Source organism: Rhizobacter sp. SG703, assembly GCF_012275445.1.
Classification (GTDB): domain Bacteria; phylum Pseudomonadota; class Gammaproteobacteria; order Burkholderiales; family Burkholderiaceae_C; genus Rhizobacter.
The window spans coordinates 227,565-338,742 of record NZ_JAAZQK010000005.1 but is presented as its reverse complement, the minus strand read 5'-3'; the positions used below and the strand labels follow the sequence as shown (position 1 = coordinate 338,742).

102 protein-coding genes (2 of these 102 only partly in view) are annotated in these 111,178 nt (G+C 70.0%); 42 read left to right on the top strand and 60 right to left on the bottom strand.

All coding sequences use genetic code 11. From position 1 onward, the window contains the following. Both aceB and FHT26_RS12230 read right to left on the bottom strand, forming a co-directional pair. Positions 1-1,187, bottom strand: the 5' portion of a protein-coding gene (gene aceB / locus FHT26_RS12235; protein WP_168560399.1) for a malate synthase A. It extends 397 nt beyond the left edge of the window; the window shows 1,187 of its 1,584 coding nt (coding positions 1-1,187); it begins with the start codon at positions 1,185-1,187; the stop codon falls past the left edge of the window. Between the two features lie 100 nt (positions 1,188-1,287). Then, positions 1,288-2,028, bottom strand: a complete 741-nt coding sequence (locus FHT26_RS12230; protein ID WP_168560398.1) for an IclR family transcriptional regulator — start codon at positions 2,026-2,028, stop codon at positions 1,288-1,290. A 95-nt stretch (positions 2,029-2,123) separates the two neighbouring features. On the opposite strand from FHT26_RS12230, the gene FHT26_RS12225 reads away from it, so the two are divergent. From FHT26_RS12225 to FHT26_RS12210, 4 genes are read left to right on the top strand one after another with little or no spacing between them, the layout of a single operon-like run. Continuing rightward, positions 2,124-3,059 (top strand): hydroxymethylglutaryl-CoA lyase, encoded by a 936-nt coding sequence (locus tag FHT26_RS12225; protein ID WP_210427353.1) that lies wholly within the window; start codon positions 2,124-2,126, stop codon positions 3,057-3,059. Next, on the top strand, positions 3,056-4,288 hold the full coding sequence (locus tag FHT26_RS12220) for a CoA transferase (protein WP_168560397.1): 1,233 nt from the start codon (positions 3,056-3,058) through the stop codon (positions 4,286-4,288). Before FHT26_RS12225 ends, FHT26_RS12220 begins: the two co-directional genes overlap by 4 nt. Next, positions 4,285-5,256: a Bug family tripartite tricarboxylate transporter substrate binding protein gene (locus FHT26_RS12215; RefSeq protein WP_168560396.1), complete on the top strand. Its 972-nt coding sequence runs from the start codon at positions 4,285-4,287 to the stop codon at positions 5,254-5,256. The genes FHT26_RS12220 and FHT26_RS12215 overlap by 4 nt, the downstream gene beginning before the upstream one ends. Positions 5,257-5,283: 27 nt before the next feature. Further along, positions 5,284-6,204, top strand: coding sequence for a LysR family transcriptional regulator (locus FHT26_RS12210; RefSeq protein ID WP_168560395.1), 921 nt, complete (start codon positions 5,284-5,286; stop codon positions 6,202-6,204). Position 6,205: 1 nt separating this feature from the next. Here FHT26_RS12210 and FHT26_RS12205 read toward each other — a convergent pair whose 3' ends face one another. Both FHT26_RS12205 and FHT26_RS12200 read right to left on the bottom strand, forming a co-directional pair. Then, positions 6,206-6,499: a hypothetical protein gene (locus tag FHT26_RS12205; RefSeq protein WP_073465112.1), complete on the bottom strand. Its 294-nt coding sequence runs from the start codon at positions 6,497-6,499 to the stop codon at positions 6,206-6,208. A gap of 119 nt (positions 6,500-6,618) precedes the next feature. Continuing rightward, complete coding sequence (locus FHT26_RS12200; RefSeq protein WP_168560394.1) at positions 6,619-7,980, bottom strand: serine/threonine-protein kinase; 1,362 nt, start codon at positions 7,978-7,980, stop codon at positions 6,619-6,621. Positions 7,981-8,227: 247 nt separating this feature from the next. Between FHT26_RS12200 and argS the strand changes: the two genes are divergently transcribed. The 7 genes from argS (at position 8,228) to FHT26_RS12165 (ending at position 15,773) form a co-directional block, all read left to right on the top strand. Then, complete coding sequence (gene argS / locus FHT26_RS12195; protein ID WP_168560393.1) at positions 8,228-9,916, top strand: arginine--tRNA ligase; 1,689 nt, start codon at positions 8,228-8,230, stop codon at positions 9,914-9,916. Between the two features lie 92 nt (positions 9,917-10,008). Then, positions 10,009-10,683 carry an SPOR domain-containing protein gene (locus tag FHT26_RS12190; protein ID WP_168560392.1) on the top strand — a complete coding sequence of 225 codons (675 nt, stop codon included), beginning with the start codon at positions 10,009-10,011 and terminating at the stop codon, positions 10,681-10,683. A 103-nt stretch (positions 10,684-10,786) separates the two neighbouring features. Continuing rightward, positions 10,787-11,443, top strand: coding sequence for a thiol:disulfide interchange protein DsbA/DsbL (locus FHT26_RS12185; protein WP_168560391.1), 657 nt, complete (start codon positions 10,787-10,789; stop codon positions 11,441-11,443). Positions 11,444-11,532: 89 nt separating this feature from the next. Then, the gene (gene lptA, locus FHT26_RS12180) at positions 11,533-12,180 is read left to right on the top strand and encodes a lipopolysaccharide transport periplasmic protein LptA (RefSeq protein ID WP_168560390.1); all 648 of its coding nucleotides are present in this window, start codon (positions 11,533-11,535) and stop codon (positions 12,178-12,180) included. A gap of 26 nt (positions 12,181-12,206) precedes the next feature. Continuing rightward, positions 12,207-12,959, top strand: coding sequence for an LPS export ABC transporter ATP-binding protein (gene lptB, locus FHT26_RS12175; protein WP_056813351.1), 753 nt, complete (start codon positions 12,207-12,209; stop codon positions 12,957-12,959). A 12-nt stretch (positions 12,960-12,971) separates the two neighbouring features. Beyond that, on the top strand, positions 12,972-14,498 hold the full coding sequence (locus tag FHT26_RS12170; protein WP_168560389.1) for an RNA polymerase factor sigma-54: 1,527 nt from the start codon (positions 12,972-12,974) through the stop codon (positions 14,496-14,498). 30 nt (positions 14,499-14,528) lie between these two features. Then, positions 14,529-15,773 carry a THUMP domain-containing class I SAM-dependent RNA methyltransferase gene (locus FHT26_RS12165; protein WP_168560388.1) on the top strand — a complete coding sequence of 415 codons (1,245 nt, stop codon included), beginning with the start codon at positions 14,529-14,531 and terminating at the stop codon, positions 15,771-15,773. A 31-nt stretch (positions 15,774-15,804) separates the two neighbouring features. On the opposite strand, the gene FHT26_RS12160 is transcribed toward FHT26_RS12165, so the two are convergent. The 5 genes from FHT26_RS12160 to FHT26_RS12140 all read right to left on the bottom strand — a co-directional run bounded on the left by FHT26_RS12160 (position 15,805) and on the right by FHT26_RS12140 (position 19,886). Next, positions 15,805-16,230 (bottom strand): YidB family protein, encoded by a 426-nt coding sequence (locus tag FHT26_RS12160; RefSeq protein ID WP_168560387.1) that lies wholly within the window; start codon positions 16,228-16,230, stop codon positions 15,805-15,807. 87 nt (positions 16,231-16,317) lie between these two features. After that, positions 16,318-17,037 (bottom strand): 16S rRNA (uracil(1498)-N(3))-methyltransferase, encoded by a 720-nt coding sequence (locus FHT26_RS12155; protein ID WP_168560386.1) that lies wholly within the window; start codon positions 17,035-17,037, stop codon positions 16,318-16,320. 23 nt (positions 17,038-17,060) lie between these two features. Continuing rightward, positions 17,061-17,585, bottom strand: a complete 525-nt coding sequence (locus FHT26_RS12150) for a hypothetical protein (protein ID WP_349238133.1) — start codon at positions 17,583-17,585, stop codon at positions 17,061-17,063. Positions 17,586-17,622: 37 nt separating this feature from the next. Continuing rightward, entirely contained in the window at positions 17,623-18,120 is a 498-nt protein-coding gene (locus FHT26_RS12145; protein ID WP_157597922.1) for a hypothetical protein, read from the bottom strand. A gap of 92 nt (positions 18,121-18,212) precedes the next feature. Beyond that, entirely contained in the window at positions 18,213-19,886 is a 1,674-nt protein-coding gene (locus FHT26_RS12140; protein WP_168560385.1) for a long-chain-fatty-acid--CoA ligase, read from the bottom strand. A 185-nt stretch (positions 19,887-20,071) separates the two neighbouring features. Between FHT26_RS12140 and FHT26_RS12135 the strand changes: the two genes are divergently transcribed. Genes FHT26_RS12135 through FHT26_RS12125 form a run of 3 tightly spaced genes read left to right on the top strand, consistent with a single transcriptional unit; the run spans position 20,072 to position 23,250 of the window. Then, a complete protein-coding gene (locus tag FHT26_RS12135; RefSeq protein ID WP_168560384.1) occupies positions 20,072-20,842 on the top strand; it encodes an SDR family oxidoreductase in 771 nt (256 codons plus the stop codon). 22 nt (positions 20,843-20,864) lie between these two features. Then, positions 20,865-21,728 (top strand): fumarylacetoacetate hydrolase family protein, encoded by an 864-nt coding sequence (locus FHT26_RS12130; protein ID WP_168560383.1) that lies wholly within the window; start codon positions 20,865-20,867, stop codon positions 21,726-21,728. 4 nt (positions 21,729-21,732) lie between these two features. Further along, positions 21,733-23,250: a UxaA family hydrolase gene (locus tag FHT26_RS12125; RefSeq protein ID WP_168560382.1), complete on the top strand. Its 1,518-nt coding sequence runs from the start codon at positions 21,733-21,735 to the stop codon at positions 23,248-23,250. Positions 23,251-23,263: 13 nt separating this feature from the next. Here the strand turns inward: FHT26_RS12125 and FHT26_RS12120 are convergent, their stop codons facing one another. The 3 genes from FHT26_RS12120 to FHT26_RS12110 are packed head-to-tail and all read right to left on the bottom strand — an operon-like array spanning position 23,264 to position 26,232. Then, positions 23,264-24,586 carry a TRAP transporter large permease gene (locus FHT26_RS12120; RefSeq protein WP_168560381.1) on the bottom strand — a complete coding sequence of 441 codons (1,323 nt, stop codon included), beginning with the start codon at positions 24,584-24,586 and terminating at the stop codon, positions 23,264-23,266. Beyond that, positions 24,583-25,224, bottom strand: coding sequence for a TRAP transporter small permease (locus FHT26_RS12115; RefSeq protein WP_210427352.1), 642 nt, complete (start codon positions 25,222-25,224; stop codon positions 24,583-24,585). Before FHT26_RS12115 ends, FHT26_RS12120 begins: the two co-directional genes overlap by 4 nt. 6 nt (positions 25,225-25,230) lie before the next feature. After that, positions 25,231-26,232: a TRAP transporter substrate-binding protein gene (locus tag FHT26_RS12110; RefSeq protein WP_168560574.1), complete on the bottom strand. Its 1,002-nt coding sequence runs from the start codon at positions 26,230-26,232 to the stop codon at positions 25,231-25,233. Positions 26,233-26,385: 153 nt separating this feature from the next. Between FHT26_RS12110 and FHT26_RS12105 the strand changes: the two genes are divergently transcribed. From FHT26_RS12105 to FHT26_RS12090, 4 genes are read left to right on the top strand one after another with little or no spacing between them, the layout of a single operon-like run. Beyond that, positions 26,386-28,320 (top strand): PAS domain-containing sensor histidine kinase, encoded by a 1,935-nt coding sequence (locus FHT26_RS12105; protein ID WP_168560380.1) that lies wholly within the window; start codon positions 26,386-26,388, stop codon positions 28,318-28,320. Then, positions 28,317-28,931 carry a response regulator transcription factor gene (locus FHT26_RS12100; protein ID WP_168560379.1) on the top strand — a complete coding sequence of 205 codons (615 nt, stop codon included), beginning with the start codon at positions 28,317-28,319 and terminating at the stop codon, positions 28,929-28,931. Before FHT26_RS12105 ends, FHT26_RS12100 begins: the two co-directional genes overlap by 4 nt. Positions 28,932-28,962: 31 nt before the next feature. Beyond that, complete coding sequence (locus FHT26_RS12095; protein ID WP_168560378.1) at positions 28,963-29,160, top strand: hypothetical protein; 198 nt, start codon at positions 28,963-28,965, stop codon at positions 29,158-29,160. After that, positions 29,157-29,909, top strand: a complete 753-nt coding sequence (locus FHT26_RS12090; RefSeq protein WP_168560377.1) for a DUF6338 family protein — start codon at positions 29,157-29,159, stop codon at positions 29,907-29,909. The genes FHT26_RS12095 and FHT26_RS12090 overlap by 4 nt, the downstream gene beginning before the upstream one ends. Positions 29,910-30,095: 186 nt before the next feature. Here FHT26_RS12090 and FHT26_RS12085 read toward each other — a convergent pair whose 3' ends face one another. From FHT26_RS12085 to FHT26_RS12075, 3 genes are read right to left on the bottom strand one after another with little or no spacing between them, the layout of a single operon-like run. Next, a complete protein-coding gene (locus tag FHT26_RS12085; protein WP_056813298.1) occupies positions 30,096-31,520 on the bottom strand; it encodes an NAD(P)(+) transhydrogenase (Re/Si-specific) subunit beta in 1,425 nt (474 codons plus the stop codon). Continuing rightward, positions 31,517-31,843, bottom strand: coding sequence for an NAD(P) transhydrogenase subunit alpha part 2 (locus FHT26_RS12080; RefSeq protein WP_047501305.1), 327 nt, complete (start codon positions 31,841-31,843; stop codon positions 31,517-31,519). The genes FHT26_RS12085 and FHT26_RS12080 overlap by 4 nt, the downstream gene beginning before the upstream one ends. A gap of 10 nt (positions 31,844-31,853) precedes the next feature. After that, a complete protein-coding gene (locus FHT26_RS12075) occupies positions 31,854-32,969 on the bottom strand; it encodes a Re/Si-specific NAD(P)(+) transhydrogenase subunit alpha (protein WP_168560376.1) in 1,116 nt (371 codons plus the stop codon). A gap of 139 nt (positions 32,970-33,108) precedes the next feature. Between FHT26_RS12075 and FHT26_RS12070 the strand changes: the two genes are divergently transcribed. Together FHT26_RS12070 and mnmA are read left to right on the top strand one after the other, a co-directional pair. Then, positions 33,109-33,615, top strand: a complete 507-nt coding sequence (locus FHT26_RS12070) for an NUDIX hydrolase (protein ID WP_168560375.1) — start codon at positions 33,109-33,111, stop codon at positions 33,613-33,615. A gap of 1 nt (position 33,616) precedes the next feature. Continuing rightward, the gene (gene mnmA, locus FHT26_RS12065) at positions 33,617-34,723 is read left to right on the top strand and encodes a tRNA 2-thiouridine(34) synthase MnmA (protein ID WP_168560374.1); all 1,107 of its coding nucleotides are present in this window, start codon (positions 33,617-33,619) and stop codon (positions 34,721-34,723) included. Positions 34,724-34,756: 33 nt separating this feature from the next. Here the strand turns inward: mnmA and FHT26_RS12060 are convergent, their stop codons facing one another. Further along, complete coding sequence (locus FHT26_RS12060; protein ID WP_349238132.1) at positions 34,757-35,296, bottom strand: CAP domain-containing protein; 540 nt, start codon at positions 35,294-35,296, stop codon at positions 34,757-34,759. Positions 35,297-35,554: 258 nt separating this feature from the next. Here FHT26_RS12060 and FHT26_RS12055 point away from each other — a divergent pair, with 258 nt between their 5' ends. Then, positions 35,555-36,184: a methylamine utilization protein gene (locus tag FHT26_RS12055; protein WP_246867841.1), complete on the top strand. Its 630-nt coding sequence runs from the start codon at positions 35,555-35,557 to the stop codon at positions 36,182-36,184. Continuing rightward, on the top strand, positions 36,181-38,670 hold the full coding sequence (locus tag FHT26_RS12050; protein ID WP_168560373.1) for a putative bifunctional diguanylate cyclase/phosphodiesterase: 2,490 nt from the start codon (positions 36,181-36,183) through the stop codon (positions 38,668-38,670). The genes FHT26_RS12055 and FHT26_RS12050 overlap by 4 nt, the downstream gene beginning before the upstream one ends. Positions 38,671-38,683: 13 nt before the next feature. Here FHT26_RS12050 and pdxR read toward each other — a convergent pair whose 3' ends face one another. Beyond that, a complete protein-coding gene (gene pdxR / locus FHT26_RS12045; RefSeq protein ID WP_168560372.1) occupies positions 38,684-40,156 on the bottom strand; it encodes a MocR-like pyridoxine biosynthesis transcription factor PdxR in 1,473 nt (490 codons plus the stop codon). A gap of 75 nt (positions 40,157-40,231) precedes the next feature. Here pdxR and FHT26_RS12040 point away from each other — a divergent pair, with 75 nt between their 5' ends. The 5 genes from FHT26_RS12040 to FHT26_RS12020 are packed head-to-tail and all read left to right on the top strand — an operon-like array spanning position 40,232 to position 44,175. Continuing rightward, entirely contained in the window at positions 40,232-41,008 is a 777-nt protein-coding gene (locus FHT26_RS12040; RefSeq protein WP_168560371.1) for an isocitrate lyase/PEP mutase family protein, read from the top strand. Then, positions 41,005-41,484 carry an OsmC family protein gene (locus FHT26_RS12035; RefSeq protein ID WP_168560370.1) on the top strand — a complete coding sequence of 160 codons (480 nt, stop codon included), beginning with the start codon at positions 41,005-41,007 and terminating at the stop codon, positions 41,482-41,484. The genes FHT26_RS12040 and FHT26_RS12035 overlap by 4 nt, the downstream gene beginning before the upstream one ends. An 18-nt stretch (positions 41,485-41,502) precedes the next feature. Then, entirely contained in the window at positions 41,503-42,138 is a 636-nt protein-coding gene (locus FHT26_RS12030) for an FMN-binding negative transcriptional regulator (protein WP_168560369.1), read from the top strand. A 49-nt stretch (positions 42,139-42,187) separates the two neighbouring features. Then, complete coding sequence (locus tag FHT26_RS12025; RefSeq protein ID WP_168560368.1) at positions 42,188-42,910, top strand: c-type cytochrome; 723 nt, start codon at positions 42,188-42,190, stop codon at positions 42,908-42,910. Then, positions 42,907-44,175 (top strand): c-type cytochrome, encoded by a 1,269-nt coding sequence (locus FHT26_RS12020; protein WP_168560367.1) that lies wholly within the window; start codon positions 42,907-42,909, stop codon positions 44,173-44,175. Before FHT26_RS12025 ends, FHT26_RS12020 begins: the two co-directional genes overlap by 4 nt. 19 nt (positions 44,176-44,194) lie before the next feature. Here the strand turns inward: FHT26_RS12020 and FHT26_RS12015 are convergent, their stop codons facing one another. Then, the gene (locus FHT26_RS12015) at positions 44,195-44,500 is read right to left on the bottom strand and encodes a hypothetical protein (RefSeq protein WP_168560366.1); all 306 of its coding nucleotides are present in this window, start codon (positions 44,498-44,500) and stop codon (positions 44,195-44,197) included. A gap of 200 nt (positions 44,501-44,700) precedes the next feature. Here FHT26_RS12015 and FHT26_RS12010 point away from each other — a divergent pair, with 200 nt between their 5' ends. Both FHT26_RS12010 and FHT26_RS12005 read left to right on the top strand, forming a co-directional pair. Further along, positions 44,701-45,552 carry an outer membrane beta-barrel protein gene (locus tag FHT26_RS12010; RefSeq protein ID WP_168560365.1) on the top strand — a complete coding sequence of 284 codons (852 nt, stop codon included), beginning with the start codon at positions 44,701-44,703 and terminating at the stop codon, positions 45,550-45,552. 8 nt (positions 45,553-45,560) lie between these two features. Further along, the gene (locus FHT26_RS12005) at positions 45,561-46,163 is read left to right on the top strand and encodes a hypothetical protein (RefSeq protein WP_210427351.1); all 603 of its coding nucleotides are present in this window, start codon (positions 45,561-45,563) and stop codon (positions 46,161-46,163) included. An 18-nt stretch (positions 46,164-46,181) separates the two neighbouring features. On the opposite strand, the gene FHT26_RS12000 is transcribed toward FHT26_RS12005, so the two are convergent. The 4 genes from FHT26_RS12000 to ssb all read right to left on the bottom strand — a co-directional run bounded on the left by FHT26_RS12000 (position 46,182) and on the right by ssb (position 49,067). After that, positions 46,182-46,610: a hypothetical protein gene (locus FHT26_RS12000; RefSeq protein ID WP_210427350.1), complete on the bottom strand. Its 429-nt coding sequence runs from the start codon at positions 46,608-46,610 to the stop codon at positions 46,182-46,184. Positions 46,611-46,684: 74 nt separating this feature from the next. Further along, positions 46,685-47,287: an NAD(P)H:quinone oxidoreductase gene (wrbA, locus tag FHT26_RS11995; RefSeq protein ID WP_168560364.1), complete on the bottom strand. Its 603-nt coding sequence runs from the start codon at positions 47,285-47,287 to the stop codon at positions 46,685-46,687. A 129-nt stretch (positions 47,288-47,416) separates the two neighbouring features. Next, on the bottom strand, positions 47,417-48,310 hold the full coding sequence (locus FHT26_RS11990; protein WP_168560363.1) for an NAD(P)H-binding protein: 894 nt from the start codon (positions 48,308-48,310) through the stop codon (positions 47,417-47,419). Positions 48,311-48,536: 226 nt separating this feature from the next. Continuing rightward, positions 48,537-49,067: a single-stranded DNA-binding protein gene (gene ssb / locus FHT26_RS11985; protein WP_168560362.1), complete on the bottom strand. Its 531-nt coding sequence runs from the start codon at positions 49,065-49,067 to the stop codon at positions 48,537-48,539. Between the two features lie 196 nt (positions 49,068-49,263). Between ssb and FHT26_RS11980 the strand changes: the two genes are divergently transcribed. After that, the gene (locus tag FHT26_RS11980) at positions 49,264-49,854 is read left to right on the top strand and encodes a hypothetical protein (RefSeq protein ID WP_168560361.1); all 591 of its coding nucleotides are present in this window, start codon (positions 49,264-49,266) and stop codon (positions 49,852-49,854) included. Here FHT26_RS11980 and FHT26_RS11975 read toward each other — a convergent pair whose 3' ends face one another. Next, entirely contained in the window at positions 49,855-50,373 is a 519-nt protein-coding gene (locus tag FHT26_RS11975; protein WP_168560360.1) for a cupin domain-containing protein, read from the bottom strand. A gap of 117 nt (positions 50,374-50,490) precedes the next feature. Here FHT26_RS11975 and recQ point away from each other — a divergent pair, with 117 nt between their 5' ends. Further along, the gene (gene recQ, locus FHT26_RS11970) at positions 50,491-52,365 is read left to right on the top strand and encodes a DNA helicase RecQ (RefSeq protein WP_168560359.1); all 1,875 of its coding nucleotides are present in this window, start codon (positions 50,491-50,493) and stop codon (positions 52,363-52,365) included. Beyond that, entirely contained in the window at positions 52,362-53,153 is a 792-nt protein-coding gene (locus FHT26_RS11965) for a CPBP family intramembrane glutamic endopeptidase (RefSeq protein ID WP_168560358.1), read from the top strand. The genes recQ and FHT26_RS11965 overlap by 4 nt, the downstream gene beginning before the upstream one ends. Before the next feature lie 6 nt (positions 53,154-53,159). On the opposite strand, the gene FHT26_RS11960 is transcribed toward FHT26_RS11965, so the two are convergent. Then, the gene (locus FHT26_RS11960) at positions 53,160-56,795 is read right to left on the bottom strand and encodes an NACHT domain-containing protein (protein ID WP_168560357.1); all 3,636 of its coding nucleotides are present in this window, start codon (positions 56,793-56,795) and stop codon (positions 53,160-53,162) included. A gap of 274 nt (positions 56,796-57,069) precedes the next feature. Between FHT26_RS11960 and FHT26_RS11955 the strand changes: the two genes are divergently transcribed. Then, positions 57,070-57,495 carry a calponin homology domain-containing protein gene (locus FHT26_RS11955; protein ID WP_168560356.1) on the top strand — a complete coding sequence of 142 codons (426 nt, stop codon included), beginning with the start codon at positions 57,070-57,072 and terminating at the stop codon, positions 57,493-57,495. Here the strand turns inward: FHT26_RS11955 and FHT26_RS11950 are convergent, their stop codons facing one another. Genes FHT26_RS11950 through FHT26_RS11930 form a run of 5 tightly spaced genes read right to left on the bottom strand, consistent with a single transcriptional unit; the run spans position 57,496 to position 62,081 of the window. After that, a complete protein-coding gene (locus FHT26_RS11950) occupies positions 57,496-58,350 on the bottom strand; it encodes a MipA/OmpV family protein (RefSeq protein ID WP_168560355.1) in 855 nt (284 codons plus the stop codon). Next, positions 58,350-58,736: an Ig-like domain-containing protein gene (locus tag FHT26_RS11945; protein WP_168560354.1), complete on the bottom strand. Its 387-nt coding sequence runs from the start codon at positions 58,734-58,736 to the stop codon at positions 58,350-58,352. Before FHT26_RS11945 ends, FHT26_RS11950 begins: the two co-directional genes overlap by 1 nt. A gap of 53 nt (positions 58,737-58,789) precedes the next feature. Further along, positions 58,790-59,821 carry an MBL fold metallo-hydrolase gene (locus FHT26_RS11940; protein WP_168560353.1) on the bottom strand — a complete coding sequence of 344 codons (1,032 nt, stop codon included), beginning with the start codon at positions 59,819-59,821 and terminating at the stop codon, positions 58,790-58,792. 37 nt (positions 59,822-59,858) lie between these two features. Then, positions 59,859-60,467, bottom strand: a complete 609-nt coding sequence (locus FHT26_RS11935) for a TetR/AcrR family transcriptional regulator (protein WP_168560352.1) — start codon at positions 60,465-60,467, stop codon at positions 59,859-59,861. A gap of 57 nt (positions 60,468-60,524) precedes the next feature. Next, a complete protein-coding gene (locus tag FHT26_RS11930; RefSeq protein ID WP_168560351.1) occupies positions 60,525-62,081 on the bottom strand; it encodes a vWA domain-containing protein in 1,557 nt (518 codons plus the stop codon). 167 nt (positions 62,082-62,248) lie between these two features. Here FHT26_RS11930 and FHT26_RS11925 point away from each other — a divergent pair, with 167 nt between their 5' ends. From FHT26_RS11925 to FHT26_RS11910, 4 genes are all read left to right on the top strand, one after another. Further along, positions 62,249-62,881, top strand: coding sequence for a sigma-70 family RNA polymerase sigma factor (locus FHT26_RS11925; protein WP_168560350.1), 633 nt, complete (start codon positions 62,249-62,251; stop codon positions 62,879-62,881). Continuing rightward, positions 62,878-63,999, top strand: coding sequence for a hypothetical protein (locus FHT26_RS11920; protein ID WP_168560349.1), 1,122 nt, complete (start codon positions 62,878-62,880; stop codon positions 63,997-63,999). The genes FHT26_RS11925 and FHT26_RS11920 overlap by 4 nt, the downstream gene beginning before the upstream one ends. A 100-nt stretch (positions 64,000-64,099) precedes the next feature. Beyond that, positions 64,100-67,099: an excinuclease ABC subunit UvrA gene (gene uvrA, locus FHT26_RS11915; protein WP_168560348.1), complete on the top strand. Its 3,000-nt coding sequence runs from the start codon at positions 64,100-64,102 to the stop codon at positions 67,097-67,099. 67 nt (positions 67,100-67,166) lie between these two features. Beyond that, entirely contained in the window at positions 67,167-67,772 is a 606-nt protein-coding gene (locus FHT26_RS11910) for a DsbA family protein (protein WP_168560347.1), read from the top strand. A 99-nt stretch (positions 67,773-67,871) separates the two neighbouring features. On the opposite strand, the gene FHT26_RS11905 is transcribed toward FHT26_RS11910, so the two are convergent. Both FHT26_RS11905 and FHT26_RS11900 read right to left on the bottom strand, forming a co-directional pair. Continuing rightward, positions 67,872-68,030, bottom strand: coding sequence for a hypothetical protein (locus tag FHT26_RS11905; protein ID WP_168560346.1), 159 nt, complete (start codon positions 68,028-68,030; stop codon positions 67,872-67,874). Between the two features lie 24 nt (positions 68,031-68,054). Then, on the bottom strand, positions 68,055-68,600 hold the full coding sequence (locus FHT26_RS11900; RefSeq protein WP_168560345.1) for a hypothetical protein: 546 nt from the start codon (positions 68,598-68,600) through the stop codon (positions 68,055-68,057). 208 nt (positions 68,601-68,808) lie between these two features. On the opposite strand from FHT26_RS11900, the gene FHT26_RS11895 reads away from it, so the two are divergent. Next, positions 68,809-71,142, top strand: coding sequence for an ATP-binding protein (locus tag FHT26_RS11895; RefSeq protein WP_168560344.1), 2,334 nt, complete (start codon positions 68,809-68,811; stop codon positions 71,140-71,142). A gap of 85 nt (positions 71,143-71,227) precedes the next feature. Here FHT26_RS11895 and FHT26_RS11890 read toward each other — a convergent pair whose 3' ends face one another. Continuing rightward, positions 71,228-71,662 carry an SWIB/MDM2 domain-containing protein gene (locus FHT26_RS11890; RefSeq protein WP_073465225.1) on the bottom strand — a complete coding sequence of 145 codons (435 nt, stop codon included), beginning with the start codon at positions 71,660-71,662 and terminating at the stop codon, positions 71,228-71,230. A 316-nt stretch (positions 71,663-71,978) separates the two neighbouring features. Here FHT26_RS11890 and FHT26_RS11885 point away from each other — a divergent pair, with 316 nt between their 5' ends. Continuing rightward, positions 71,979-72,557 carry a DJ-1/PfpI family protein gene (locus tag FHT26_RS11885; RefSeq protein WP_168560343.1) on the top strand — a complete coding sequence of 193 codons (579 nt, stop codon included), beginning with the start codon at positions 71,979-71,981 and terminating at the stop codon, positions 72,555-72,557. A 123-nt stretch (positions 72,558-72,680) separates the two neighbouring features. On the opposite strand, the gene FHT26_RS11880 is transcribed toward FHT26_RS11885, so the two are convergent. The 11 genes from FHT26_RS11880 to FHT26_RS11830 all read right to left on the bottom strand — a co-directional run bounded on the left by FHT26_RS11880 (position 72,681) and on the right by FHT26_RS11830 (position 82,331). Beyond that, positions 72,681-74,054, bottom strand: a complete 1,374-nt coding sequence (locus tag FHT26_RS11880) for an NADPH cytochrome P450 oxidoreductase family protein (RefSeq protein WP_168560342.1) — start codon at positions 74,052-74,054, stop codon at positions 72,681-72,683. Between the two features lie 10 nt (positions 74,055-74,064). Further along, positions 74,065-75,117, bottom strand: coding sequence for an FAD:protein FMN transferase (locus FHT26_RS11875; RefSeq protein ID WP_168560341.1), 1,053 nt, complete (start codon positions 75,115-75,117; stop codon positions 74,065-74,067). Positions 75,118-75,125: 8 nt separating this feature from the next. After that, positions 75,126-75,971 (bottom strand): DUF4198 domain-containing protein, encoded by an 846-nt coding sequence (locus FHT26_RS11870; protein ID WP_168560340.1) that lies wholly within the window; start codon positions 75,969-75,971, stop codon positions 75,126-75,128. Positions 75,972-75,981: 10 nt separating this feature from the next. Beyond that, on the bottom strand, positions 75,982-76,500 hold the full coding sequence (locus tag FHT26_RS11865) for a DUF2271 domain-containing protein (RefSeq protein WP_168560339.1): 519 nt from the start codon (positions 76,498-76,500) through the stop codon (positions 75,982-75,984). Positions 76,501-76,517: 17 nt separating this feature from the next. Next, positions 76,518-77,165, bottom strand: coding sequence for a PepSY-associated TM helix domain-containing protein (locus FHT26_RS11860; protein ID WP_168560338.1), 648 nt, complete (start codon positions 77,163-77,165; stop codon positions 76,518-76,520). Beyond that, complete coding sequence (locus tag FHT26_RS11855) at positions 77,165-77,845, bottom strand: Fe2+-dependent dioxygenase (protein WP_168560337.1); 681 nt, start codon at positions 77,843-77,845, stop codon at positions 77,165-77,167. The genes FHT26_RS11860 and FHT26_RS11855 overlap by 1 nt, the downstream gene beginning before the upstream one ends. Positions 77,846-77,850: 5 nt before the next feature. Continuing rightward, a complete protein-coding gene (locus tag FHT26_RS11850; protein WP_168560336.1) occupies positions 77,851-80,127 on the bottom strand; it encodes a catecholate siderophore receptor Fiu in 2,277 nt (758 codons plus the stop codon). A gap of 135 nt (positions 80,128-80,262) precedes the next feature. After that, the gene (locus FHT26_RS11845) at positions 80,263-80,433 is read right to left on the bottom strand and encodes a hypothetical protein (RefSeq protein ID WP_168560335.1); all 171 of its coding nucleotides are present in this window, start codon (positions 80,431-80,433) and stop codon (positions 80,263-80,265) included. Beyond that, entirely contained in the window at positions 80,430-80,855 is a 426-nt protein-coding gene (locus FHT26_RS11840; RefSeq protein ID WP_168560334.1) for an ExbD/TolR family protein, read from the bottom strand. Before FHT26_RS11840 ends, FHT26_RS11845 begins: the two co-directional genes overlap by 4 nt. 16 nt (positions 80,856-80,871) lie before the next feature. Then, complete coding sequence (locus FHT26_RS11835) at positions 80,872-81,624, bottom strand: MotA/TolQ/ExbB proton channel family protein (protein ID WP_168560333.1); 753 nt, start codon at positions 81,622-81,624, stop codon at positions 80,872-80,874. Next, positions 81,621-82,331, bottom strand: a complete 711-nt coding sequence (locus FHT26_RS11830; protein ID WP_168560332.1) for an energy transducer TonB — start codon at positions 82,329-82,331, stop codon at positions 81,621-81,623. Before FHT26_RS11830 ends, FHT26_RS11835 begins: the two co-directional genes overlap by 4 nt. Before the next feature lie 219 nt (positions 82,332-82,550). On the opposite strand from FHT26_RS11830, the gene FHT26_RS11825 reads away from it, so the two are divergent. Beyond that, positions 82,551-82,874: a hypothetical protein gene (locus FHT26_RS11825; protein WP_168560331.1), complete on the top strand. Its 324-nt coding sequence runs from the start codon at positions 82,551-82,553 to the stop codon at positions 82,872-82,874. Between the two features lie 127 nt (positions 82,875-83,001). Here FHT26_RS11825 and FHT26_RS11820 read toward each other — a convergent pair whose 3' ends face one another. Beyond that, positions 83,002-86,169: a DUF8811 domain-containing protein gene (locus tag FHT26_RS11820; RefSeq protein ID WP_168560330.1), complete on the bottom strand. Its 3,168-nt coding sequence runs from the start codon at positions 86,167-86,169 to the stop codon at positions 83,002-83,004. A 279-nt stretch (positions 86,170-86,448) separates the two neighbouring features. Between FHT26_RS11820 and FHT26_RS11815 the strand changes: the two genes are divergently transcribed. Continuing rightward, complete coding sequence (locus FHT26_RS11815) at positions 86,449-86,808, top strand: phage holin family protein (protein WP_168560329.1); 360 nt, start codon at positions 86,449-86,451, stop codon at positions 86,806-86,808. A gap of 12 nt (positions 86,809-86,820) precedes the next feature. Here the strand turns inward: FHT26_RS11815 and FHT26_RS11810 are convergent, their stop codons facing one another. The 5 genes from FHT26_RS11810 to FHT26_RS11790 all read right to left on the bottom strand — a co-directional run bounded on the left by FHT26_RS11810 (position 86,821) and on the right by FHT26_RS11790 (position 99,121). Further along, entirely contained in the window at positions 86,821-88,002 is a 1,182-nt protein-coding gene (locus FHT26_RS11810) for a hypothetical protein (protein ID WP_168560328.1), read from the bottom strand. Between the two features lie 71 nt (positions 88,003-88,073). After that, complete coding sequence (gene alaC / locus FHT26_RS11805; RefSeq protein ID WP_168560327.1) at positions 88,074-89,291, bottom strand: alanine transaminase; 1,218 nt, start codon at positions 89,289-89,291, stop codon at positions 88,074-88,076. Between the two features lie 115 nt (positions 89,292-89,406). Then, entirely contained in the window at positions 89,407-91,530 is a 2,124-nt protein-coding gene (gene pbpC, locus FHT26_RS11800) for a penicillin-binding protein 1C (protein ID WP_168560326.1), read from the bottom strand. After that, a complete protein-coding gene (locus FHT26_RS11795; protein ID WP_168560325.1) occupies positions 91,527-97,397 on the bottom strand; it encodes an alpha-2-macroglobulin family protein in 5,871 nt (1,956 codons plus the stop codon). Before FHT26_RS11795 ends, pbpC begins: the two co-directional genes overlap by 4 nt. A 92-nt stretch (positions 97,398-97,489) precedes the next feature. Further along, positions 97,490-99,121, bottom strand: coding sequence for a M48 family metalloprotease (locus FHT26_RS11790; RefSeq protein ID WP_168560324.1), 1,632 nt, complete (start codon positions 99,119-99,121; stop codon positions 97,490-97,492). A 73-nt stretch (positions 99,122-99,194) separates the two neighbouring features. Here FHT26_RS11790 and moaC point away from each other — a divergent pair, with 73 nt between their 5' ends. Continuing rightward, entirely contained in the window at positions 99,195-99,710 is a 516-nt protein-coding gene (gene moaC / locus FHT26_RS11785) for a cyclic pyranopterin monophosphate synthase MoaC (protein ID WP_168560323.1), read from the top strand. On the opposite strand, the gene FHT26_RS11780 is transcribed toward moaC, so the two are convergent. The 11 genes from FHT26_RS11780 to sucC all read right to left on the bottom strand — a co-directional run. Continuing rightward, entirely contained in the window at positions 99,703-101,457 is a 1,755-nt protein-coding gene (locus FHT26_RS11780) for a PglL family O-oligosaccharyltransferase (RefSeq protein WP_168560322.1), read from the bottom strand. The two genes, moaC and FHT26_RS11780, sit on opposite strands and share 8 nt — an antisense overlap. Then, entirely contained in the window at positions 101,457-102,227 is a 771-nt protein-coding gene (gene tfpZ, locus FHT26_RS11775) for a TfpX/TfpZ family type IV pilin accessory protein (RefSeq protein ID WP_168560321.1), read from the bottom strand. The genes FHT26_RS11780 and tfpZ overlap by 1 nt, the downstream gene beginning before the upstream one ends. Positions 102,228-102,239: 12 nt before the next feature. Next, positions 102,240-103,901, bottom strand: a complete 1,662-nt coding sequence (locus FHT26_RS11770; protein ID WP_168560320.1) for a PglL family O-oligosaccharyltransferase — start codon at positions 103,899-103,901, stop codon at positions 102,240-102,242. Between the two features lie 86 nt (positions 103,902-103,987). Then, entirely contained in the window at positions 103,988-104,464 is a 477-nt protein-coding gene (locus FHT26_RS11765) for a pilin (RefSeq protein ID WP_168560319.1), read from the bottom strand. A 211-nt stretch (positions 104,465-104,675) separates the two neighbouring features. Continuing rightward, complete coding sequence (locus tag FHT26_RS11760) at positions 104,676-105,452, bottom strand: MBL fold metallo-hydrolase (RefSeq protein ID WP_168560318.1); 777 nt, start codon at positions 105,450-105,452, stop codon at positions 104,676-104,678. 257 nt (positions 105,453-105,709) lie between these two features. Further along, positions 105,710-106,378 carry an FHA domain-containing protein gene (locus FHT26_RS11755; RefSeq protein ID WP_056812758.1) on the bottom strand — a complete coding sequence of 223 codons (669 nt, stop codon included), beginning with the start codon at positions 106,376-106,378 and terminating at the stop codon, positions 105,710-105,712. A 100-nt stretch (positions 106,379-106,478) separates the two neighbouring features. After that, positions 106,479-107,261, bottom strand: coding sequence for a Stp1/IreP family PP2C-type Ser/Thr phosphatase (locus FHT26_RS11750; RefSeq protein ID WP_047501166.1), 783 nt, complete (start codon positions 107,259-107,261; stop codon positions 106,479-106,481). 48 nt (positions 107,262-107,309) lie between these two features. Further along, a complete protein-coding gene (locus FHT26_RS30490; RefSeq protein WP_168560317.1) occupies positions 107,310-108,599 on the bottom strand; it encodes a protein kinase domain-containing protein in 1,290 nt (429 codons plus the stop codon). Positions 108,600-108,680: 81 nt separating this feature from the next. Further along, positions 108,681-109,388, bottom strand: coding sequence for a TerC family protein (locus FHT26_RS11740; protein ID WP_168560316.1), 708 nt, complete (start codon positions 109,386-109,388; stop codon positions 108,681-108,683). A 168-nt stretch (positions 109,389-109,556) separates the two neighbouring features. Then, entirely contained in the window at positions 109,557-110,450 is an 894-nt protein-coding gene (sucD, locus tag FHT26_RS11735; protein ID WP_168560315.1) for a succinate--CoA ligase subunit alpha, read from the bottom strand. 32 nt (positions 110,451-110,482) lie between these two features. Further along, positions 110,483-111,178 carry the 3' portion of an ADP-forming succinate--CoA ligase subunit beta gene (gene sucC / locus FHT26_RS11730; RefSeq protein WP_168560314.1) on the bottom strand. It continues 468 nt past the right edge of the window, so 696 of the gene's 1,164 nt are visible here — the last part of the coding sequence; its start codon lies off the right edge, out of view — the gene reads right to left on this strand; its stop codon occupies positions 110,483-110,485.

The following is a 111,178-nucleotide window of genomic DNA, read 5'->3' as shown; positions in this document are numbered from 1 at the left end:
ACGTCGGGCCGCTGCTTGTCGAACTGGTTCGGCCGGTCGCCCAGCACCGCCATGAATTCCTTCATCGCCGGCTCGACCAGGCCCGGGTGCGCGACCCAGCCGCCGTCGTAGCCGTCGACCGCATCGCGCTTCTTGTCGGCGATGATCCCGGCCATCGCGACCGCGTTCTTCTCCGGATCGTTCTTGATCGGGATCAGCGCGCTCATGCCGCCCATCGCCGGCGCACCGCGCTTGTGGCAGGTCTGCAGCAGCAGCAGTGCATAGGCGCGCATGAACGGCGCCGTCATCGTGACCTTCGCGCGGTCGGCCAGGCAGAAGCTGCGGTCGACCTTGAATTTCTTGATGCAGCTGAAGATGTAGTCCCAGCGGCCGGCATTCAGCCCGGCGCTGTGCTCGCGCAGCTCGTACAGGATCTCGTCCATCTCGAAGGCCGCGAGGATGGTCTCGATCAGCACCGTCGCCTTGATCGTGCCCTGCGGCAGGCCGAGCTCGGCCTGCGTCATCACGAACACGTCGTTCCACAGCCGCGCCTCGAGGTGGCTCTCCATCTTCGGCAGGTAGAAGTACGGGCCGGCGCCGCGCGCCAGTTGCTCGCGCGCGTTGTGGAACATGAACAGCGCGAAGTCGAAGATGCCGCCATGCACCCGCTGGCCGTCGACCGTCACGTGCTTCTCGTCGAGGTGCCAGCCGCGTGGGCGCACCTGCAGCGTCGCGATCTGGTCGTTCAGCTGGTAGGTCTTGCCCTTGGACTCGAGCGTCAGCGTGCGGCGGATCGCCTGCGACAGGTTGATCTGCCCCTGGATCTGGTTGGCCCACGACGGCGAGTTGCTGTCCTCGAAGTCGGTCATGTAGCTGTCGGCACCGGAGTTGAACGCGTTGATCACCATCTTCGCGTCGACCGGGCCGGTGATCTCGACGCGCCGGCAGTGCAGCGCCTTCGGGATCGGCGCGACCTGCCAGTCGCCGGCGCGGATGTGCGCCGTCTCGGGCAGGAAGTCCGGGCGCTCGCCGGCGTCCAGCCGCTGCGTGCGTTCGACGCGCGCGGCCAGCAGTTGCTGCCGGCGCGGCTCGAAGGCCCGGTGCAGCTTGGCGACCAGCTCCAGCGCCGGCAGCGTCAGCACCGTCTCGAAGCCCGGCAGGATGGGCGCGTGGATCTGCATGCCGTGCGGCAGGGGAAGGCTGCTCATGGGGATCTCCTCGACAGAACGAATCCCCGCACTCTATTGGAGACTTGCATGAAGATTAAGAGTCGGCGAATCCGTTGATTCGTGACTTTTTCGTATTTAATCAAGCTGGAAATCGCCCACCGAGCTGCGTCGTCAAGGCAACGGCGGCAGCGCGGACCGGCGCGACATGCGTCTCGGTGTAGCGCTGGGTCGGCATCGTCAGCGTCAGCGCGCCGGCCAGCTCGCCCGCGGCATCGAACACCGGCGACGAGATGCCGGCCACGCCTTCGCTGCGATCGTCGGTCAGGCCGATCACGCCATCGCGGCGAATGCGCAGGCTGGTCGCGTCGGTCGGCAGCGCGCCGGACGCCCGCCGCGCATAGGCGCTGATGACGCGCCCACCGACCCCGTGCTTCAACGGCAGCAGGTCGCCAGCCCGGATGTGGTCGCGGATCGGCTGCGGCGAATCGACGCGGTACAGGCACAGCCGCGCATCGTTCTGCCGCACATGGAAGGCCGCGCTTTCGCGGGTGTGCGCGGCAAGCTGCCGCAGCACCGGCATCACGACGGCCTCGAGCGAGAACGCCGCCGCATGCGCCGCGTGCAGCCGGATCGCCGCGGCGCCCGCGGCATAGCGCCCGTCGGCCAGCCGCTGCACCAGGCCGGCGTGCTCCAGCGACGCCAGCAGCCGCAGCGCGGTGCTCTTGTGCAGGCGCGTGCGCGCCGCGAGCTCGGCCAGCGACAGCACCGGCTGTGCGCTGTCGAACGCCATCAGCAGGCTGAGCGCGCGGTCGACCGCGGCTGCGCCGCCGGGAGCGGCATGTTCATCGGCGAGCGAGGCGTGGGCGGCTTTGCGGGGCATGGGTTGCTTCGGCGTCGCCATTGACTTGCGTCCGGACGGCGTTGATACTCTAATTCATCAGAAAGAATATCGTTCTATCTTATGAAATCAACGCCATGAGCGCAAGTCCCGTGTCCGCACCCGACGTGCTGATCAGCGAGGTCGGCCCCCGCGACGGCCTGCAGAGCATCGCGCGCGTGATGCCGACGGCCGACAAGCTGCGCTGGATCGACGCGCTGCATGCCGCCGGCCTGCGCGAGATCGAGGTCGGCTCGTTCGTGCCGGCCCGGCTGCTGCCGCAGATGGCCGACGTCGCCGAGGTCGTCGCGCATGCGCTGACGCTGCCCGGGCTCACCGTGATGGCGCTGGTGCCGAACCTGCGCGGCGCCGAAGCCGCGCTGGCCGCCGGCGTGCACAAGCTGACGCTGCCGGTGTCGGCCAGCAGCGCGCACTCGCTGGCCAACGTGCGCAAGACGCCGCTGGAGATGATCGACGTGGTGCGTGCCATCGCCGAACTGCGCGACGAGATCGCGCCCGGCGTGCGCATCGAGGCCGGCATCTCGACGGCGTTCGGCTGCACGCTCGAAGGCCCGGTGCCGGAAGACGCGGTGATCCGCCTGGCCGGGCTGGCGATCGACGCCGGCGCCGACGAATCGGGCCTGTCGGACACCACCGGCATGGCCAACCCGGCCCAGGTGCGGCGGCTGTTCGCCCGGCTGCGGGCCGAGATCGGTCGGCATGCCGGCGCCGCCCACCTGCACAACACGCGCGGGCTCGGGCTCGCGAACTGCCTGGCCGCGTACGACGCCGGCGTGCGCGCCTTCGACAGCTCGCTGGCCGGCCTGGGCGGCTGCCCGTATGCGCCGGGCGCGTCGGGCAACGTCGTCACCGAAGACCTGGTGTTCATGTTCGAGGCGATGGGCGTGCGCACGGGCGTCGACCTGCCGGCCCTGTTCGCCGCGCGCGAGGTGCTGCAGCAGTCGCTTGCTGGCGAGCCGCTGTACGGTCACACGCCGCCCGCCGGGCTGCCGCTCGGGTTCGTGCCGGCATGAACGCACCGATGGAAAGCAGGGACCTGCCGTTGGCCGGCATCCGCGTCATCGAGTTCACCCACATGGTGATGGGGCCGAGCTGCGGCATGGTGCTGGCCGACCTCGGCGCCGAGGTCATCAAGGTCGAGCCGCTGGCCGGCGACGCCACCCGGCGGCTGCAGGGGTCGGGCGCCGGCTTCTTCCCGATGTTCAACCGCAACAAGAAAAGCCTCGCGATCGACGTGCGGCAGCCGCGCGGCCTCGAGCTGGTGCTGAAGCTGGTCGCGACGGCCGACGTGTTCTGCGAGAACTTCAAGCCCGGCGGCCTGGCCGCGCTCGGCCTCGGCTACGACCGCCTGGCCGCGCTGAACCCAGGCCTGGTCTACGTCTCTCACAAGGGCTTCCTGCCGGGCCCGTACGAGCACCGCACCGCACTCGACGAGGTGGTGCAGATGATGGGCGGCCTGGCCTACATGACCGGGCCGGTCGGGCAGCCGCTGCGCGCCGGCAGCAGCGTCAACGACATCATGGGCGGCATGTTCGGCGCGATCGGTGCGCTGGCCGCGCTCGCGCAGCGCGCGACCACCGGCCGCGGCCAGGAGGTGCGCAGCGCGCTGTTCGAGAACAACGTGTTCCTGGTCGCGCAGCACATGATGCAGTTCGCGGTGACCGGCCGGCCGGCCGCGCCGATGCCCAGCCGCATCCCGGCCTGGGGCGTCTACGACATCTTCGAAGTGGCCGGTGGCGAGCAGATCTTCCTCGCGGTGGTGTCCGACGGCCAATGGGCCGGCCTGTGCGACGCGTTCGGCTTCGCCGACCTGAAGACCGACCCGCGACTCGCGACCAACAACCTGCGCGTCGCGGCCCGCGACTGGATGTTGCCGCTGCTGCGCGAGCGCATGGCGGCGCACCGCGCGGCCGACATCGGCGCACGCTTCGAGGCCCACGGACTGCCGTGGGCGCCGATCACGCGGCCCCACGACCTGTTCGACGACCCGCACCTGCAGGCCACCGGCGGCCTCGCGCCGGTCACGCTGCCAGACGGCCGCCACACCCGCACGCCACTGCTGCCGATCACGCTCGATGGGCGGCGCCCGCCACTGCGCAGCGACCCACCGGCGATCGGCGAGCACACCGAGGCGTTGCTGCAATCGCTCGGGCTGGACGCCGCGCAGATCCTTGCGCTGCGTGCCGACGGCGTGATCGCTCCCTCTGATTCCGAACAACAACCTGGAGACACCCCCCGATGAACCCGCTGCGCCGCACCCTCCTCGCCGGTCTGCCGGCCATGGCCGCCTGGCCCGCGCTGGCCGAGCCGGCCTTCCCCACGCAGCCGATCCGGCTCGTCGTGCCGTTCCCGCCGGCCGGCGCGACCGACGTGGTCTCGCGGCTGATCGCCGGCAAGATCGGCGCCGACACCGGCTGGAACTTCGTCGTCGACAACCGGGCCGGGGCCGGCGGCAACATCGGGCTCGATGCGGTCGCCAAGGCCGCCGCCGACGGCTACACGCTCGGCATGGGCCAGACCGCCAACCTCGCAGTGAACCCGGCGCTGCTGGCGAAGATGCCCTTCGATCCGCTGAAGGATTTCACGCCGGTCGCGCTGGTGGCCTCGCTGCCGGTGGTGCTGGTGGTGCGCACCGAATCGCCGTTCAAGTCGCTCGCGTCCATCGTCTCGGCCGCCAAGGCGAAGCCAGGCACGCTGCTGCAGGCACTGGCCTCGAACGGCACCGTCGGCCACCTCGCCGGCGAGATGTTCGGCCGACTCGCCGGCGTGAGCTTCACGAACGTGCCGTACAAGGGTGCCGGGCCGGCACTCACCGACCTGATCGGCGGCCAGACCGATTTCATGTTCGGCACGCCGCAAGCCGTGACCGCGCTGGTGCGCGGCGGCAAGCTGCGGGCGCTGGCCGTCACGTCGGCGCGCCGGCTGCCGGTGATGCCCGAGGTGCCGACGGTCGCCGAATCGGGCTACGCCGGCTTCGAGGCGACCGACTGGAAGGGCCTGGTGGCACCGGCGGCGACGCCGCGCGATGCAGTGCGCAAGCTCAACGCCGCCGTCAACCGCGCGCTCGGCCGGGCCGACACGCTGGCCGCGCTGCTCGCCGACGGCAGCGCACCGATGGGCGGCACGCCGGAGCAGTTCGCGCAGTTCCTGAAGGCCGAGCACGCGCGCTGGGGCAAGGTGGTTCGCGATTCCGGCATCAAGGCAGATTGATGACTCCGGCGCGCATAATCCCGCGCCATGGACCGGCTAAAGCAGATCGAATCGTTCGTATCGGTCGCTGCCAAGGGCAGCCTGACGGCCGCGGCCCATGCCGAGGGCGTCGCGCCGGCGGTCATCGGCCGGCGCATCGACGCACTGGAAGAGCGGCTCGGCGTCAAGCTGCTGGTGCGCACCACCCGCCGCATCACACTGACGCATGAAGGCAGCGCCTTCCTCGAAGACTGCCAGCGGCTGCTGGCCGACCTGGCGAATGCCGAATCGAGCGTCAGCGCCGGCGGCGTCAAGGCCGCGGGTTACCTGCGGCTGACGGCACCGGCCGGTTTCGGCCGCCGGCACGTCGCGCCGCTGGTGCCGCGCTTCCTCGCGCTGCACCCCGAGGTCAGCGTCTCGCTGAACCTCAGCGACCGGCTGGTCGACATCGTCAACGAAGGCGTCGATTGCGCGGTGCGCGTCGGCGAGCTGCCTGACAGCAGCCTCGTCAGCGTGCGGCTGGCCGACAACCGGCGGCTGTGCGTCGCGACGCCGGCCTACCTGAAACGCGCCGGCACGCCGCGCACGCCGCACGACCTGGCGCAGCACGAATGCCTGACGCTGAGCAGCGACGCCAGCCAGACGCGCGGCTGGGCCTTCACGATCGACGGCCAGGTGCAGCACCTGCGGCTGAACGGCCGGCTCGATTGCAGCGATGGCCAGGTGCTGCACGACTGGTGCCTGGCCGGGCTCGGCATCGCCTGGCGCTCGACCTGGGAGGTCGAGGGCGAGGTCGCAAGCGGCGCGCTGGTCAGCACGCTGGACGACTACGCCGCGCCGCCGAATGGCATCTACGCGGTGTTCCCGCAGCGCAAGCACCTGCCGCTGCGCGTGCGCCTGTGGATCGATTTCCTGAAGCAGACCTACGGCGACGCCGCCTATTGGAAGGACACCGCAGGCCCCACCTGACTTACTTGGCGGCGGATGCAGCAGCGGCCGGGGCCGACGCATCCTTGGTGCACTTCTTGACGAAGCTGTTCTTCGCCGCGCCCTTCAGCTTCTTGTCGGCGGCTTGCATCTCGCATGCCGAACCCGCGCCGCTCGCCTTGGCCTCGCGCTCGCATTTCTTCATGAAGCTGTTCTTCGCCGCGCCGGCCAGCTTCTTGTCGGTCGCCTTCGACTCGCAGGTCGCCGCATCGGCCGCAAACGCCACGTTCGACAGCGCGATCAGGCCCAAGGCCACCAGGGTGCTCAGTTTCTTCATGGGATTCCTCCGGGGTGCGGCGAACGGTGCGTCGCCGGCCGGATTGAAGCACCTCGGTCGAATGTGATCAAGCGTGAGCTTGGGTCAACATGCGTCCGTCCATGTCACAACATGTCGCGTCACATGATCCGGCGCGGGTGGGCCAGGGCCTCGTGCGCGGCATGCAGCCGGCGCACCAGCACGCGGATGAAGGCCTCGTCGAACAGGTGGCGGCAGCCGGGGCTGACCTGGGCCAGCGTGTCCGGCGTGAAGGTGATCGTGGTGGCCGATTCGGTGACGATCACGTCGGTGCTGTGGCGGCGCAACTCGGCGCTGGGCGCCAGGTAGACCATCTCGCCGACCGAGGTGCCGGCACCGAGCTGCGCGACCTTCGTGCCTTCGCGGAAGACCTCGACCTCGCCCTGCGCGATGATGTGGAAGTTGCGCGTTTCCTCGCCGCGCCGGTACAGCGCATGGCCGAATGTGTAGCGCTGCCACCTGGCGCGGTGCACCACCTCCCACAGCTCGACGTCGCCGAAGTTCGAGAAGAAGTCGAGCGTGCGCAGCAGGTTGAAGCGCTCCGAATCGAGCACGCCCTGCAGCTGGCCGCGCGGCACCTGGTGGTTGACGATCAGCCCGGACAGCGCCTGCGCGAACTCGTCCCAGCTCGCGAAGCGGTCGTCGGGGCGCTTGGCCAGCGCCCGCAGGATCACCGCGTCGACGCCTTCGCCGACGCCCGAGCGCAGCTGGCTCGGTGGCAGCGGCATCGCGTTGTAGACTTGGTTCATCATCGCCGACTGCGACGGCGCGTCGAACGGCGGCCGGCCGGCGATCAGGTGGTACAGCACCGCGCCGAGCGAGTACATGTCGGCCCGGCTGTCGAGCGAGGCGCCGTCGAGCTGCTCGGGCGCCATGTAGGCGAGCGAGCCGACGCGGTAGACCTGGGTCGTCTCGGCCGACATGTTGAGCACGCTGCCGAAGTCGGTGACCTTCACGTCGGTGATGCTGCCGTTGGTGATCACCGCGAGGATGTTGGCCGGCTTCACGTCGCGGTGCACCAGCCCCTGGCGGAACACGTAGCCGAGCGCCATCGCGCACTTGAAGCCGATTTCGACGATCAGCTCCAGCGGCAGCAACTGGTCGGCGCGGCAGTACTGGCGCAGCGTGTGGCCCGACACGTACTCCATCACCAGATAGGGCTCGTTGGAGTCGGCCACCGCGTCGAAGATCTGCACCACGTTCGGGTGCTGCAGCCGGCCGACCAGCGCGGCCTCGGCGGCGAAGAAGCGCTCGAAGAAGCGGCCGTCGTTCGGGTCGTTCACCGCCCCCAGGCGCACCCGCTTGATCGCGACGTCGCGCTGGTGGAACTCGTCGCGCGCGAGGAACACCTCGCTGGTCGCCCCTTCGCCGAGCCGGCGCAGCACCGGGTACTTGCCGACCTGGGCCGGCAACGGCAGGCCCGAGACGGCATGGGGTTCGGAGGTGGCGAGCGGAAGACTCATGGGTGATGCGTTGTCGGCACCGGGATGCCGAAGGGCCTGGAGGCCGAGAGTGCCATCTTGGCACCGTCGCTCGACACCAGTGTGCCAAATTGAACACCAAAGTGAGTGCTAATCCGTGCACGGTGTCCCTCGCCCGGTGGAATACACCGGTCGGTCCCCAGGGGGACGGCGGGCCGGCTCGGGAGCGGCCCGGCGCTCGGCCCGCCCTCTGCGCGCCACCCCGGAGGCGCCACTTAGAATCGCCGCCATGATCCAAGCCAAACAGGAACTGCTGCAGGCGCTGGCCGCGGCGGTTGCCGATGTCCACCCCGGCAGCAGCGTGCCGATTGCGTTCGAATCGCCCAAGCAGGCATCGCACGGCGACTTCGCGGTCACCCTCGCGATGCAGCTGGCCAAGCCGCTGAAGAAGAACCCCCGCGAACTGGCCCAGGCGCTGATCGACGCGCTGAACCGGCAGCCCGCGGTGCAGCGCCATGTCGAGGCGCTCGAGATCGCCGGTCCCGGCTTCATCAACCTGCGCCTGAAGGCGGCCGCGAAGCAGTCGGTGATCGGCGAGATCCTGGCGGCCGGTGCCGGCTTCGGCAAGCAGCCGCCGATCGATCGCCGCGTGATGGTGGAGTTCGTCTCGGCCAACCCCACCGGCCCGCTGCATGTCGGCCACGGCCGTCAGGCCGCGCTGGGCGATGCGATCTGCAGCCTGCTCGACACGCAGGGCTGGCAGGTCACGCGCGAGTTCTACTACAACGACGCCGGCGTGCAGATCGCGACGCTGGCCGCCACCACGCAGGCTCGCATCAAGGGCCTGAAGCCGGGCGACGCGGCTTGGCCGGAGTCGGCCTACAACGGCGAGTACATCGCCGACATCGCGGCCGACTTCCTCGCGAAGAAGACCGTGAAATCGGACGACCGCGAGTTCACCGCATCGGGCGACCCCGACGACCTCGACAGCATCCGCCAGTTCGCGGTGGCCTACCTTCGGCACGAGCAGGATCTTGACCTGCAGGCTTTCGGCGTGCGCTTCGACAACTACTTCCTCGAGTCCAGCCTGTACGGCAGCGGCCGGGTCGAGCAGACGGTGGCCAAGCTGAAGGCCGCCGGCAAGACCTTCGAGGACGGCGGCGCGCTGTGGCTGCGCAGCACCGACTACGGTGACGACAAGGACCGCGTGATGCGCAAGTCCGACGGCACCTACACCTACTTCGTGCCCGACGTCGCGTACCACCTCAACAAGTGGGAGCGCGGCTTCACGAAGGTGGTCAACATCCAGGGCACCGACCACCACGGCACCATCGCGCGCGTGCGCGCCGGGCTGCAGGGCGTTGGCGAGAACATCCCCGCCGACTACCCCGACTACGTGCTGAACAAGATGGTCACGGTGATGCGCGGCGGCGAGGAGGTGAAGATCTCCAAGCGCGCCGGCGGCTACGTGACGCTGCGCGACCTGATCGACTGGACCAGCCGCGACGCGGTGCGCTTCTTCATGATCAGCCGCAAGGCCGACACCGAGTTCACCTTCGACGTCGACCTGGCGCTGAAGCAGAACGACGAGAACCCGGTGTTCTACGTGCAGTACGCCCATGCGCGCATCAGCAAGGTGCTGCGCGACTGGGTGGCCGAGCATGGCGGCGACCTCGACGCGCTGAAGGGCGCCGACCTGTCGCTGCTCGCCGCACCGACCGAGGCCGCGCTGCTGCTGAAGCTGGCCGAATACCCCGACATGCTGACGCATGCCGCGGCCGACCTGGCGCCGCACGACGTCACGTTCTACCTGCGCGACGTCGCCAGCGCCTTCCACAGCTATTACGCAGCCGAGCGTTTCCTGGTGACAGACAACCCCAGCCTGACGCGCGCCCGCCTCGCGCTGCTGGCCGCCACCGCCCAGGTGCTGCGCAATGCGCTGCAGGTGCTGGGCGTGGCCGCCCCCGACCGGATGTAATGGAGCGAACACATGTCAATGCGATTGAACGCGAAGCCGGCCGGCATCCCCTCGGGGGATCGGCGGATGTACTCATCCGGCGAGGGGCTGTCATGAAAAGCCAACGTGGCGGTTTCGTCCTGGGCCTGATCGTCGGGCTGCTGATCGGCCTGGCGCTTGCGCTGGGCGTCGCGCTGTACATCGCGAAGGTGCCGGTGCCCTTCATCAACAAGGTGCCGCAGCGAACGGCCGAACAGGACGCGGCCGAGGCCGAGAAGAACAAGAACTGGGACCCGAACGGCTCGCTGTCGGGCAAGGTGCCGGTGCGCATGGGCAGCCAGGCCGCCAGCGGCGTCGTGGCGGCGCCCGCCCCGGCCTTCCCGCCGTCCGTCCCGACCGGTGCACCGCCCGTCGTGTCGACGCCGGCCGCCAGCACCTCGCGCCGCGACCCGGCGGCGATCCTCGAAGGCCGGGCCGCGAGCACCACGGCCGCCCCGGCAGCGGCCACGCCGCCGGCGCCGGTGGTCACGTCCACCAAACCCGGCTCGGATGCGTTGAGCTACTTCGTCCAGGCAGGCGCTTTCGGCCGCGTCGAGGATGCCGAGCAGCAACGCGCCAAATTGGCGATGATGGGCCTGCAGGCCAAGATCACCGAACGTGAGCAGGCCGGCCGCACGATGTTCCGGGTGCGCCTCGGCCCCTACGACAAGAAGGAAGATGCCGACCTGGCGAAGGAAAAACTGGATGGCGTGGGCGTGGAATCGGCGCTGGTCCGCGTGCAGAAGTAAAGAAGTGAAGAACTGGCCGGGGTTCGGCAACGGCCCTGAACTTTCGCATCCGACACCGACTCCACCGCTCGTCGTTGACCCTTACCACTTTGGAACACTGAACATGAACCGTCGCGATTTCTCGGCACAGTTGGTTGGAGCAAGCCTGGGCACCCTCGCCCTTTCGACCAGCACCGGCGCCCTGGCGCAAGGCGCCGCTCCGGTCGAAGGCACCAACTACGTCAAGTTCGCCCAGCCGGTGTCGCCGGCCACGCCGGGCAAGATCGAGGTGGTGGAATTCTTCTGGTACGGCTGCCCGCACTGCAACGCCTTCGAGCCGGCACTCGACGCCTGGCAGAAGAAGCTGCCGGCCGACGTGGTGTTCCGCCGCGTGCCGGTCGCTTTCCGCGACGAGCCTTTCGTCGCGCACCAGAAGATCTTCTACGCGCTCGAATCGATGGGCAAGGTCGAGGCGATGCACCGCAAGGTCTTCTACGCGATCCACAACGAGCACGCCCGCCTCGACAAGCCCGACGAGATCGCCGCGTTCATGGCCAAGAACGGCATCGACAGCGCCAAGTTCCTCGAAGCCTACAACTCGTTCTCGACGCAGACCAAGACCAAGCAGGCGGCCAAACTGGCCGAGGGCTACAAGCTCGACGGCGTACCGGCCCTGGGCATCAACGGCCGCTACTTCACGTCGGGGTCGCTGGCCGGCACCAACGAGCGGATGCTGCAGGTCACCGACTTCCTGATCCAGAAGTCGCGCACCGGCGGTTGAGCGCCCGAAGTCGGTGCAACGCCGACTTCATCTCGTAACCCCGGCGGCGTGAAACTGTGGCTAGAATGGCCTGCAAGTTTCATGCCGCAATGACTCCACTTACCTACACCTCCTCGTTGTTCCGCTGCCGCCTGGCGCTTGTCGCCGCCGGCTGCCTGCTTGCCGCAGCGCTGCCGGCCCAGGCCGAACGGGCCGACCGGCTGAAGAAGATGGAGGTCGAATCCGACCAGCCCGGCAAGGTCGACCTGATCAACCAGCTGGTGGTCTTCAACGGCAACGTCGTCGTCACCAAGGGCACGATGCTGATCAAGGCGGCGCGCATCGAAGTGCGTGAAAGCGCCGACGGCTACCAGTCGGCCATCGCGGTCGGCACGCCGACCCAGCCGGCCAGCTTCCGCCAGAAGCGCGAAGGCGTGAACGAATTCGTCGAGGGCGAGGCCGAGCGCCTCGAGTTCGACAGCAAGCTCGACACCATCCGCTTCGTCAACAAGGCCTCGGTGCGGCGCCTGCGCGGCACCGCGGTGGCCGACGAGGTGACCGGCGCGCTGATCACCTACGACGGCACGGCCGAGCTGTTCACCGTGGCCGGCGGCAGCGCCGCGGTGACCCCGGCCAACCCGACCGGCCGCGTGCGCTACGTGTTCACGCCGAAGGAAGGCACGCCGGCCGCCGCCGAGGCGGCGTCGCAAGCCGCCTCGCAGCCCGCAGTTCAACCCGCGCCGGGAGCACGCCGTTGAGCGCCGTGCCGGTCTCTCCCTCCGCGATGCCGTCCGACGCCAGCCGGCTCGAAGCCATCGGCCTGCAGAAAACCTACGGCGCCCGCAAGGTGGTCAAGGACGTGCGGCTGTCGGTGCGCAGCGGCGAGGTCGTCGGACTGCTCGGCCCGAACGGCGCCGGCAAGACCACCAGCTTCTACATGATCGTCGGCCTGGTCCGCGCCGACGACGGCCAGATCCTGATCGACGGCCAGCGGGTCGAGCGCCTGCCGATCCACCAGCGCTCGCGCCTGGGCCTGAGCTACCTGCCGCAGGAAGCCTCGATCTTCCGCAAGCTGACCGTCGAGGAGAACATCCGCGCGGTGCTCGAGCTGCAGCGCGGCCCCGACGGCAAGGAGCTGCCGAAGGCCACCGTCGACAAGCTGCTCGGCGACCTGCTGAACGACCTGAGCATCGAGAAGCTGCGCGACAGCCCGGCACCGGCGCTGTCGGGCGGCGAGCGCCGGCGCGTCGAGATCGCCCGGGCGCTGGCCACGCAGCCGCGCTTCATCCTGCTGGACGAGCCGTTCGCCGGCGTCGACCCGATCGCGGTGATCGAGATCCAGCGCATCATCGGGTTCCTGAAAAGCCGTGGCATCGGTGTGCTGATCACCGACCACAACGTGCGCGAAACGCTGGGCATCTGCGATCGCGCGTACATCATCAGCGAGGGGCGCGTGCTCACCGAGGGCACGCCGGCCGAGATCGTCGACAACGCCGATGTGCGAAAGGTCTACCTCGGCGAACACTTCCGCATGTAAGGGGCTGACGACATGAAGCCCTCTCTTCAGGTCCGCCTGTCGCAGCACCTGGCCTTGACGCCGCAGCTGCAGCAGTCGATCCGGCTGCTGCAGCTGTCCACGCTCGAACTCCACCAGGAAGTCGAGCAGATGCTGGAGCAGAACCCCTTCCTCGAAGCCGAGCAGGAAGAAGCCGGCGCGACCGAGCCGATGGTCGAGCGCCTGACGGTGTCGGAGCGCAATGCCGAACGCGAGGCCGACAGCAGCTCGGCCAGCGAAAGCTCGGCCGACAGCGCGCCCGACGAGGCCGCCGGCGTCGACAGTGCCGAGTTCGGCGCGACCGAGCGCGAGGACTGGGAGAACGGCACCGAGCGCGACGATTTCGACGGCATCCGCGAGACGCCCAGCGCGGCCGGCAGCGGCAGCAATGCCGACGACGACTTCGACGGCCAGGACCGCAACCCGCAGGCCCCCAGCCTGCAGGAACACCTGCGCGAACAGCTGCTCGGCATGCGCGTCAGCGCCGAGGACGCCGCCGCGATCACCGTGCTGATCGAGTCGCTGGACGACGACGGCTACCTTGCCGACCCGCTGGAGGAGATCGCCGCCGAACTGGCCGCCGACCCCGAGCAGCAGGAAGAGATCCTCGAGCGCCTGCAGTGCGCGCTGAAGTGGCTGCAGAACATGGAGCCGCTGGGCGTCGGCGCCCGCAACCTCGGCGAATGCCTGACGCTGCAGCTGCGTGCGCAGGAGCGCTGCGAGGCGCAGATGATCGCGATCATCATCTGCAAGCAGCACCTCGACCTGCTGGCGCGCCGCGACATGAAGAAGCTGATGGCGGCGACCGGTGCCGACGAGGAGCTCATCAAGGAAGCGCAGACGCTGATCGTCGCGCTGGAGCCGAAGCCGGGTCGCCCGTTCGCGCGCGCCGAAGCCAACATCATCGTGCCCGACGTGATCGTGCAGAAATCGGGCCGCAACTGGAAGGTCGTGCTGAACCCGGACGTGATGCCCAAGCTGCGCATCAACGACCTCTATGCGCAGGCGATCCGCCAGGGCCGCGGGGCCGGCGGCGGCAGCGCGCTGAGCTCGCGGCTGCAGGAAGCGCGCTGGTTCATGAAGAACATCCAGCAGCGCTTCGACACCATCCAGCGCGTGTCGCAGGCCATCGTCGAGCGGCAGAAGAGCTTCTTCACGCACGGCGAGATCGCGATGAAGCCGCTGGTGCTGCGCGAGATCGCCGACGAGCTGGGCCTGCACGAGTCGACCATCTCGCGCGTGACGACGGCCAAGTACATGGCCACGATGTTCGGCACCTTCGAGCTGAAGTACTTCTTCGGGTCGTCGCTGAACACCGAGGCCGGCGGCAACGCGTCGAGCACCGCGGTGCGGGCGCTGATCAAGCAGCTGGTGAGTGCCGAGGACCCGGTCAAGCCGCTGTCGGACAGCCAGCTGAGCCACATGCTCGAAGAGCAGGGCATCCAGGTCGCGCGGCGCACGGTGGCCAAGTACCGCGAGGCGCTGAAGATCGCGCCGGCGAACCTCCGCAAATCGCTCTGAGCCGAAGCCTCACTCTGAACTCAATCCCCGATGTGCGCCCTGCCCCTGTTCCTGCCCTGTGCCGCGGGCGTCGAAGCGCTCCTTGAAGAAGAGGTGCTGCGCATCCTGCCGACCGCGAAGGTGCATGCCGGTCGCGGCGGCGTCGCGCTCGACGGCGACCCGCTCGAAGTGATGACGCTGAACCTCGAGTGCCGGCTCGCGCAGCGCGTGCTGGCCGAGGTGGCCGAAGGGCCGTACCGCGACGAGCACGACCTGTACGAACTCGCCCGCGGCGTCGACTGGCAGCAATGGATCACGCCGGAGCACACGCTGCGCGTCGACACCACCGCGCACCGCAGCCCGCTGCGCAGCCTGAACTTCGCCGCGCTGCGCATCAAGGACGCGGTCTGCGACCAGCTGCGCGAGGCCACCGGCACGCGCCCGAGCGTCGACACCCGCCACCCCGACCTGCCGCTGCTGCTGCACGTCGGCGAGGCGCGGGCGTCGCTGTACGTCGACACCTCGGGCGAGCCGCTGTTCAAGCGCGGCTGGCGAGAGGACAAGGGCGATGCGCCGCTGAAGGAGACGCTGGCCGCCGCGATGCTGGCCGCCGCCGGCTGGCGCGGCACGCCCGAGGCCGGCGGTGCGCTGCACGACCCGTGTTGCGGCTCGGGCACCATCGCGATCGAGGCCGCGCAGATCGCCTGCGGCATCGCGCCCGGGCTGAAGCGGCGCTTCGCGTTCGAGCGGCTGTTGCCGTTTGCCGATGCCGAGATGCGCGCGCAGTGGCAGCGCGTGAAGAGCCATGCGCAGTCGCGCATCCATGCGAGCGCGGTGCCGATCCATGCGAGCGACGTGTCGTTCCGGATGGTCGATTTCGCACGCCGCAATGCGCAGCGCGCCGGGGTCGAGGACGCGATCCAGTTCAACGGCGGCGATGCGCTGGAACGGCCGGCGCCCGCGCTGCCGGCCGGCCTGCCCGGCACGCTGATGATCAACCCGCCGTATGGCGAGCGCATCGAGGTGGCCGGCAAGGCACGCGCGTCGGCGACGTCGCGCGACGAGCCTGACGGCGACAACAAGGCGCTGGCCGCCGACTTCTTCCCGCGCCTGTCGGCGCACTGGAAGCGCGCGTACACGCAGCACGACGGCGGCTGGACCGCCTATGTGCTGAGCCCGGACATGAAGCTGCCCGGCGCGATGCGCCTGAAGGAGTCGAAGCGCGTGCCGATGTGGAACGGCCCGATCGAGTGCCGGCTGTTCCGCTTCGACCTGGTGGCCGGCTCGGCGCGCTGACGTCGCCCGGGATGCCCATCCGGGCGACGGATCAGCGTCTCAGCAGGCTGCCGATCAGGCTCCCGATGTCACCGCCTTCGGCGTCAGCGGGCAGCTGCCCGTTCGGCGTCAGGTGATCGACCACCTGCGGCAGCACCCGCGACAACTGCGCGGCCGCCTCGCCGTGCGACAGCCCGAGCTGCTCGGCGACCTGCGCGAGCTGGCCCGAACCGAGCACGCTCTGCAGCTGCTCGGCCGAGATCGGCAGGTTGTGCCCGGTCGACACCCACGAGCCGATCACCGAGCCGAGCCCACCCTGCTCGAAGCGCGCGATCAGGTCAGCGAGCCCGCCGCCCGAGCCGTTCGCGTTCAGCATCGACACCACCGCGGCGATCAGCGCTGCGTGGTTGCCGCCGCCCTGGCCCATCGGGTCGCTCTGGCCGGTCACCATGCCGACCACGGAATCCAGCAGTCCCATGAGGTGCTCCTTGCAGTGGGAACGCGATTGTGGGCGCGCCTCGTGTCGGCCACAAGGCCGCTCGGCCACCCGCGGCACCGACCTGCGTCAGCCGCCGCCCGACAGCCCGAGGTGCGCCAGCACCGCGAGCGGCGCGGTGTCGGCGCGCAGCACGCGCGGGCCGAGGCTCGCCGGCACGAAGCCGGCCGCGGCGGCTGCCGCCTCCTCGGCCTCGCTGAGCCCGCCCTCGGGGCCGCTCAGGAAGGTCAGCGCCCCACCGGGGCCCGCCTGCAGCGGCCCGGACGTGCGCAGGCTCAGCACGAAGCGGCCGCCGCCGGCCGGCGGCAGGCCGCGCAGCCAGTCGGCGAGGCTGCGCACCGGCGCAAGCACCGGCACGCGGGTGCGCCCGCACTGCTCGCTGGCCGCGGCCGCGACGCCCTGCCAATGGGCCAGCTTCTTGTCGGCGCGCTCGCCGCTCAGGCGCAGCACCGAGCGCTCGGTCATCAGCGGCTGAATGGCTGCAACACCGAGCTCGGTCGCCTTCTCGACCAGCGCATCCATGCGCTCGTTGGCCGGCATGCCGAGCGCGAGCGTGACCTGGATCGGCAGTTCGCGGTCGATCGCGACGTGAGCATTCAGCCGCACGCTCACGTCGCTGCGGCCCATCCGGACGACATCGGCCTGCCACTCGCCGCCCTCGCCGTTGAACAGCGTCAGCGGATCGCCGGGCTGCAGGCGCAGCACCTGCACATGGCGCGCGGCGCCGGGCGGAAGGCTCAATTCAAGGCCGGCCTGCATCGGCGCGGCCACATGGAAACGGGGCGGCATGGCGCGAGTGTGCCAGCTGCGCTTCAGGCTTCCGGCTCGTCGACACCACGAAAGCGCCGCCGCCAGACCCGCCAGCGCGTCTTCAGCCGGCGCGCGCCGCGCCATGCGGCCGAGCGGCGCAGCGCGTCCATCACGCGCAGCTTCGTCGTGCGCCACCAGCCGAGCGCGCGCGCGAACCACGCGAAGCGCATCAGCTGCGATTCGGTCAGGATGAACAGCCGCCCGACGATCGCGGTGCCGAGCAGCTTCGCGACGACGATCACCGTGATGCCGAGCAGCGCGTGGCCGCGGTGAATGACCCACAGCGCGAGCACCTTGATCGGGAACAGCGCGACCGCCGGCAGCAGGAACAGCAGCAGCGCGACGCGCGGCGGGGCGTTGCGCACCCGCGCCTCGGCACGCGCGAGCGGCGGCCACTGCGCGAGCCGCCCGACGAAGGCCGTCAGCGGGCGCCAGCCCCATTCCTCGATGAACAGCACGACCGCCGCCAGCACCAGCAGCAAGCCGCGCAGCACGCGCCAGAGCGGCCGCACGGTCAGCCGCAACACGCTGCGCCACAGCGGGCGCGCCGGGTCTTGCGCCAGCTCAGCCGCCGTACAGCAGGCGGCGCGCCTTGTGCGCCGCCGGTTCGCCCTTGCGCGAGCGGATCTGCTCGATCGTGCGGTCGGCGACGTCGCGCAGCTCCTCGATCGTGCTGGCCTTCTCGACCGCCAGCGTCAGCGTGAAGCCGCGCAGGCCGAGCTCGCTGGAGATCATCTGCGTCAGCGTGGCAGTGAACTTCGCATAGTCGAGCTCGCCCGGGTCGACCGGCGTGCCGACGCCCGGTGCCGCCGGTGCGGCTGCCGGCGCCGCTGCCGCCGGCGCATGGAGCCGCGAACTGCCGCTGCCCGACACCGGCGCGATCAGGCCCAGCGCCTCGAGCGCGCGGAAGTCCTCGATCGTCACGCCGACCACGTTGGCGAGCAGCATCTCCTCGGACTTCGCACCGTCGATCAGCAGCAGCAGGTTGCGCTGCGCCCGTTCCTTGACGCGCGTGCGGGCCGTCATCTCGATGCGTCCCGCGTCAGTTTTGGTCCAGATCACCAGAGCTCTCCCAGGGGCGCGGCGCGGCAGTCCCGCCGCGGCCCGAATTTATCAGCATGGCGCCGTCTGCGGGGCGCTCGTCCAGCGCAGCGTCAGGTCTTGTCGCGCAGTTCACGGCGCAGGATCTTGCCGACCGGGCTCTTCGGCAGCTCGGTGCGGAACTCCACCACCTTCGGCCGCTTGTAGCCGGTCATGTTGGCCTCGCAGTACGCCCGCACCTCGGCCTCGGTCAGCGCCGGGTTCTTGCGCACGATCACCAGCTTCACCGCCTCGCCGGCCTTCGCGTCGGGCACGCCGATCGCGGCGCATTCGAGCACGCCCGGCATCTGGGTGACCACGTCCTCGACCTCGTTCGGGTAGACGTTGAAGCCGCTGACCAGGATCATGTCCTTCTTGCGGTCGACGATCTTGAAGTAGCCGTTGCCGTCCACCGTGCCGATGTCGCCGGTGCGGAAGAAGCCGTCGGCCGTCATCACCTTCGCGGTCTCGTCGGGGCGCTGCCAGTAGCCGGCCATCACCTGCGGCCCGCGGATCGCGATCTCGCCGGGCGTGCCCAGCGGCACCTCGCGGCCGTCGTCGTCGAGCAGCGCGAGCTCGGTCGACGGCAGCGGCAGCCCGATGGTGCCGGTGTAGGCGGTGCTGTCGGTCGGGTTGCAGGTGGCCGACGGCGAGGTCTCCGACAGGCCGTAGCCTTCGCAGATCGGGCAGCCGGTCTTCTCGAGCCACAGCTTGGCCGTGGCCTGCTGAACCGCCATGCCGCCGCCGACCGAGATCTTCAGGTGGCTCCAGTCGACGGTGTTGAACAGCGCGTGGTTGGCCATCGCGTTGAACAGCGTGTTGACCGCCGGCAGGCTGTGGAACGGCTGCTTCGCCAGCTCCTTGAACACCCCCGGGATGTCGCGCGGGTTCGGGATCAGCAGGTTGCAGCCGCCGGTGCGCATCGACAGCATCATGTTCGAGGTGAAGCCGAAGATGTGGTACAGCGGCAGCGCGCACACCGACATGATCTGCGTGCCGCTCGGCACCTTGCGCATCGCCGGCTGGTACCAGGCCTCGGCCTGCAGCGTGTTGGCCACCAGGTTGCGGTGCAGCAGCACCGCGCCCTTGCTGACGCCGGTGGTGCCGCCGGTGTACTGCAGCACCGCGATGTCGTCGAGCTTCAGCGTGGGCGGCTTCAGCGTCGCGCGGCGGCCGCTGGCGATCGCGTCGTTGTACGGCACCGCGCCGGGCAGCTCGAAGGCCGGCACCAGCTTCTTCACGTTGCGCACGACGTAGTTGACGATCAGCCCCTTCGGGAACCCGAGCATGTCGCCCATCGTCGCGAGGATGATCTTCTTCGTCGGCACCGCGGCCAGGCAGGCCTGCAGCGTCGCGGCGAAGTTCTCGATGATCAGGATCGCCTTCGAGCCGGAGTCCTTCAGCTGGTGCTCCAGCTCGCGCGGCGTGTACAGCGGGTTGACGTTGACCACCACCATGCCGGCACGCAGGATGCCGGCGACCGCGATCGGGTACTGCGGCACGTTGGGCATCATGATCGCGACGCGGTCGCCCTTCTCGAGGCCGAGCGCCTGCAGGTAGGCGGCGAACGCGCGCGAGGCCTCGTCGACCTGGCGGAACGTGAAGACCTTGCCCATGAACTTGTAGGCGGGCAGGTCGGCGTACTTCTTCAGGCTTTCGTCGATCAGCGCGGTGAGCGACGTGTACTGCTCGACATCGATCTGCTCCGGCACCCCGCTGGGGTACTGCTTGAGCCAAGTCTTATCCATCTGGGGTCTCCGGAAACGAACGGGCGATTCTGTCCCATGCCCTTCGCACGACCCCTAAGGTGTTTCACCTGAAGTGCGATGGAGTTGGGGTGCGACACGATTGACGCTCCTGGAGGCTTCCCGTACGCTTTCGGCGGATTGGTCAGACCACCAGACCAATCCATTGTGACCCACCGGAAACCTCCATGACTCTTTCGACGACCCCACGGCTGGCCGGCAAGACCGCCCTCGTCACCGCGGCCGGCCAGGGGATCGGGCGCGCCACCGCCGAGGCCTTCGCGCGCGAAGGGGCGCGCGTGATCGCGACCGACATCAACGATGCGGCGCTGGCCGAGCTGTCGCGCATCCCGGGCATCACCGCGCAGCACCTCGACGTGCGCGACGGCGCGGCGGTGCAGTCGCTGGTGGCCGGGCTCGGGCCGCTGCAGGTGCTCTTCAACGGCGCCGGTTTCGTGCATGCCGGCACCATCCTCGATTGCGACGACGCGGCCTGGGACTTCTCGTTCGACCTCAACGTGCGCTCGATGTACCGCACGATCCGCGCGGCGCTGCCGGCGATGCTGGCGGCCGGCGCGGGCGGCTCGATCATCAACGTCGCGTCGGTGGCCGGCAGCATCAAGGGCGCGCCGAACCGCTTCGTCTACGGCACGACGAAGGCCGCGGTGATCGGCCTGACCAAGTCGGTCGCGGCGGACTTCGTCGCGAAGGGGATCCGCTGCAACGCGATCTGCCCGGGCACCGTCGAGTCGCCGTCGCTGCGCCAGCGCATCGAGGCGCAGGCATCGGCCAGCGGGCAGACGGTGGCGCAGGTCGAGGCGGCGTTCGTCGCCCGGCAGCCGATCGGCCGTGTCGGCAGCACCGCCGAGATCGCCGCGCTGGCGGTGTATCTTGCGTCCGACGAGTCGGGGTTCACCACCGGCACCGCCCAGGTGATCGACGGCGGCTGGTCCAACTGAAGCAGCACTGAAAGAGACGCCCATGAAACTGATGCGCCACGGCCCGAAGGGCTCCGAGCAACCTGCGCTGGTCGATGCCGACGGCAACCTGCGCGACCTGTCCGGCGTGCTCGCCGACATCAATGCCGCGACGCTGTCGCCGCACGGCCTGAAGCGCCTGCACGAGCTGAACCCGGCGACGCTGCCGCTGGTCGCGCAGCCGGGGCGCACCGCGCCGCCGTGGTCGGGGCTCGGCAAGTTCATCTGCATCGGCCTGAACTACGCCGACCACGCGGCCGAATCCGGCCAGCCGGTGCCGGCCGAACCGGTGATCTTCATGAAGGCGATCAGCGCGGTGATCGGCTGCAACGATGCGGTGGTGCTGCCGAAGAATTCGCTGAAGAGCGACTGGGAGGTCGAGCTCGGCGTCGTGATCGGCAGCACGGCGCGCTATGTGACGGAGGCGGACGCGCTGGACCACGTGGCCGGCTTCTGCGTCGTCAACGACCTGTCGGAGCGCGAGTACCAGCTGGAGCGCGGCGGCACCTGGGACAAGGGCAAGGGCTGCGACACCTTCGGCCCGGTCGGCCCGTGGCTGGTCACGAAGGACGAGGTGCCCGATCCGCAGAACCTCGCGATGTGGCTGGAGGTCAACGGCAAGCGCTTCCAGAACGGCAGCACGAAGACGATGGTGTTCAACGTGGCGCACCTGGTCAGCTACGTCAGCCGCTTCATGACGCTGCACCCGGGCGACCTGATCAGCACCGGCACGCCACCGGGCGTCGGCATGGGGCAGAAGCCGCAGCTGTTCCTGAAGCCGGGCGACAAGATGCGCCTTGGCATTCAGGGGCTCGGCGAGCAGCAGCAGACGGTGCATGCGTGGAATCCGGAGTTGATCGAAGGGTAGTCCTGTGGCTGATGCCCCCACCCTCCGCATCCACCCTGCCGACGACGTCGTCATCGCGCGGCGGCAGCTGGTGTCGGGCACGCGCATCGAGGCCGAGGGCATCACCGTCAGCGGCCTGATCCCGCCCGGCCACAAGCTCGCGGTGCGCGACATCGCCGCCGGCTCGCCGGTGCGCCGCTACAACCAGGTGATCGGCATCGCGCGCCAGCCGATCGCGGCCGGCCAGCATGTGCACACGCACAACCTGGAGTTCTCGAGCTTCGAGCGCGACCCGGCCGTCGGCGTCGACGCGCGCCCGACCGCCTTCGTCGAGACCCCGGCCACGTTCCAGGGCATCGTGCGCGCCGACGGCCGCGTCGCGACGCGCAACTACATCGGCATCCTGACCTCGGTGAACTGTTCGGCCACCGTCGCGCGCGCGATCGCCGACCACTTCCGGCGCGACATCCGCCCCGAGGCGCTGGCCGCGTTCCCGAACGTCGACGGTGTGGTCGCGCTGACGCACGGTGCCGGCTGCGCGACCGACAGCGAAGGCGAGCCGCTGCAGGTGCTGCGCCGCACGCTGGCCGGCTATGCACGGCATCCGAACTTCGCCGCGCTGCTGGTGGTCGGCCTCGGCTGCGAGACCAACCAGATCGCCGGCATCGGGCTGGTCGACGGCCCGCGCCTGCACAGCTACAACATCCAGGACGCCGGCGGCACCGCGAAGGCAGTGGCGCGCGGCATCGCGCTGGTCCACCAGATGCTGCCCGACGCGAACCGCACGCGCCGCGAGCCGGTCAGCGCCAGCCACCTGTGCGTCGGCCTGCAGTGCGGCGGCTCCGACGGCTACTCCGGCATCAGCGCGAACCCGGCGCTCGGCGCGGCGGTCGACCTGCTGGTGCGCCATGGCGGCACCGCGATCCTGTCGGAGACGCCGGAGATCTACGGCGGCGAACACCTGCTGACGCGGCGCGCGGTGTCGCCCGCCGTCGCCGACAAGCTGCTCGCGCGGTTGCGCTGGTGGGAAGACCACTGCGCGCGCAACCATGCCGAGATGGACAACAACCCGTCGGCCGGCAACAAGGCCGGCGGGCTGACCACCATCCTCGAGAAATCGCTGGGCGCGATCGCGAAGAGCGGCACCACCAACCTGGTCGACGTGTGCGAATACGCCGAGCCGGTGACCGCGCATGGCCTCGTCTTCATGGACACGCCCGGCTACGACCCGGTCAGCGCGACCGGCCAGGTCGCCGGCGGCGCCAACCTGATCTGCTTCACGACCGGCCGCGGCTCGGCCTACGGCTGCGCGCCGTCACCGTCGCTGAAGCTGTCGACCAACACCGCGCTGTGGCTGCGCCAGCAGGACGACATCGACATCAACTGCGGCAGCATCGTCGACGGCAGCGCCACCGTGGCCTCGCTCGGCGAGCAGATCTTTGCGCAGATGCTGGCCACCGCGTCCGGCGAGCTGACCAAGAGCGAACGCCACGGCTACGGCCAGAACGAATTCGTGCCGTGGCAATTCGGCGCGGTGATGTAGCGGCGCGATGTGATCAGTGCCCCAGCAGGTGCGGCAAGGTCAGCGACAACGCAGGCCAGTAAGTCACCAGCACCAGGAACCCGATCATCGTCAGCAGCCACGGCCACACCGCGACCGTCAGCTCGGTGATGCCCATCTTGCTGATGCCCGACGCGACGTACAGGTTCAGCCCGACCGGCGGATGGCACATGCCGACCTCCATGTTCACCGCCATCAGGATGCCCAGGTGGATCGGGTTCACGCCCAGCTTGCAGGCCACCGGGTACAGGATCGGCGCCATGATCAGCACGATCGCCGACGGGTCCATGAAGTTGCCGGCCACCAGCAGGATGATGTTGACCAGCAGCAGGAACACCACCACGCCGAAGCCCTGTCCGGTCATCCACGCCGCCATCGATTGCGGGATCTGCTCCGAGGTCAGCAGGAACGAGAACAGCACCGCGTTGGTGATGATGTACAGCAGCATCGAGCTCATCGCGGCCGCGTTGCGCAGCACCTTCGGCACGTCGGCGATCTTCAGGTCCTTGTAGATGAACACCGAGATCACGAAGGCGTATCCCGCCGCGATCGCCGCCGCCTCGGTCGGCGTGAAGATGCCGGAGTAGATGCCGCCGATCACGATGACGATCAGCGCGATGCCCCAGAACGCCTCGCGGAAGGCCTTCCAGCGCTCGCCCCAGCCGGCGCGCGGCAGCCGCGGGTAGTCGTACTTGCGCGCCCGGTACCAGGTGGTCACGCCCAGCAGCAGCGACAGCAGCAGCCCCGGCAGCACGCCGGCGATGAACAGGTCGCCGACCGACGCGGTGGCCACCGGCTGGCCGTCCGGCCCGGTCGCGTTCATGCCGTTGGTGGCGATCGAGAAGATCACCAGGTTGATCGACGGCGGGAACAGGATGCCCAACGCGCCCGACGTGGTGATGACGCCGGCCGAGAAGCGCTTCGGGTAGCCGGCCTTCTGCATCGCCGGCAGCAAGATGGTGCCGACCGCGACCACGGTGGCCACCGACGAGCCCGAGATCGCCGCGAACAGCGCACAGGCCAGCACGCCCGCGAGCCCGAGCCCGCCGTAGAAGTGCCCGACCATCGTCGACGCGAAGTGGATCATCCGCCGCGCCGCGCCCCCGTTGGTCAGGAAGTTGCCGGCCAGGATGAAGAACGGGATCGCCATGATCTCGAACTTCTCGAGGCCCGAGAACAGCTTGAGCCCGATCGACGCGATCGGCTCGTTCGTCATGCCGAAGAAGAAGCCCAGCACCGTGAGGCCGAGCGCGATGGAGACCGGCATGCCGGTCAGCATCAGCAGCACCAGCAGGCCGAAGATGATCAATGCATTCATGCCGCGGCCTCCGCCTCGTCCAGCCCGTCCACATGCGCGATCTCGTGGTGCGGCAGCTCGCCGCGCCGCCAGTAGGCCCACATCACCTGCAGGAAGCGGAAGCACATCAGGTACGACGCCAGCGGGATGCAGGCGTACGGGATCCAGGTCGGCACCTCCAGGTCGGGCGAGGTCGGGCCTTCGGGCACGTCGCCGACATCCCAGCCGAACATGCTGAACAGCGCATGGTGGAAGCCGTTGTCCCAGACGAACACCGCGCCCATCGTGCCGACCGTCGCGGTGAAGACCACGCCGCCCGCGAGTCCGATGAAGGTCAGCCAGCGTGCCTGCCGCGGCGGCAGCGCGCGCACCAGCGTGTCGACGCCGACGTGCGTGCCGTGGCGCACGCCGTAGGCCGCGCCGAACTTCGCCATCCAGACGAACATGTAGATGCACAACTCCTGCGCCCAGCTGAGGTTCAGCCCGAGCAGGAAGTCCTGCACCGGCTGCAACACCGGCGGGTAGTGCGCGGCGGCCGCATAGCGGTGCACCACGGCGACGAAGATCAACAGCGTCGCCGCGCCCATCAGCGCAGCGATCAGCCATTCCTCGAGGTGGTCGAGGAAGCGGTTCACCGACCGCAGCACCGGCGCAACCATGGCGGCCTACTTCGCCGGCACGAAGCCGGCCGCCTTGTACACGGCGTCGATGGTCGACTGGCCGACGCGCGACGCCATCTCCTTGTGCACCGGCATCAGCGCCTTCTTCCATTCGTCGAGCTCGGCCGGCGTCGGCGTGTAGATCGTGGTCTTGCCGCTCGCGCGCATCTTCTCGAGGTCGTCGATGTTCTCCTTGGTCGCCATGTCGTTGGCGAACGCGGTCGCCTCCTTCAGCGCGCCTTCGAGGATGGTGCGCAGGTCGGCCGGCAGGCCATCCCAGAACTTCTTGTTGACGATCACCGCATAGGCCAGGTGGCCGTGGTTCGAGATCGTCGTGTGCTTCTGCACCTCGTAGGTCTTCTGCGTGTAGAAGTTCGACGGCACGCCCTCGCAGCCGTCGACCACGCCGGACTGCAGCGCCTGGTACAGCTCGCTGAAGGCCATCACCTGCGGCACCGCGCCGAGCGCGCGCATCTCGGCGTCGAGCACCTTCGAGCTCTGGATGCGCATCTTCAGGCCCTTGAAGTCGGCCACCTTGTGCAGCGGCTTGTTGGCACTCATGATGTGGAAGCCGTTGTCCCAGTACGCGAGGCCCTTGACGCCCTTCGGCTCGAGCTTCCTGAACAGCTCGGCACCGACCGGCCCTTCGGTCACCGCGCGGAACGCCGCCTGGTCCTTGAAGATGAACGGCAGGTCGAAGACCTCGAATTCCTTGACGCCCAGCGGACCGAACTTGGCGAGCGACGGCGCGAGCATCTGCACCGAGCCGAGCTGCAGCGCCTCCATCTCTTCCTTGTCCTTGTAGAGCTGGCTGTTCGGATAGACATCCACCTTCACGCGGCCGCCGCTGCGCTTCTCGGCCAGTTCCTTGAAGCGCTGCGCGCCGTTGCCCTTCGGCGTGTCGGGGGCGACGACGTGGCTGAACTTGATGACGATCGGCGCCTGCGCGAACGTCTTCGGGGCGGCCACCGCCAGCGCGGCGGCGGCGAGCGCACTGCGGCGCGTCATGGAAAGCTTCGCGGACTGCGTCATGTCTTGTCTCCGGGGGTCTGTGCTGCGGCCGGATTCTGGTCGGCGGCCCGGCGCGCGGGAAGTTGTGGAGTTCCACATTTCGACGCCACCGCTCGCACGCCGGCGGCCCGCGAACCTAGACTTCGCGCCATGCCCGCACCGGCCGATCCGCCCCGCCACCCCGCGCTCGCGCTGCCGCCGCGGCCGAAGCTGCGGCGCGGCCTGTGGGCGCTGCCGCTGCTGCTGTCGCTGGTGTTCGTGGCCGGCGTGCTGCTGTGGCTGCGCGCATCGGAACAGGCCGACCTGGAGGAACAGCGGCTCGCGCTGGTCTCCGATGCGCTGTCGCTGGAGACGCAAGCCAGCGCGCGCATCGAGCGCGAGACGCTGCTGCTGAAGGACGTCGCGACCCGGCTCGACCAGCGCGGCGCCGGCGCGCCCGCACCCGCGCTTGCGACGCTGCCCGAGGCGCAGCAGGGCCTGCACCGCTTCTGGATCAGCCTGACCTGGATCGACGCCGCCAACCGGCTGGTGGCGCAGTTGCCCGACGGCCCCGATGGCGCGCGCAGCGGCCCCGGCCTGTCGGCCCACCTGTCGGCACCGCTCGCGTCCGGCGGCACGCTGGTGGCCCGCTACTCGCCGGGCGAGATGCTGCGCCAGACGGTGCCGTGGTGGCTGGCCCGCAAGTACGACGTGCGGCTGCTCGACAGCTTCGATGCGGTGATCGCGTCGACCACCGAAGACCGGCCGATCGACGGCCGCCAGAGCTGGCGCATCAGCATGGCGCCGGCGTTGGCCGACGGCTACCTGGAACTCGTCGCACGCGACGTGGTGCCGCGCTGGTACCACGGCCTGCCGGTCGCGATGGTGGCCGGCTTCGTCGCGCTGATCGCGGCCATCACGGGGATGCTGCGCCGGCAGATGCATGGCGTGTCGCGCGCCGAGGCGGCGTGGCGCACCGAGGCCGCGTGGCGCCAGGCGATGGAGGATTCGCTGACGGTCGGCCTGCGCGCCCGCGACCTCGACGGCCGGCTCGTCTACGTGAACCGCACGCTCGCCGACATGGTGGGCTACGAGCCGCACGAGCTGGTCGGCCTGCTGCCGCCGATGCCGTACTGGCCGGCCGATTCGCACGAGGAGATCATGCAGCGCCACCTGCGCAACATGGCCGGCCAGGCCCCGCGCGAAGGCTACGAGGCGCGCTGGCGGCACCGCGACGGCCGCCTCTTCGACGTGATGGTGTTCGAGGCGCCGCTGGTCGATGCGCGCGGCGTGCACATCGGCTGGATGGGCTCGATCCTCGACATGACCGAGCGGCGCCGGCTCGAGGAGCGCGAGCGCCGCCAGACCGAGACGATGGCCCACCATGGCCGGCTGACGATGCTGGGCGAGGTGGCCTCGACGCTGGCGCACGAGCTGAACCAGCCGCTGACGGCGATCGCGAGCTACAACGCGGGCGTGATGAATTCGATGCACAAGCTGCCGTCGCCCGACCCGGTGGTGATGCGCGCGCTGACGCGGCTCGGCGAGCAGGCCGCCCATGCCGGCGCGATCGTGCAGCGCATCCGCGAATTCCTGACGCGGCGCGAACCGCGGCTGGAGCCGTGCACGTTGAATGCGGTGATCGAGGGCGGCGTCGCGCTGTTGCGCCGCGAGCTGCAGCGCCAGCAGGTGCAGGTGGTGTTGCAACTCGATGCCGCGCTGCCGGTGATCGTCGCCGATGCGGTGCTGATCGAGCAGGTGGTGATCAACCTGGTGCGCAACGCCGGCGATGCGCTGGCGCAGCGGCCGGGCGAGCGCCGCATCGTCGCCGGCAGCTCGCTGAGCGCCGATGGCCGCTTCGTGCGCATCGACGTGCGCGACAACGGCCCCGGGCTCGGCGGGCTCGGCATCGAGGCGCTGTGCGCGCCGTTCTTCTCGACCAAGGTGGAAGGCATGGGCATGGGCCTCGCGATCTGCCGCTCGATCATCGAGGCGCACCATGGCGTGTTCGATGCGACCGATGCGCCCGATGGCGGCGCCTTGTTCACGCTGACGCTGCCGGTGAACCTGGCGGCTTCGGAACTCTCGGCGGAGGACGCTGCATGAATGCGGGTGTGGTCTACCTGGTCGACGACGAGGCGGTGGTGCTGGACGCCCTCGGCTTCTTGCTGGCATCGCACGGCCTCGACGTGCGGCCGCACGGCAGCGGCCCGGCGCTGCTGGCGACGCTGGACGCCGCGCCGCGGCCGCTGCCCGGCGTGTTCCTGCTCGACATCCGGATGGAGCCGATGTCGGGCCCGCGGCTGCACGACGAGCTGATCGCGCGCGGCCTGCGCAACCCGGTGCTGTTCTTGAGCGGGCATGGCGACATCCCGATGGCGGTCGAGGCGCTGAAGAAGGGCGCGTTCGATTTCCTCGAGAAGCCGTACGTCGACAACGCGCTGGCCGACCGCGTGGCGCAGGCGCTGGCGGTCGATGCCGCGATGCAGCGCCAGGGCGCGCAGGCGGCCGAGCGGCAGGCGCGGCTGTCGAGCCTGACCGAGCGCGAGCACGAGGTGATGCTGCGCGTGGCCGCCGGCAAGCTGAACAAGGTCATCGCCGACGAGCTGCATGTGTCCGTGCGGACGGTCGAGGTGCACCGGGCGCGGGTGTACGCGAAGCTGGGCGTGCGCTCGGCGGCCGAAGTGGCCACGGTGCTGGCGGGGCCGTCGGGTTGAAGCCCCGGCGTTTGACCGTACATTTCAGCCCATGCCCAGTGTCAACATCAACCCGGTGGTGCGTGCGCTGCTGAGCGACCCGAAGCGGCGCCAGGAGTACCGGCGCCAGCTGATCGCGAGCCACCCGCAGCAGGACGAAGGCCGGCGCATCGAGCTCGAGGACGAGCGCGGCCGCATCGTCCGCCTGAAGGTGCTGCCCGCCACGCCGCCGGTCGCCCCCCGATCTTGAACTTCGCGTTCCAGGCCTTCCTGCTGTTGCTGATCTACCTGCCGGGCGCGATCTTCGTGCTGGCGGTGACCGGCAAGATCCGCGACAACGGCGAGATCCCGGTGATCTCCGGCTCGATGACCGGCCATGCGATCGCGGCGGTGCTGGCGTCGGCGGTGCTGCACACGGTGTGGCTGCTGGCGATCCATGCGGCGGGTGGCCTGTGCGGCTGCCAGCCGGCGCACCGCGAGTTCTTCGCACTGCTGACGCTGAACAACGCGACGGCGCCGTACCTCGCGGCCGAGTCGGCGATCGGCGGCGCGCTGTGGTTCGTCGCGGCTTACTTCATCAGCATCTTCGCGCTGCCGCTGGCGGCCGGGCTCGCGCTCAATGTGTGGATCGATCGCCGCGCGCTGGACATCCGCTACCGCTTCCTGCGCTTCAAGCCGCCGTGGCACTACATCCTGACCGGCGAAAACCGCTCGAACCAGGCCGGGCGGACGGTGGTGGTCGACCTGCTGGTACAGGTCGGCGAATCGCCGGTGCTGTACAGCGGCATCCTGAGCTACTTCTCGTTCGACGAGAAGACCAAGGCCCCCGACGCGCTGGTGCTGGCGTCGGCCTTCCGCGGGGTGGTGCCCGACTTCGCCGGCACCGCCGAACCGGAGTTCCTGACGCCGATCCCGGGCGACACCTTCGCCGTGAAATTCAGCGAAATCAAGAACATCAACATCCAGTACGTAGATCTGGATGAGCCCCCCAGTCGCTAGCGCTCCTGCCTTGCAGGCCGCGCCGGGCCAGAGGCCCGACCCCTCGCCAGGCACGAACAGCCCCCAGGACTGTTCATGTCCGGGCTCGGCCCCCAAGGGGCGCCTCCCGGCGGCCCGGCAAGGCCGGCTCCGCGGGAGTTGCTTGATGGGTCGTTCGCTGCGCTCGCTCGGGTACCAGCACCAGCCCTACTCCACCGCCTTGACCATGTCCTCGACGACTTTCTTTGCGTCCCCAAACACCATCATCGTCTTGTCCATGTAGAACAGCTCGTTGTCGAGCCCTGCATACCCGGCCGCCATCGAGCGCTTGTTGACGATCACCGTCTTGGCCTTGTAGGCCTCCAGGATCGGCATGCCGTAGATCGGGCTGCCCTTGATGTGCGCGGCAGGGTTCACCACGTCGTTCGCGCCCAGGATGATCGCGACGTCGGCCTGGCCGAACTCGCCGTTGATGTCCTCCATCTCGAACACCTGGTCGTACGGCACCTCGGCTTCGGCCAGCAGCACGTTCATGTGCCCCGGCATGCGCCCGGCCACCGGGTGGATCGCGTACTTCACCGTGACGCCCTTGGCCGTCAGCTTCGCCGCGAGCTCCTTCACCGCATGCTGCGCGCGTGCCACCGCCAGGCCATAGCCCGGCACGATCACCACCGTCTCGGCATTGCCGAGCACGAAGGCCGCGTCGTCGGCGCTGCCGCTCTTCACGTTGCGCTGCGCCTGCGCGCCGGCCACCGCGGTGCCGGCCTCGCCGCCGAAGCCGCCCAGGATCACGTTGAAGAACGAGCGGTTCATCGCCTTGCACATGATGTAGCTCAGGATCGCGCCCGAACTGCCCACCAGGCTGCCGGCAATGATCAGCATGCTGTTGTTCAGGCTGAAGCCGATGCCCGCCGCCGCCCAGCCGGAATAGCTGTTCAGCATCGACACCACCACCGGCATGTCGGCCCCGCCGATCGGGATGATGATCAGCACGCCCATCACGAAGGCCAGCGCCAGCATGCCGAAGAAGGCCGGCCAGCTCTCGGTGAACACGAACACCAGCCCGAGGCCGACGGTCGCCAGGCCCAGCAGCAGGTTCAGCACGTGCTGCCCCGCGAACTGCACCGGCGCGCCCTGGAACAGCCGGAACTTGTATTTGCCCGACAGCTTGCCGAACGCGATCACCGAACCGCTGAAGGTGACGGCACCGATCGCCGCGCCGAGGAACAGCTCGAGCCGGTTGCCCGCCGGGATCGGCTCGCCCTTGGCGACGATGCCGAACGCATGCGGCTCGGCCACCGCCGCCACCGCGATGAACACCGCGGCCAGGCCGATCATGCTGTGCATGAAGGCGACCAGCTCGGGCATCTTGGTCATCTCGACCCGCTTGGCCATCACCGCACCGGCGCTGCCGCCGACCAGCAGCCCGAGCAGCACCCAGCCGAGGCCGAGCGCGTTGCCGTCGGCCAGCTTGACGATCAGCGCGGCGGTCGTCAGCGCCGCGATCGCCATGCCGGCCATGCCGAACAGGTTGCCGCGGATCGACGTGGTCGGGTGCGACAGGCCCTTCAAGGCCTGGATGAAGAAGACGCTGGCCACCAAATACAGCAGCGTCACCAGGTTCATGCTCATTGCGAGCCCTCCTTCGGCGCCGCGATGGCCTTCTTTTCCTTCTTGCGGAACATCTCCAGCATGCGCCGCGTCACGAGGAAGCCGCCGAACACGTTGACGGCCGCCAGCGCGACCGCCAGCACGCCCATCGTCTTGCCGAGCGGCGTCTCGGTGAGCGCCGCGGCAAGCATCGCGCCGACGATCACGATCGCCGAGATCGCGTTGGTCACCGCCATCAGCGGCGTGTGCAGCGCCGGCGTGACGGTCCACACGACGTGGTAGCCGACGTAGATCGCCAGCACGAAGATGATCAGGTTGGTCAGGGTGTGGCTCACGGGGTCCATGGTCGGCTCCTTATTTGCGCGTGACCTGGCCGCCCTGGCTGACCAGGCAGGCCACGACGATGTCGTCGTCCATCGGCACGTGGAACGTGCCCTCCTTCGTCAACACCAGCTTCAGGAAGTCGAGCACGTTGCGCGCATACAGCGCGCTCGCGTCGGCTGCCACCAGCGCCGGCAGGTTGGTCTCGCCGACCAGCGTGACGCCGTGCTTGACGACCGTCCTGCCGGCCTCGGTCAGCGGGCAGTTGCCGCCCTGCGCGGCGGCCAGGTCGACGATCACCGAGCCCGGCTTCATCGCCTTCACCATCTCCTCGGTGACCAGCACCGGCGCGGCGCGGCCCGGGATCAGCGCGGTCGTCACGACGATGTCGGCGGCCGCGACGCGCTTGGCCACCTCGACCTTCTGGCGGTCGAGCCAGCTCTGCGGCATCGGACGCGCATAGCCGCCGACGCCTTCGGCCGCTTCCTTCTCTTCGGCCGTTTCGTACGGCACGTCGATGAACTTGGCGCCCAGCGATTCGACCTGCTCCTTCACCGACGGCCGCACGTCGCTCGCCTCGATCACCGCGCCCAGGCGCTTCGCGGTCGCGATCGCCTGCAGCCCGGCCACGCCGACGCCGAGGATCACGACGCGCGCCGCCTTCACGGTTCCGGCCGCCGTCATCAGCATCGGGAAGATGCGCTGGTAGCGGTCGGCCGCGATCATGATCGCCTTGTAGCCGGCCAGGTTGGCCTGCGACGACAGCACGTCCATGCTCTGCGCGCGCGTGGTGCGCGGCGCCGCTTCGAGCGCGAAGCTGGTCAGCCCGGCGTCGGCCATGCGCTGCAGGCCATCGCGGTCGAACGGGTTCAGCATGCCGACCAGCGCGGTGCCGCTCTTCACCAGCGGCAGCTCGTCGGCCGACGGTGCGCGCACCTTCAGCACCAGCTCGGCGCCGAAAGCCCCGGCCCGGTCGACGATCTCGGCACCGGCCGCCGCATAGGCCTCGTCGGTGACGCTGGCGGCGATGCCGGCCCCCGACTGCACGCGCAGCACATGGCCCTGCGCCTTGAGTTTCTTGACCGTCTCCGGGGTCGCGGCGACGCGCGTTTCCCCAGCCGCTGTCTCCAGCGGGACCCCTATCAACATGGCGGACTCCTCGGGTGCGTTGTTGTGGTGCAGGTGTGCTGCAACCCGCGCGAGAGCTTACACAAAGCTTTCGCGCTCACAACCGGCACACGCCCTCACGCGATGCAGGGCCACAACACCGGCCCTTAAAATCGGCCGGATGTCCTCCCGTTGGAAACCCAGCGTCACCGTTGCCGCGATCGTCGAACACCTGGGCCGCTTCCTGCTGGTGGAGGAGCACACGTCCGACGGGCTGTGCCTGAACAACCCGGCCGGCCACCTCGATCCGGGCGAATCGCCGCTGCAGGGCGTGGTGCGCGAAGCGCTCGAAGAAACCGCACGCTCGTTCGTGCCGACCGGCATCGTCGGCATCTACCTGTCGCGTTCGCAGCGCCCCGGCCGCGGCGGCGACGCGGGGCGCGACAACACCTACCTGCGCATCGCGTTCCGCGGCACGGTCGGCGAGCCCGACCCGTCGCGCGCGCTCGACACCGGCATCGTGCGGGCGCTGTGGATGACGCCCGACGAGATCCGCGCGAGCGCGCACCGGCACCGCAGCCCATTGCTGCTGCGCTGCGTCGACGACCACCTGGCGGGCGTGAACTTCCCGCTGTCGCTGATCACGACCGACGACTCGGTCTTCGCAGCCCCCTTGAAGCGAACCTGACGTGAAGAAGAAGCAACGCGTGGTGGTGGGCCTGTCCGGCGGTGTCGATTCCGCCGTCAGCGCGCACCTGCTGAAGCAGCAGGGGCACGAGGTCATCGGCATCTTCATGAAGAACTGGGAAGACGACGACGACAGCGAGTACTGCTCGACACGCCAGGACTTCCTCGACGCCGCGAGCGTGGCCGACGTGCTGGGCATCGAGATCGAGCATGTGAACTTCGCGGCCGACTACAAGGACCGCGTCTTCGCCGAATTCCTGCGCGAGTACCAGGCCGGCCGCACGCCGAACCCTGACGTGCTGTGCAATGCCGAGATCAAGTTCAAGGCCTTCCTCGACCATGCGATGCGCCTGGGCGCCGAGAAGATCGCGACCGGCCATTACGCCCGCGTGCGCGAACACGACGGCCGCTTCGAGCTGCTGAAGGGACTGGACCCGCTGAAGGACCAGAGCTACTTCCTGCACCGCTTGAACCAGGCGCAGCTGTCCAAGACCTGGTTCCCGGTCGGCGAGCTGCCGAAGACCGAGGTGCGCCGCATCGCCGCCGAGATCGCGCTGCCGAACGCGGCCAAGAAGGATTCGACCGGCATCTGCTTCATCGGCGAACGGCCGTTCCGCGAGTTCCTGAACCGCTACCTGTCGAACCAGCCGGGCCCGATCAAGGACGACCGCGGCCGCGTGATCGGCGAGCATGTCGGGCTGTCGTTCTACACGCTGGGCCAGCGCAAGGGCATCGGCATCGGCGGGCTGAAGGACAAGGGCGCGATGAAGGGCGGCAGCGAGCACGCGCCATGGTTCGTCGCCCGCAAGGACATGGCGGCCAACACGCTGTATGCGGTGCAGGGCCACGACCACCCGTGGCTGCAATCGCATGCACTGACGGCCGACGACGCGAGCTGGGTGGCTGGCGAGCCGCCCGAGCCCGGGGCGATGGCCGCGAAGACGCGTTATCGCCAGGCCGATGCAGCCTGCGCGCTCGACGGCGGCAGCGCGGCGGCGTTCAGCCTGAACTTCGGTGCCGCGCAGTGGGCGGTGACGCCGGGGCAATCGGCCGTGCTGTACGACGGCGAGGTCTGCCTCGGCGGCGGCGTGATCGCCAGCGCCGCCTGAGCATCCCGGATCGGCATCCGGGCTGCGGACCGATCAAGGCCTGCCGAGGTCCATCGTCCAGTAGCGGCTGTAGGCGGCACCGGCCGCGCCGCGCGCGCAGGCCACGCCGACCTGCGTGAGGTTCTTGCTCATCAGGTTCGCGCAGTGGCCGGCACTGTTCTGCCAGCTGGTCATCACGCTGTCGATGCTGTTCTGGCCGGCGGCGATGTTCTCGGCCAGCGAACTCCCGGTGTAGCCGGTCGCCGCGATGCGGTCGACGAAGCTGCGGCCGTCCTGGCTGGTGTGCGAGAAGTAGTTCTTCGTCGCCATGTCCTGCGAATGGCCGGCGGCGGCCTGCGTCAGCTTGTCGTTCCAGGCCAGCGCCGGTGCCGCGGTGAAGTTGCCCTCGCTGCCGCAGCTTTGCGCGCTGGCGCGGAAGGCGTTGATGCGCGCCAGCACCTGCGCATTGAAATCGGGGATGTCGCAGGTGCCGGAGGCCGCCGGGGCGGGCACGGGCGCGGGCGCGGCAGCGTCGGCCGTGCCGGAATCGCCGCTGCCGCCGCAGGCGGCGATGAACATCAACCAGGGCGCCACCAGGCGGGCGCGTCGTGAGGAGGTCGACAACAAGATCTGTGTCCGAAGCCGGGAGCTTCACAGCCTAAACGCCCCCGGACGCCGCGACGCGCCCAAAACGTAAGCGTTTGCTGACCCGGCGCCTGCGGCCATCCGAAGCGTGATGCACCGCACGGGCCGTCGGCGCCGGCTTCAGTCGGTCGGCCGCCCGCCGATATCCGAAGGCGGTGCGGCGTGCGCTGCACCGATCGCCCACCGACCCCCGACCTCCGACCCACCATGCGCTTGCGCCTTCCAACCCTGACCCGACACAGCCTTGGCGCGATGGCGCTGTCGCTGGCCGCCGCTGCCCATGGCGCCGGCGTGAACGTCGCGGTGGCCGATCCGGCGGGCCGCCCGCTGGTCGACGCGGTGGTGATGCTGGAGCCCGCCGGTGCCAAGGCGGCCGTCAAGCCGATGGCCGGCATCGAGATCTCGCAGCGCAAGCGCCAGTTCCACCCGTCGCTGACCGTCGTCACCGTCGGCACGCCGGTCACCTTTCCGAACTTCGACACCGTGCGGCACCACGTCTACTCGTTCTCGCCGGTCAAGACCTTCGAGCTGAAGCTCTATGCCGGCGTGCCGGCGACGCCGGTGGTGTTCGACCAGCCTGGCGCCGCGGTGCTCGGCTGCAATATCCACGACCGGATGAGCGCCTGGGTCGTCGTCGTCGACACGCCGTACTTCGCCCGCACCGGGGCCGACGGCCGCGCCCGCGTCGAAGGCGTCCCGCCCGGCAGCTACCGGCTGCGCGCCTGGCATGCCGGCCTCGTGCCCGGCCAGGACCCCGCGCCGCAGACGCTCGCGATCGGCCCGGCCGACACCGACGCCGGCATCCGGCTGCCGGTCGCCGCGGGAAGCGCCCCATGACGCCGCCGGTTCGCAGCCTGCTGCACCCGAGCCAGTGGCCGCGCTGGATCGGCAGCTCGCTCGGCACGCGCATCGTCGTGCTGTTCCTCGGGCTGCTGCTGCTGGTGCAGGCCGCGAGCTTCCTCGCGATCCGCGCCAGCATCGACCGCAACGCGCGCGCCTCGATCACCGACGAGCTGCAGGTCGGCGAACGCGTGCTGACCCGCGTGCTCGACCAGAACGCGCAGAAGCTCGCCGAAGGCGCGAGCCTGCTGGCGGCCGACTACGGCTTCCGCGCCGCCGTCGGCAGCAACGACGCCGACACCATCGCGTCGGTGCTGGCCAACCACGGCGAGCGCATCGGTGCCACCGTGACGGCGCTGCTCGACACCGGATTCCACCTGCGCGCCGCCGCGCAGCCGGGGCTGCAGGAGCTGCTGCCGGTCACGCAGCGGCTGGCCGCGCGGGCGCTCGCCTCCAAGCGCGCCAGCGAGATCGTCGTGCTCGGCCAGCGCCCGTTCCAGCTGGTGATGGTGCCGATGCGCGCGCCGGTGGTGGTCGGCTGGGTGCTGATGGGCTTTCCGATCGACCAGCGGCTGGTCGACGACATGCACGCGCTGTCGTCGCTGCAGGTCAGCCTGCAGGTGCGCGCCGATGCAGCGTCGACGTGGTCCACCGCGGTCTCGACGCTGCCGCTGGCCACCCGCGAGCAGTTGGAGAAGCAGGCGGCCTTGTCGCTGGCCCAGGTGAACGGCGACAACCTGGCCGCCGGCTCGGCGGCATTGACACTGCGCCTGCTCGACAACGAATACAGCGGGCGCACCGTGATGCTGGCCGAGCACGACGGCGCCGCCGTCTCGGCGCTGCTGCTGCGTTCGGTCGACGATGCGGTCGCGCCGTACCGCCAGCTGCAGCTGGGCCTGGCCGCGCTGACGCTGGTCGGCGTGCTGGTGTTCGGCATCGGCAGCGTGCTGACCGCGCGCCACGTGACGACGCCGCTGCGCCGGCTGGCGACCGCGGCCGAACGGCTGGGGGCCGGCGACTACTCGACGCCGCTGCGCGGCCTCACCCGCAGCGACGAGCTCGGCGACGTCGCCCGCGCGTTCGAGCGCATGCGCGAGAACATCGGCGAGCAGCAGGACGAGATCCTGAAGCTCGCGTACTGGGATCCGCTGACCGCGCTGCCGAACCGGCTGCAGTTCCGCAATGCGGTGCGCGACGCGATCGTCGCGGCCGGGAAAGCCGGCCGCACGGTGTCGGTGATCATGCTCGACCTCGACCGCTTCAAGCACGTCAACGACGTGCTCGGCTACCGCTTCGGCGACCTGCTGCTGCGCGGCGTGGCCGAGCGGCTGACGCAGCAGGCGGTGCGCGGCGGCGACCTGGTCGCGCGGCTGGGCGGCGACGAATTCGCGGTGCTGCTGGCCGGGCTCGATCCCGCCACCGACCTGGCGCTGACCGGCACCGTCGCCCGGCGCATCCAGCAGGCCTTCGATGCGGCGCTGACGCTGGAGGACCAGACGGTCGACATCAGCGCGAGCCTGGGCCTCGCGAACTGGCCGCTGCATGCCGGCGACGCCGACGTGCTGCTGAGCCGCGCCGAGGTCGCGATGTACATCGCGAAGCGCCGCCACGACGGCCCGATGGTCTACGACCCGGCGCTGGACGCCGCGAGCTCGCAGACGCTGTCGCTGCTGAGCGAGCTGCGCCATGCGGTCGACCACGACGAGCTGCGGCTGTACCTGCAGCCCAAGCTCGCGCTGGGCAATGCGCGCGTCGTCGGCGCCGAGGCGCTGGTGCGCTGGCAGCACCCGCGCCGCGGCCTGGTGCCGCCGATGGAATTCATCCCGTTCGCCGAGCAGACCGGCTTCATCCGCGTGCTGACGCTGTGGATCTTCGAGCAGACCGCGCAGATGTGGAAGCGGCTGCACGACGGCGGCCAGACGCTGACGATCTCGGTCAACCTGTCGACGCGCGACCTGCTCGACCCGGAGCTGCCGCAGAAGTTCGATGCGCTGCTGGTGCGGCATTCGGTGCCGGCCGAGGCCTTCTGCCTCGAGATCACCGAGAGCGCGATCATGGACGACCCGCAGCGCGCGCAGGCCACGCTCGACAAGCTGAGCGCGCTCGGCTTCCGGCTGTCGATCGACGACTTCGGCACCGGCTATTCGTCGCTCGCGTACCTGAAGCGGCTGCCGGTGGACGAGCTGAAGATCGACAAGTCCTTCGTGCTGAACATGGAGAAGGACCTCGACGACGCGCGCATCGTGCGCTCGACGATCGACCTGGCGCACGGCCTCGGGCTGACGGTGGTGGCCGAGGGCGTCGAGAACGCGCAGGTCTGGGAACTGCTGCGCGAACTGGCCTGCGACGAGGCCCAGGGCTTCCACATGGGCCGCCCGATGCCGGCCGCCGAGTTCGCGCGCTGGTCGACCGGCTGGAGCACGCGCCAGGCGATGACGGTGACGCTCGGGAAGGGCCCCGACGTCGCAATCACGCTGCATTGACGGCACGACAAGCTCAGGGCGAACGGAGAACGGGTGAACGGCCCGTGGCGAGCCGTCCCACCGTTCGCGCCGCGGCCCGCAGCGCCGCCTCGTCATATCCCGCGTAGCCGAACAACCACCCGCGCCGCGGCGACTCGATCGCGTAGCGCGACAGCGTCGCGAGGTAGACGCCGCCTTCCTGCGCGCGCGCCGACACCGGCTCGTCCGCCCGACCCGCGGCGTCCTCGTGCGCCAGGTGCATGCCGTGCTCGCTCGGCACCAGCCGCAGCGCACCGCCGCTGGCCTTCGCCAGCGCCTCCACCACCAGCGCCTGCCGTTGCGCATACAGCTCGCGCATGCGCCGCAGGTGGCGCAGCAGGTGGCCTTCGGTGATGAAGCGGGCCAGCACGTCCTGCGCCGCGCCGGGGCTGTGCCGGTCGGTCACCGCCTTGGCCCCGGCGAAGGCCGGCGCCAGCGCGAGCGGCATCACGATGAAGCCCAGCCGCAGCCCCTGGTGCAGCGTCTTCGAGAAGGTGCCGACGTACAGCACGCGTTCCGACTGCGGCAGGCTGCACAGCGCCGGCATGCGGTGCGCGCCGTACTGGAACTCGCCGTCGTAGTCGTCCTCGACGATCCACGCGCGCCGCGTGCGCGCCCAGTCGAGCAGCGCGAGCCGCCGCGCCAGGCTCATGCGCACGCCCAGCGGGAACTGGTGCGTCGGCGTCACGACCGCCATGCGCGCCTGCGGCCAGCGCGCCGCGCCCTGCGCGATGCACAGCCCGTCGGCATCCAGCGGCACCGGGCGCACCATCGCGCCCTGCCCGAGCAGGTTGGCGCGGATGCCGGGGTAGCCCGGGTCCTCGACCATCACCTCGTCGCCCAGGTCCAGCAGCAGCCGGCCGATCAGGTCGATGCCCTGCTGCGAGCCGGACGTGACCAGCACCTGCGACGCCTCGCAGCGGATGCCGCGCGACACCAGCAGCCACTGCGCGATGGCCTCGCGCAGCGCCGGCTCGCCCGCCGGGTCGGTGTACTGCGACAACGCGCGGCGGCGCGACACCGCGGTGTCGCGCGCGAGGCGGTCCCACAGCGCGAACGGGAACTCGGCAGTGGCCGGCGCACCGATGCGGAATGCGACCGGCACCTGCGTCGGCGGCTGCCAGCGCAGCGCGATGTCGGCGATGGCCTGGCCGCGGCGCGACAGCGCACCGCCCGGCGCGATGGCCGCGACCTTGCGCCGGCCGCCGCGCAGCGCCGCGAGGCCCGGCGCGACGTAGCTGCCGTCACCGACCCGCGCCACCACATAGCCCTCGGCGCGCAGCCGCTCCAGCGCCCACAGCACGGTGTTGCGCCCGACACCGAGCGCCAGCGCATGCTCGCGCGACGGCGGCAGCCGCGCGCCGGGCGCGAAGGTGCCCTGTTCGATCGCGCCGCGCAGCTGCAGGTAGACCTGCTGGCGCAACGTGGCCGCACCGGCTGCGGCCTTCGGATTGGTTCCCCCGGGCATGGTCGATTGGTTCCTCTTGAGACCCCGGAAGTGTCTACGATGCAGAACCAATCCGGAACCGAACGGGAGCTCCCCATGATCGACAGGACCGAACGCTTCATCGCGCTGCACCGCGGCCCGCGCGCCTTCGTGATCGCCAACGCCTTCGACGCCGGCTCGGCGCGCGCGCTGGCCGGTCTCGGCTTCACCGCGCTCGCCACCTCCAGCGGCGCGGCCGCCGCGGTGGCCGGCCGGCGCGACGGCCAGCTGACGCGCGACGAGGCGATCGCGCACGCGCAGGCCATCGTGCAGGCGGTCGACGTGCCGGTGTCGGCCGACCTGGAGAACGGCTTCGGCGCGACGCCGCAGGACGCCGCCGAGACGATCCGCCGCGCCGGCGCGATCGGCCTGGCCGGCGGCTCGATCGAGGACGCGAGCGGCGATGACGCGAAGCCGCTGTACGACCTCGGCCACGCGACCGAGCGCATCGCCGCCGCGGTCGAGGCCGCCCGCGCGGTGCCCGGCGGCTTCGTGCTGACCGCGCGCTCCGAGAACTTCCTGCGCGGCCGACCCGACCTCGACGACACGATCCGCCGGCTGCAGGCCTTCGAACGCGCCGGTGCCGACGTGCTGTTCGCGCCCGGCCTGCCCGACCTCGCCGCGGTGCGCACCGTGTGCAGCGCGCTGACGAAGCCGCTGAACTTCATGGTCGGCATCAAGGGCAAGTCGTTCAGCGTCGCCGAACTCGAGGCCGCCGGCGTGCGCCGCATCAGCCTCGCGACCTCGCTGTACCGCGCCGCGATGCGCGGGCTGCTGGACGCCGCCACCGAGGTCCGCGAACGCGGCACCTTCAGCTACCTGGAGCGCCTGTGAGCACGCCGCACGACTACCACGCCGAGGTGCACTGGACGCGCGGCGACCAGCCCTTCGTCGACAACCGCTACAGCCGCCGCCACGACTGGCATTTCGACGGCGGCGCGACGGTGCCCGGTTCGTCGTCGCCGCATTCGGTGCGGGTGCCGATGTCGGACCCGAGCGCGGTCGATCCGGAGGAGGCCTTCGTCGCCTCGATCGCCAGCTGCCACATGCTGTGGTTCCTCGGCCTCGCCGCGAAGGCCGGCTGGGTGATCGACGACTACCGCGATGCGGCGGTCGGCCTGATGGAGCCGAACGCGCAAGGGCAGGTCGCGGTCACCGTCGTCACGCTGCACCCGGCGGTTCGCTACGGCGGCGAGCGCCGGCCCGATGCCGCCGAACAGGCGCGGCTGCACCATGAGGCGCATGCCAACTGCTACATCGCGAACTCGGTGAAATCCGAGGTGCGCTGCGAGCCGGTGACGATCGACTGACCCCCCAAGGAGCCCCCGATGTACGCCCCCCGTCATTTCGAAGAGACCCGGCCCGAGGTGCTGCACGCGCTGGTGCGCAGCCATCCGTTCGGGCTGCTGGTCACGCAGGACGCGCACGGCGAGCTCGCGGCCAACGCGGTGCCCTTCCTGCTGGAGCACGACGCCGCCGGCCGCGCGGTGCTGCGCGCGCACGTCGCGCGTGCCAACCCGCTGTGGCAGGCCGCGCGGCGCGACATCGATTCGCTGGTCGTGTTCCAGGGGCCGCAGGCCTACATCTCGCCGGGCTGGTACGCGACGAAGGCGGAACACGGCAAGGTGGTGCCGACCTGGAACTACGTGATGGTGCAGGCGCGCGGCCGGCTGCAGTTGCGCGAGGACGCGCCGTGGCTGCTGTCGCTGGTGACGCGGCTGACGCAGCGGCACGAGGCCGCGCTGCCGCAGCCGTGGGCGGTGGCCGATGCGCCGGCTGATTTCGTCGACGGCATGCTGCGCGCGATCGTCGGCATCGAGATCCCGGTCGACGCGCTGGTCGGCAAGTGGAAGGTGAGCCAGAACCGGTCGAGCGCCGACCGCGAGGGTGTCGCCGCGGGGCTGCGCGCCCAGGGCGGCGACGATGCGGACAATATGTCCAGGCTGGTACAGCCTGGCGCGTGAGTCACCGGGGGGATACTCGCGCTGCGCCGCCCGAGAGGCACACCGCACGATGAAACCCCTCTTCGCCCTGCTCCTGCTCGTCACCGCCTTTGGCGCGGGAGCCGCGCCGCCGGTTCCCGACACGATCGCGCAGCGCCTGCAGGCCTGCACCGGCTGCCACGGCAAGGAAGGTCGCGCTGCACGCGACGGCTACCACCCGCGCATCGCCGGCAAGCCGGTCGACTACCTCTACCACCAGCTGCAGGGCTTTCGCGACGGCCGCCGCCAGTACGCGCTGATGACCGGGCTGCTCGATCCGCTGAGCGACGCCTACCTGCGCGAGATCGCCGTGTACTTCTCGTCGCTCGACCTGCCGTATTCGCCACCGGCGCCCGGGCCCGCGCTGCCGGCCGAGGCTGCGCGCCGCGGCGAGGCGCTGGCCCGCGACGGCGACGCCGCCCGCCAGCTGCCCGCCTGCGCGCAATGCCACGGCAGCGCGCTGACCGGCGTCGCACCGGCGATCCCCGGGCTGCTCGGGCTGCCGCGAGACTACCTGGTCGCGCAGCTCGGCGCCTGGCGCACCGGCACGCGCCGCGCGCTCGCGCCCGACTGCATGGCCCGGGTGGCGCAGGCGCTGACGGCCGACGAGGTCAGCGCGATCGCGCAGTGGCTGGCGATGCAGCCGGTGCCCGAGCCGGCGCACCCGGCGGCCATGCTGCCCGCCGCGTTGCCGGTCGCCTGCGGCGGCGTGCCCGACGTGACCGGTGGCGCGACGACGAAGGCGGCCCGATGAAGCGCGTGCTGATCGGCCTCGTGCTGCTGCTGGTCGCCGTCGTCGCGCTGGTGCTGGCTCTGAACTTCCGAGACGAAGCGCCGCTGCTGGCCGATGCCGCACCGTTCACCGCGCAGCAGGTTGCGCGCGGCGCGTACCTGGCGCGCGCCGGCAACTGCGCCGGTTGCCACACCGAGCGCGGCGGCGTGCCGTATGCCGGCGGCCGCGGCATCGCGACGCCGTTCGGCACGGTGTTCGCGCCCAACCTGACGCCGCATCCGCAGCACGGCCTGGGCGGCTGGACCTCGGCGCTGTTCTGGCGCGCGATGCACAACGGCCGCTCGGCGGATGGCCGGCTGCTGTACCCGGTGTTCCCGTACACCGAGCTGACGCGCATCACGCGCGAGGATTCGGATGCGCTGTTCGCCTACCTGCGCAGCCTGCCGGTCGCCGACACGCCGAACCGGCCGCATGCGCTGAGCTTTCCATACGACACGCAGGCGGCGCTGGCGGTGTGGCGTGCGGCATTCTTCCGACCCGGCGCGGTCGAGCACGACGACACGCGCTCGGCCGAATGGAACCGCGGTGCCTATCTCGTCGAGGGCCTCGGCCACTGCAATGCCTGCCATTCGAGCCGCAACGCGCTCGGCGCGAGCTCGGGCATCGCGCTCGGCGGCGGGCTGATCCCGATCCAGAACTGGTATGCGCCGTCGCTCAACGATGCGGACGAAGCCGGCGTGGCCGACTGGACGCTGCCGCAGATCGTCACGCTGCTGCAGAGCGGTGTCGGCCACCCATCGCGCGGCGGCAGCGTCACCGGCCCGATGGTGGAGGTGGTGACCGGCAGCCTGCAGCACCTGAGCGCCGACGACCTGCTCGCGATGGCCACCTACCTGAAGGCCTTGCCGCCGCATGACGCGAAGGCCCGGCCGCCGGCCGCGCCGATCTCGGCGGCGGCCAGGGAACAGGGGGACGCGCTGTACCGCCAGCACTGCGCCGGCTGCCATGGCGACCACGGCGAAGGCGCGCCGCCGGCCTATCCGCCGCTGGCCGGCAACCGCGCGGTGACGATGGCGTCGGCCGCGAACCTGGTGCACATCGTGCTGGAGGGTGGCTTTGCGCCGTCGACCGCGGCCAACCCGCGGCCCTACGGCATGCCGCCGTTCGCGACCGTGCTCAGCGATGGCGAGCTGGCCAGCGTGCTGAGCCACGTGCGCAGCGCATGGGGGAACAACGGGCAGGAAGTGTCGCCGCTCGACGTGACGCGGCTCCGCAGCGGCCGCTGAGATGAGTTGACGAGGCCGGTCAGACCAGCGCGCTGACCTGGACCGCGGCCAGCAGGCCGAGTCCGAGCGCCAGCAGCCAGCCCTTGACCTCGCCGCGCCGCTGCGACGGCCGCAGCCGGTGCGGGCGACTCAGCATCGCGAGCACCACCGACGCGCTGCCCGACACCACGAACAGCACCGCCATCGCGAGGCTCAGGCCGCTGTCGGCCCGCTGCTCGGCCATGCGCATCACGAGCACGCCCATCAGCGCGCCGGCCCCCATCGACATCAGCGAATCGCGCGACGTGGCAACGGAGGAAGGGGACGGACCGGTCGACTGCGGCATGGTGGGCTCTCGGGAAGAAGCCGCCATTGTCCGCAGGACAGCGCCCGGTCGATCGCTGCAATAGGCGGTGAAACCGTGGCGAATCCCGCACCGGCCCCGACTTGCGCGCGCGATTGACGCGTCTTGCGGTCGCGGATAGGCTCGCCCACCGAGAACGATTTCACGACTGGCGATTCCATGAATCGCAGGGGGATCCGCCGATGCCTTTCCGCCATGGCCGTCCGAGTCCGATCGCCGCCGCCTGCGGGCTGCTGTCGCTGCTGGTCGCTCCCGGCGCGCGCGCCGCCGACGCGGCCGACTACCTGAACCAGAAGCTGTGGGTGCAGATCGGCGCGTTCCGCCCGTCCATCAGCTCGCACATCCAGGTCGACCGCTCGAACACCGGCGCCGCCGGCACCGACCTGCACCTCGAAGACGAGCTCGGCCTGCCGGAGCACAAGACGCTGGGCACGCTGCTGGTCGGCGCGCGCTTCGGCGAGCGCTGGCGTGCCGAGTTCGAATACTTCTCGCTGAAGCGCAGCGCCGACAAGACGCTGCTCGAGACGGAGATCGTCGTCGACGACACCACTTTCCCGGTGTCGGCGGCGGTCGACAGCGAGTTCGATTCGAAGGTGGCGCGCGCGAGCGTGGGCTACTCGTTCTACAAGACCGACGAGGCCGAGGCCGGCGTGGTGGCCGGGCTGCACGTCACGCGCTTCAAGTTCAGCGTCGAGGGCCTGGGCCAGATCGACGGCAGCACCGTCGCGGTCCGCCGCGAGGAGGCGGCGCACACCGTGCCGCTGCCAACCATCGGCGCCTACGGCACCTGCGCGTTCGCGCCGCGCTGGCTGGCCTCGGGTCGCGCCGATGCGTTCGCGATCGACTACAAGGGCCACAAGGGCCGGCTGCTGAACCTGCAGGCCAACCTGCAGTACCGCTTCACCGGCAACTTCGCGCTCGGCGTCGGCTACCGCTACGACCAGTACAAGCTCACCGAGACGCGCCGCGACCCGCGCGGCGAGGTGCGCTACACCTTCCAGGGCCCGCAGGTCTTCATCGACGCCGGCTTCTGAACCGCCCCGTGGAGACAACCGCCGCAACGTCCACGCCCGATCCCGCCGTGTTCCTGCACGTGCGGGTGGTGCTCAGCATGGTGGTGAGCCTGAGCATCGCCCGCCTGCTGTCGGGGCTGGCGGTGTTCGTGCAGCACCCGGGCCGGCAGAAGGCGTACTGGGTGCACCTGCTGTGGGTGGCGTCGACCTTGCTGCTGCTGGTGCACTTCTGGTGGTGGGAGTTCCGGCTCGCGCAGCTGCCGGTGTGGCGCTTCGAGCTCTATGCCTACGTGCTGTTCTACGCCGGGCTGAACTACCTGCTGTGCGCGGTGCTGTTCCCGAACGACCTCGCCGAGTACGACGGCTGGCGCGACTACTTCATCTCGCGCCGGCGATGGTTCTTCGCGCTGCTGGCACTGAGCTTCGTGGTGGACCTCGGCGACACCTGGATCAAGGGCAGCACGCTGCTGCCGAAGCTCGGGCTCGAGTACCCGCTGCGCGCCGCCGCCTACGTGCTGCTGTGCGCGGCCGCCGCGATCATCCGCAACCCGGTGTTCCACGGCGTGTTCGCGGTCGGCAACCTGCTGTACCAAGCGTCGTTCATCGTGCGGCTGTATGACGTGATCGCGTGACGCGAGCGCGCGTCGCCGTCAGGGTTTCGACGCGGCCGACGCCGCCGGCGAGGCCGGCACCGGCACGATCACGCCGGGCGCGAGCGAGATCTCGTCCTGCACGCGCACGTTGGTGATGTAGTAGCGGGTCTCGCCGAAGCAGCTGCCCGGCAGGCCGACCTTCTGCTCGTAGTGCAGCGCGACGCGCTTGCCCATCACCGCATTGACCTTGGCGGCCGCCTCGTCGTCCCAGATCGTGAAGCGGAACTTCTCCGGCGTGCTGCCGGGCAGCGACACCAGCGCCAGCTCGCCTTCCCAGGTCTTGCAGATCCAGCCCTTGTGCGACAGCTGCTGCACCCAGCCGGCGCGCTCGCCGTCGGAGTAGCTCCACTTCATCACGCCGAAGAAATAAAGCACCACCAGGGCCACCAGGACCACGGGCACCAGCAACCATTTCATCGCGCGCATCGGGCTTCCTCCGGGAGACAGGGCGGCCGCGCGTCATTCGCGCGGCTCGGTTCTGCTGCGCCGGGAGTCTACCGTCAGCGAGCCAGCCTGGCCGCGATCTCGGCGACGTGGCGCCCCTGGAAGCGCGCGCCTTCGAGTTCGTTGGCCGAGGGCTGGCGGGAACCGTCGCTGGCGGAGATGGTCGTCGCGCCGTACGGGCTGCCGCCGGTCACCTCGTCGAGCTTCATCTGGCCCTGCCAGGCGTACGGCAGGCCGACGATCACCATACCCTGGTGCAGCAGCACGGTGTGCGTGCTGAGGATGGTGCTTTCCTGGCCGCCGTGCTGCGTGGCGGTGCTGGCGAACACCGAGCCGACCTTGCCGATCAGCTTGCCGGCGAACCACAGCGGGCCGGTCTGGTCGAGGAAGTTCTTCATCTGCGCGGCCATGTTGCCGAAGCGGGTCGGCACGCCGAAGATGATCGCGTCGTAGTTCGGCAGCTCGTCGACGGTCGCGATCGGCGCAGCCTGGTCGAGCTTGAAGTGCGAGGCCTTCGCGACCGCCTCGGGCACGATTTCCGGCACGCGCTTGATGTCGACGCTGGCGCCGGTGCCGCGCGCACCTTCGGCGACCGCCTGGGCCATGGTCTCGATGTGACCGTAGCTGCTGTAGTAGAGGACGAGAACCTTGGCTGCCATGGCTTGCTCCTGGTTGATGGGCTGAGCGCATTCTGGGCGCCGGCCGCCGGTGCGGATTGCACCGGAACGAACACAGGCTTCAAAACGGCTGAATGGCGGGTGCCGCCCGGCGTCGGGCGGCACCTTGCCTTACCGCGCCATCAACGCATCGCGGTGCAGGCGCAGGAACTCGTCCACGTCGCAGGCACGCCGGCCGCAGAGCGCTTCGAAGTCATCGCTGCGGCGCGCCATCGCACCCTGGCCGAGGCCTTCGTCGATGGCCGACAGCAGGCGCGCCATCGCCGGCGGCATGCCCCCTGCGGTGAAGTGCGCCTCCAGGTCCGCGCGGGTCGCGTCGACATGGACGATCGCCGTTCCCAGCACCGTGTTGACGCGCTCCACGAGTTGCGCCGACGTCAATGCCGACGGCCCGGTGATGTCCAGCCGGCGCCGGCCGTCGAAGCCGTCGCGCAGCGCGGCGGCATCGGCGATGGCGCAGTCGGACCGCGTCACGTAGGCCACGTCCGCCTGCCCACTGGCCGACAGCAGCCGGCCGCTGGCGATGGCGGCGGGCAGCGTCGACAGCAGCATCTCCATGTAGAACGCGTGGCGCAGCACGGTGAAGCCGGTCGAGCCCTGCGCGAGCAAGGCCTCAGTGGCGGCATGGTCGGCGGCCAGCGCGGTCAGCGGCGACGTGTCCGCGTCGAGGAACGAGGTGTAGGCGACATGCCGCACGCCGGCCTGCGCGCACGCGTGCAGGGCCGCGCGGTGCTGCGCCACCCGGCGCGGGCCGGCATTCGCAGCGCCGGTGCTGATCAGCAGCAGCCGGTCGGCGCCTTCGAAGGCCGCCGCCAAGCCGCCGGGTTCGTCGAAGTCCGCGTGGCGCAGTTGCAAGCCGCGTCGCGCCAGGTCGCCCAGCCGCTGCGGCGTGCGGCTGGTGCCGATGACCGATGCGCCCGCGCTGTCGCGAAGCAGGTGGTCGGCCACGCGACGGCCGAGTTGCCCGCCCACGCCGGTGAGCAGAAGTGAAAGCTGAGTTGTCATGGAACGGTCTTTCCTGAAGGGCCTCGTGGTCGAGGCCGGTCGTTGGCAGGCACGGCAGCCGCAGGGGCACCGTGGAGCACGTGGGAAGCGCCACTGCGGGCGCTCCGGGATCAGGAAAGGACGATTCGCACGCGATCGATGTTAGCAACGGCCGAGCCGCGCAAGAAAAAAGCCCCTGCTCCGGGGGAGCAGGGGCCTTGGGGCGACACGACGGTGCCGGCGGGATTCAGAACGGGATGTCGTCGTCCATGTCGTCGAAGCCGGTCGACGACTTCGCGGCCGGCTTGGTGGCTGCCGGGCGCGAGGCCGGTGCGGGGCGTTCGGCCCGTTCGGCGCGCTCCGGCCGATCGCCACCACCACCGCCGCCCGAGGCGCCACGGCTGTAGCCGCCACCGCCGCCGCCTTCGTCACCGCCGCCACCGTCGCGGCCGCCCAGCAACTGCATGTTGTCGGCAATGATCTCGGTGGTGTACTTCTCGACGCCGTCCTTGTCCTGCCACTTGCGGGTCTTCAGGCGGCCTTCGACGTAGCACGAGCGGCCCTTCTTCAGGTACTCGCCGGCGATCTCGGCCAGGCGGTCGTAGAACACCACGCGGTGCCATTCGGTTTCTTCCATCTTCTCGCCGGAGGTCTTGTCCTTCCAGTTGCGCGAGGTCGCGAGGGTCACGTTGCAGATCGCAGAACCGTTGGCGGAGTAGCGCACTTCGGGGTCGCGGCCCAGGTTGCCGATGAGGATGACTTTGTTGATCGAGGCCATGGAAGCGGCTCCTGAAAAGGTGGAACAGGGGAAAGAGGGGTACGGCGAGGGGAATGCCCCGATTATCAGCGATGCATCTGGTCACGCCCGGGCAACGAAACTTCACACGAACCAGGGTCAACGACGCTGCGGCGCTGCCGTTGTCGCTACAGGGTCGCGCCACTCTCCACCCACCACCCTGAACCGGAGTTCCACCATGAAGCTCAACATCCTGATCACCTCGATGATGCTGGCCGCCAGCGCCGGCGCCTTCGCCCAATCCACCACCGCCGGCAGCGTCCAGCGCGACGTGAACCAGCAGGAACGCATCCAGCAGGGCCTGCAAAGCGGCCAGCTCAGCACCAAGGAGGCCGGCAAGCTCGAACGCGAGGAAAGCAAGGTCGAGCACCTGCAGGCGCAGTCGCTGAAGGACGGCAAGCTCTCCAACGACGAGAAGCTGCGCCTGAACGCCGCGCAGAACAAGGTCAGCAGCGACATCGCCACCGCAAAGCACAACGACGTGAAGGGCAACCCGACGTCGGCATCGTCCGAACGCATGCAGGCCGACGTGCAGCGCAACATCAACCAGCAGAAGCGCGTCGAAGCCGGCGTGCAGAACGGCTCGCTGACGAACCGCGAGGCGGCCAAGCTGGAACGCGGCCAGGCGCACGTCGACCGCAAGGAAGCGGCCGCCGCCCGTGACGGCCACGTCGGCGCAGCCGAGGAGCGCGGCATCCAGCGCAGCGAGAACCGCCAGAGCCGCAAGATCCACCGCCAGAAGACCGACGCGCAGGTCCGCAAGGGCTGATCAGGGCTCGCCATCCCAGTATTCGAGATCCGTGTCGGCCCGGTGCATCCGCCCGAAGCCGAACGGATCGCCGTCGCGCGTCGCGGTCGCCAGGTACTTGCCCGAATCGGGGTACTCCACCACCTCCGGGCTGTCCTTCGTGCTGATCGACAGGTACTTCAACGGCGCATCCGAGGTGTTGATGATCTGGTGCGGGTACGCCGGCCCCGGCGGGATGAAGACCACGTCGCCGGCGGTCAGCGCCAGCTGCTCGCCGGCCACGCGCAGCGTGCCATCGCCTTCGAGCACGATGAACATCTCCTCCTGCGCGTAGTGGAAGTGATACGGGCAGCTGCGCTTGCCCGGCGGCACCACGTCGATGCTGGCCCCCAGCTTGAGCGCTGCGGTGCCCTTCGCGAGACGGGCGGTCATCGAGTCGTACAGCGGTTCGCGCACATCGCGGGTGCGCGGGGCGCTCTCGAAGTTGCGGATCAACAGTTGCCGCAGCTGCTCGGCGCGCGGCGTGTGGAGGTCGGTCATCGGCAGTCTCCTGGTGAAGGCGCAAGCCTGCCAGAAACCGGCGCGGAATGTGCCGGACAACGCCCCGAGTAACATCGCGGCCTCATCCCGGTCCTTCCCCCTGCCCGCCCGCTCCACGTGACCCTCGAAGCCTCCACCGCACCGCTGCAGATCCTGCAGGAGGTGTTCGGCTACACCGCGTTCCGCGGCGCCCAGGAATCCATCGTCGACCACGTCAACGCCGACGGCGATGCGCTGGTGCTGATGCCCACCGGCGGCGGCAAGAGCCTGTGCTACCAGGTGCCGGCGATCGCGCGGCATCGGGCCGGCCGCGGCGTGGCGCTGGTGGTCAGCCCGCTGATCGCGCTGATGCACGACCAGGTCGGCGCACTCGAAGAGGCCGGCGTGCACGCCAGCTTCCTGAACTCGACGCTGACGCTCGACGAGACGCAGAAGATCGAGCGCGAGATGATGAGCGGCCGCCTCGTGATGCTGTACGCAGCGCCGGAGCGCATCACGACGCCGCGCTTCCTCGCGCAGCTCGATTCGCTGCACGAGCGCGGGCTGCTGAGCCTGTTCGCGATCGACGAGGCGCATTGCGTGAGCCAGTGGGGCCACGACTTCCGCGAGGATTACCTCTCGCTGAACGTGCTGCACGAGCGCTATCCCGGCGTGCCGCGCATCGCGCTGACCGCCACCGCCGACGACCTGACCCGCGCCGACATCATCGAGCGGCTGCAGCTGCAGGACGCTCGCGTCTTCATCAGCAGCTTCGACCGGCCGAACATCCGCTACGGCATCGTCGAGAAGGACAACGCACGCGCCCAGCTGCTGCGCTTCATCACCGACGAGCACGAGGGCGACGCCGGCGTCGTCTACTGCCAGTCGCGCAAGAAGGTCGACGAGACCGCCGACTGGCTGAAGACCGAAGGCATCAACGCGCTGCCGTACCACGCCGGCATGGACGCCGACGTGCGCAAGCGCCACCAGGACCGCTTCCTGCGCGAAGAGGGCGTCGTGATGGTCGCGACCGTCGCGTTCGGCATGGGCATCGACAAGCCCGACGTGCGCTTCGTCGCCCACCTCGACCTGCCGAAGAACATCGAGGGCTACTACCAGGAGACCGGCCGAGCCGGCCGCGACGGGCTGCCGGCCGACGCCTGGATGGCCTACGGCCTGGCCGACGTGGTGAACCAGCGCCGCATGATCGACGAGAGCCCGGCCGGCGAGGAGTTCAAGCGCGGCCAGCGCGCCAAGCTCGACGCGCTGCTGGCGCTCGCCGAGGCGCACGATTGCCGCCGCGTGCGGCTGCTCGCCTATTTCGGCGAAGCGAGCGAGCCCTGCGGCAACTGCGACAACTGCCTGCACCCGCCGGCCACCTGGGATGCGACCGAGGCCTCGCGCAAGGCGCTGAGTTGCATCTACCGCTTCCACCAGAACAACGGCCAGCGCTTCGGTGCCGGCCACCTGATCGACGTGCTGCGCGGCAAGACCACCGACAAGGTGACGCAATACCGCCACCAGTCGCTGTCGACCTTCGGGGTCGGCGCCGACCTGAGCGAGGTGCAGTGGCGCGCGGTGCTGCGCCAGCTGATCGCGCTCGGCCACCTGCGCACCGAAGGCGAATACAACACGCTGGAGCTGACCGCGAGCGCGCGCGAGGTGCTGCGCGGCGAGGTGCCGCTGCTGCTGCGCGAGGCGAGCGAGGCGCCGAAGGGCCGCCGCGGCAGCAGCAAGGGCAAGGGCAGCGGCACGAAGGGCGGGCGCGACAAGCCGCCGCCGGTGCCGCTGGACGACGACGGCCTGCAGCGCTTCGCCGCGCTGAAGGCCTGGCGCGCCGAGGTGGCCCGCGAGCACGGACTGCCGGCCTACGTGATCTTCCACGACGCGACGCTGGCCGAGATGGCGCGCGCGCAGCCGTCGTCGCTGGGCGAGCTCGGCCACATCAGCGGCGTCGGCGCGAAGAAGCTGGAGGCGTACGGCAGCGAGATCCTGCGCGTGCTCGGCGAATGAGCGGCCGCAGTCCCGAAACCCTGCCGTACGGGCTGGGCGCCGCGATCCTGACGGTGCTGTCCTTCGTGCTGCTGGAGATGCTGCTTGGCGGCCTGCTGGCGGACCTGCAGGACACCCTCGGCATCACCGATGCGCAGCTCGGCGAACTGGCGCGCGTGCTGGCCACCGGCCTCGTCGTGTCGACGCTGCTCGGCTGGCGCGGCCTGACGCATGCGCAGATACTGCACGACGCGCCGTCGCCGCCGCTGCGCACGCTGCTGCTGACCGCCGCGCCGCTGCTCGCGCTGTTGCCGCTGCTGTGGTCGGTCAACGGCTGGATGGACTGGCTGCTGCAGGCGCTGCTGCCGCTGTCGGCCTGGGAGGCGGAGTGGTTCTCGCATGCGGTCGACGGCACGTTCGCGTCGACGCTGTCGGCCTGCGTGCTGGCGCCGGTGCTCGAGGAGATGCTGTTCCGCGGGCTGATCCTGCGCGGGCTGCTGCTGCGCTACCCGCCGGCCACCGCGATCGTGCATTCGGCCGCGCTGTTCGGGCTGGCGCACTTCAACGTCTACCAGTTCTTCGTCGGCTTCAGCACCGGGCTGGTGCTCGGGCTGGCCTACCAGCGCACGCGCTCGCTGTGGCCCTGCGTGCTGCTGCACGCCGCGTTCAACGCCGGCGTGCTGTGGATGGCGAGCAGCGACGGCCAGGCGCTGTCCGACGCGATCGGGCAACCGCTGTGGCTGCCGGTGTCGCTGGCGCTGTTCGCGTGGGGCCTGCGCCGCGTGCTGAGCCTGCCGTCGAAAGCGTAGGCCGCTTCAGGGCTCGGCCGACTGGCCGGCCACCAGCACCGGCGGCAACCACAGCTCGATCACGCCGGGGCGCGGCACCGCCGAGCGCCGCCGCTCGCGGATCCACACGCCGTCGATGCGCGTCGGCGTGACCCACGGTTCGCCGATGAAGCGCGACAGCGCGAGCGCGCATTCGCGGCTGGCCGGGTCGTGCAGCACGAAGGTCGGCACCGGCCACGGCACCGGGCGGCGCTGCTGGCGCAGCTCGGCATTGCGCGCCGCGTTGTCGATCGGCGCCACCTGCACCAGCACGTCGGCCTCTTGCTGGATCGCCTGGCGCAGCGCGCTGGCCGCCTCGCGCGAGGCCTCGTCGTAGATCTCGATGTACAGCGTGCTGCGTTCGTCGCCCTGGCGGCAGGCGCCCAGGCTCGCCCGCTGCGGCGAATCGGCCTGCGGCGCCGACGGCGGCGGCGGCACCGGCAGGTTCCCCTGCGCCGCGCTCGCCAGCTGCGATGCGCGGCCGGTCAGCGCGAGCCAGATGCGGCGCGCCGCCACCGCCTGCTCGTCGGGCGAGGTGCCAGGGTGCCAGTAGCTGAATGCGGTGTTCTCGGTCGGCGGCTTCTGCACCACCGCGCACAGGTCATTGCGCAGCCGCTGGCTGGCGGCCACGCAGTCGGCGCTCGGGTCGGCGTCCTTGCGGCATTCGTCGGCGATGCGGCCGGCCAGCCGCTCGACGCCGGCACGCTCCAGCGGGCGCATCGCCGGGCTGCCGCGCAGGTCGAACAGCAGCGAGGCCTGGGTCACCACGTGCTCGGCCACCTTCGGGCAGCGGCCGTTGAAGTCCTGCAAGGCCTTCGACACCTCCGTGAACAGCGCGCGCGCCTCGGTCTGCTGGTCGACGCGGTTGCGCTGCAATTGCTCCTGCACCTGCCAGACCGACAGCAGCAACGTGCCCGAGGCACCAACCCCGATCGTCGTCGTGATCGCGGTGGCCTTCGCGGCACGGCGCCACAGCGGCTCGGCCTTCGCGCCGGCCGCCGCGTCGTCGGCCGCGCTGCGCAGCCGCGCGGCCACGCGCAGCCCGTGCCGCGCCGGGCTGCGCCAGCCGGGCAGCTGCGCGAGCCAGGTGTCGTGCAGCGCGCGGCCGAAGTCTTCGCCGAGCCGGTGGTAGCTCTCCCACTGCGCCTCGTCGAAGGACTGGTCGCCGGTCGATTCGTGCGGAAAGCGCTCGTGCTGGCGCGCATACGCCAGCAGGTCGACGTCGAGCGCGTCGTGCAGGTTGGGCTTGACCACCAGCAGCGTCGCCTCGGGCCGCCACGGCCCGCGCGGGCCGACGCGCTCGCGGTAGCGCACGCGCGCCAGCAGCACGCCGCGGCTCGAATGGTTGTCGGCCATTTGCTCCGGCGACAGCACGGTCAGGTCGCTGCCGGCCAGGCTGAACAGGTGCTGGGCCTCTTCGCGGGTGTAGAAGTCGATCTCGGCGCCGAAGTCGATGCGCGCCTTGCGCACCAGGTTCTCGATGTCGCCGAAGCTGTAGTCGCCGTCGCAGCTGGCGTCGGCCAGCACCATGAAGTCGGTCTCGCGCTTCAGCAGCGGGTAGATGCCGCTGTTCTCGAAGTGCCCGCCGTCCGACAGGTACCACCACGGCCGCTCGACGCCGTAGAAGGTGGCCGAGGCCTCGCTCGCCAGCATCAGCGGCTTCGGCGCGAAGCGCCAGGCGAGGCGGCTGAGCCAGCGCAGCTGCACCGATTCGCGCGGCGCGCGCACCCAGTGGCCGAGCCGCACGCCGAGGAAGTACACCAGCAGCGCGAGCCCGCGCGAGGTGTACGAGCCGGCCCCTGGCGAGGCCGCCGCGCCGGACACCGCGATCCAGCGGCCCAGCGTGCCGGTGTCGTCGCCCGGCTGCAGCGCGACGAACTCGGCCGGGCCGATCTCCAGCCCGCGCCAGGTCGCCGTCACCGCGGTGCCCTTGCGGTCGGCGTTGTAGAGGCCGCTCTGGTCGTCGCGCGTCTGGTTCAGGCAGGTGCCGACCAGGTGGATCGGGCCGCCGCGCGTTTCGGGGCGGTAGCTGTCGAGCGCGCTGTCGTCGCCGTCGACGACGCTGGTGACGTCGTGGGTGGCCTGGCGGGTGCCGTCGCCGCGCGGCAGCGGCCCGCCGGCCAGCCCGCGCCGCGGGTTGCCGACCGCCAGGTAGGCCCGCGTCAGCCGCGCCCGGTAGAAGCTGTGCAGCGACGAGGTGTTCGCCATCTGCGCATTGCCGGCGGTGAGCACGATCCAGCCCAGCCACAGCCCACCGACCAGCAGCGCGCGCATCCAGGCCGGTACCTCGCGCAGCGCGCTGAAGGTGTCGGGCGCGAACACGAACCATTGCAGCACCACCAGCCAGGCCGTCACCAGCGCGAGCAGGCCGACCAGCGAGCCGACGTCCATCAGCCGCGGCAACCAGCCGCGCGCGCGGGCGCCGGCCTCGGCCGCCATCTGCTGCAGCGGCTGCGCGAGCCGGCGCAGCACCAGCACCACCAGGCCGCCGAAGCCGACGCCGCCCCACAGCCACTGGTTGCCCGATTGCAGTTCTTCCAGCACCCACCAGCTCGCGCGATCGAGCGCGCCCATTCCGCCGATCGCGACGACCACCAGCGTGGCCGCCTTCAGCCAGCGCGTCAGCTGGTTGCGCAGCCGCGCGACCGCCAGCGCATGCGGCTCGCGGCCGAGCGCCAGCCGCGCCTGCACGAACAGCTGGCCGACCACGATGGACAGCAGCGCGAGCAACGCGGCGGTGGCCCAGTCGAGCGCGTCGTGCACCGGGTTCACCGTGTCGCCGCTGCGCAGCGCGCGCAGCAGCAGCCAGGCCGCGATGGCCATCGCGGCGACGAACACCATGTCGCGCCAGCCCGGGCCGACCGCGCGCGCATTGGGGTCGTGGCTGTCGCGCGCCGCCCAGTAGCCGGCCACCAGCCCGGGCGCTGTCGCGGCCCACAGCGACAGCGCGACCGGCCACCAGGGCGTGAACCAGCGCTCCCAGCCCTGCGGGTCGAGCAGCTGCGTGCTGTGCTGCGCCAGATGCGGCGCGATCACCAGCAGGCCGAGCAGCATGCAGGCGAACATGAATTCGGTGTGGATCGCAAGCCAGGCGCGCAGGTAGGTGACGACCGCGATGCCGATGTCGCGCGAGCCGGCCGGCGACAGGTAGCGGCCGTTGCGGCGCAGCCATTGCAGCACCGGTGAATCGCTGCGCGCGAGCAGCGCCTGCGCCTGCGGCAGCCCGAACGCCTGCACGAGCCGGCCGAACATCGCGCCGGTGTAGCCGCCGCCGGAGACGGTCGACAGGTAGTCGACGCGGCCCAGCATGCCGTCGGCCACCAGCGAGCGGTCGGCCGGGTCGGGGCGTTCGCTGTTCGGCTGGCCGTGCTGTTGCCCACGGTTCTGCGCGAGACCGCGCAGCAGCCCGAGCGCGAAGGTCGCGCTGCGCACGCCGCCGCCGGACAGCGCGAGGCCGACGGTGGGCAGCGCAAGCGCCGGGTGGTCGGCGTCGTCGGCCAGGCCGAGCGCGCTGCGGCGCCGCGCCTGCAGCGCAAGCCGCTCGGCCTGGTGCAGCGCCTGCCAGTCGTCGGGCAGCGTCGATGGAGTTGAAGTGGCGGATGTCGGTGCGTCGTCGGGCTTCATGGGCCGTGTCCCTTGCGGGCCGTTCGCGTGGCGGCCTCGGCGCGACTGTAGGACCGCTCTCGAGGCTTGTCAGCCGCCGCCTGACCGGCGATCTAGGGGGACGCCTGACAGACCGTGTCAGCCCGGTGAAACCCAGCTGTAACCACCGGCACGAACGTCAACAAATGCCGTGTTCTTGTGCGCAGACAGCCGTCAGGGTCCGAAACGATGGCTTCGTGCGAACGCGGTGGCGTCGAAAAGAAGGAGCACAGACAGACCTGTTCGAAAGCCGCCCATGTTCCTGCCCCGCCTCTCCAACGCTGCACGCCTTTGCGCCCTGGTCGGCCTGGCCGTGGCGGCATTCACTCCCGCGGCATCGGCCGAGAGCTGGGGCCTGCACATCGCGAGCAAGCACATCCCGGCGAAGCGCTACAACAACTCGAACCCCGGTGCCTACTACCGCAGCGACGACAACTGGACGATCGGCGCCTATCACAACTCGCTGCGCCGCAACAGCGTCTACGCCGGCTACACGCTGGAGCACGGCCGCTTCGGCGTGACGATGGGCGGCGTGACCGGCTACGACCATGCGGTGCAGCCGCTGTTCGTGCCGACGGTGTCGCTGTTCACCGTGCAAGGCGTGACGGCGCGCATCGCGTTCATTCCGCGCGTCGAAAAACGCATCGGCTCGCACGTGCTGCACCTGATGCTGGAGTTCTGATCAGGGCACGCGCTGCTCGCTGTGCCACGGCGTCCAGATCAGCGCCGCCGCGAAGCTCGCGGTGCTGCTGCGCTCGAAAAGCGGGCTCGCGCGATTGGCTGCGCCGCCGTGCTGGTTCAGCGAAGCCCCGAGGCTCAGCACGGTGTCGGTTGCGATGCGCCGTGACCACCACGCACGCAGGCCGCTGCCGAAGTAGCCGGCCGTCGCGTCGTAGCTCGGCCTCTGTGCGGTCGCGTAGCGTGGATCCACCTGGTAGAAGTAGTCGTGCAGCGCTTCGCTGGCCCAGGTGCTGACGACGCTGAGCTGCACCTGGCTCTCGCTGTCGGGCCAACCGCGTCGCTGCCAGCGCAGCTCGGGTTCGACGACGCTGCCATGGCGGTCGATGCGGCGGCCGTCGGTCGAGAACACCGCGCGTGCCTTCAGGTGGGCGCTGACCTGCTGCCCGTCGTCCAGCGGCAGGCGCCAGCGCAGCTGCGGGCCCAGTTCGAACAGGTAGTCGAGGCCGGGCATGCCGCGCCGCGCGTCGTTGTCGCGTGCATTGAAGGCGGCCGCGCCGGACAGGTCGAGTTCGAGCCGCCCGCCGGCGAACAGCCGGCTGCGCACGCCGTCTTCGTCGACGCGCAGGCGCTCGCCGCGGTACACGAAGATCGGCACCGGCGCGACGCGCGAATGGCGCGTGCCGGCCGCCGGGTAGTCGGGGCCGTTGACCGCGACGCCGCCGACGCCGATCTCCCACAGCGGCTTGCCGCTCGGCGTGGCCTCGACCTTCGCGGGCGGCGCATCGGCCTGCTGCGCGTGAGCGAACGAGGCGGCCAGGATCAGGAGGATGGAGAGGACCCGCGACAGCCGGCGCATCAGGGCGTCACGTCCAGGCTCAGCACGCTGCTGTCGGCGGCATGGCCATGGTTGTCGACCGCCCGCGCATAGACGCGCACCGTGCTGCGGCCGTCGGTCGGGCCGGTCAGCGTCCATTCGTACGGCGGGAAACTGTCGCCGCCCAGCAGCACCGCGCGGCTGCCGTCGAGGCGGTAGAAGCGCACCTCGTCGATGCCGCTCTGGTCGCTGGCCGCGGCCGACAGCTGCACCGAGCCGCCGGCCTGCACCGAGGTCGACGACGCGACGAGCTGCACGCTCGGCGGGCCGTCGCTGTCGAAGCCGTCGCTCCATTCGACATAGAAGCCGCCGCCGCAGGCGGTCAGCAGGGTGGCGGATGCAGCGGACAGAAGGGCAGATCGTCGCATCCGCGGATGCTACCCCGCTCGTCGCGCGCGCGGCACCGCGCCGGCCGACGACCTCACACCGCGGTCCACCAGCGCTGGCCGGGGTGCGGCGCGTCCAGCGACAGCCGCTCGCCCATCTCCGGCGTGGCCAGCCGCACGCCGTGCGCCGCGGCCAGGTCGAGGATGCGGTCGAACGGCTCGTGCCACGGGTGCATCGCAAGGTCGAAGGTGCCGTTGTGCACCGGCATCAGCCAGCGCCCGCGCAGGTCGAGGTGGGCCTGCAGCGTCTCTTCGGGCTGCATGTGCACCTCGGGCCACTGCTGGTCATAGGCACCGGTCTCCAGCAGCGTCACGTCGAACGGACCGAAGCGGTCGCCGATGGTCTTGAAGTCGGCGTGGTAGCCGGTGTCGCCGCTGAAGAACAGGCGCAGGTCGCCGGCGACGATCACCCACGAGGCCCACAGCGTGCTGTCGCCGTCGCGCAGGCTGCGGCCCGAGAAATGCTGCGCCGGCGTGGCGACGAGTTGCACACCGTGCACGCTGGTCTGCTGCCACCAGTCGAGCTGGCGCACCTTCGCGGCATCGATGCCCCAGGCGGTCAGCCGGTCGCCGACGCCCAGCGGCGTGACGAACACCTCCACCTTCGGCGCGAGCTGCAGGATCGCGTCGTGGTCGAGGTGGTCGAAGTGGTCGTGCGACAGGATCACGCCCTTGATCGGCGGCAGCCCGTCGATGTCGATCGGCGGCGCATGGAAGCGCTTCGGGCCGGCCCACTGCACCGGCGACGCGCGCTCGGAGAACACCGGGTCGGTGAGCCAGAACTCGCCGGCCAGCTTCAGCAGCAGCGTCGAATGGCCGAGCCGGAACAGGCTGGCATCGGGCGCGTCGGCGAGCGCCGCGGCGCTGAGCGCCTGCACCGGGATCGGCGCGCGCGGCACCGTGGTGTCGGGCTTGCTCGTCAGCACGCGCCAGGCGATGCCGAGCGTCTTCAGGAAGCCGGGCGATTGCCGGGGCACGACGTTGCGGAACTTGCCGTCGCGGTGCTGCGGCGACGTCGTGTGGTCGGCCGCTGCGGTGCGGCGGGGGCAGAGGGTGGCGGAACTCATGACGGGATCACTCCGGTGAAGGAAACAGCGTGGGCGCTCAGCGGCGCGCCGGCGCGGCGACGGGTACGCGGCACACCAGCCGGATCGCGACGCGCATCCGCTCGCGGTACTCGGCGGTGCTGCGGGCGTGGTGCTTGATGCCGTGCGATGCGGCGGACAGGTGCAGCGCCAGGTCCTTCGCGCTGACACCGGCGTCTTTCCAGGAGGCGGCGACACCGCTCGACGTCAACGCGCGCGACAGGTCGGCGACCATCGCCTGCTCCAGCTCGTCGAGCACCGGGCCGACCAGTTGGGTGGCCGTCGCGAACAGCTCGGCCAGGTGCTCCTGCGGCAGCTCGGTACCGTCGGCCTGCGACTTCAGCGCCATGAAGGCGACGAGCAGCCGCTCCTCGATCGGCAGCTCGTCGCGCGCCAGCGCCGCGCGCATCGTGGCGCGGCTCTGGCCGATCAGCTGCACGACCACCTCCTTGAACAGCGCCTCCTTGTTGGCGAAGTGCAGGTACAGGCCCTGGCGCGACAGGTCGGCGGCGCGCGCCAGGTCGTCCATCGAGGTCTTGCGGTAGCCGTAGCGCAGGAAGACGCCGGCCGCGGCCTGCAGCAGGGCTTCGCGGCGCGCGCTGGTCGGCTCAAGGGTCTCGGGGGGCATGACGCAGTCGATGCAAGTTGATCGGTTGCATCAACTTTACATCATGTGCACATATTGTCAAGTACGCTTCAGCTTCGCCAGCTCATCCCCCACCAGCTTCACGACCAGCCGGTCCAGCGTCTGCACCGAGTACTGCTTCACGTCGTGCGTCGTCTGCGTGCCGGGTCCGCTGGCCGGGTCGGCGCCGTCGCGGTAGGTCAGGAACACGAAGCGCCCGGCGGTGTACTGCGCGATCTGCCGGTAGATGTACTCGCCGACCGGATCGAGCCCGCTCGCACCGACCGCGAACAGCTTGATGCCCTTTGCGAGCGCGGCCTGCATGTCGGTGTCGTACTGCGGGCCGCCGTAGTCCAGGTGCGGCGGCGCGTCGGCCACCAGCACCACCATGCGGGCCGCGTCGCGCCGCCAGCTCAGGCCGTGCACCACCTCGTGCAGCGCTTCGTTCAGCGCCTCCGGCGTGTCGCCGCCGCCATCCGCCTGCAGCTGGCCGAGCACCTGCTGGAAGCCGCGCAGGTCGTCGGTGAAGTCCTGCGTGCGCGTCAGGAACGCATCGCCGCGGTCGCGGTAGGCCACCAGTCCCCAGCAGACGTCGGGCTGCAGCGGCAGCTGCGCGATCTGCTGCGCCATCGCGTGCATCGAGTGCTTCAGCTTCGCGATCTCGTCGCCCATCGAGCCGGTCGCGTCGACCATGAAGACCAGGTCGAGCCGCGGACGCTGCGCGGCCACCGGCTGGCCGAGCCGCACCTGCACCGCGCTGGCCTGGCCGCGTTGCAGCTGGGCGCGGCCGAGCACGCCGTTCTTGCGCACCGCGATACCGAGCACCCGGTCGCCCTGCCCGCCCTGGCCGTCGCGGGGAAGGAAGGCCCGGGGGTGCAGCCACACGCGGCCGGCGGTGTCGGTCCGCGCCCACATCAGCGGCTGCGCGACGCCGGCGCGCTGGACCGCGACCTCGGCGTCGTGCACCGGATCGCCCTGCGCATCGGTCACCTCGAGCAGGTAACGCTCGCTGATGTCGCGCTCGCGCACCGGCAGGCCGGCGTTGCGCTGCCGGTACGCGAGGTACTCGCCGAAGTCGGCGTTGTCGTCGACCATGCCGGCGGTGACGGTCTCGCGCGCCGGACGCGGCATCGTCGGTTGCGGTGCGGGCGGGGCCGGCCAGGGCTCCGGCGCGAACGACGTGCTCGCGTCCCCGGAGGGCCGTGCAGCGGGTGCGACCGCGGCCGGCGCCCGCTCGCGCAGCGCATCGGCCACCGAACCGGCCGCCATCGCCGGCGCGTCGCGCCGCTCCGGCGCGGCCTTCGCTTCAGCCCTCGAATCGCTCTTCATCGCATCGCGCTCGAGGCGTTCGGCGCGGCCCAGGTGCCGGTTGCCGGATTGGCCGGCACCGCCGGGCACTTCGCGCATCGCCGGCAGGCGGTGGCAGCTGGTCGCGGACGGCGGCGTGAAGGCGGGCGGCGCGTCGTCGAGCGGCAGTGCGGCGTCCTGCCAGACCGGCGGCCAGGGTTCGGCGGCTTGCGCGACATTGCCGTCCAGGCTGCCGGCGCAGGCGGCCAGCAGCAGCGAGGCGATCAGCACCGAGGTCAGCGTGCGGCGCGGGGTCTTCATCGTGTCCATGCGGGTCTCCAGGGTTGTCGGAACGTGACCCGGACTGACACGCGGCAGGCGGTGCGACGGGGTGAACCGCCTGCGATTCTTTTGGCGGCGCCGCCCTTTCTCCTCCGTTTCACCCCGTTGCGTGCTGCCGCGCGTAACACCGTCGGTATCAGGCAGACTGCCATGCCATGCAACCCGGCCCCGACACCATCGACGACGATCATCTGATGAGTGCCTATGCGCGCGGCGACGCGGCCGCCTTCGAAGCCCTGTACAGCCGCCACCAGGCCGGGCTGTACCGCTTCGTGCGCCGGCTGCTCGGCAGCGCGCTCGCAGCGCAGGCCGACGAGGTCTTCCAGGACACCTGGCTGCGCGTCGTCAACGCCCGCGCCAGCTGGCAACCGCAGGGCGCGAGCTTTCGCACCTGGCTGTTCACGCTGGCGCACCACCGCGTGATCGACGTGTGGCGGCGCAGCGGCCGCGAGGTGTCGATCACGACCGATGACGACGACGCGCCTTGGGAGCCCGACGCGGCGAACGGCGTGCCGTGGCAGCAGTGGCCGGCGCCGCAGGGTGAGGACATCGCGTTCTGGCGCCGCGCCGGCGAGCGCCTGCTGGCCTGCCTGGAGGAGCTGCCGCTGCCGCAGCGCAGCGCCTTCCTGCTGCACCACGACGACGAGCTGCCGCTGGCCGACGTGGCACGCACGCTGGAGGTCGGCTTCGAGACCGCGAAGACGCGGCTGCGCTATGCGATGAGCAAGCTGCGCAGTTGCATGGGCGCGTACCTCGCGCCGCTGAACGGCACGGAGGCTTCGCGATGAGCGACCCGGCAGGCACCGAGCACGACGTCGAACGCGACCGCCACCTGCGGCAGGCGCTGCGCCATGCGCCGGATGCCGACGCCGCGGCGCCGGCGGCGCTGCGCGACCTGATCCTGCGAGAGGCGCAGGCGAAGGCGCGCGAGGGCCGCCAGGCGGCGGCAGCGGCACCGTCGTGGCCACGGCGGCTGTGGCAGTGGATCGGCAGCCCGCGCTTTGCCGGTGCGCTGGCCGGTGTCGTGGTGATCGGTTTCGCCGGCCTGCTGTGGCGCGAGCGCCCGCCGGAAGAGGCCCTGCCGCCGCGCGCCGCGGTGCAGGCGCCGGCCGCACCGGCCGCTGAGCCGGCATCCCCGGCGCTGGAGAAGAAGAAGGACGCCGACGCATCGATCGCGGGGGCGGCCGCGCCGGCACCCGCGCCATCGGTGCGCACCGAAAAGCCGAAGCAGCCGCCCGCAGCGCCACGGCAGGCGCAAGACGCCCCGCGTCGCGACACGGCCACCGACCCGCGCATCGTGGCCGAGGAATCGACGCTGCAGATGCCGCGACCGACGGCGCCAGCACCGGCACCCGCGCCGGCCGCAGCCCCGCCTGCGCCGCCGCCTGCCGCCGCGGCCGGCGCCCTGAGCGAACGCAGCCGCGACGAGAGCCGCGAGCGCAGCGACGACACCGCCGATCGCCGGGTGCGCGTCGCCCCGGCCAAGGCGGCCGCACCGGCCTCGCTGTCCGTGGTCCCCGACGCGGCCGCGCCGGCCGGCTTGAAGGCCGGCGCGGCCGGCGGTCCGGCCATCGCGCAGTTGCGCCAGCAGATCGCCGGCGACGCGACGCACTGGTACTGGCAGCGCCCCGGCGGCCCGCAGCACCCGTTCGACAACGCCGTGAGCCAGTGGCTCGGCCGCCTGGACGCCGCATCGCGAGGACGCTGGCAGAGCCTCGGCAACGTCCGCCCGGCGCCGGGCACCGAGCTGCAGCTGCTGCGCGACGGCGAGGTCACGCAACGCCTGCAGATCGCCGACGATGCGTTGGTGTGGGAGCGGCGCGATGTCGGCGAGACATGGCACGCGCCGCTGGATGCGGCGACGCTCGCAGCGCTGCGGCAGGCGCTGGAAGCGGCGACGCCCTGACGGGCGGCAGATCTGCCCGCATCCCCGGATCGGCGGTGAACCTGGACCACCGCATGAAACCTTGGGCCTTTATGATGTCCGGTTTCGTGCCTGCGACCCGATGCCCGCGCCCCGACCTCCCGCTCCTCCTGTTCCGGCCACTCCTGCCGCGACCACGCCCCCCACGGACGCCTCGATCGAGCAGCCGCTGATCCGCGTGCGCGGCGCCCGCACGCACAACCTGAAGAACATCGACCTCGACATCCCGCGCAACAAGCTGGTGGTGATCACCGGGCTGAGCGGCTCGGGCAAGTCGAGCCTCGCGTTCGACACGCTGTATGCCGAGGGCCACCGGCGCTACGTCGAGAGCCTGAGCGCCTATGCGCGCCAGTTCCTGCAGCTGATGGACAAGCCCGACGTCGACGTGATCGAGGGGCTGAGCCCGGCGATCAGCATCGAGCAGAAGGCGACCAGCCACAACCCGCGCTCCACCGTCGGCACCGTCACCGAGATCCACGACTACCTGCGCCTGCTGTATGCGCGCGCCGGCACGCCGTTCTGCCCCGACCACCACGTGCCGCTGCAGGCGCAGAGCGTCAGCCAGATGGTCGACACCGTGCTCGCGCTGCCCGAAGAGACCAGGCTGATGGTGCTGGCGCCGGTGGTGCGCGACCGCAAGGGCGAGTTCACCGACCTGTTCGCCGAGATGCAGGCCCAGGGCTACGTGCGCTTCCGCATCGACGGCCAGACGCACGAGGCCGCCGAGCTGCCGAAGCTGAAGAAGGCCGAGAAGCACGACATCGACGTCGTGATCGACCGCGTGAAGGTGCAGCCCGACGCCGCCGCCAGCGGGCTGCGCCAGCGCCTGGCCGAAAGCTTCGAGGCCGCGCTGCGCATCGCGCAGGGCCGCGCGATGGCACTCGAGATGGACCATGGCCGCGAGCACCTGTTCTCCAGCAAGTTCGCCTGCCCGATCTGCAGCTACTCGCTGAGCGAGCTGGAGCCGCGGCTGTTCTCGTTCAACTCGCCGGTCGGCGCGTGCCCGAGCTGCGACGGGCTGGGCCTGGTGACCGCGTTCGACCCGGAGCGCGTCGTCGCCTTCCCGTCGCTGAGCCTGGCCAGCGGCGCGGTCAAGGGCTGGGACCGCCGCAACGGCTACACCTTCTCGCTGCTCGAGAGCGTCGCCAAGCACTACAAGTTCGACATCGACCAGCCGTTCGAGGACCTGCCGAAACAGGGGCAGCAGGTGCTGCTGTACGGCTCCGGCGACGAGGACATCGCGTTCGTCTACGAAGGCGAAGGCAGCGGCAGCGCGAAGGGCAAGCCGCGCAGCGTCAAGCGCATGCACCCGTTCGAAGGGATCATCCCGACCTTCGAGCGGCGCTACAAGGAAACCGACTCCGCCGCGGTGCGCGAGGACCTGGCCCGCTACCAAGCCGCCCGCCCCTGCCCCGACTGCGAAGGCACGCGGCTGCGGCGCGAGGCGCGCAACGTGTTCCTGCAGGGTGAAGACGACCACGCGGGCAGCGACGCCGGCAACAAGAAGGGCGAGCCGATCTACCGCGTCGAGCACTTCACGCTGCGCGAATGCCTGCACTACTTCGGCAGCCTGCGGCTGCGCGGAGCCAAGGCCGAGATCGCCGACAAGGTGGTGCGCGAGATCCGCTCGCGGTTGAAGTTCCTGAACGACGTCGGGCTGAACTACCTGAGCCTGGACCGCAGCGCCGACACCCTGTCGGGCGGCGAGGCGCAGCGCATCCGGCTGGCCAGCCAGATCGGCTCGGGGCTGACCGGCGTGATGTACGTGCTCGACGAGCCGAGCATCGGCCTGCACCAGCGCGACAACGACCGCCTGATCGGAACGCTGCGCGACCTGCGCGACATCGGCAACAGCGTGCTGGTGGTCGAGCATGACGAAGACGCGATCCGCGCCGCCGACCACGTGATCGACATGGGCCCGGGCGCCGGCGTGCACGGCGGCCACGTGATCGCGCAGGGCACGCCCGACGCGGTGGCGGCCAGCGCCGATTCGCTGACCGGCCGCTACCTGTCGCGCACGCTGCGCATCGCGGTGCCGGCCAGGCGCCACCGGTTGCAGGACCGCAAGGACGACGACGCCGGGCCGCAGTCGCTGCGCATCGTCAACGCGCGCGGCAACAACCTCAAGGGCGTGACGGTCGAGATCCCGGTCGGGTTGCTGACCTGCGTGACCGGCGTGTCCGGCTCGGGCAAGAGCACGCTGGTCAACGACACCTTGTATGCCGCGGTCGCGCGCAAGCTGTACGGCAGCCATGCCGAGCCGGAGGCGCACGACAGCATCGACGGGCTCGACGTGTTCGACAAGGTCATCAATGTCGACCAGAGCCCGATCGGCCGCACGCCGCGCAGCAACCCGGCCACCTACACCGGGTTGTTCACGCCGATCCGCGAGTTGTTCGCCGAAATGAACACCGCGAAGGAGCGCGGCTACGGCGCCGGTCGCTTCAGCTTCAACGTGGCCGGCGGCCGCTGCGAGGCCTGCCAGGGCGACGGCGTGCTGAAGGTCGAGATGCACTTCCTGCCCGACGTCTACGTGCCCTGCGACGTGTGCCACGGCAAGCGCTACAACCGCGAGACGCTGGAGGTGCTCTACAAGGGCCGCAACATCACCGAGGTGCTGGAGATGACGGTGGAGGACGCGCATGCGTACTTCAACGCGGTGCCCAACATCGCGCGCAAGCTGCAGACGCTGCTCGACGTCGGCCTCGGCTACGTGCGGCTCGGCCAGAGCGCAACCACGCTGTCGGGCGGCGAGGCGCAACGCGTCAAGCTGGCGCTGGAGCTGTCCAAGCGCGACACCGGTCGCACGCTGTACATCCTCGACGAGCCGACCACCGGGCTGCATTTCGCCGACATCGACCTGCTGCTGCGGGTGCTGCACCAGTTGCGCGACGCCGGCAACACCATCGTCGTGATCGAGCACAACCTGGACGTCATCAAGACCGCCGACTGGCTCATCGACATGGGTCCCGAGGGCGGCGCCGGGGGCGGCACGGTGGTGGCGAGCGGCACGCCGGAAGACATAGCAGCAAACCCGGCCAGCTTCACCGGGCAGTACCTGAAGCCCCTGCTGGCCGAGTGACGGGAACACCCGCAGCAACGGCGTCACCGGACGTGGCTAGACTGCAGCCCTTCCCGAGGAGCCTGCCGTGAGCCTGACTGTCGACTACTACCTGTCCCCGCACTCGCCCTATACCTACCTGGGCCACCAGCGCTTCTGCGAGATCGCGGCGGCCGCGGGTGCCAAGGTCAACGTGCTGCCGGTCGACCTGGGCGGCAAGGTGTTCCCGGTGTCGGGCGGCCTGCCGCTCGCCAAGCGGGCACCGCAGCGCCAGGCGTACCGCCTGGTCGAGCTGAAGCGCTTCAGCGCCTGGCTGAACCAGCCGATCAACCTGCAGCCGAAGTACTTCCCGGTCAACAGCGACGATGCCTCGCAGTTGATCATCGCGGTCGACATGAAGGACGGCACGGAGGCGGCGTTGCGCATCACGACGGCGGTGCTGCGGGCGGTGTGGGTCGAGGAGCGCAACATCGCCGACCTGGCAGTGCTGCAGGCGATCGTGAACGAGCAGGGCCTGCCGGCGCAGCGCATGGACGATGCGCACTCGCAGGCGGTGCACGAACGCTACGAACAGGATTCGGAAGCGGCGATCAATGCCGGCGTGTTCGGTGCGCCGAGCTACGTGATCGACGGCGAGATCTTCTGGGGACAGGACCGGCTCGATTTCGTGCAGCGGCGGCTCCAGCAGGGCTGAGCGTCCGTCAGGCGTGCGCGGGCCGAGCGCCGGACCGCTCCCGAGCAGGCCCGCCGTTCCCTCGGGGACCGCCCGGCGTACCCGCCGGGCGAGGGGTCGTCATTGACGGACCGCGCTGCCTTCGGCGTCCGACGCATCGGTGACCCAGTTGCCCTGGATCAACTCCTCGACGTTCGGCTGCAGCAGCAGCGCGATCAACGCGACCAGGAGACCGACCGCCGTGACGACGGTGATGGTTGCAGCGATGAAGAAGCTCATGGCGGGGGTCTCCGGTCCACGGGATCACATGTTGTACTTGGCCTTCGCGCTGTTCACGCAAGCTGTCTTCGCGTCGCCGGCCAGCGAGTCGCACTTCTCGGCTTCAGCCTTGTAGGCCGCCGTCTTCTTGTCGTCGGTGGCTTCGGCGTTGGCCTTCTTGGTGTCGCGCTCGGCCTTCGCATCGGCCTTGGCCTTGGTCTCGGCGGCCTTGGCTTCCTTCACGCAGACGTCCTTCTCGTTGCCGGCCTTGTCGTCGCAGCGTTCCTTCGCGAGCTTGTACTCGGCCTCGGCGATGTCTTCCTTCGCCTTGTAGGTCGCCTTCGCGGTGCCCTTGTAGTCGGCCTCGGCCATCGCCTCGGTCTTCACGCGGGCCGCCTTCGCTTCGGCCACGCAGATGTCCTTGGCGTTGCCCGACATCGATTCGCACTGCTTGTGCGCCGCTTCATAAGTCGATTTCGCCGAGGCCTTGGCCTGGTCGTAGGCGGTCTTGTCGGCGGCGAAGGCGCCGGTGCCGAACACCAGGGCGGCGACGGCGGCGGTGATGCACGACAGCGATTGTTGCTTGGTCATCTTGATATCTCCTCGACAGGGAATGGCCTGAAGCCGGTGCCGCAAGCTTAGGCAGGGCGCCCTCCGCGGTCTGCCGGACAAACCAAGATGCGGGTGTGGGAGATGCCCTACAGCCGTGCACGAGGGTGGCGTGACAAGCTGCCGACGATGGCGCCGCGCGGGTTGACGCGCCTTGAGTGCCGCACGGCGCTGCCCGACAATCCCGGCCATGCACCCTCCTTCGCCCGACCTGGAGCGCGCGCGCCTGCTGGATTTCGCGCGCGCCTCGGGCGATTGGATGTGGGAGACCGATGCGCAGTTGCGCTACACCTGGGTCTCGGGTGCGTTCGAGGCCATCACCGGGCTGCCGCCGCAGTCGATCATCGGCCAGCAGATCGCCGATTCGCCGCTGCTCGACGAGCTCGCCCACCCGCTGCCCGGCGGTCGCAGCTTTCACCAGCTGCTGCAGGAGCACCGGCCGATCACCCGCGTGCTGACCGACAAGCACACCGGCCGCGGCGTGCTGCAGATCTCGCGCAGCGCAGTGCCGGTGTTCGATGCGCAGGGGCAGTTCTCCGGCTACCGCGGCACCGCACGCGACGTGTCGATGCACATCGCCGCCGAGCGCCAGGCGCATGCGCAGGCCGAGCTGCTGCGCAAGCTGTCGTCGCAGGTGCCGGGCGTGATCTTCCAGTTCCAGCTGCACCCCGACGGCACGGTCAGCTACCCCTACGCGAGCGATGCCTCGCGCGAGCTGTTCGGCGTGGAGCCGCCGCACGACGGCAATGGCGGCGACCCGACCGTGCCGTTCCGGCTGCTGCACCCGGACGACCAGCGCGGCTATCTCGACAGCATCGAGGCCTCGGCACGCACGTTGTCGCCCTGGCAGCGCAGCTACCGCATCGTGCGCGACGACGGCAGCGTGCGCTGGATGGAGACGCGCGCGACGCCCGAGCGGCTGGCCGACGGCTCGACGCTGTGGCACGGCTTCACCGCCGACACCACCGCGCAGAAGCAGGCCGAGATCGCGCTGCGCGGCAGCGAGGAGCGCTGGAGCATGGCCGCCGAGGCAGCGGGCATCGGCGTGGCGCAGTACGCGCTGGCGAGCGGCGAAGTCAGCTTCGACCGGCGCGCCTGCGCGAACCACGGCCAGCCGTGGCCGCTGGCGCACTACACGCTGCGCGATTTCATGGCCGCGGTGCACCCCGACGACCGGGCGGCGACCGAGGCCGCAGTGCAGCGCGCGCTGGCCACCGACGGCCGGCTGGAGACCCGCTACCGGCTGCTGCGGCCCGACGAGTTGCCGGCCACGCTCGAGCTCTTCGCGCGCTGCACGCACGATGCCGCCGGCCGCGTCGACGGGCTGGTCGGCACCTGCCGCGACATCACGCAGCAGGCCGCGCTGGAACAACTGCGCCGCGACAAGCAGGCCGCCGAGCAGGCGAACCGCGCGAAGAGCGAGTTCCTGTCGCGCGTGAGCCATGAGCTGCGCACGCCGCTGAACGGCATCCTCGGCTTCGCGCAGCTGATGTCGCTGGACCGGCTGCACCCGCTCGCGCCCGACCAGCGGCGCCGCATCGACAGCGTGATGCACGCCGGCCGCCACCTGCTGGAACTGATCAACGACGTGCTGAACCTGGCGCGCATCGAGCAGGAGGATTTCTCGCTGAAGCCGGCGCCGGTCGACCTCGTCGCCGCGGCCGGCAGCTGCCTCGCGATGATCCAGCCGCTGGCCGACAACGCCGGCATCCGGCTGCTCGCACCGCAGTGTCCGGGCGGCTGCTGGGCGACCGCCGATGCGCGCGCGGTCGAGCAGGTGCTGTTGAACCTGCTGTCGAACGCGATCAAGTACAACCGCCCCGGCGGCACCGTGGAGCTCGCGCTGCAGCACGACGGCGAACGCGTCGCGGTGGCGGTGCGCGACGAGGGCGAGGGGCTGTCGACCGCGCAGCAGCTGCAGCTGTTCCAGCCGTTCAACCGGCTCGGCGCCGATCAGCGCCGCATCGAAGGCAGCGGCCTGGGCCTCGTGATCGCACGCACGCTGGCGGCCGCGATGCAGGGCGAGCTGCTGTTGCGCAGCACGCCGGGCGAGGGCTCGACCTTCACGCTGCTGCTGCCGGCCGGCCGTGCCATGCCGGGGCCCGGTGCCGCCGCGCCGCCGGCCACGCCCGCGGCGGCACCCGCCGCGGCGCAGAAGCACGTGCTGTACATCGAGGACGAGCCGCTGAACGTGATGCTGATGCAGGAGGTCTTCAAGGGCCGCCCGCAGTGGCGGCTGAGCGTCGCCAACGACGGCGCCGCCGGCTTCAAGGCAGCGCGCGAGCAGGCTCCGGACCTGCTGCTGATCGACATGAACCTGCCGGACACCGGCGGCATCGCGCTGATCCGCCAGCTGCGCACCGATGCGCGCACCGCCGGCCTGCGCTGCATCGCGCTGTCGGCCGACGCGATGCAGCCGCAGATCGACGCTGCGCTCGCGGCCGGTTTCGACGACTACTGGACCAAGCCGATCAACGTGGCGCGCGTGCTGGATGCCGTGGCCAAGGCAATGGCGTCTGGATGAGATCGAAGCCCCGGGCCGAGGGGTCGTCATTCACCATGAAAAAAACCGGCGCATGCGCCGGTTTTTTGAGGTGAACGGAACCTGATTACTTCAGGTGGCCGTTGATCAGCTTGGTCATCTCGAACATCGAGACCTGGGCCTTCTTGAAGATTTCCTTCAGCTTGGCGTCGGCGTTGATCATCGTGCGCTTGGCCTTGTCCTGCAGGTCGTTCTTCTTGATGTACTCCCACACCTTCTTGGTCACTTCCGTGCGCGGCAGCGGGTTGGCGCCGATCACGGCAGCCAGCGTCGGGCTCGGGGTCATGGCCTTCATGAAGGCAGCGTTCGGGGTGCGCTTCTTGGCCGGAGCGGCCTTCTTCGCGGCGGCCTTCTTGGCCGGCGCTGCCTTCTTGGCGGGAGCGGCCTTCTTGGCCGGGGCGGCCTTCTTGGCCGCTACCTTCTTCGCGGGTGCAGCCTTCTTGGCCGGTGCCGCTTTCTTTGCAGGAGCCGCTTTCCGAGCGGGCGGTTTCGCAGTTGCCATGTTGAATTTCTCCATCAATAACGTTGTTGATGTGCCCGGGTTGGGTGAGAGCCGCATGAGCTCTCGGTTCTCCAGGTCCACGTGCGGAGCGAATACTACTGCGAGAGTGCTGCATTGAGAAGCAGTTTTCATAGGTGAAACACGCATTCATGCGCCTTCGCGCGATGTTTTGTCGCCTGTGAGCCTCATCTGCGTGCTCCCGAGGTGCTCGACACGTGCCGTCGAGGGGCATTCGCGCTGCGCATCGAACGCTCGCAGAATGCGTGTCGACGGCCTCGCATGGTGCGTCGCCGTTCTCTGTCGAAGGAGACGAACGATGGGCAAGAAGATCCTGATGCTGGTCGGCGACTACGCCGAGGACTACGAGACCATGGTGCCGTTCCAGGCGCTGCAGATGGTCGGCCACACGGTGCATGCGGCCTGTCCGGACAAGCAGGCCGGCGATTTCGTGATGACCGCGGTGCACGATTTCGAGGGCCAGCAGACCTACTCCGAGAAGCCCGGCCACCGCTTCACGCTGAACGCGACGTTCGCATCGGTGAAGGGCGAGGACTACGACGCGCTCTTGATTCCGGGCGGCCGCGCGCCGGAGTACCTGCGCATGAACAAGCAGGTAATCGCGCTGGTGCAGCACTTCTCGCGCGCCGACAAGCCGATTGCCGCGGTGTGCCACGGCGCGCAGCTGCTCGCGGCGGCCGGTGTGATCCGTGGCAAGCGCGTGTCCGCCTACCCCGCATGCGCGGCCGAGGTGGAGCTGGCGGGTGCGAGCTATGCGGCCATCGAGGTCGACCAGGCGGTGACCGACGGCAAGCTCGTCACCGCACCGGCCTGGCCGGCGCACGCGGCCTGGCTGTCGCAGTTCCTCGCGGTGCTCGGCACGCGCATCGAGAATTGAGCCCCCCTGTCGCTGCGCTCCTGCCCCCAAGGGGCGCCGCCCCTCGGCCCGGCGGAGCCGGATCCTGGGGCGTGGCTTGATGATCGCTTCGCTGCGCTTGCTCCGGGCTGGCGGGGCGATGATTCAATAGACGTCGCGGCGGTAGCGGCCGGCGTCGGCCAGCGCCGCGAGCTGCGCCGCGCCGAGCACCTGCGCGAGTGCGTCGTCGACGCCGGCGGCCATGCCGGCCAGGCTGCCGCACACGTAGATCGCGGCGCCGCCGGCCACCCAGTCGCGCAGCCGCTCGGCTTCTTCCAGCACGCGGTGCTGAACATGGCGGCGCGCCGGCTGGTCGCGCGAGAACACCCGGTCGACCTGCGCGAGCACGCCGTCGGCCCGCCAGCGTTCGGTGTCGGCCGCGTAATGCGCGTCATGCGCCGCCTGGCGCTCGCCGAACAACAGCCAGCAGGCCGCCGGTGCCGGCTGGGCCGCGCGGGCCATCAGGTGGGCGCGCAGGCCCGCCAGGCCGGTACCGTTGCCGATCAGCACCAGCGGGCGCGCCGCGTTGTCGCCGATGCGGAAACTGCCGTGCGCGCGCAGCCGCAGCGGCACCCGATCGCCCGGCTGCAGCTGCGCGGTCAGCCAGCCCGACGCGACGCCGAGGCTGCCATCCGCATGCCGCTCCTGCCGCACCATCAGGTGCAGCCGGCCCGCCGAAGGCACCGACGCGATCGTGTACTCCCGCGGCCGCTGCGGGTCGGCCGGCGCCTGCACCTGCACCAGGTCGCCGGCCTGCCACGCGGGCAGCGGCGTGCCGTCGGCCGGCTCCAGTTCCAGGTGACAGACCGGCGCGGCGCTGCTGCCGTCGTTCAGCACATGCCGTGCAACCAGCCGCCAGTCGTCGAAGCCGGGGGCCTGCCAGTCGGGCAGGTCGACGGTGCCGGCGAGGTGGGCGACCTGCTGCTGCCACTGCTTCAGCGCCGCCGCATCCTCGTTGTCGAGTTCGATGCGCTCGAACAGCGGCGTCGCGCCCTGCACCTGCAGCCAGCCGTCGAGCCGGCGGCCGAAGGCGCAGAACTGCGCATAGCTGCGGTCGCCGAGCGCCAGCACCGCATGGTGCAGCCGCGGCAGCGGCTGGCCGCCGTCGGCCATGTGGCGCGCGAAGGCCGAGGCCGCATCTGGCGCGTCGCCCTCGCCGTAGGTGCTGACGATGAACAGCGCCCGCTCGGTGCGCGCGAGCTCGTCGGGCCGCAATTCGCCGAGCGGCAGCAGCCGCACCGGCACGCCGGCGGTGTGCAGCAGCCGCGCGCTCTGCCACGCGAGCTGTTCGGCGAAGCCGGTCTGGCTCGCGAACGCGACCAGCACCGGCGCGGCGCTCGCGTCGGCATGGTCGAGCGCGGCGGCGTCGCGCGATGCCGCGCCGCGCCGGCGTCGTTCGCGCCAGGCGATGAAGGCGCAGAACGCGAGGTAGGCGAGCGCCACCGCGGCCGCCGCCAGCGCGCGCGAGGTCGGGTTCATGCGCGCGACGTCACGCCAGCGCCGCGAAGGCCGGCGTGACGTGTTCGTCGAGCCCGCCGTCGGCGCGCCGCGTGACGATCAAGGCCGCGATGCCGCGCTGCGCGGCCCACGGCAGGCCGGCCTGCGGTCCCATCACCGTCAGCGCCGTCGACAGCGCATCCGCACGCATGCACGACGCGTCGAGCACCGTCACGACCGCCACGCCGTGGTTTATCGGCCGGCCGGTGCGCGGGTCGATCGTGTGCGGGTAGCGGCGGTCATCGTGCGTGAAGAAGCGCCGGTGGTCGCCCGAGGTCGCGACGGCGAGGCCGTGCAGCGCAATCCGCGTCGAGATCGGCGTCGGCGTCGATCCGGAATCGGCATCGAGTTGCCATGCGCCGTCTTGCCAGCACGGTACCGGTTCCAGCGCGACCCACCACGGCTGCCCGTCGGGCTTGACGCCCTCGCCGCGCAGCTCGCCGCCGACCTCGACCAGCACGTCGTCGAGCCCGAATGCACGCGCGAGCCGCTGCACGACGCGATCGACCGCATGGCCTTTCGCAATCGCCGACAGGTCCAGCCGCAGGCCGCCGGGTTGCCGCACGCCACGCAGGCCGGTCTGCAGCCGCGGCCAGCCGCTGACGGCCCGCGCCGCCTGCACCGCCACCTCGCCGGGCGGCATGAAACCGGGCTCGTCGTGGCGCTGCCGCGGCCCGAAGCCCCAGGCGTCGACCAGCGCGCCGGCGGTCGGGTCGTAGGCGCCGTCGCTGTCGCGCGCGACCTGCATCGCCTCATCCAGCACCTCGGCAAAGGCCTCGGGCAACGTGTGCCAGCTGCCGGCCGGCGCCCGGTTGAAGCGGCTGATGTCCGAGCCCGCTTCCCATGGGCTCATCTGCGCGACGACGAGGTCCAGCTCCTGCTGGATCGCCTGCGCCACCCGCGCGAGGTCGAGGGCGCGCGGGCCGGCGACGCGCACCGACCAACTCGTGCCCATCGTGACGCCCTGCAGCGCGTGCACCTGCGCGCCGAGCGCCGGCGCACGGGTCGCGATGCGCTGCGGGACCAGCACCCGCACCGTCTGCATCGTCGCCTTTACTGCGGCAGCACTTCGACCGTCGCGCTGGCGTTCACGCGGCGCGTCGGCGGCGTGCCTTCGGCCGCGCGCACGCTGTGGCTGACGCCGATCCAGTAGCGCCCGGCCTCCGGCCACTTGACGCTGAACTGGCCTTGCGCGTCGGTCTTCAGCGCGATCTCGCCGAGCTTGTAGCGGTAGCGGTTGCCGCCGCGCAGGATCGTCACGTCGAGGTTGGCAGCGGGCTTGCCGTCGAGCAGCACGCGGAAGCTGGAGCTGTCGCCGGCGCTCAGGTCGGTCGGCGCGGTCAGCGGGATGAACTCGAGGCCGCTGCCTTGCGGTGCGAAGGCCTTGTCGGTGGCCGGCTTGTCGCCCTGCTCGCCCTTCGCGTCATTGCTGACCCAGGTCTCGACCCGGCTCTGCATGCGCGTGACCTGCAGCTCCTTCGCGTCGGCCGGGATCTCCTTGGCCATCGCCTCGGCGGCACCGCGCCAGCGCTTCGGCTCGCCGTTCAGCTTGTAGTTCGCGAACACGCTCTCGCTGCTGTTGACGATGCGGTAGGTGCCCGGCTGCGCGAGCCTCACGTCGAAGCTGCTGCGGCGGCGCGCGGTGCTGAGGTTCTCGGGCGTGACCAGGCTGCCGTCGGGCGCGACGACGCTGAGCTTGTCCAGCGCCAACGCGTTGGTGTCGTACTCGAACAGGTCTTCGGAGACCGCGGCGTCGACCGTGACGGCGGCGTCGCGGCCGCTGACGACGGTGGCCGACGGCACCAGCCAGGTGCGATGCGCCTGCGCGGCACCGGGCAGCAGCGTGGCCGACGCGACCGCGGCAAGCAGCGCGAGGTTCATTCGATGAAGGGTCTTCATGCGCGGCTCCTCAGGGTTTCAGTTCGAGCGCCACGGCGCCGAGCTCATGCTCGCCCTGCGCCTTCGCGGTCTGCGGCGCCTTCACCGGCCAGTCGAACGGCAGGCGCACCACCTCGCGGCCGCCGTTCTCGCGCGCCGCCTCGACCACCAGCTGGTAGTTGCCCGGCGGCAGCGCGGCCAGCCCCTTCGCGGCCGACAGGCCGATCACATGCTCGCCCGGCGCGCGGGTCGCCGCGGTGACGCCGTCGATCGGCGTCTGCAGCTCGCGCCCGCTCTTGCGCCACCAGGTGCGCATGTCCTTCAGCCACTTCGCGCCGCCGTTGTCGCGCTTCTTCAGGTCGTACCAGAGCGCGACGTTGGACGCGAAGCCCTGGTCCGACGCCTTCTCGACCCACACCGCCACATAGGGCTTGTGGTACTCGGCCACGCTCAGCTGCGGCAGCTCCAGCTTCAGGGTCGCATCGGCCGCGAAGGCCGGCGCGGCCAGCGCGGCGGCCGCGCCCATCGCCATCGAATAGCTCAGTTTCATCGGGGTCCTTCTGCAAATCAGTGGATGAACAGGATCGCCAGCAGCAGCGGCAGCACCAGGCCGCCGGCCACCACCGGCCAGGTGCTCGGGCGCTTGGCGGCATGCATCTTCAGGATGAACAGCCCGGTCACCGAGAACACCAGGCACGACGCGGCGAACACGTCGATGAACCAGCTCCAGGCGGTGCCGGTGTGGCGGCCCTTGTGCAGGTCGTTCAGGTACGAGATCCAGCCGCGGTCGGTGCGCTCGTAGTCCAGCGCGCCGGCGGCGCGGTCGATGCGCAGCCAGGCGTCGCCGCCGGGGCGCGGCAGCGACAGGTAGATCTCTTCGGCCGACCATTCGGCCGCGCGGCCGGCCACCTCGATGGCGAGCGATTGCTCGACCCAGGCGGCCAGCGCCGGCGGCAGCGGCTGCTTGTCGTCTGCCGGCGTCGCGGTGACCAGCGGCAGCAGCGCCGGCGGCACCTGTGCCGCGCGCTTCGCGACCTGCGGCCTCGCTTCGATCTGCGAGGCATGGTTCAGCGTGAAACCGGTGACGGTGAACAGCAGCAGGCCGACCAGGCTCAGCGCCGAGCTGATCCAGTGCCACTGGTGCAGCGTCTTCAGCCAGTAGGCGCGCTGCGGCGCGGGGGCCGTCGCATGCTTCGCCGGTGCTGCGGAGTCCATCAGACCTCGGACCACATCCGCAGCAGGTTGTGATAGTGGCCGGTCAGCGCGAGCAGCTCGGCGGTGTCGCCATGGCGCTCGCGCAGCCGCTGGATCGCCTGGTCGAGCTCGAACAGCATGCCGCGCTGCGCGTCGTCGCGCACTAGGCTCTGCAGCCAGAAGAACGAGCAGACGCGCGCGCCGCGCGTGACCGGCAGCACGCGGTGCAGGCTGCTCGACGGGTAGAGGACCAGGTCGCCGGCCGGCAGCTTGACCTCGTGCGCGCCGTAGGTGTCCATCACCTCCAGCTCGCCGCCGTCGTAGTCGCCCGGTTCGCTCAGGAACAGCGTGCACGACAGGTCGGTGCGCAGCCGCAGGCTCGTGCCCGGCACGCCGCGCACCGCGCCGTCGACGTGCAGGCCGTACTGCTCGCCGCCTTCGTAGCGGTTGAACAGCGGCGGCACGTAGCGCAGCGGCAGCGCGGCCGAGACGAACAGCGGATTCGCCTCCAGCGCCTTCAGGATGACGGCGCCGAAGCGCTGCGTCAGCGGCCCGGCCTCGGGCAGCTGGCGGTTGCGCTTGACCTGCGCACCCTGCGCACCGACCGTCTCTCGGCCGTCGTTCCAGTCGGCCGCATCGACGGCCTCGCGGATCTCGGCGACCTGGGACGGCGTCAGCACGCCGGGCACGTGGAGCATCATGACGATCAGTACCTGAAGTTGGCGCTCAGCAGTGCGTTGCGCGGTTCGCCCGGCTTGTAGCGCGAGCCGCCATTGTTGACCGATGCGACGTACTCCTTGTCGAACAGGTTGTTGACGTTCAGCTGCAGCGAGACGTTCTTGCTGAGGTCGTACGCCACCATCGCATCAGCCACCGTGTACGACTCGGTGTTGATCAGGTTGGGCGTGGTGCCGGGGGCGAGGTTGCTGGTGCGCGCGACGGTGTCGACATAGCGCACGCCGCCGCCGACGGTCAGCTTGTCGAGCGCCTTGTACGAGGCCCACGAGCTGAAGGTCACCTTCGGCGAGTAGACGATCAGGCCGCCGTTGTTCGCGCTGGTGCCGGCCGGCACGCCGCGGATGATCTTCGGGTCCATGTAGGCCACGCCCGCGCTCAGGTTCAACGCCGGCGTCACCTGGCCGACCAGGCCGAGCTCGACACCGTCGACGCGGCGCTTGCCGACCTGGGTGAAGGTCGGCACCGGGGCACCGTCGGAGACCAGCTCGTTCTTGTTCTCGCTGCGGTAGATCGCCGCGGTGGCCGCCAGCTTGCCGCCGAACAGGTCCCACTTGGTGCCGAGCTCGATGTTGCTGCCTTCCTGCGGATCGGTGCTCGGGCTCGCCTGGTTGGTGCTCGAGACGTTCAGCGAAAAGTTCGCGCCGCCCGGCGGCTGGTAGGAATTCGACACCGTCAGGTAGACGCTGCCGTCCTGCGTCGGCTTGAACAGCGCGCCGGCCTTCCAGCTCAGCAGGTTGTCGGTCAGCCCGAGCGGCGGGTTCTGCACCAGCACCGCCGGCGTCGCGTTGTTGAGGGCGGCGCTGTTCGTCTCGGTGTGGAACTTCTCCCAGCGCAGGCCGCCGTTGAGCAGCCACTGCTCCGAGAATTTCAGCGTGTCGAACGCATAGGCGGCCGCGCTCAGCGTGCTGCCCTTGGTGTACGCGCCGTTGCTGACCAGCGGCTGGAATGCGTCGCCGGTGCTCGGGTGGTACAGGTTGGCCGCCTTCTGGGTGCCGCTGACCACCAGGTTCTGCTGGTTCTGGCGCTCGTAGATGAACTCGAAGCCGGTCGACAGCGAATGCCCGATGCCGCCGGTCTTGAACTCGGTGCTCAGGTTGGTCTGGTTGGTCAGGATCTCGTTGGTCTGGTGGCGGCCCTGGCGGGTGCGCGCGACGGTCCAGGTGGCGGGGTCGGTGCCGGTGGGCGAGGTCACGGCATTGACGCCGGTCAGCACGAAGTCCTGCTCGGTGTGGCCCAGGCGCGTCGTGTTGCGCAGCGTGGTGCCGGCCGACAGGTCGTGCTCGATGCGCGCGGTGAACATGTGCAGCGTGACGTCGTCGAAATCGTCGGTCGACCCGTAGAAGTTCTTCGAGTCGACCGGCGCGCCGGTCTGCATGTTCGCCGCTGGCTTCCAGTCCGACACGCCGAAGGTCGACACGCCGCCGTCCGGCACGTTCTTCTGGTCGACGTACAGGTAGTTGAAGGTCGTGCGCGTCGGCGTGCCGAGGCCCAGTACCAGCGACGGCGCGAAGCCGAAGCGCTTGCTCTTGACCTCGTCGCGGCCGGGCGTGCCGTAGTCCTGCGCGAGCACGTTCAGGCGCAGCGCCGAGCCCGGGATGCCGAGGTCCAGCGGCCGGTTCAGGTCGGCCGTGGCGCGCACGCGGCTGGCGGTGCCGACCGTCAGCGTGCCGTTGTCGAAGGCCTCGCGGCCGGCGGTCTTCGACACCAGGTTGACGTAGCCCGACGACGCGCCGCGGCCGTTGTCGGACCCCGACGGGCCCTTGATCACCTCGACCTGCTCGACGTTGAACACGTCGCGCGAGATGTTGCCCAGGTCGCGGATGCCGTCGACGAAGATGCTGTTCGTCGTGTCGAAGCCGCGCATGAAGATCGAGTCGCCGGTCGTGGTGTTGCCGTTCTCGCCGAGCTGCATCGTGATGCCCGGGGTGTTGCGCAGCGCCTCGGCCAGCGTGGTCGCGACCTGCTGCTGCAGCACTTCCTTCTTGATCACCGTGATGGTCTGCGGCGTGTCGAGCAGCGGCTGCGTGAACTTCGGGCTCGACGCGTTGTCGGCCTTGAACTCGCTGCCGGACTGGCCGGTGACGCGCAGCGCGGGCAGCGTGGTTTCGGGGGCGTCGGGCTTCTTCGGGGCGTCGGCGACCGCTGCGGTCTGCGCGGCGACCGGCAGCGCGACGGCCATCAGGCCGATCTGGGCCAACGCGGATGTCTTGCTCGCCGCGTGCTTGCGGCTCTTGATGTAGGCCAAGGGGTGCTCCTGGTGGGGTTTGTTGTTGTCGTGGCTCGCGCGGTGGCTGGCGGGGACAGGGGATTCGTGAAAACGGGGATTCGTAAAAACAGCCGGCCCGAGACCGGCGCCGGCTGGATGGAGAAATCGGTCGGTTCAGTGCCTCAGCGCGTGCCAGCCCGCGACGCCGGTCGGCAGGCCGAGCGCGGCCCACGACAGCGCGTCCCACGCGCCGTCGCCCAGCAGCGCAGACAGCAGCCCGACGGCGCTCAGCACCGCCAGTGCCACCGGCCAGCCCCACAGCCGCAGCGTTGCGCGGTCGTTCATGGCTGCGCCGCTTCCGGCTCGCTGACGAAGCCGACCTTCGTCAGGCCGGCCTTCGATGCATCGGCCAGCGTCTGCGCCACATAGCGGTACGCCACCGCCTGGTCGGCGCGCAGGTGGATCTCGGGCTGCGGCTGCTTGCCGCTTTCGGCGGCGAAGCGCTTGCGCGCCTCGGGGCGGGTGACGAGCTCGCCGTTCCAGTACAGCAGGCCGCCGGCGTCGATCGCAAACTCGACCTTGTCGGCCGGCGACTGGTTGACCTGCGAGCTCGCCTTCGGCAGCTCCAGCTTGACGGCATTGGTCAGCAGCGGCGCGGTGATGATGAAGATCACCAGCAGCACCAGCATCACGTCGATCAGCGGGACCATGTTGATCTCCGCCATCGGCGCGCCGGCGTTCTTCGAATCGAAACTGGCGAATGCCATGGCTTGCGGTCTCGCGTCAGGCGGCGACCGGCCGCGAGGCCAGTGCGCGCACGTTGGCCGGCTGGGCGGCTTCGTTGCCGAGCGGCTGGCCCATCGACACGAAGGTGTGCAGCTCGTACGCGAAGGCATCGAGCTTGGACGACATCACGCGGTTGGCGCGTGTCAGCCAGTTGTAGCCCATCACCGCGGGGATCGCGACCGCGAGGCCCAGGCCGGTCATGATCAGCGCCTCGCCGACCGGGCCGGCGACCTTGTCCAGCGTGCCGGCGCCGCTCATGCCGATCGCGACCAGCGCGTGGTAGACGCCCCAGACGGTGCCGAACAGCCCGACGAAAGGCGCGGTGGCGCCGACGGTGGCCAGCATCGCGAGGCCGTTCTCGAGCCGCGTGGTTTCTTCGTCGAGCACCTTCTTGATGGTGCGCGTGACGAATTCGCCCGAGGTGCCGGCCTCTTCGAGCTTGGCGGCGCCGTACTTCGCATGGTGGGCCTGCGCATGCATTGCATGGCTGGTCAGGTGCGAGAACGGGTCGTGCACGCCGTGCGTGGTGATCTCGTTGGCGACGGCCTCGAGCGAGGTCGCGTTCCAGAAGAAATTCAGGAAGCTCTGGCTGTGGCGGCGGCGCGAGACCAGCGACAGGCCCTTGATCACGATGATCACCCAGGACGCGATCGACATCAGCACCAGGATGCCGAGCAGCGTCTTGCCCACCGCATCGCTTTGCGCGATGAAGTGGCCGAATCCCAAGCCAGCGTCTGCATTCACGGTCATTTCTCCATATCGAAATTCAACGGGATCAGGGCCCAGCCCGCGCTCGGGCGGCCATTCTCGGTGTAGGGCTCGAAGCGGAACCTGCGCACCGCGTCGATGGCGGCCTCGTCGAGCCGCGGGTAGCCGGACGACTTGCCGACCTGCACCGACTGCGGCAGGCCGCCCTCGTCGATCCAGACGCGCACGACGACGCTGCCGGCTTCCTTCAGGCGCTTCGACGCGCGCGGGTACTCGGGCGGCTCAGCCTTCAGGTAGCGCACCGCGGAAGCCGGGATCTGCTTCGGCGGGGCCGGTGGCGCAGGCGGCGCGGGAGGTGCCTCGACCGCGACCGGCGCGGGCGGCGGCGGCAGCTCGACCGGCGGCGGCGGCGCGACGAACGCGGCCGGCGCGGGTGATGGCGCGGCGGTGACCAGTGGCGTCGGCGGCGGCGGTGTGCGGGTCACCGGCCTGACCGGCGGCGGCGGGGGAGCCGGCGGCGTCGGCGGGGCCGGCGGCGCGATCAGGTCGACGAAGATCGGCGCGGCCTGCACCACCGCCTCGCGCACCGCAGGCACCTGCAGGATGGCCCAGCCGGCGCCGAGGTGGATCGCCGCGATGGCCGCGACCACGCCCCGCAATTGCGCCCGCGACAGCCCGTCGCTGCGCACCGGCCGCCGGCTGAGCGGCGGCAACGGCGAAGGCGTCGCGGAGACGGGAACGGCGGGCATGGTGTGTTGCGAAGAACGGTACGGCGAAGGACAACTTCAAACTGCTTCAAAAACTTTAACACAAACGAGAACGATTCTCATTGATTGGCGTCAAGCGACGTTGTCCGGACGGCATGCGGTCCATTGCGCGAGGGTTTGCCAGTGGGTCATCTGCACCGATTGAGCGGTTCAGGGCGCGGCATCCCGAGGGCACGATCCTGGATCGCAGAGACTGACGCAATGAACCGCAGAATCTTCGCCGCAGCCCTGCTGATGGTGGTCATGCCGCCGTGGGCCGCGCCTGCACTTGGCCATGGCTCGTGCCTGGCCGGGCTGTGCATTGAAGACAAGTCGGCCGCCGTCGTGGAACGGCTGGGGCCGCCGTATCGCATTGACGACTTGAAGGAACTGGAGCGTCGCAATCACGCCGTGACGGGACGGCGCAAGCGGTCCGACTTCGGCGAGATGGCGTATGTCCATGCCGACCCGGCGACGCTCAGATTCCTTTTCGTCTTTCTCGAGAAGGGCATCGTCAAGACACTGCGGTTTGCCGAGACGGAGTGACGGCGGAAATGAAGAGGCCCCGCAACAGCGGGGCCGATCCATCCAGCGGCCGCCGTGGAACCGGCTTGGCCGGGCCACTGGCGGCGCCCCCTTGAGGGGGAGGCGCGAAGCGCCTCGGGGGTGGGTGTTATCTCGCGACGATCACCTGCGCCTCCGTGCCCGCCTCGCGGCGCAGCATCACCAGGAAGCCGGTCTGCGACGGCGAGGCCGTCGCGCCGCCCACCGGGGTCAGCGTGTCCACGCGCTGGATGCGCAGGCTGCGCACGATGCCGCTGCTGTCGCCGTTGACCGCGTAGCGCGGCTTGGCCGGCGTGAAGGTCATCTTGTCGAACGCATCGGTCACGTTGCCGGTGTAGTAGTTGTCGGCAGCGCTCGCGGTGAAGTCGAACTGCTGGTCCGGCGTCAGGCCCAGTGCCGCGAGCGGCACCGTCATGATCATGTTGGCCGAGTTGAAGTCCGCATCCGCGTAGTAGTAGGCGCCTCCCACGCCGGTCGCCAGGTTCACCACGTTGATCAGGTTGATGCCGGTGCTGCCGAACGCGCCCTGCTCCTGGTTGTAGACCGCGAAGTCCGGCACGCCGTCGCGGTCGACGTCGATGTCGACCTCGAAACCGGCCGGGTAGTTGGCCGTCGCACGCCGCCCGAAGGTGCTCAGCGCGAACTGCAGCGCCCCGGCGTCGGCCACGTAGCGCACGCCGATCGCGCGCATGTCGATGAACGCGAAGTTGTCGCCCGGCTTCGGCAGCTCGGCCGGATCGGCCTTCTTGCTGGTGCCGGTGAGCGCGAAGATGTCGAACTCGCTGTCGGCCGCGCCGACGTTGCCCATCAGGATGATGCCGCCCGGCCAGTTCGGACGCACCGCCGCCACCGCGATCGTCTGCGCCGCCTTGCGCGGCAGGATGTGCCACGGCACGCTCAGCAGCTCGGTGCCGGCGCTCAGCGTCAGGTAGCCGTCGACCTCCGGGGCGTCGAGCAGCTCGCCGCTGCCGCCCTGCGCGCCGCTGTCCAGCGTCCACTCCGGCAGCTTCGCCGGGTTCACGCGCAGCTTCACGGTGATCGTCTGGCGGCCGCCCGCCGCGACCTTTACCGAGCTCGGCGCCGAGATCGTCACCGCGCCGCCAGCCTGGTCGTCAGCGAAGCGGAAGGCGCTCTTGATCGCGAAGGTCTTCGCGGTGTTGCCGAAGTTCTCGACCACCAGCTTCTTCTCGTACTCGGACGGGGCCGAGACTTCCTGTGCGCCGAACGACAGCGCCGCCGACAGCGAGGTCGGTTCGTAGGCGATGGCGTTCAGCGCCAGCGCCTTGTTGACCCTCACCTCGCCCGCGCCGATGCGTGTGATCGGCGCCAGCACGCCCGGCAGCAGCGCCGGGTTGGTGTAGACCGCCGTGTTGGCGCTGTTCATCAGCATCGACTTGATCTGCAGCGGCGTGCGGTTCGGGTACTTGCCGATCAGGATGGCCGCCGAGCCGGCGATCATCGGGGTCGCGCCCGAGGTGCCGCCGAACGCTTCTTCACCCGTGGCGCTGCCGGCCACCGCCGACACCGACGCGCCGGGCGCGCCGATCTCGGGCTTGATGGTCTGGTAGCTGATGCTCGGGCCGCGCGCCGAGGTGCTGGCCATGCTGCCGACCAGCGCGACCTTGGTGCCGTCGCTGACCGTCACGTTGACCGGCGCCGCGAGGTTGGCCTTGATCTTGTTCGACGTCGCCTGCGTGATCACCAGCGTCGGCACGAAGTGGGTGCCGCCGCCGTTGCTGAACGACACCGCGTCGCCGGGGGCGACGAGGCCGAGCAGCACGCCGGTGGCACCGGCCGCGCCGGCCGCATCCACCTTCAGGCTGATCGAGCAGGCGCCGCGGTCGATCAGCGCGACCTTGCCGGCCGGGTTGGCCAGCAGCGCTTCGCCCGGGCAGGCGGTGCCGACGAAGACGACGTCGCCGCTGAAGCCGCCGGCGATCGGCGCCCAGTCGACCGTCGCGGTGTTGCCGTAGGTGCCGGCGATCGAGGCCGGCGAGTTGATCTTCAGGCCGAAGGCCACGGCACTCGGCACCTGCGTCTGCGCGACGCTGATGGCCCCCGGGGCGATCGACGGCGAGCTGACGATGTAGGGCCGGTTGCCGGCATTGCCGGCCGCCACCACCGCGACGACGCCGGCATCGACCAGCGTCGAGATGGCCTCGGTCGAGTCGTCGATCACCTGGCCGTAGTCGGAGCCGAGCGACAGGTTGACCACGTCGACGGCGTCGGAGGTGTCGCCGTCGCCGTTCGGGTCGAGCGCCCAGTCGAGGCCCTTCAGGATGGCCACGCCGTTGCAGCTGGTCGCCACCGCGCTGCACACCCGCACCGCGAGCAGTTTCGCGCCGGGGGCGACGCCCTTGTGGGTGCCGTCCAGGCTTTTGCCGCCGATGATGTCGGCGACGTGCGTGCCATGGCCCTGGAAGTCGATCGGGTTCGGGTCTTCGGTGCGCGGGCCGTTCGGCCACACGTCGCCGACGAAGTCGAAGCCGCCGACGACCTTGGCGGTCGGGAACACGCTCGGGTCGATGGTGGTGTTGCGCGCGTCGCTCGGGTCGGTGCCGTAGGCCTTCAGGTAGGCCTCCGGCGTGCCGGCGCCACCAAGGTTGCGGTGCGTGTAGTCGATGCCCGAATCGAGCACCGCTACGCGCACGCCGGTGCCATCGGCGCCTGCCTGCTGCGCCGCGGTCGCGCCGATGTACGGCACCGTCTCGCTCAGGCTCATCTCGTAGTGGTTGACACGGCGCACCTTGGCGACACCCGGCAGCGCGGCGATGGCCTTCAGCTGCGACGCGTCGACGCGCACCGCGATGGCGTTGTGCGCCATGTGGACGCGGCCGAGCTCGCGGGCGCCGAGCGTGCTCAGGCGCGACTGCAGCGCGTCCTGGTGCGACAGCACCGACTTGCGGTGCGCGGCCAGCGCTTCGCGCGTGGCCTGCGGGGCTTCGCGCAGCGTCTTCACGCTCAGCGTGCGTTCGGTGGTCGACGCGGCGATCGCGAGCTGCGCCGCGGCAGCGGCCACCGGCGCGTCGTCGAGCGTCACCCACACATCGACCGCACCGGTCGCCTTCGACAGGCGCGCATCGAGCACGTCGGCACGGCCGCCCGGCAGTGCGATCTGCTGCACGGTGCGCACCGGGGCATCGGCGAGCGGGGCATCCGCGGCGGACGCGGCATCGGGCGCGCCGTCGCTGCCACTGCTGCCTCCGCCGCCGCAGGCGGTCAGGGCGAGCGCGGCTGCGAGGGCCAGCCCGGCTTTCCAGGAAATTCGGATCGACACGAGACACTCCTTGTGGGGCACGTCCACCCGATCCGTCGGACTGCTTGCAGCCAGACCGGGACAGCGCCGCTCACGGGTGCGTGACGCGGCGCTGTGCGTGGGGTTGATGGGAAGCTGCATGCTCGGTGGCGCAGCTTCGGTGTGTCAAGGCGTGACAAAGCATGCCCCCTATCCCTAGGGGGAGCGGAAAACCCTGGGTCGTCGGACCACGGTCGCGGCAGGCCGCGGCGCTGCCGTCTCGATTGCAGCGGCGCGACCGCCCCGGGTATGCTCGCGCGGATGAAGACCCTCCTCCGCTGGCTCCTGCTGGCCGCCGCGCTGCTGCTGGTGGCCCACCTCTACCCTGGTGTCACGGTGACCAGCTTCGGCTCGGCGATGCTGGCCGCGCTGGTGCTGGGCCTGCTGAACGCGCTGCTGCGGCCGATCCTGGTGCTGCTGACGCTGCCGGTCACGGTGCTGACGCTCGGGCTGTTCCTGTTCGTGATCAACGCGCTGATGTTCTATTTCGCGGCGCAGCTGCTCAGCGGCCTCGCGGTCGCCGGCTTCTTCGCCGCGCTGATCGGGTCGTTGATCTACAGCTTGTGCGGGGTGGTGATCGATACCGCTCTGGAGGCGGTGTTCTCGTCAAAGGCGGGGTGAGACGATTGGTCCTCAGTCTCCGGCGCGAACCACCGCGTCTGGTTGAAAGTCCATCAGATCACTTCGCGCTGCTGCAAGCAAAGCGCAGAAGTGGGCCGACTGCCCTTGTTGGCTGTATTCCCACAGCAGTTCGGCTCGCTCCGTCAGCACCGACTCAAGTCCGCTCACCATGTGCAGGCCGATAGAAATCGAGTTCCCTTGAACGTAGAGTGCGAGCCTGTAGACGTTGCGATAAGCAACCACGGTGTCGCCGTCGATTCGACACATGTCTTCGACTGCCTTGAGCTCGCCAGGGACACCGGCATCGGTCAAGGTGGGCTCGCTGTAGTGGAAGCCTTCCGGCAACTGCAAGCCGAACGGCCGCTTGCTGGAGCCGGAATCCCGCTTCACCAGATTGGCGAACACCGTCTGCTCTTCTGCCGGAACTGCGGACTTTCGCCGATCACTGGGATTGCCGCCCTCGCGCCGACGGGTAGGCTGAATTTCCTTCTTCAGCGTTCGGACGCCCTCAGCGAGGCGTGAGCCTGCATTTCTTGCGGTTTTGCGTACGCTGCTTGCAGCATCTTCCGCCCCTTGAGCGACCACACCGCCCGCATCTACCACCTGACGAGCGGCCCCGTGGGTCACTCTCTTCGCGTGGCGGCCCAAGTCACGTCCGGCCTTCTTGGCAAAGCGGGCGTACTTGTCGAGGCGGATCACATCACGACAGGCCTTGTCGGCAAATTCGACATATGCGCCCAGCGCACTCTTCGCTTGGCGTCCCACATCACGGCCAGCCTTCTTGGCGAAGCTGGTGTACTTGTGCAGGTGGAACCCCTCCGCGTGGCGGATGACGTCACGACAGGCCTCGTCAGCAATGCCGACGTAGTCGTCCAGCGCCCCCCTTGCTTGGTCCCGAGCCTTGTTCACTTTGAGAACCACCGCGTTGGCGATCTGGAGAGTCTTGTTCGCCACCGCACCGGCGATCTGGTCAGCGTTGCTCTTGTGATAAACCAGCCCTTGCGCTTCGTGCCAAGCACGTGCGCTCACTTTTTGACCATTGGAGAAGTACTCCGGTGCCTTGTTCAGCCCATTCAGGACCTTGGTGGCTGAGTGAAGAACTTTGCGGGGTGATGGCAACGACATACGCCTGACCTTGAAAAGGGATGGAACTTCGGAGAGATCCGTGTGGTGTGCGTTGAAGGTGACGCACAACACGCATCCTCTCTGCCCGCCTTGAGTAACAAGGCAACCCCGATCAGTTCCCGTCCCGTCGCTGCCGTTTGTCAGGTCGTTCGCATCCCTGTCACCCCATCCGCCTTGAACATCGCCTTGATCCCCCGCACCGCCTGCCGGATCCGGGCCTCGTTCTCGATCAGCGCGAAGCGCACATGGTCATCCCCGTGGTCGCCGAAGCCGATGCCGGGCGACACCGAGACCTTCGCCTTCGCGAGCATCTGCTTGGCGAACTCCAGCGAGCCTAGCGCGCGGTACGGTTCGGGAATGCGGGCCCAGATGTACATCGAGGCCTTCGGCGTCTCGACCCTCCAGCCGGCCTCGTGCAGGCCCTTCACCAGCACGTCGCGGCGGCGCTGGTACTGCGCGGCGATGTCCTTCACGCACTGCTGATCGCCTTCCAGCGCGGCGATCGCCGCCACCTGCAGCGGCGTGAAGGTGCCGTAGTCGTGGTACGCCTTGATGCGTGCCAGCGCCGCCACCAGGTCGCGGTTGCCGACCATGAAGCCGACGCGCCAGCCGGCCATGTTGTAGCTCTTCGACAGCGTGAAGAACTCGACCGCGATGTCCTTCGCGCCCGGCACCTGCATGATCGACGGCGCCTTCCAGCCGTCGAACACGATGTCAGCGTACGCCAGGTCGTGCACGACGAAGATGTCGTGCTTGCGCGCGAGCGCGACCACCCGCTCGAAGAAATCGAGCTCGACGCACTGCGCCGTCGGGTTGCTCGGGAAGCCGAGCACCATCATCTTCGGCTTCGGGTAGCTGCCGCGGATCGCACGCTCCAGCTCGGCGAAGAAGTCGACGCCCGGCACCAGCGGCACCGAGCGGATGTCGGCCCCGGCGATCACCGCGCCGTAGATGTGGATCGGGTAGCTCGGGTCGGGCACCAGCACGGTGTCGCCGCGGTCCAGCGTCGCGAGCATCAGGTGCGACAAGCCTTCCTTCGAGCCGATCGTCACGATCGCCTCGCTGTCGGGATCGATCGCGACGCCGTAGCGGTCCTGGTACCAGTGCGAGATCGCGCGGCGCAGCCGCGGGATGCCCTTCGACGTCGAGTAGCCGTGGGTGTCGGGCCGCTGCGCCACCTCGGCCAGCTTCGCGACGATGTGCGGCGGCGTGGGCCCGTCGGGGTTGCCCATGCTCATGTCGACGATGTCTTCGCCGCGCCGGCGTGCGGCGGCGCGCAGCTCGGCGGTGATGTTGAAGACGTAGGGGGGAAGGCGGTCGATGCGCGCGAAACGGCGCTGGCCTGCGGAAGAGGACATGGAGGAGACTTTCACGTGAGCGCCCGGAACCGTCCGAGCGACGTGAGCCGCGCATGAGGCGCGGCCCGGGCAGGATGGTAGCGGAGGTTTTGGGCGGGCAGGCGTTTCGACAGGCTCAACGCGAACGGGTCTTCGGCTTGCTGCGCACATCCGCACCCCGCACCTCGAAGCGCACCGCCTGCAGCAGCGCGCCATCGCGCGCCACCAGCTTCAGCTCGTGCCGCCCCGGCCACGGCGCCCAGTGCAGGCGCTCGCCCTGGCCGAGCGCCTTGCCGTCCATCCACCAGGTGCCGCCCTCGCCTTCCAGCACGATGCGCTGCGCGGCGGGCGGCATGTCGGGATCGATCGCGAAGATGCTGCCCTCGCGCGGGCTCGCAATGCCGAAGCGCTGCGTGCCGCGCACCTGCGCGCTCGCGCTCCAGCGCGGTTGCTCGGTGCCGGCGATGAACACCTCGTCGCGCGCCGCTTCGCGCTGGTCGTCGAAGCGGATCGGCATCGTCACGACGCCCGCCGGCGCCATCGGCCGCTTCGACGGTGCGCCGTCGTGCAGCTGGCGCACCAGCGCCTGCCACACCGGTGCCGCGCCGCTGACGCCGCTCACGTCGTGCATCGCCTCGCCGCTTGCGTTGCCGACCCACACGCCGACGGTGTAGCGGTCGGTGAAGCCGACGCACCAGTTGTCGCGCATGTCCTTGCTGGTGCCGGTCTTCACCGCGGCGAAGCCCTTCGTGACCAGACTGCTGTCCAGCCCGAAGGTGCGCGCACGCGCCGCGTTGTCGGCCAGGATGTCGGTGACGAGCCAGCTCGCGGCCGCGCCCTGAACGCGCTTCGGTGCCGCGGCCGCGCCGCGCAGCGCCGGCGGCGAGAACAGGCCGCCGTTGGCCAGCGCGCGGTACGCATTCGTCAGCGCCAGCAGGCTCACGTCGGCGCTGCCGAGCGCCAGCGAATGGCCGTAGAAGCCGCCGGTCTCCGGCAGCGCCAGGCCCAGCGCGTTGAGCCGCTCGACCAGCGCATCGGGCCCGAGCATCGCGCCGACGCGCACCGCCGGCACGTTCAGGCTCGCGCCGAGCGCGGTGCGCGCGCTGACCCAGCCCTTGAACGCATGGTCATAGTTCTGCGGCAGGTACAGGCCGTTGGTGGTCGCCAGTTGCGCCGGCGAGTCGTCGAGCAGGCTGGCCGGCGTGATCAGCCGGCGCTCGAAGGCCAGCCCGTAGACGAAGGGCTTCAGCGTCGAGCCCGGCTGGCGGCGCGCCAGCACACCGTCGACCTGGGCGGCATCGGAGTAGCTGCCGCTGGAGCCGACCCACGCCCGCACCTCGCCGCTCGCGTTGTCGAGCACGACGATCGCGCCGTCTTCGACGTTGCGACCCGACAGCTCGGCCAGCTGCCGCCGCAGCGTGTTGACGGCGAAGCGCTGCAGCCGCGCGTCGAGCGTCGTGCGCTGCACGCTCGCTTGCGCCTGCGCATCGCCCGCCACCACCTGGCGCGCGAAGTGCGGCGCGAGCTGCTCGCCCAGCGGCATGCCGCCCTGGCGCAGCAGCGCGGTCTGCGCCAGCGCGGTGACGCCCTTGCAATCGAGCTTCTGCAGTTGCAACACGCCGCAGGCCCGCTGCGCGACGACCGCCGGCGTCGCGTTCGGCCCGCGCAGCAGCGCCGCCGCGATCGCCGACTCGTCGACGTCGAGCCCGCCCGGGTGCTTGCCGAACAGCGTCTGCGACAGCGCATCGATGCCGACCACCTCGCCGCGGAACGGAACCCGGTTCAGGTAGGCCTCGAGGATCTCGCTCTTCTTCCAGCGTGCATCGAGCCGCGTCGCGGTGACGGCCTGGCCGAGCTTCTGCCCGACGCTGCGCCCGCCGACCGGCCGCGCGAGGTCGTCGTCGAGCAGGCCGGCCAGCTGCATCGTCAGCGTCGACGCGCCGCGCGTGCGGGTGTTCCACACGTTGGCCCAGGCGCTCTTTGCGACCGCGCCCCAGTCGACGCCGCTGTGCTCGTAGAAGCGCCGGTCCTCGCTGAGCACGATGGCCTGCAGTAGCGCCGGCGAGATCTGCTGCAGCGGCACCCAGGCCAGCCGGCGCGCGCTCCGGTCGACGCGAACCGTCTGCAGCGGCGTGCCGTCGCGCGCCAGCAGCGTCACGTCGGACGGTTTCCACGCCGCCCTCACGTCGCCGAAACTCGGCAGCGCCTGCGCCGCGGCTGCCGCGCACAGCAGCAGGCCGGCGCAGGCGGCACGTTTCATGGCGCGACCTCGATCGCCGCGTTCGGCAGCTCGCCGAAGCTCTCCGGCGCGTACATCGCCTCGACGCGGGTCGGCGGCAGCGCGAAGCGGCCGGGGTTGTTCAGCCGCACGGTGTACTCGATCACGTGCTTGCCGCGCGGCAGGTAGTCGTAGTAGCTGCGGAAGGCCTCGAAGCTGCGCTCCTCGTAGACCGGCCAGCTTCCCTGGCGCTTCTCGCCTTGCGTCGCAATCGCGCTGTCCCGACCGAGGCCCGAGCCGAGCAGCGTCGCGCCGCCCGGCACCGGGTCGCTGACCACCACCCAGGTCATGTCCGACTGCGCATCGACCTCGACCCGCACCCGCAGCACGTCGCCGCGCGACCACTTCGACTTGTCCTTCTGCTCGACCGCGGTGACGGTGCGCGCGAGGCTGTAGCCGGCGCGGATCGGCTCCTTCAGCGGGATCGCCGCGAGGCTCTGCACCGTCAGCCACGGCTTGCCGCTGCCCTCCTGCGCGACGCCGAGCGTGCCGGCCTTGTCGGGCCACGGCAGCGTCACGACGCCGCCATCCACCGACTTGCCCCAGTCGATCGCGGCCGGCGCGCCGCCGGTGCTCGCGACCGTGCGGCCGGCGACCTTGGCCGATTCGAACTTCGCCGAGAACTTGTCGAGCGCCAGCGAGCCCCACAGGTTGGCGGTGGTCGTCAGCCAGGCGCCGCCGCGCTGGCGGCCCAGGCTGCCGACCACCATGCGCGGCAGGTCGTCGCGCCACGCCGGGTCGTCGAGCACCGCGAGGATCAGCCGCGCCGCGTTCGCATCGGCGCTGTCCATCAGCCACCACCAGAAGTCGTCGCCCTCGTTGCTGAAGCGCAGCGTGGTGCCGGCATAGGTGAGCCGGCCGCGCAGGATCTGCTGCGCCTCGTCGAGCCGCTTCGCCTGTTCCGGCACCCCTTGCATGCGGCGCAGGATGTTGAGCCAGTCGATCACCGCGGCGGTCGGCCACTGGTTCGGCGTGATGTTGACCGAGCCCAGCATCTTCGGTTGCGCCCGGCCGTAGCGGGACAGCGCCTCGATGGCCGCGAGCTTGCGCACATCCAGGTCGGCGCGCGGCGACCAGAACTTGCGCTCGATGCGGCCTTCGACGAAGGCGGTCAACCCGTCGAGCATGCTGTCGCGCGCGGTGGGCGGCAGCTCGAAGCCGGCCTCGTGGGTCGCCGCCAGCACGTAGGCGGTGAGCCGGTCGCTGCCGCGCGCGCCGTCTTCGGCGCGCGGCGGGAAGTAGCTCGCGAGCCCGTCGCTGTCCAGGTAGGTCGGCAGCGCGTTCGCGACGCCGGCCCACAGCTTCGCGTCTTTCAGGCCGACCGACTTCGAGGTCTTCTGCTCCAGGCAGATGAACGGGTAGGTCTCGAAGTAGCGGCGGATGCCGGGCAGCGCACCGGTCAGCTTCGGCTGCACGCCGACGTTCAGGCCGCCGCGCTTGATGCCGGTCCCGGGCAGCGCATCGGCCGGCGCCGCCACCGGCAGCGTGAAGGGCCCATCGAGCTGCGACAGCGTCGCCTGCAGCACGCGCACCGGCACCGCGGCGCTGACGAGCTGCGTCAGCTTCAGCTTGTCCTTCGCCCGGTCCTTCGCCTGGTCGCTGCCGGCCAGTTCTTCGGCACCGGCCTCCCACGCGATGCTGAACACCTCGGCCGGCACGTCGACCGGCCACACCAGCTCCTTCGCGCCACCGGCCGGCAGCACCACGTCCTGCGGCGGCAGCTCGATCGGCGTGCGCACGATGTCGCGGCCCTGCTCGCCGCCGCTGTTCGCGCTGCCGGCGAGCGTCGCCCGCACCTTCATCTCGTGCGTGGTGGTGTTGCGCAGCGTCAGCATCGCGCTGAAGCGGTCGCCGTCGCGCACCAGCGGCGGCAGGCCGGACAGCACCTGCAGGTCCTGCGTGACGCGAATGCTGGTGCTGCCGCTGCCGAACTGCTGCAGCCCGGCATCGGCCACCGCCACCAGCCGGAAGCTGGTCAGCGAATCGTTCAGCGGCACGTCGACCACCGCCTCGCCGTTGGCGTCCAGCGCCACCTGCGCCTTCCACAGCAGCAGCGTGTCGAACAGCTCGCGCGTCGCGTTCTTGCCGCCGCCGCCGCCGGCGGCCACCGCCTTGCGGCCGTAGTGGCGCCGGCCGATGATCTCGCTCTGCCCGGTGGCGGTCTCGACGCCGAGCGCGCGCGGCTTCAGCATCGCGCCGAGCAGGTCCCACGAATCGTTCGGCCGCAGCGCCAGCAGGCCTTCGTCGACCGCGGCGAACGCCACCTCGGTGTTCGCGATCGGCTTGCCGTCGTGCAGCACCTTGATGCGCGCCTTCGCGGTCTGGCGCACCGCGTACTGCGGCTTGTCGGCCGTCACGCTGACCTGCAGCCGGTGCGCCTGCAGCCCCACTTTCAGCGCCGCGATGCCGAGCTTGAAGGCCGGCTTCGACAGGTCGACCATCGCGGTCGGCGCCTGGTATTCGCGGCCCTCGTACCAGAACGAGCGCGCCCAGTTCAGCGGCTCCTTCCAGCCCCAGGTGAAGAACGAATACCACGGCACCTCGCGGATGCGCCCGCGCAGCACCAGCACGTCGACGTACACGTTCGGGCCCCACGACGGCTCGATCTTCAGCTCGACCGTCGGGTCGTCGCCGCGCAACGTGACGACGCGCGTCGCGATGATGCCTTCGCGCTCGACGCTGACCAGCGCGGTCGCCTCGCGGAACGGCATGCGCACCTGCAGCCGCGCGGTCTCGCCCGGCTCGTAGCTCTTCTTCTCGGGCAGCACGTCGATGCGGTCGTCGTTGTCCTGCGCGAACCACAGCTCGCCCTGCTTCGTGACCCACACGCTGGACGCCGATTCGGCGACGTTGCCGGCCTGGTCGCTCGCCTTCGCGATCAGCTCGACCTGGCCGGCGGACTCGAGCGCGGCATCGCACAGCAGCAGGCCGCGGTCGTCGGTATTGCCGCTGCACACCGTGCCGAGCTCCTTGACCTCGGTGCGGTTGTCGTAGGCGTAGAAGCCGCCGACCATGCGCTTGCGCGTGCTGATGACCTGCGACAGCCGGCCGCGCACCTCGACGGCCTGGCCCTTGACCGGCTTGCCGGCGGTGTCGAGCGCCAGCACCTGCAGCTTGACCTTGCCGCGCGCGCTGGCCCACGAGCCGGTCTTCACGCCCAGCACCACCGCGCTCGGCCACAGCGCGACGGTGGTCGACGCGGTCTGCACCTCGCCGTTCGGGTCGTTGAAGGTGAGCTCGGTGACGAGCTCGCTCGGTCGCTTGATCGGCGGCAGGTCCTTCACGGTGACGCTGGCCGCGCCGTCGCGGTCGGTCGTCAGCGGCAGCTTGTCGGCCACCACCTTGCCGCTCGCCTCGGGTGCACCGTCGTCGCCGTCGTCGCTGCGCGCGGCCTGCTTCGGGTCGCGCGGCGGCTCGAAGCTGAATTCGTCGTAACCCGCGAAGCCGCTCGCGCGGCCGCGCAGCAGCGCGGTCAGGCGCGCCGGGGCCTGCGCCATCCCGCCGCCGGCGAAGTAGTTCAGCTGCACGCCGATCGGCAGCTCCTTCGGCGCGACCGGCACCTCCTTCGGCCCGCTGACCCGCGCATCGACCAGCGGCAGCCGGAACTCCTCGACGCGGAAGCTGCCGGCCGACCAGCTGCTGCGCTGCCGGTCGTCGCCGTTGCCCTCGCGCTCCAGCGTCACGTCGTACGCGCCGAGCTTGGCCGCCGGCGGGATGTTCCAGCTCGACACCGCGCTGCGCGTGCCGTTCCAGCTGAGCGGCAACACGACCTCCTGCCCGCTGCCCTGGTGCACGATCTTCAGCCGCGTCGGCAACCGCTCGGCCGGCAATGCGGCCAGCCCGCTGCGGGTCTCGCGGCGCAGGAAGTGCTTCATCGACACCGTCTCGCCGGCGCGCAGCAGCGTGCGGTCGAACACCGTGTGCGCCTGCACGTCGGGCTGCGCGTCGTTGCTGGTCGGGAAGCTGAAGCGCCAGGTCTCGATGCCCTTCTGCCAGCTGCTGAAGACGAAGGCGGTGTCGGTCAGGCCCTTCGGCGTCGGCTTGCGCGCGGTGACGAAGAAGCCGGTGTCGGCCGGGCATTCGTCGGCCCGCTCGAGCGGCTGCTCGATGCGCGCGAGGCCGCTCGCATCGGTGCGGCCGGCCCACAGCCGGTGGCCGCGGCAGTCGTTGACCGCGATGTCGGCGTCGACGACCGGCTGGCCGCGGTCGAGCGTGGTCACCCAGACCACGCTGTTCTCGCGGCCGAGCTTGAAGTGCACGCCGAGGTTGGTGACCAGCACGCCGGCGCGCACGTACATCGGCGCCTTCTTGTCGAGCAGCGCTTCGCCGAGGCGGCGCGATTCGATCTCGACCACGTGGTAGCCGGGGTCGGCGATCGGGATGCCGACCACCTCGAACGGTCGCGGGTCGCCGCCATTCAACTGCGGCAGGTCCATGCGCTTCGCATCGGCCGCGCCGTTCAGCAGCGACAGCTCGCGGGTCTCGACGAGACGCTCGCGCCGTACCTCCTTGCTGCGGCCCTTGCCATCGACGACTCGCTCGACCTCGTAGTGCTGTGCGGCCGGCAGCCCGGCCTCCTTCGCGGTCAGGCGGCTCTCGTGCCAGCGCGCGACGCGGGCGTACCACTGCAGGATGTCGGCATCGGTGCGCAGCGTCTTGATGCGCACCGCGCCGCCGCCGGCAGCCGTCCGCAGGTCGCCCTGCACGTGGCGCAGCGTGACCGGCAGCATCGCGTCGGCATTCAGCTCGACGACGCCGAACGGCGCGGCCGCGAACTTCGCGATCGGCGGCGCATCGCCGGTCGCGACCTTCAGCGGGAAGTTCGCGGCATTTGCCAAGGCACGGCCCGAGCCGTCCTTCAGGTTGCGCGGCAGCTCGATCGTGAACGCGCTGCGCTCGGGCAGCGGTGTCGGAAAGCGCAGGGTGTCGAGTTCGGTCGACTTGTCGTCGGCATCGAACGCCGGCACGATCGCCTGGCCCGAGGCGGGTTGCAGGCGGACCGCCGCGGCCAGTTCGCGCGACAGCGGCGACGAGAAGCGCAGCGTCATCGGCCGGATCGGCAGGCACGGCGCGTCGGCGCGTTCGCGCTCGCAGCTGAACTCGGCTGTGAACGCCGGGCGCACCCGGAAGTTGAAGCGCTGCTCGGTGCGCGTGACGATCTTCGGGTTGACCTGGGCCGCGATGCCGGCGCCCCAGACCAGGCGCAGCACGCTGTCGGGCGGCAGCGGGCGCTGGCAGGTCAGCACGACGATGCGCTCGGCCTGCTTGTCGAGCTGGCGGGCCTTGATCACCTCGTCGCGGACCGCGCCACCGACCACGCGCACCGGCATGCGTTCGCCGATGCCTTCGACCTCGCAGGCCGCATGCGCCGCGACCGTGGCCTCGACCGCCGGGCCGGTCAGCCGCAGCACGAAGTGCTGGTCTTCCTCGATGGAATTGCCGGCGTAGGGCAGCGTCGATTCGACGGCCGGGCCGCCGGTGCTGACGCTGTAGTCGGTCGCGCCGGTCAGCGCGCCGTTCAGCGGCTTCCAGTCGGGCTTCGCCTTCAGCGTGCAGCGCGTGCCGGGCGGCAGCGCCTCGCGGAAGTCGTACAGCCAGACGCGGTCGTTGGCCCAGCGACCCGTCCCGGCACGCGCCGGGCCATCGCAGGCCACCGCCATCGGGTCGGGCAGCCGCAGGTCGCCGAACGGCACCACCGCCTCGGAGAACTTCACTGTGAGCTGGCGGACCTGCGCGACCTCGCCCTGCGGGCTGACCGACGTGATGCTGGCGGCCGTGGCCGGAATCGCCGATGCCGCGAGCAGCGCGAACGTGGCGGCGCCGATGGCCCGGGCGGTGAATCGTGGCATGCCGTCTCCTCCAGAAGTGCCGGGAGGATAAGGCACGCGGGCGCCGGTTCCGGCGGTCTGCTGCCGCGCTTGCGACGCTCTTGCGTCGCTCGTCAGCCTTCCTGCCGGCGCTCCTCTTCCATCTGCCGGCGACGCTGGCCTTCGAGGTCGCGCAGCCGCGCATCGATGATCGACGCGTCGATGAAATCGACCTTGCCGCCCGGCGAGCGGGCCAGCCGCTGGCCGGCGCGCAGCCGGTCGACGGCGCCGGTCAGGTCGCCGACGGCGTAGTGCGATTCGGCATCGGCGCGCAGCGAGCGCAGCTGCAGGCCGAGCTGTTCCCAGGTGCGGCTGAGCTGCTGCCATGCGAGCGCATCGGTCGGGTGCAGCGTGGTCCAGGTCTGCAGGTCGTCGGCGCTGCGCTTGACGGCCGGGTCGGCCTTCGGCGAGGCCAGCGCCACCTGCGCCTGCAGCAGCAGCACCGCGCGCGACGGCGTCGCACCGGCGTCGAGGTAGGGCTTCAGCACCTGGCCGGCGCGCGGGCCGTCGCCGCGTTCGGCCAGCGACTGCGCCTGCAGCATCACGACCTCGCGCTCGGCGGTGGCGTCGCTGCGCGGGCTGCCGCGCACCACGCCGAGCGCGACCTGCAGCGCGGCATCGGCGCGCGCCCAGTCGTGCAGCAGCGTCGACGCCAGCGCGCTGGCATAGGCGGCGTTCAGCCGTTCGCCGACGCTGGCGGTGGCCGCGACCTGGTCTTGCGACTGCCAGCGCCGCAGCGCGTCGGTGCGGGTGTCCATCAACACGCGGGCGCGGGCCTGCGCCGCGACGTGGGCCAGCACGCTGACCGGCGGCACCGGCGCGGCGGTGCCCAGGCGCTGGCGGGCGTCGCCGATGCGCTCGGTGGTGATCGGGTGGGTGCGCAGGTAAGGGAAGCCGCCGCTGTCGTTCAGGTGCGAGGCCTGGTCGAGCTTCTCGAACATCGCGGCCATGCCGCCGGGCGCGAAGCCGGCGCCAGTCAGCACGTTGAAGCCGACGCGGTCGGCCTCGCGCTCCATGTCGCGCGAGAAGTTCAGCTGGCCCTGCACCGACGCCGCCTGGGCGCCGGTGAAGATCGCATTCGCGCCGTCGACGCGCGTGCTGCGCGTCGCGGCGATCACGCCGAGGATCATGCCGGCCAGTCCGATCAGCGACTGGCGCCGGCTGTTGACCATGCCGCGCGCGATGTGGCGCTGCGTGACGTGCGACATCTCGTGCGCGAGCACCGACGCGAGCTCGTCGCGGGTGGCCGTCATCGCGATCAGTCCCAGGTGCACGCCGACGTAGCCGCCGGGCAGCGCGAACGCGTTGACGGTCTTGTCGCGCACCAGGAAGGGTTCCCACGCGAAGCGCTGGTCGATCTCGCCGCCGATGTTGCCCTGGGCGCGCGAGGCCGCGACCAGCGGCTGCCACAGCGACTGCAGGTATTCGAGCAGCACCGGGTCGTCGAGGTAGTCGGGGTCCTGCCGGATGGCCCGCATGATCTGGTCGCCGATGCGGCGCTCGGTGCCGACGCTCAGGTCGTCGGACACCGAATCGCCGAGGGCGGGCAGCGCGTTCTGCGCGGCCGGTGCCGGCTCGGGGGCCGAGGCCGCGCCCTGCGGCTGCGCCTGCGCCCAGCCGCTGCTGCCGAGCAAGGCCAGCGCGCAGAGCGACGCGGTGAAGCGGGCGGCCAGGGTCGGACGGGTGGGTGGGATCGAGCGTGTCATCCGGTGGGGCACGAAGCTGGAACGGGACCGGTCGCTATGATGCCAGCGCCACGTTGCCCGGATGTTTCCTTCCATGTCCAAGCCCCTTCCCCCAGTGCAGTCCTTGCCTGCGAACCCGCTGACCCACTTCGATGCGCAGGGGCAGGCGCACATGGTCGACGTGTCGGCCAAGGCCGAGACGCACCGCATCGCGCGCGCCGCCGGCGTCATCCGCATGCTGCCGGCCACGCTGGCACTGATTCAGGGCGGCACCGCGAAGAAGGGCGACGTGATCGGCATCGCGCGCATCGCGGCGATCCAGGCCAGCAAGCGCACCGCCGAGCTGATCCCGCTGTGCCATCCGCTGCCGATCACGAAGGTCGCGGTCGATTTCGAGATCGACGCCGCGCAGAACCTGGTGCGCTGCACCGCGCAGGTCGAGACGCTCGGCCGCACCGGCGTCGAGATGGAGGCGCTGACCGCGGTGCAGGTCGGGCTGCTGACGGTCTACGACATGTGCAAAGCGGTCGACCGAGGGATGGTGATGGGGGAGATCCGGGTGCTGGAGAAGAGCGGGGGGAAGTCGGGGGATTGGGTGGCGGCTACCTGAAGTCCTCGTAATCGAGAGGGCGGCTCGGCGCCAGGCACTGGAACGGCAAGGCCTCACCGGGCGCCGGACGATGGTCGCAGACTGCGAAGAATCCTTCGTTCTGGGGATTCCTGAACTCCTTCAGGCGCTGTGCCACGTAGCGGGCACGGTCGGTGTCGCCGCTTTGTTCCAGCGCGGTCGCCCACGACTGCATCAGGCGCGCATCGAGCAGGTAGTGCGGTGCACGCCGATAGGCTTCGAGCGCGTCGGACGCAGGCTCCGTCGTCGTCGCGGCCGCGTAGTCGGCATGGTGGGCGAAGAATAGGCTGCGCTGCCCGTCGCGGATGCGATCCGGCAACGAGGCCGTACTGTCCCCCGGCGAGAAGATCCTCACGACGCTTAAGTAATCTCCGATGGCGACACAGGTGCCGGCTATCAGCAGGGCCGAGACGACGCCGAGCCAGACGCCCTGCGGCCAAGACGACGGCTCTTTCACGCCAGGCGCCGGCTCGTCTGGGCCGCCAACCAAGGAGAGCCCCCACATGAAGGCAGTCGGCAGCAGAAAGTAGGCGTACCACAGCGGGTATTCCAGCTCGCTGTGCACGGCCATCGTGAGAACCATCATGAAGGCACAACGCACCATCCCCGAAGACGGGGTGTCGGCCAACGCATTGCTGAACGAGCGCCACAGCGCCCATAGCAGCAATGCCAGCACGAACAGGCCCACCGGAATCCCCAGCTCGACCAGCAGCTGAAGCGGCAGGTTGTGCGTGTGGTCGAAGAAGGCCACCGGGCGACCGGGAAACGGCGTCAGGCTCCAGGCGAAGTTGAACTCGCCCCAGCCGACGCCGGTCCAGGGATTCTGGGCAATCAGGGAGAGCGTGTTGTTCCAGATGGCGAAGCGCGAGCTGGACAGGTCTGCATGGTTGAGTTGCGCCTCGCCGCCGAACACATGGGAGCTGTGGTGAGCCCAGACGTCCATGCCCACCCACATGCCCACGTAGGCGATCGGGGAGAGGCCGAGCAGCAACCGTGCACGGCGCGACAGCCCCCGGTCGAATACCCCCCACACCGAGAGGAAAAGCGTGCACAGGGCGCCGGTGCGAGACCCGGTGAGCACGACGCCCAACAAGGCGATGACCGCGAAGACGATCAAGCCAGCGCGTGCGGCCTGTGTCAGGCGCTGCGAGAAGCGTTCATGGAGCCAGACGCCAGCGATTAGCGAAAACAGCAGCAAGGTGCTGAGGTGGTTGGGTTGGCGCAAGTTCCCGCCGATGCGCCCGGGCGTCGCCGCGATCGCGATCCAGGCGCCGTCGGCCCACCGCGGCGCAAAGTACTGGACGAATCCCACCACGAGGCTGAGCAGGCCTGCCGCGACCAGTGCGATGCACGTGGCGCGAAAGGCGGCTTCCGCCTTCTCGGACCGCCGCAAGGCCGTCGCGACCGACACGACCCAGCCTGCGGCGAACAGCACGGCGAACGCCGAGGCGGCGAGCGGCCACGGCAACCCGCGCAGTACAGCCGTCGCCAGCACAGCCACACCCATGACCAGCAACGCGCCGGACAAGGCGCCGCCATCGCGCCACCGCAGCGAGCCGGGCGCCAGCTGACAGCAGAAAGCGGCCGTGAATCCGCCCCAGCCCAGCAGCGCGACGGCTTGGTTGAGGAAGGTGGCCGATGGAGGAACATTGAACGCCAGCAGCGCCGGAACCGCGATGGCGATGCAGGCGAGCGGCAGCAGCAAGGCCTCGTACCAGGAGCGCTGCATCAGAAGAAGCCGTCCAGCGGCAGGTGGCCGACGATCCGCGCGTCGGGTTGCGCGATCAACGCGACCCAGCTGGCACGGCGGGACACCAGCGGCAGGAAGCGCAGATCGTCCGGATTCACGTTGGCGCGGGCAGCGACATTGGCCAGTGCTTTCGCGGCTTCTGGGTAGTGCGCGGCAAGAACGGCAGCAGGCCGCGAGACGCGCAGCACGTCGGCACGCATCTCGTCGTACGGTGTCCAGTACGCGGGAACCATCGAAAGGTCGACGCCGCCCAGCCCCAGCGTCATCGCGCGAAAGGCTTCGTCGCCGGCGGTCGGTTTGCGGGCCGCGATCAGCCTCGGCCCCGTCCATGACAGGGTACGCAGCCCCTCGGGCGCTTCGGGCAGCTTCGCCGCTTCGATCTCGACTGCCGTCACCACCCGCAGCCGGTCGACCTCGAAAGCCGCGATCACCGGGCGGGCGATCGCGATCGTATGGATGCCGTAGGCGAACGCGGCAACCTGCAGGCAGGCGATCACCGCGATGTCGCGCAGCAATTCCTTGCTCGGCTTCGCGGCATTCGCCACGACCGCCGTCAGCACCGGTCCGAGCACCAGATCCACCGACATCAGCAAGACGAACAAGCCTGTGCCGCCGGTGAGTGCGCCGTAGGGCGATGGGTACCAGACGACGAACACCAGCAAGCTGGCCAGCACGGCCACGCAGGCGCTGACGAGAACGTGGATGGCAGTGGCACGAACGCGGCGGGGCAGCGAAGAGAAAGACTTCATGCTCGGGGGATGTCAGGGAGGAAGTGTTGTCTCGAACTCCAGCAGCGCCGGCGACCTCTCGATGCCTTTCTCATGCAGGGCTCGCTTGACTTGCAGGTACCACGCACGGCCATGGATATGCAGAATGCTGTTGAAGACTTCGCGTGCATCGTCCTGGCGCCCGTTCAGGGCAAGCGCCTCGGCATAGCGAGCCAGCGCGGGCGCGTAAGGATAGCGCGTGATCAGGCGAGACATGTCGGCAAGCTGTTCCTGGCTCATGCCGGCGCGGGGCTCCTGCCGCGTGAAACTCACGTAGGCCCCGATGCTCGAGAGAAACGGCGCATCTGGCGTCAGTTGCGTCGCACGCAGGCTGCCGACGCGCGCGCTCTCGAAGCGGAAGAGCCGGAAGTCCTCCTCGACCTCCCGGTAGTTCCACGCGATGCCGACGGTCAGCACAGCCGCCGCCAGTGCGGGCGGCCACGCCCATCGGGCAGGCCATTCGCTGCGCGAGGACAGCCCCTGTTCAATCTGGCCCATCCAGAGCCCGGCGGGGACTAGGAAGTAGGCGTAGTGGTGGGGCAGCTCAAGCATCGCATGCACGAAAAGCACGGCGATCGCCAGCAATCCCGCGCCTGATTCGGGGGTGGCGACACGGCGCCAGCGGGTCCGGATCCACCACAGCACGGCAACGCTCAGCAGCGTGCCGAGCGGAATGCCGCACCAGACGAACAATTCGATGAACAGATTGTGCCCATGCAACCACAGTTCTTCGACCGCCGGGTGCCGGTTCGCAACCTTGAAATGGGCAGCGCCGACCTGCAGCCAGCCGTAGCCTGCCCAGGGGGATTGCCCGACCGCGTCGAGCAGCATCGGCCAGATCTGCAGCCGCGGCGTCGCCGCTGCTCGCGTGCCCAGTGCCTCCACACCGGTGAGGAACAGCGCTTTCTGGGCGACCGGCCATGCCCACAACAGCACGGCCTCGCACACGCTGGCAGCAATGACAGCGCTCGTCGGGATGCGGGGACGTGCAGCGGCCGGCATGCACCACAGCACCACCATGATGGCCAGCCCAAACAGCAAGGTGGTGCGGGATTGCGTCACCGCCATGGCACCGAGCAACAGCAGCGCAGCGGCCACGGCGCTGACGGCAGATAGCTGCCGCTGATCGCGCAACAACAGCACGCTGACCACGCCCAGGCCGAGCAGTGTCGCAAGATTGTTGGGTTGCGCCAGGTTGGCATAGGCGCGCATGCCCGGGATGGGATCCAGCACCCAGAGGGCCGGCACATCGAGCAGCAACGCCTGAGAGAAAGCCAGCGCTGCCGAGACCAGGGCCGCGGCGAGGATCGTGGTGGCCAGCGTTCGGGCGGATTCGCGCGCATTGACCGCCGCCCAGACCCGGCCCACGCCGATGGCCATCGCGAAGCTCAGCACGTAGAGCATCGCCACCCAGGCATCGCCGGAATACAGCACGAGACCTACCGCCCACTGCGCCAGGGGAACCAGGGCCACCGCACTGACCGCCCAGAACGGCGCGGGCAGTGTCGCTCGCCACCATCGTCGTACCAATGAGAACGCCAGCAGCCAGAGCGCCAGCATGGCGCAGGCCTCGTTGTAGAACGACAGCCACGGCAGGTAGTGGTTCGGGACGAGCCACGCCATGCCCAGGCAAACCATGGCCAGCAGTTCGATCATGTGTGCGGGCGATTCAAACCGGGAGACATACGGCAAAAGGGCGGCCGAAGCCGCCCTTTTTGGATTCAGGTCGAAGTATCGCCTGATCAGTTACCGCGGCACGAGCCCGGCAGGAACTTGGGAGCGATGGTCGTGCCCGTACCACCGCAAACCCACTTGCCGATCGACTCGCCGGCGGCGATGGCGGTGCCATCAGCCTTCTGCGGGATCAGCGTCACAATGCCGCCAACAGCCGGGGGATTCGCGTTCGAGTTCTTGATGTTCTGGCTGGTGACGGTGATGACACCGGTCGTGCCAGCGGTCGAGATCTTCGCAACGTACTGCGACGAAGGGGTGCTCGCTTCACAGCCGTAGGCATCAACCGTGGTCGGCAGCGAGGTCGTCGACTGAACGACTTCAGTGATCGTGGTGCGGCAAGCCGACGCAGCCAGGATGACTTCCGAGTTCTTGGCACGGATGGTGTAGTCCTGATAAGCCGGCAGTGCGACGGCAGCCAGGATACCGATGATCGCAACGACGATCATCAGTTCGATGAGGGTGAAACCTTGTTGAACGCGCTTCATGTAGAGCTCCTGAGATGGGAACGGGTGGGACACGCCAAACAAGATGCAGTCCTCGTGCCAAGCTCAATCCCTAGGTTTGATGTGATTTTCGCCCTCAGTTCTGACACGGGCGGTCACCGCCTGCACCTATCGCCTACTGCCCGGGTTCTGGATTGACGAAAAGCGTCACTCCGAAGTTGTCAGCGATTTGGCGAAATCAGTGTCAGATGATTCAGGTCAACTCGATCATCAGACCCGCCTGCAACGCGGTGATGCGGTGCGGCGTGACCAGGTTGGCAACTTCCTTCATCACCGACGCCACCTCGCCTGGCTTGATGTGCGTGATGTGAACGTCGACCATGCCTTTGAGCGAGGCCAGTTCATCCCCGAGCGCGGTCGGGCACAGGTGCCGACTGATGCGAGCGAGCTGTCGCTCGTCGTCGCTGAAGGCGGTCTCGATCACCAGGTGCGCCACCTTCAGCTGCGCCAGCCGCTCCCACAGCAACGGGTTCGGCCCGGTGTCACCGGTGTAGATCCACCACCCATCGGCGCCCTTCAACCCGAAGCCGACGGCCGGCACCGTGTGCGCCGCGCTCAGGACCTCGAAGGTCTTGCCGCCCAGCATCAATTGCTGACCGACCTCGAACTGCCGCAGTTGCATCACCGGCTGCTCGCGGCTCGGCAACCGCGTGAAGTCGGGCCAGATCACGCCATTGAAGATGTGCTGGCGCAGCGCTTCCAGCGTCTGCGGCAACGCGTGCACCTGGATCGCCGGCCGGCCGGCAGCCATGCGCCGGCGCATCACGCTGTCGGCCAGCAGCCCGATCGACAGGATGTGGTCGAGGTGCGAGTGGCTGATCAGGATGTGATCGATGCCCGTCAGCTCGTCGAGCGACAGGTCGCCCACGCCGGTGCCCGCATCGACGAGCACATCGTGATCGACCAGGAAGGCGGTGGTCCGGCTGCCTGCGGCAATGGCCCCGGAGCACCCGAGGACGCGGATTTTCATGGCGGTGGCAGGAGGCGCGCGACTCAGGCACGCCAGCAGGACAGAACGCTGAATGCTGACCGCGACCGCCCGGTGATGCAAGGTGCGAAGCCGCAATCGGGCCCACCTTGAACACCTCGATACCCGGCATTCGCGATCGACGTGAATTGCTTCACGCCGGCCGGGCTACAGAGAACTCAGCCGACGCCGAGCCGCCTCAAGCGGCTGAGCGCCCCCGCGGAGGGCAGGAGCGAGGCGACGTGGGGGCAGCCAGGTCCTCAGGCCTGCACGAATTGCATCTGCGTTCCGGCGAGTTCGATCACGTCGCCGTTCTTCAGCGGCAGCGTGTCGCTGGCCAGCGGGTTGCCGTTGATGGTCGGGCGCGTGGCGCCTTCGACGTGGGCAAACACATAACCGCCCGGGCGCTTCGTGATCGACGCGACCTGTACGCCGGGCTTGCCGACGGTCGTGACCACCTTGGTGAGCGCGACCTCGCGGCCGGCGGCAGCACCGTTCAGCACCTTGATGGTCGCCGGGTTCGACGAGGCGCCCAGCCCGCCGAAGCCGGAAGCCGGCGCCAGCGTCTGCGCGAAGCCCTGGGCCGAAGGCACCGGCGCGGCGCCGGGCTTCAGGATCATCGTCTTCTCGTAGTCGGTGCCGTCCTCGACCAGGTACTTGATCTTGTACTTGCCGATCTCAACGGTGTCGTTGTGCGCCAGCAGCTGCTTCTTGACGGCCTTGCCGTTGATGTAGGTACCGTTGGTGCTGTTCAGGTCTTCGATGAACACATCGGAGCCAACCATCTGGAGCACCGCATGCTCACCGCTGACGGCCAGGTTGTCGATCACGATGTCGTTGTAGGGCCGCCGGCCAAGGGTCGTCTTGTCCTTGGTGATCTGCACTTCCTTGATCACGACCCCGTCGAGCGATACGACCAACTTGCCCATGCTTGACCTCTAGTCTCTCTTGTATGTCTGGGCTCCGAACCAGGACCCCGTGCAATGTGCTGGCAATTTCAGCGCCGGCAAACTTCAACGCCCGAACGCTTCAACGCCTGAACGGCCACCAGGACCGCGGCGCGATGCTCTGGCCCCGTACCCGAACCAGGACCACCGCGATATTATCCTTTCCACCCGCATCATTGGCCGCGTCGATCAGCGCCGCCCCTGCCTCGTCGAGCGAGTCGTGTGCCTGCAACACCTGGCCGATGCTTTCATCGTCCAGCATGTCAGACAGCCCGTCGGAGCAGAGTAAGTAGATGTCTCCGGGCATCAGGTCGTGCAGATGGGTCTCCAGCAGCACGGTGTCTTCGACGCCGACCGCGCGCGTCACCAGGTTCTTGTTGGCGGAGAAGGCAGCCTGTTCCGGCGTGATCAGCCCGGAATCGATCTGTTCCTGCAGCAGCGAATGGTCGTGCGTGATCTGCTGCAGGCGCCCGGCGCGAAAGCGGTAGCCGCGCGAATCGCCGACGTGGCCCATCAGCAGCCGGCCGTCGCGGAACGCGCCGACCACCAGCGTCGTGCCCATGCCGGCGTACTGCGGGTTCGAATTGGCCGCGTTGAAGATCGCGCGGTTCGCGTTGTCGACGCAGATGTCCATCGCACGGCGCACGTCGGTGTCGGACGCATTGCCCGACGCCTCCTGCAGCCAGCGGCCCAATTCGGTCTTGATGAACGAGGTGGCCATGCCGCTGGCGACCTCGCCGGCGTTGTAGCCACCCATGCCGTCGGCCAGCACGACCAGCGCCGACGCCTCGTGGACGGCGACCGAATCCTCATTGTTGTTGCGCGCTCGGCCGGTGTCCGTGGCACTGAAGAATTCAAGCGACATGGCGGTGGCGGACACGGGCAGAGTCATCGAACCTTCAAACCGAGGGGGTCAGGAATTGTGCCTTGGATCGGCACGCTCGAACTTCACGGTCTCCGTGAATCCGCTGGAATCGGGGGGTGGCGATCCTACGGCCGGCGGCGGCAGCAGCGCGGCGGCGTCCATCAACGACGCGATCTGCCGCAGGTCGGACGCCATCTGGCGGCCGTCGGCGTAGCGCACCTCGGGCCGCTTCTCGACCGCGAGCGTCACCACGTCGGCCAGCATTTCTGGCAACTCGGGGCGCAACGTGCGCACGTCGGGCGCCGGTTCGTTGGCGATCTGGTGCATCAGCGTGGCCATCGATTCCGAGCGGTGCGGCAGCAGCCCGGTCAGCAGCTGGAACAGCATCACGCCGAGCGAATACAGGTCGCTGCGCCCGTCGACGCGCAGGCCGGCCATCTGCTCGGGCGACATGAACGACGGCGTCCCGAGGACCATGCCGGTGCGCGTGCGGCTCGAATCGGAGATCCGCGCGATGCCGAAGTCGGTGACCTTCACCAGGTCGCGCGACAGGTCGACCATCACGTTGGCCGGCTTGATGTCGCGGTGCACCACGCCCTGGCTGTGCGCATAGGCGAGCGCCTCGGCCACGCGCGCGACGACACGCAACACCTGCGGCACCGGCAGCAGCCGCCCGGGCTGGCTGTGGCGCAGAAGGTCTTCGCCCTTCAGGTATTCCATCGCGATGTAGGCGAGTTCCTGATCTTCGCCGGCGTCGTAGATCGTCACGATGTCGGGATGCTGCAGCCGGCCCGCCGTTTCGGCCTCGCGGAAGAAGCGGCGCCGCGCCTCTTCCAGCTCGTCGCCGGCGAACTCCTGGCTCAACGCCATCGTCTTGATCGCGACCAGGCGGCCGATCTTGCTGTCGCGGCCGAGGTAGACCGCGCCCATCGCACCGCGACCCAGCTCGCGCTCGACGCGATAGCGGCCGAGCATGCGACCTTCGGCGCCCTGGCGGGTCGATGTCGCCGAGGGATCGGACGCGGGCAGTGCGGGGGGTTCAGGATCCGGCGGCGCACGGCGCCCCGCCAGCCCACGTTCGAATCCGAGGTGCCCGGTGACGAGCGCCGCCACCGGCAGCAGCCACGGCACCCACACGGCCGCCGACAGCAGGCCCCATGCGATCAGGACCTGGACGACCGCCAGCGCGCCGCTGGCAATGCGCCCCCGGCCGGCATCGAGCCGCGGCAGCACCAGCAACACGTGCGCGAGCACCGCGGCGAGCAGCAAGGCGACGGCGGCCGCCGTCGACGCGGCGTTGAAGGAGGGATCGGGGGGAACGAGGCCGCCGCTGAACATGGAGCGGGCACCATATCACAGGCGCCACCGGCGAACGGGCTCACGCCGGCGCTGGCTCCAGGCGGCGCGGGCCCGCCGCCGTCATTCGGCTGCGCTGCCCTTCGCCGCCTTGCCGCGCTTCTGCAGCCACAGCCCGACGACCACCACCAGCACCGCGCAGATGCCGCCGACGATGAAGTCGGCTTCCGGCACGTTGGCATGGAACCAGTCGCGGCTGAACGGGTCGCTGACGAACATCTCGCCGGCCAGGAAGCCCAGCAGCGCGGCACCCAGCGTGATGATGATCGGGAAGCGGTCCATGATCTTCATCAGCAGCGTGCTGCCGGCGATGATCAGCGGGATCGACAGCGCCAGGCCGACGATCAGCAGCGGCAGCCGCGCGCCCTCGGGCGCCCGGTCGGCGGCACCGGCGACCGCCAGCACGTTGTCGACGCTCATCACCAGGTCGGCGACCAGGATGGTGCGGATCGCCGCCCCGATGGTGCCGTGCGACTTGACCTCGCCGTCGTCCTCCGAGTCGACGAGCAGCTGCACGCCGATCCACAGCAGCAGCACGCCGCCGATGACCTTCAGGTAGGGCAGCTGCAGCAGCTGCACCGCGACGATGGTCAGCACGATCCGCATCACGATCGCGGCGGCACTGCCCCAGAAGATGGCTTTCTTCTGCTGCTCCTGCGGCAGCGAACGGGCGGCCATCGCGATGACCACCGCGTTGTCGCCCGACAGCAGGATGTTGGCGGCGATGATGGCGCCGAAGGCGCCCCACAGGGCTCCTGACGTGAAGTCCATGGGTGTGGATCCTCCTGGTTGTTGTGTTCGACGATTGCGGAAACCGAGGCCGGCATTGTCTGCCGGCCGGCCGGTGCCCGGCTTCTGTAGTTTCCACAGGAGCCGGCCGTCCCCTCAAGAAAAAGGCCGCCTGCGAAGGCGGCCCCTGGGGCGACGAGCCGGGCGTGCTTAGAGCAGGCCCTTCAGCAGCTTGCCCATCTCCGACGGGTTGCGCGTCACGGTGAAGCCGCAGGCTTCCATGATCTCCAGCTTGGCATCGGCCGTGTCGGCGCCGCCCGAGATCAGCGCGCCGGCATGGCCCATGCGCTTGCCGGGGGGCGCGGTGACGCCGGCGATGAAGCCGACGATCGGCTTCTTCATGTGGTCCTTGCACCAGCGGGCGGCGTCGGCCTCGTCCGGTCCGCCGATCTCGCCGATCATGATGACCGCATCGGTCTCGGGATCGTCGTTGAACATGCGCATCACGTCGATGTGCTTCAGCCCGTTGATCGGGTCGCCGCCGATGCCGACCGCGCTCGACTGGCCGAGGCCGATCTCGGTCAGCTGCGCGACCGCTTCGTACGTCAGCGTGCCCGAGCGCGAGACCACGCCGATGCGGCCCTTGCGGTGGATGTGGCCCGGCATGATGCCGATCTTGATCTCGTCGGGCGTGATCAGGCCGGGGCAGTTCGGGCCGAGCAGCAGCGTCTTCTTGCCGCCCTTGGCTTCCTTCTGCTTCATCTTGTTGCGCACTTCCAGCATGTCCTTCACGGGGATGCCTTCGGTGATGCAGATCGCGAGGTCCAGGTCGGCCTCGACGGCTTCCCAGATGGCCGCGGCGGCGCCGGCCGGCGGCACGTAGATCACGCTGACGGTGGCGCCGGTGCTGGCAGCCGCGTCCTTGACGTTCGCGAAGATCGGGATGCCTTCGAAGTCTTCGCCGGCCTTCTTCGGGTTCACGCCGGCGACGAAGCAGTTCTTGCCGTTCGCGTAGTCACGGCACATGCGGGTGTGGAACTGGCCCGTCTTGCCGGTGATGCCCTGCGTGATGACCTTGGTGTCTTTGTTGATCAGGATGCTCATGGAATTTCCTTGGAGGGTCGTCGCGCGGGGGGTCAGGCCTTCAGGGCGCCCATGACCTTCTGGGCCGCTTCGGCCATCGAGTCGGCGCTGATGATGGGCAGGCCGCTGTCGGCCAGCATCTTCTTGCCCAGGTCTTCGTTCGTGCCCTTCATGCGCACGACCAGCGGCACCGACAGGTTGACCGCCTTGCACGCGGCGATCACGCCTTCGGCGATGGTGTCGCAGCGCATGATGCCGCCGAAGATGTTGACGAGGATCGCCTTCACCTTGGGGTTCTTCAGCATGATCTTGAACGCTTCGGTGACCTTCTCGGCGGTGGCGCCGCCGCCGACGTCCAGGAAGTTGGCCGGCTCGCCGCCGAACAGCTTGATGGTGTCCATCGTCGCCATCGCGAGGCCGGCGCCGTTCACCAGGCAGCCGATGTTGCCGTCGAGCTGGATGTAGGCGAGGTCGAACTTGCTGGCCTCGATCTCGGCCGGATCCTCTTCGTCGAGGTCGCGGTAGGCGGTGATCTCGGGGTGGCGGAACAGCGCATTCGAGTCGAAGTTGAACTTCGCGTCGAGCGCCTTGATGTTGCCGTTGCCTTCGAGGATCAGCGGGTTGATCTCGGCGAGCGACGCGTCGGTGCTCATGTAGCAGCCGTACAGCTTCTTGAACACGTCGACGGCCTGGGCCTGCGAAGCTTCGGGCACGCCGATGCCCTTCGCGAGCTCGTACCCTTGCGCGTC

What these genes read in the sequence shown, in the direction of transcription:
- FHT26_RS12170 (WP_168560389.1), top strand. Translation starts at nt 12,972, where the DNA reads ATGAAGCCCTCTCTTCAGGTCCGCCTGTCGCAGCACCTGGCCTTGACG.
- FHT26_RS11770 (WP_168560320.1), bottom strand. Translation starts at nt 103,901, where the DNA reads ATGATCGAACTGCTGGCCATGGTTTGCCTGGGCATGGCGTGGCTCGTC.
- FHT26_RS12080 (WP_047501305.1), bottom strand. Translation starts at nt 31,843, where the DNA reads ATGGACCCCGTGAGCCACACCCTGACCAACCTGATCATCTTCGTGCTG.
- FHT26_RS11990 (WP_168560363.1), bottom strand. Translation starts at nt 48,310, where the DNA reads ATGACAACTCAGCTTTCACTTCTGCTCACCGGCGTGGGCGGGCAACTC.
- FHT26_RS11815 (WP_168560329.1), top strand. Translation starts at nt 86,449, where the DNA reads ATGAAGACCCTCCTCCGCTGGCTCCTGCTGGCCGCCGCGCTGCTGCTG.
- FHT26_RS11890 (WP_073465225.1), bottom strand. Translation starts at nt 71,662, where the DNA reads ATGGCAACTGCGAAACCGCCCGCTCGGAAAGCGGCTCCTGCAAAGAAA.
- FHT26_RS12000 (WP_210427350.1), bottom strand. Translation starts at nt 46,610, where the DNA reads ATGCGCGCGATGAAATGGTTGCTGGTGCCCGTGGTCCTGGTGGCCCTG.
- FHT26_RS11930 (WP_168560351.1), bottom strand. Translation starts at nt 62,081, where the DNA reads ATGGACACGATGAAGACCCCGCGCCGCACGCTGACCTCGGTGCTGATC.
- FHT26_RS11840 (WP_168560334.1), bottom strand. Translation starts at nt 80,855, where the DNA reads ATGGCATTCGCCAGTTTCGATTCGAAGAACGCCGGCGCGCCGATGGCG.
- FHT26_RS11900 (WP_168560345.1), bottom strand. Translation starts at nt 68,600, where the DNA reads ATGACCAAGCAACAATCGCTGTCGTGCATCACCGCCGCCGTCGCCGCC.
- FHT26_RS11780 (WP_168560322.1), bottom strand. Translation starts at nt 101,457, where the DNA reads ATGCAGCGCTCCTGGTACGAGGCCTTGCTGCTGCCGCTCGCCTGCATC.
- FHT26_RS12160 (WP_168560387.1), bottom strand. Translation starts at nt 16,230, where the DNA reads ATGGGACTGCTGGATTCCGTGGTCGGCATGGTGACCGGCCAGAGCGAC.
- FHT26_RS12075 (WP_168560376.1), bottom strand. Translation starts at nt 32,969, where the DNA reads ATGTTGATAGGGGTCCCGCTGGAGACAGCGGCTGGGGAAACGCGCGTC.
- FHT26_RS11740 (WP_168560316.1), bottom strand. Translation starts at nt 109,388, where the DNA reads ATGGACTTCACGTCAGGAGCCCTGTGGGGCGCCTTCGGCGCCATCATC.
- FHT26_RS12070 (WP_168560375.1), top strand. Translation starts at nt 33,109, where the DNA reads ATGTCCTCCCGTTGGAAACCCAGCGTCACCGTTGCCGCGATCGTCGAA.
- FHT26_RS12085 (WP_056813298.1), bottom strand. Translation starts at nt 31,520, where the DNA reads ATGAGCATGAACCTGGTGACGCTGCTGTATTTGGTGGCCAGCGTCTTC.
- FHT26_RS12015 (WP_168560366.1), bottom strand. Translation starts at nt 44,500, where the DNA reads ATGCCGCAGTCGACCGGTCCGTCCCCTTCCTCCGTTGCCACGTCGCGC.
- FHT26_RS11960 (WP_168560357.1), bottom strand. Translation starts at nt 56,795, where the DNA reads ATGAAGCCCGACGACGCACCGACATCCGCCACTTCAACTCCATCGACG.
- FHT26_RS12115 (WP_210427352.1), bottom strand. Translation starts at nt 25,224, where the DNA reads ATGGTTGCGCCGGTGCTGCGGTCGGTGAACCGCTTCCTCGACCACCTC.
- ssb (WP_168560362.1), bottom strand. Translation starts at nt 49,067, where the DNA reads ATGGCCTCGATCAACAAAGTCATCCTCATCGGCAACCTGGGCCGCGAC.
- FHT26_RS11965 (WP_168560358.1), top strand. Translation starts at nt 52,362, where the DNA reads ATGAGCGGCCGCAGTCCCGAAACCCTGCCGTACGGGCTGGGCGCCGCG.
- FHT26_RS11920 (WP_168560349.1), top strand. Translation starts at nt 62,878, where the DNA reads ATGAGCGACCCGGCAGGCACCGAGCACGACGTCGAACGCGACCGCCAC.
- FHT26_RS11755 (WP_056812758.1), bottom strand. Translation starts at nt 106,378, where the DNA reads ATGGGCAAGTTGGTCGTATCGCTCGACGGGGTCGTGATCAAGGAAGTG.
- FHT26_RS12140 (WP_168560385.1), bottom strand. Translation starts at nt 19,886, where the DNA reads ATGGATAAGACTTGGCTCAAGCAGTACCCCAGCGGGGTGCCGGAGCAG.
- FHT26_RS11845 (WP_168560335.1), bottom strand. Translation starts at nt 80,433, where the DNA reads ATGAACGACCGCGCAACGCTGCGGCTGTGGGGCTGGCCGGTGGCACTG.
- FHT26_RS12220 (WP_168560397.1), top strand. Translation starts at nt 3,056, where the DNA reads ATGAACGCACCGATGGAAAGCAGGGACCTGCCGTTGGCCGGCATCCGC.
- FHT26_RS11760 (WP_168560318.1), bottom strand. Translation starts at nt 105,452, where the DNA reads ATGAAAATCCGCGTCCTCGGGTGCTCCGGGGCCATTGCCGCAGGCAGC.
- FHT26_RS11925 (WP_168560350.1), top strand. Translation starts at nt 62,249, where the DNA reads ATGCAACCCGGCCCCGACACCATCGACGACGATCATCTGATGAGTGCC.
- FHT26_RS30490 (WP_168560317.1), bottom strand. Translation starts at nt 108,599, where the DNA reads ATGTTCAGCGGCGGCCTCGTTCCCCCCGATCCCTCCTTCAACGCCGCG.
- FHT26_RS12230 (WP_168560398.1), bottom strand. Translation starts at nt 2,028, where the DNA reads ATGCCCCGCAAAGCCGCCCACGCCTCGCTCGCCGATGAACATGCCGCT.
- FHT26_RS12185 (WP_168560391.1), top strand. Translation starts at nt 10,787, where the DNA reads ATGAACCGTCGCGATTTCTCGGCACAGTTGGTTGGAGCAAGCCTGGGC.
- FHT26_RS12130 (WP_168560383.1), top strand. Translation starts at nt 20,865, where the DNA reads ATGAAACTGATGCGCCACGGCCCGAAGGGCTCCGAGCAACCTGCGCTG.
- FHT26_RS12155 (WP_168560386.1), bottom strand. Translation starts at nt 17,037, where the DNA reads ATGCCGCCCCGTTTCCATGTGGCCGCGCCGATGCAGGCCGGCCTTGAA.
- pbpC (WP_168560326.1), bottom strand. Translation starts at nt 91,530, where the DNA reads ATGAAACGTGCCGCCTGCGCCGGCCTGCTGCTGTGCGCGGCAGCCGCG.
- FHT26_RS12200 (WP_168560394.1), bottom strand. Translation starts at nt 7,980, where the DNA reads ATGAGTCTTCCGCTCGCCACCTCCGAACCCCATGCCGTCTCGGGCCTG.
- FHT26_RS12055 (WP_246867841.1), top strand. Translation starts at nt 35,555, where the DNA reads ATGCGCTTGCGCCTTCCAACCCTGACCCGACACAGCCTTGGCGCGATG.
- FHT26_RS11795 (WP_168560325.1), bottom strand. Translation starts at nt 97,397, where the DNA reads ATGCCACGATTCACCGCCCGGGCCATCGGCGCCGCCACGTTCGCGCTG.
- FHT26_RS11940 (WP_168560353.1), bottom strand. Translation starts at nt 59,821, where the DNA reads ATGAGTTCCGCCACCCTCTGCCCCCGCCGCACCGCAGCGGCCGACCAC.
- FHT26_RS12040 (WP_168560371.1), top strand. Translation starts at nt 40,232, where the DNA reads ATGATCGACAGGACCGAACGCTTCATCGCGCTGCACCGCGGCCCGCGC.
- FHT26_RS12215 (WP_168560396.1), top strand. Translation starts at nt 4,285, where the DNA reads ATGAACCCGCTGCGCCGCACCCTCCTCGCCGGTCTGCCGGCCATGGCC.
- FHT26_RS11855 (WP_168560337.1), bottom strand. Translation starts at nt 77,845, where the DNA reads ATGATGCTCCACGTGCCCGGCGTGCTGACGCCGTCCCAGGTCGCCGAG.
- FHT26_RS12135 (WP_168560384.1), top strand. Translation starts at nt 20,072, where the DNA reads ATGACTCTTTCGACGACCCCACGGCTGGCCGGCAAGACCGCCCTCGTC.
- sucD (WP_168560315.1), bottom strand. Translation starts at nt 110,450, where the DNA reads ATGAGCATCCTGATCAACAAAGACACCAAGGTCATCACGCAGGGCATC.
- FHT26_RS11895 (WP_168560344.1), top strand. Translation starts at nt 68,809, where the DNA reads ATGCACCCTCCTTCGCCCGACCTGGAGCGCGCGCGCCTGCTGGATTTC.
- FHT26_RS11860 (WP_168560338.1), bottom strand. Translation starts at nt 77,165, where the DNA reads ATGGACTCCGCAGCACCGGCGAAGCATGCGACGGCCCCCGCGCCGCAG.
- FHT26_RS12110 (WP_168560574.1), bottom strand. Translation starts at nt 26,232, where the DNA reads ATGACGCGCCGCAGTGCGCTCGCCGCCGCCGCGCTGGCGGTGGCCGCC.
- FHT26_RS11935 (WP_168560352.1), bottom strand. Translation starts at nt 60,467, where the DNA reads ATGCCCCCCGAGACCCTTGAGCCGACCAGCGCGCGCCGCGAAGCCCTG.
- FHT26_RS12100 (WP_168560379.1), top strand. Translation starts at nt 28,317, where the DNA reads ATGAATGCGGGTGTGGTCTACCTGGTCGACGACGAGGCGGTGGTGCTG.
- FHT26_RS11975 (WP_168560360.1), bottom strand. Translation starts at nt 50,373, where the DNA reads ATGACCGACCTCCACACGCCGCGCGCCGAGCAGCTGCGGCAACTGTTG.
- FHT26_RS12210 (WP_168560395.1), top strand. Translation starts at nt 5,284, where the DNA reads ATGGACCGGCTAAAGCAGATCGAATCGTTCGTATCGGTCGCTGCCAAG.
- FHT26_RS11880 (WP_168560342.1), bottom strand. Translation starts at nt 74,054, where the DNA reads ATGAACCCGACCTCGCGCGCGCTGGCGGCGGCCGCGGTGGCGCTCGCC.
- alaC (WP_168560327.1), bottom strand. Translation starts at nt 89,291, where the DNA reads ATGTCCTCTTCCGCAGGCCAGCGCCGTTTCGCGCGCATCGACCGCCTT.
- lptA (WP_168560390.1), top strand. Translation starts at nt 11,533, where the DNA reads ATGACTCCACTTACCTACACCTCCTCGTTGTTCCGCTGCCGCCTGGCG.
- pdxR (WP_168560372.1), bottom strand. Translation starts at nt 40,156, where the DNA reads ATGCCCGGGGGAACCAATCCGAAGGCCGCAGCCGGTGCGGCCACGTTG.
- FHT26_RS11830 (WP_168560332.1), bottom strand. Translation starts at nt 82,331, where the DNA reads ATGCCCGCCGTTCCCGTCTCCGCGACGCCTTCGCCGTTGCCGCCGCTC.
- FHT26_RS11875 (WP_168560341.1), bottom strand. Translation starts at nt 75,117, where the DNA reads ATGCAGACGGTGCGGGTGCTGGTCCCGCAGCGCATCGCGACCCGTGCG.
- FHT26_RS11825 (WP_168560331.1), top strand. Translation starts at nt 82,551, where the DNA reads ATGAACCGCAGAATCTTCGCCGCAGCCCTGCTGATGGTGGTCATGCCG.
- FHT26_RS11950 (WP_168560355.1), bottom strand. Translation starts at nt 58,350, where the DNA reads ATGCGCCGGCTGTCGCGGGTCCTCTCCATCCTCCTGATCCTGGCCGCC.
- tfpZ (WP_168560321.1), bottom strand. Translation starts at nt 102,227, where the DNA reads ATGAAGTCTTTCTCTTCGCTGCCCCGCCGCGTTCGTGCCACTGCCATC.
- FHT26_RS11955 (WP_168560356.1), top strand. Translation starts at nt 57,070, where the DNA reads ATGTTCCTGCCCCGCCTCTCCAACGCTGCACGCCTTTGCGCCCTGGTC.
- wrbA (WP_168560364.1), bottom strand. Translation starts at nt 47,287, where the DNA reads ATGGCAGCCAAGGTTCTCGTCCTCTACTACAGCAGCTACGGTCACATC.
- FHT26_RS11945 (WP_168560354.1), bottom strand. Translation starts at nt 58,736, where the DNA reads ATGCGACGATCTGCCCTTCTGTCCGCTGCATCCGCCACCCTGCTGACC.
- FHT26_RS12105 (WP_168560380.1), top strand. Translation starts at nt 26,386, where the DNA reads ATGCCCGCACCGGCCGATCCGCCCCGCCACCCCGCGCTCGCGCTGCCG.
- uvrA (WP_168560348.1), top strand. Translation starts at nt 64,100, where the DNA reads ATGCCCGCGCCCCGACCTCCCGCTCCTCCTGTTCCGGCCACTCCTGCC.
- FHT26_RS11905 (WP_168560346.1), bottom strand. Translation starts at nt 68,030, where the DNA reads ATGAGCTTCTTCATCGCTGCAACCATCACCGTCGTCACGGCGGTCGGT.
- FHT26_RS12020 (WP_168560367.1), top strand. Translation starts at nt 42,907, where the DNA reads ATGAAGCGCGTGCTGATCGGCCTCGTGCTGCTGCTGGTCGCCGTCGTC.
- FHT26_RS12050 (WP_168560373.1), top strand. Translation starts at nt 36,181, where the DNA reads ATGACGCCGCCGGTTCGCAGCCTGCTGCACCCGAGCCAGTGGCCGCGC.
- FHT26_RS11750 (WP_047501166.1), bottom strand. Translation starts at nt 107,261, where the DNA reads ATGTCGCTTGAATTCTTCAGTGCCACGGACACCGGCCGAGCGCGCAAC.
- FHT26_RS12120 (WP_168560381.1), bottom strand. Translation starts at nt 24,586, where the DNA reads ATGAATGCATTGATCATCTTCGGCCTGCTGGTGCTGCTGATGCTGACC.
- moaC (WP_168560323.1), top strand. Translation starts at nt 99,195, where the DNA reads ATGTCCAAGCCCCTTCCCCCAGTGCAGTCCTTGCCTGCGAACCCGCTG.
- FHT26_RS11835 (WP_168560333.1), bottom strand. Translation starts at nt 81,624, where the DNA reads ATGACCGTGAATGCAGACGCTGGCTTGGGATTCGGCCACTTCATCGCG.
- FHT26_RS12190 (WP_168560392.1), top strand. Translation starts at nt 10,009, where the DNA reads ATGAAAAGCCAACGTGGCGGTTTCGTCCTGGGCCTGATCGTCGGGCTG.
- FHT26_RS12010 (WP_168560365.1), top strand. Translation starts at nt 44,701, where the DNA reads ATGCCTTTCCGCCATGGCCGTCCGAGTCCGATCGCCGCCGCCTGCGGG.
- FHT26_RS11765 (WP_168560319.1), bottom strand. Translation starts at nt 104,464, where the DNA reads ATGAAGCGCGTTCAACAAGGTTTCACCCTCATCGAACTGATGATCGTC.
- lptB (WP_056813351.1), top strand. Translation starts at nt 12,207, where the DNA reads ATGCCGTCCGACGCCAGCCGGCTCGAAGCCATCGGCCTGCAGAAAACC.
- argS (WP_168560393.1), top strand. Translation starts at nt 8,228, where the DNA reads ATGATCCAAGCCAAACAGGAACTGCTGCAGGCGCTGGCCGCGGCGGTT.
- FHT26_RS12095 (WP_168560378.1), top strand. Translation starts at nt 28,963, where the DNA reads ATGCCCAGTGTCAACATCAACCCGGTGGTGCGTGCGCTGCTGAGCGAC.
- FHT26_RS11790 (WP_168560324.1), bottom strand. Translation starts at nt 99,121, where the DNA reads ATGACACGCTCGATCCCACCCACCCGTCCGACCCTGGCCGCCCGCTTC.
- FHT26_RS12205 (WP_073465112.1), bottom strand. Translation starts at nt 6,499, where the DNA reads ATGAAGAAACTGAGCACCCTGGTGGCCTTGGGCCTGATCGCGCTGTCG.
- FHT26_RS11885 (WP_168560343.1), top strand. Translation starts at nt 71,979, where the DNA reads ATGGGCAAGAAGATCCTGATGCTGGTCGGCGACTACGCCGAGGACTAC.
- FHT26_RS12225 (WP_210427353.1), top strand. Translation starts at nt 2,124, where the DNA reads ATGAGCGCAAGTCCCGTGTCCGCACCCGACGTGCTGATCAGCGAGGTC.
- FHT26_RS12030 (WP_168560369.1), top strand. Translation starts at nt 41,503, where the DNA reads ATGTACGCCCCCCGTCATTTCGAAGAGACCCGGCCCGAGGTGCTGCAC.
- FHT26_RS12165 (WP_168560388.1), top strand. Translation starts at nt 14,529, where the DNA reads ATGTGCGCCCTGCCCCTGTTCCTGCCCTGTGCCGCGGGCGTCGAAGCG.
- FHT26_RS12025 (WP_168560368.1), top strand. Translation starts at nt 42,188, where the DNA reads ATGAAACCCCTCTTCGCCCTGCTCCTGCTCGTCACCGCCTTTGGCGCG.
- FHT26_RS11865 (WP_168560339.1), bottom strand. Translation starts at nt 76,500, where the DNA reads ATGAAACTGAGCTATTCGATGGCGATGGGCGCGGCCGCCGCGCTGGCC.
- FHT26_RS11870 (WP_168560340.1), bottom strand. Translation starts at nt 75,971, where the DNA reads ATGAAGACCCTTCATCGAATGAACCTCGCGCTGCTTGCCGCGGTCGCG.
- FHT26_RS11980 (WP_168560361.1), top strand. Translation starts at nt 49,264, where the DNA reads ATGAAGCTCAACATCCTGATCACCTCGATGATGCTGGCCGCCAGCGCC.